Raw genomic sequence first — 115,343 nt, 5'->3', positions numbered from 1 at the left:
ACTGCAGCGCGATGCGCTGTTGCGCGCGGGTGCGATTCCGGTGACCGACCGGGTCGGTGTGGTGCCGGGCGAACCCGCGCGGATATTCGTGGTCGGCCGAGGCCATGACGACCCCGCCCGGGTACTGGACGCAGCGGCGGCCCGGCATCCGCGGTTGGCCGAATTGCGCGCAGCGCCGGGCACTGTCGTGCGCGAACTGCGGATCGGATCCCATGGCGAGACCCGGGTACTGCGCATCGATGGCGAGGCTGCGCACCGCGAATCGACCCAGACAGGTGCGGGACGGTCGCGACCGGGTGCGGAGGTCGCGCATCGGCCCGATGCGGAAGTCGAACATCAACCCGTCGCCGAGGCCGGTGGCGGTGGGAAGAAGCCGCCGTCCGAGCCGCCGGTTCCCAGTGGATCGCCGGAGGATCCGGGTGCGGATCCGGCGCGGAATTCGAACTCCGACAGCGGATCCGTCGATCCGGACGCACCCCGCCGGGTCGTCATCGACGCGAACGGCGACGAGGTACCGCTGCGGCTGGCGCCAGCAGGCGAAAACCACTGGCGCGTCGAAGCTCCCGAGGAAGGCAGCCCACCTGCTCGACCCTCCGATGCTGAAGTGGCGGAACGGAAGTCGCCGTTGCGTCGGGCCTGGGAACGTATTCGGGAGAAGCTGCGCGTGCGCGGCTACGTCGGCGACTACCCCAAATATCCGTCTGGATCGGGCGAGGACCGCAAGGGCCAGACCGCATTGAAAGACGCTGTCGAGCATGCCCCGGAGCTGTTCGAACACCATCCCAACCAGCCGACACCGCACCCGCCGCCTCCATCGGCGCACGAGGTCGTCGCCCGTCCGGCGCCGGAGAGTTCGGACCAGGCCCTCAATATGGCCCGGATCGCGAAGGAGGGCTGGACGGCGTGGCGCAACCGCGAACATCTTCCGATCCTGAACAAGCTCTCCGGGCGAATCCGCGATGTGGCAGGCGATTTCGTGGTGCCGCGCACACCCGATGGCGAGGAATACCGGTTCTGGGTCAGCGACGCCGACCCGGATCTGGTGCGGCAGACCGTCACCGAACTGCTCGAGGTCGAGGCGATTGCACCGCAGGAGGCGAAGGCGGTCCTCGAGGAAGCCCTGGCCGTCGCCGACCCGGAACAGCGCCAACGCATCATCGACGACCTGGAGAACTTCGACCTCATCACCCACGACGAAGCCCGCGCCCTGGAGGCGGAACCGCCACCCGCACAGCCGGATCCGGGTGCCGAACTCGACGGTCCGCCGCCGCAGGACGAATCGCTGACCGATACCGCGCACCGGCTCGGCTTCGATCTGCCCGATGAGAGCCCGGAGACCATCCAGCGGGTGCTCACGGAGCAGGAATTCCGGGCCATGCGCGAGGCGGCCGCGATCGCCGGACTCGCCGAGGCGGCAGATCGCTTCAACGAGGAGGTCAATCGTCCCTACGTCCGGGAAGATCTGGCCGGGGCGGGACCCGAGTTGGCGGGCCGCAGGCCACCGGCGGGCGAGCTCGACGATCCCGACGCCCGCGCTCGGACCGATGAGGACGACGACTACTTCGCCGAGGACGACGAGGCGCCCGAAGAGTCGCCACCGCGCTGGGGTGTCCAAGACGCCGAGGGCCGCCCGGTGCCGCTGGCCGACCGGGTCAGCATCTTCGACGACAACCCGATGGGCCGCTTCCTCAAAGAGTTGATCAGCGCCTTCGACGGACATCCCGGCCTGCAGAACTACACCCCGGTCGGCAACGGCGCCGACCCGCTGCGCGAGTGGGGCGATATCGGGTCCGGCCAGGAGTTGGGCCGTGACCAGGGTCCGCGCGTGTTCTTCGAGCACGCGTTGCGCCGCGACCAACTGCGCGACGAGGTATCGACCTGGGCGCAGATGTTCGGTCTCGACCTGAACGATGTGAATACCAGGAACCTGGACGCCACACTGCGCCGACTCTGGGCCGAGCACGATGCGCGCGTTGCCCGGGTCGCCGAATTCGCCGCGGCCGCCGAACCGCATCTGCGTGCCGAATCGCAGGAGCCCGTCGGCGAGGTCCACGGTGATCAGGTCGCCCGCGTCCCGGTCGGTGACGACGCGCCGGACCGACTGGTGGTCATCGATGGGCCGCTGGACCGGGCGGACGCACTCGCCAGGGCACTCGCCGATGATCCGGCGCTGGCCGACGCGCTGAACCGCGGCGAAGTCGAACTGGACTACCGGGCCGCCCGCGAGGACCGCCTCGGGCAGATCCACCTCGACCCGGTCGAAACGCCCGAGGTGTATCACCATCGGGAGACCATCGACGGCCGGGAACTGGTCGTGACGATGGTGCGCGACAACGACGGTCAGTGGCGTGCGGTCCAGGCGCCGCTCGACGCGCCGACCGTCCACGAACCGGCCGATGCTGCTGCGCCACCGCGCACTCGACTCGAGATCGTCCGCGAACTCGTCAATGTGGCAAGGGAACTCGGCCTCCGACCGGAGCAACTGCATCCGGATCGGGTGGCGCAGACGATCGCGGAGCTGAAGCTGGGCAACGCGCTGCGGGCTGGTCAGATCGAGGCGCTGGCCGACTTCGCGCGCACGATGGATCAGATCTCGAACTTCAACGATATCGGCGATGCGCGCGGCCAGCTCGCGCATCGGCTCGATATTCCCGAAGCGGAGCTGACACCGGAGCGCACGGCCGAAGCACTCGCCGATGAGTCGTGGCGAAGTGCCCGGCGCGAGCAGCAATTCAAGGATCTGGCCGATTACGCCAAGGCGTTGCGCGAGGTCGATCTCGACGCGGTCAATGCGGCCCGCGATCGGTTGGCGAGCCGGCTCGGACTGGCGAACTCCGAGCCGCTGCAGCCGACGAAGGTCAAGGTGGCCGACAACCAGGTCATTCGTTCGTTGGATGCGAACGGTGTGGATCCGGCGAAGTTGCGCAAGGTGATCGCCGGGCTCGAAGGTGACGGTAAGCACGATCAGGTGGTCGATGCGCTCACCGAATACCTGCGGGAACTGATCGATATCGATCCGTACTCCGATGTGCCGCGCGGCGATCTCGGCGCCGATCCGCGCGCCGCCGGCGAACCGCCGATCCATGAGCTGGGCGCCGCCCGGCCGTTGCGCGAAATCGTCGCCGAGGCAATGGAATCTGGGAATGCTCCCCACCTCGGACGGGTACTCGCCGAACATCCGGGCCGCGAAGGTAACTACCCGCCGGGCCAGGAGAGTTCCAACCGCCACGGGCGGCCGGAGCCCAGTCGCGATTGGGCCCGGCTCGTCGGTGTCGATATCGCGGGCGCGGACGATGCGACCTTCCGCAAGGTCTACGAGGCGTACCGCGACGGAAAGATCGAGAAGCACGAGGGTCTGAGCCCCGCCGAGCTGACCGCGGAAATCCGCCGCATCCGTGCCGAGATCCGCGCGCGGGCCGAGCAGATCCGGGCGCTCGCCGCCCTGTACGACGAGTACTCCTCGGCACCTGAGGAGTTGACGTCCGGTGGTTCCGACCCCGGGGCCGGTGGATTGCCGAAGGTGGGTCGATCCGATGATGGTGGGCCTGCTGCTACGCCGCCACCGGATGGTTCCGCGGGATCCGGCGGATTGCCGAGGGCGGGTGGATCCGATGATGGTGGGCCCGCTGCCACGCCCCCGCCGGGGGGTCCCGAGCTCGGATCCGGCCGAACGCCGAAGCTGGGTGGACTCGAAGAGGGTGAGCCCGCCGCACCGCGTACTCCAGGTGACGAAGACCCTGCCTCGCAACCACATTCGGCAGAGCCGCCCGATACTCGGTCCGAGTGGAAGCGGCGCATGGATGCCGAGCAGGCCGAGTGGAACGCGCGGATGCATGCGGAACTCGACGAATGGGTCGCCCGGATGCGTGGCGGCGACGAGGTGCCGCCGAGCAATTCGACCGATCCGCGGTCCAGGATCGACGAGGCGCTGCGGCGCGAATCCGAGGCTGCCGAAGAAGGATTCCGGCGTCGTGATGAGGAGGGTGCGGCCAAGCATCAGGAGTTGATGGATCACCTGGATGAGTTGGGGCGTCGGCTCGAGGAAGGACCAGGCGAACCGGATCCGCGTGCAGCGGAACATGATCCGGCCGATCCGAGAAGGCGGATCGACGCCGCGTTGGAGCGTGAGTCGGCGGCGGCGGAGGAGGGGTTCCGGCGTCGTGATGAGGAGAGTGCGGCCGAGCATCAGGAGTTGATGGATCACCTGGACGAGTTGGCGCGTCGGCTGGAGGAAGGCGCCGGGGAACCAGAGCTGCGCGAAGAGGCTGTGCCGGACCATGATCCGCGCGGGCGGATCGATGCCGCACTGGAGCGTGAGTCGGCGGTGGCGGAGGAAGCGTTCCGGCGTCGTGATGAGGAGGGTGCGGCCAAGCATCAGGAGTTGATGGATCACCTCGACGAGTTGGGGCGTCGGCTCGAGGAACTTCGGTCGGATGATGGGCCGGAAGAGGACGGACCCGAGCCCGCCGCACCGCAATCCGGATCGCCGCACGACCCATCGGACAGTCCGGCATCCGGTGCGAAACCGATCCCGGTCTCCGACGAGGGCGACGGTGCGCGGCCACACGATCCGAATGTGGACGGGGGAGCGGAGAAGTCGGCGCCCGATACGTCGGAACATCCACCGCTGCAGGCGGAGTCGCGCCCGATCGTGGACGAATGGTCCAGGCGCAGCCCACGACAGGTGGCCAAGGTCCTCGCGCGTCGGCATGGGATCGAGGTGGAGGGCTTCCGCCGCAAGGGCATAGATCCGGAGGTCGTTCGCGAAATCGCGCGCGCCGTGGACGAAATGCTGACCAAGCATCCGCAGATGAAGCTCGCGGGTATTCGTATCGAACCCCGGGACCCGAGCCATCCCGAGGGCGGCGTCGCCTATACGAGCACCAGCCCCCGCGTAGGCGCGGATGCGCCACTGGCCGAACGCCTGCGGCAGGTGACCCCGTCGATCATCTTCCTCGAGGAATCCGCGCGTGGGCAGTCGTGGGGCCACGACCCGGATACACTCGAGTCGAAGACCAGCCGCGACGGGACGCGGGTCATCGGCGCGGACCGCCCCGTGTACGGCGTGATGGTGCACGAACTCGGCCACGTACTGGACTACGCCGGGCAGGGCCGCGCACAGCAGCGGGCGTTGGACGCGCTACGTGACCACTACCTCGCCACCAGAGCCAACCCCACCGACGCCGATTTCCGCGCCTGGGTCGATCAACTCACCCGCTACAGCTTCGACGGCGACAACCTGGACCCCGGCGAAGCCCTCTCCGATGCCTTCCGCGAGGTCGAGCGTTACGGCGACAACGCATCCGAACCAGCCCAGGTTCTCTACCGCCTCCTGGTCGAGGAAGCCCGAGCAGGCGCGTCGAGTTCGGTCGAATACGTCAACCGAGCACGCCCCGTCCCCGTCGAATTGTGGCCGGTCGGCTCCGATGTCGAACAGCACCGATACAATTCGCGGCCGTCGCCTTCCGCCGACGCACAGTCTGTCCCGGCCCACCCGGAACAGCTCGGTCCCGGCGGCATGGCGAACGTGCGCACCGACGACGAGCCAGTGGCACAACAGCCGCCTTCCCCTGGCCCGCACGCTGTCTCGGTCCGCCCTGCCGAGCCCACACCCGGCGACGGTCCGGATACGGTGACACCGCACACCGACGACGAGCCGGTGGCCGAAGCCGGTGGCGGATCCAAGAAGCCCCCCGCCGAACCCCCCGCCCCGCCATCATCCGACCCGGACGAAACCCCACCATCCGGCCGAAATGAGCCGGAAGCAGCCGGTCGGAATGAGCGGGACGCGTCCGAGCAGGAATCCGGGCACAACGACGCGGAAGCCGGACAGGGTGACTCGGGTGCGGAGAGCCGGGCGGCGGGTGGCGAGCACGACGAAGCTGTGCGGGCGCATGCTGATGCGGTTGCGCGGCGGGACGCGCTTGCGGCTCAGGTGCGGGAACTGGCGGATCGCCTGCCGCCGCAGGAGGATCCGGATGCGTGGACACCGCGGCGGATTCGGTCGACCATTGCCGAATTCGCTGGTCGGCGTTTGATTTCGGATGCGGATCGAGCCGTCATCAGCGAACTCGAGCGGCTCGCACCGGAGTTCGTGCGGGTCGATGCCGAGGTGGGTGAGCTCGCGGCACGGATCGGGTTGGTCGACGAGTACGACGGGTTGCTGCAGCAGCGTCAGGATCTGGTGCGCGAGCGAGAGTTCGTGCGTGCCAAGGCAAATGAGCGCGCGGCCAATATGGGCCTCGATGATTCGACCGAATGGGTGCGGCGGGATCCGGATTCGCGGGACGAGGCGATCCAGGCATTGCACACCCGCGCGCGCACCGATGTCGTCGAGGTGGAGGGTGGACTCGAGGAGGCCAACCGTCAGGTCCGCAGTCCGGTCGAAGGGGAGGAGCAGGGACGTCGTGAGCAGGCGCTGCGCAAACTGATCGCGGCCACCGAGGATTTCGAATCCCTCGACGATCAGATCCGGCGGATCGACCAGCGACTGTCCGAACTCGAGGATCATGGCGTCGCACGGCACCGGCCACCTTCGGAGGAAGGCGCCGCCGAGATCGACCGGATGGCGCGCGAACGCGCCGAGGAACTGCGCCAGATCAAACCCCGCCGCGGTATGCGCGACGACCTCGCCGTGCGCCTCGGCGTCGTCGACGAATCGGGACGTCCGGATGAGGCCGCGCTGCAATCGGATCGGCTGCCCGACACCATCGCCGAACTCCGCGATCAGGCGGCGGAAACCACACTGTACGAGGACGAATACCGCGCCCGAATGCGCGAGATCGATGCCCTGGCCGATGCCGCCGACGATGTGAACCAGGCGCACAACCGGATCGGCCGTCTGCAGGACGAAATGGCCGGGACCGCAGGCGTATGGCGTCAGCAGGTCGAAGCCGAGGGCGGGCGCATGGTGACCGACCGGGTCGGCATCGTGGAGGGTGAGCGGCCACGCATCATCGTGTTCGGTCCGCGCGCCGACCCCACATCGCCACGCGCGGATCATGATCGGGCGTTGGCCGATGCGCTGCGTCGCGATCCGGCGGTCGCCCAGGCGATGGTGCGCCCCGAGACCCGCGTCGAGTACCGCCAGGTGCTCGCCGATCGTGCGGGCAATACCCGCACGGTGCACTTGGCGCCGCCGGATATCCGTCGCCTGAGCACCGGTTGGCACAACGGCAGACGCATGGATATGACGTCGTGGGTCGACGCCGAAGGTGTTGTGCACCATGTCGATCCGACCCGACCGGACTGGGCGGGCAATCGAGATGGCGGGACGGTACCCAAGAAGTTCACCCCGAAGGATCCGCCGGACGGGGTGAGCGGCTGGGCGATGGAGGATGTCGTCAACGACATCACCCTGCCGAGCGATCACGTGCCACCGGGTGAGATCGCGGAAAGTACGCTGCCCGTGAATATGCCGCAGGCACCGTCGCGCTACGACACCTCCGGTGTGCCGCCGGGGACGGGCATATTCGAACAGCATTGGGGCGGTGACGCTTACAACATCACCCGGTTGATCCTGATGGCCGCACAGACGCCGAAGCATCCCGCGGTGCAGGCGTGGATTCAGCGCCATCCCGAGATCGGCGAATGGGTGCAGGCACGGCCGTGGCTGCAGAAGATTCCGCCGTTCGGCACCGTCTTGCGCAACTACGAATGGTTCGCGGGGCCCGAGCGCAATATTCAGCCGATGCACCGGCCGTGGGATCCGGCCGAGCACGGCAACCCGGCCGATCGGGTGGAGATATCCGAAGGGCTGCAACGCGAATGGGATCGCGATGCCGCCAACTGGCGTCGCGTGCAGGACTGGGCCGATGCCGAGTACGACCGGTTCCGCACCGATGACAGCGATGTCGACCGCATCGTCGACGGACTCGATGCCCATCGGCGGGCCCAGCAGCAGGCCGCGGCGCGCGAGGTGGTCGCAGCCGTGCAGGATCGGCTGGTCACCGCTGACCGGGGCATCGATCCGACGGGGGACGTCGATGCGCAACTGCAGCGGATCGACGACGGAATCGACCGCGTCGCAGCCGATGTCGCCGACCGCTTCCTCGTCGACGACCCGATTGCGGTGCGCGACACCATCAACGACATTCGCGAACTGCTGCGCGCCGGTGCCGACCCGGATGCCATCGCCGCGATCCTGGCCCAGCACATGCGTCACGACGTACCGGATTTCACCCGCGCCGACATCGCGCAGATCAAGGACCATCTGATGGTCGACGAGCATCTGGTGCGCGACCACACCGACCCCAACGGCGCGTATGTCCGTCGTCCGATGGATCGCCTCGCCGATGTCGCCGAGGCATGGAACCGGCTGATGGCGGGCGAGCCGCTGCCCCAGGATCTGGTCCTGCTGCAGGATGCACGCGCCGAATCCGACTTCCTGCGCGCCAATCCCGGTGCGACGTGGCGCGCGGCGAATACCCACGCCATCGGTCTCGGCTTCCACTGGGATGCCAACCGCCCGCCGCTCACCGACTGGCGCGCTGACATCCCCTATGCGGTAGATGCACTGGCCCCGGACCCGGGCTGGTCACGGCCCGCCGAACGCGGCGGGCCGGAACTGCCGCCACCGCCGGATGAGCCGCCGCTGGGCGCTATTGCGCCGAAGCCGGATACCCCGGGCTCCGATGGCGGCGCGCGCCGCCCCGAACCCATCGGCTCGGATAGCGACTCGGGCGCCGAGCGGAATTCGCGCCCGAGCGAGCAGCCGGAATCTTCCCGCAAGGCAGAATCAGGTCCGGAAGGCGATGCGGCGGCGCGTCAGGCCGAGATCGAACGCATCGCTGACGAATGGGCGAAAGCCTTCGTCACGCGCGAAGAGGCACGTGTCGAGCGGGATCAAGCGGATTCGAGTCGGGCCGATGAACAACGCGCGGCGGCACAGCGATTCGACGATGCCGATGTCGAATTGGCTCGCTTGAGCGACGAGCTGAGTCGTGCGGTCGCGCGAGACATCGCGTATGCCGAAGCAGGACAGGATGATTCGGCACCACCCGGCAGCGATCCTGCGCGCCGAGCTGATTCCGCGATCAACCCCGAGGCCAGCGGCGACGGCATGCCGGATCCATCGACCCCGCGACCTGCGGACGAATCCAGTGACCGGCTGCAACGTATCGAGCAGGCTCGACAGCGGGCCGAGGCCGGGTTCGATGAGTTGCAGCGTCGGATCGAGGCTTGGCATGCGGAGGCGTTGCGGGAGAACGGGCGCCGCTATGAGGAAGCCTTGCAGGCGCTACGCGAGCCGGAACCGCCGGTGTGGCAGGTTGCTGAGGATGTAGCGGATGGCGCGCTGGAGCCGCAGCATGCGGGTGAACCCGGTGATTCGCTGGGGCGTATCGAGGACACTTGGCGGCGGGCCGAGGCTGGGTTCGATGAGTTGGAGCGTCGGATCGAGGCTTGGCATGCGGAGGCGTTGCGGGAGAACGAGCGTCGTCATGAGGAGGCGTTACGGGCGCTACGCGAGCCGGAACCGCCGGTGTGGCAGGTTGCTGAGGATGTAGCGGATGGCGCGCTGGAGCCGCAGCATGCGGGTGAACCCGGTGATCCGCTGGGGCGTATCGAGGAGACCTGGCGGCGGGCCGAGGCTGGGTTCGATGAGTTGGAGCATCGGATCGATGCCTGGTATGACGAGGCGTTGCAGGAGAACGAACGCCGCTATGCGGAGGCGCTGCAGGCGCTGCGTGAACAGGAACCGCCGCCCTCGCCGCGTTCGGATGAACCCAGCGATGCGCAGCGTCGGATCGAGGAGGCGCGGCAGCGGGCGGAGGTCGGGTTCGATGAGTTGCAGCGTCGGATCGAGGCTTGGCATGCGGAGGCGTTGCGGGAGAACGAACGGCGCCATCAGGAGGCTCTACAGGCGTTGCTCGAGCCGGAACCGCCAGTGCGGCAGGACGAATCGCGGCAGGCTGCGGAGCCGAGCCTCGACTCCGGTACACCGCAGGATGATCCGGCGCACGTCAGATCCGATGAGCCGAGCTTCGACTCCGGTACACCGCAGGATGATCCGGCGCACGCCAGATCCGACGGGCTGAGCCTGGATTCTGGTGTGGCGCAGGATGATCCGACGAATAACGGCTCCGATCGGCCGTCGGAGCACGGCGCCGAGCCAGGGGACGTGCGAGTGTGGCCGCTCGACGCATCGGCGCAAGAGCACCGGCCGCAGACGGCCGAGGCGGGTGATGATGGTGGAGGACAACATCCGCCGCAGGAACCGCCGAGTCCGGCGCAACCAGAGCCCAATGAGCCGGGCTCACATGGGTGGCCGCCGGACGGGCGGTCATGGACACACGAACCTGTCACGGCGGAATTGCGCGATGCGCTGCCCGGGTTGGTCGCTCGGATCGCGGAGACCACTGCCGCCCGCCAAGCCATGGAACCCGGCATTGCCGAGGGGGCCCGGCGACTCGGACTGAACCCAGATGGTTCGAGCGCGCACGAAATACAGCGTGCCGTCAACGATATGGTCGCTACGGCGGAGGCCCGCGTCGCGGCGCTGCGGGACCGCGAAGGCATCCCGAGCGCCGAAATGGTGCTGCACTTCGCCGATCTCCGTGCCGCCGAACAGGATGCCGCCGCGGTCAGGGATGCCGTCAGCGAGTACCAGGCCGAACTGCGGCGCTACATCGAGGCGGTCACCGACGAGACCGTCGCACGACAGCGCGCGGCCGTACTCGCGGCCCGGGACATCATGACCGGTGCGCGGGTCCACATGGTCGCGGAGGGCGTCGGGATCGCGTCCGACGGCCAGCGGGTGCTGGTCGCGTCGCCATCCTCGGCGCCGGAGCAGGTGATGCCCGCCGAACTGCGCCGTCAGTTGGCCGATCAGGGCGTTCATATCGACTACCGCCACGTCGTGGTGGACGAATCGGGCGTCATCACCGTCACCCCGATCCGCCCGCCGGATGACGGGGCCGCACCGCTGCGCCCGTCCGGTCCACCCGAGACGCCGGGCGCGGGCTCCGCTGCGCCGGAGACCCCGGGCGCGGGCTCGGCTCGGCAGACTCCAGGCTCGGGCTCCGCTGCGGAGACGGCGGGCTCCGGTTCGCGTCTTGCGGAACATCGTGCGGCACAGTCCGATCCGGCCGCCGACACACCGCGCGCCGATGAGGATGCACCGGAACCTGGACCTCACACGGTGCAGGCGGACAGTCGCACCCCCGAGGCGCGCGCCGAACTCGAGCGGCTGCGCGCCGAACGCGCCGTGGCCGTTGCCAACCGGGAGGAATTGCGCGATCTGCGCCGCATCCTGGCCGAGCGGCTGCCGGTCGATATCGAGCAGGGTTTGCGGCCCGGTCTGCCACTGGAGCAGACGCTCGAAGAACTGCGCAACCAGACGATGCCGGTCGAGGCACAGGCGGCTCGGCATGCGCGCATTGATGCCCTCGAGCGCGCGGCCAACGAATTCAACCGTGCCGATGCCGAGGTGACGCGTCTCGACGAGGCGATTGCGTCCGTCGAGCTATCGGGCACCCCGGAAGGTGTACACGCCGAGTTGGTGCGCGAACGCGCCGCACTGGCGGCCGAGCGCGAATTCTGGCGGGCCAAGCGCAATGACCGGGCCGAGCGCTTCGATCTACGCGATCCCGATCGCGCGCTGAACCAGGACAACCTGGAACCGACCATGCGGCGGCTGAGCGGCGATATCGTCGGCACCAGGGACATCGCCGGTACCGGTGATGAAACCAGCAGGTCGGAACCGGAATTGGTGGGCTCGGTCGAACGCACGCAGCGGGAGAACGCCATGTTCAAGCTGCAGGACGCCGCCGAACGCTTCAATGAGGCCGATTCCGCGCTCGCCGATCTGGATCGGCGCATAGCCGCGCTGGAAGGTGCCGATGTCGGTGCGCACCGACTGCTTTCGGCGGAGGTACGCGCCGAACTCGACCGGTTGGGCGCCGAACGCGCCGCCGAGGTGCTCGCATCCAAGCCATGGCGGGGGATGCGCGACGACCTCGCCGACCGACTCGGCGTGAACCGAGATGCGTTGGGCCCCGGCGAGATCGACGCGACCATGCGCGATGCGGCGAACCGGCTCGAGTCGACCGAGGAGAACGCCAGGCAGCTGCGGCTACTGCGTGAGGCCGCCGACCGGGTCAACCAGGCGGACAACAGGATCGGGCGCATCCAGGACCGGATGGCCGAGTTGGTCGGCGCGGGCCGCGACGCACTGGCCGCGGAAGGCGCCAGGCAGATCACCGATCGAGTGGGCCTGGTCGAGGGCGAACAGCCGCGGATCATCGTGGTGGCACCGCGCGGCACGTTGGAACATCCGCGCGCGGGCCATGATGCGGCGCTCGCCGACGCGATTCGACGCAATTCCGCAGTGGCACAGGCGATGACCCGACCCGAGACGACGGTCGAGTATCACCAGATCGTCGCCGAGCGGGAGGAGCCGGTACGGCTGCGGGACCTCGCGCCGCCGCGCCGGGACTACCTCACTGCGGGCTGGCGCGAAGGTATGCCCGGTATGCATCTCACCCGATGGCAGGACGGCGAGGGCACATGGCATCCGGTCAACCCGACGCGTCCGGACTGGACGACGAACCGGCAAGGTCCCCGCGTACCAAAGGCATTCGAGCCGCGGGTGCTGCCCGAGGGCGTGAGCGGTTGGGCCGTCGATCCGTTCCAGTCGTCCATCGTCGACCCCTTCCTGGATCCACCGCCCGGCGCGATCGATGAGGAACTGCTGCCGCGGATACCCGGTATGGACCCGCTCGATCCGGGCGTGCCCACCTTCGAGCCGCCGATGGCTGGCGTGTTCTACAACACCATGCGCATCATCCTCGAATCGGCGAAGCTGAGCGGGTTCACCTGGTTCAGTGATAAGGACCATCCGGGACGGATCAGCCCGGGATTCAAGGGACATCCCTACTTCCGGCCCCGCGCGGCCGATGTGCAGCCGATGGCGCGGGAATGGGATGTGCAGGATCGGGTGCCCGATCAGGGTGAGTTGTCGGAGGAGTTCAAGCAGCGCCAGCGCGATCAGGAAGCGGCGTGGGCGCGGGTGCAGGACTGGGCCGATACGGAGTATCGACGGTTCCGCGCCGACGACAGCGATATCGACCGCATCGTTGATCACCTTGCCACGCATCCGGATGCGGAAGGCGCGGCGCGCACCGTGCGTGCCGCGGAGATCGTCGATCAGATCGCCCGCAGACTCGACAGCTCCGGTGACCTCGACCCGATCGCAGACGCGCTGACCGGCCACCTGCGCGACGAACAGCCCGGTGACGCAACACGATTGGTCGACGACGTCCGCGACCGACTCGGCCGCCTCGACGCCGACCGCGCCGAATTGACCCGTCTGGTGGCCGACCGGCTCGATAACTCGAGCCCAGCCTTCACCCGTGATGAAATCGAGCAGATCAAGAACCACCTCATGCGTGACCCGCATCTGGTGCACGATCCGCAGGACGGCATCCTGCGTCGCCGCCCGCTCGACGCCGTCGCCGATGTCGCCGAGGCATGGAACCGTCTGGTCGCGGGAAACCCGCTCCCGCAAGACGTCCTGCTCCTACAGGACGCCCTCGCCGAATCGGACTACCTGCGCCACAACCCGATCGCCGCCTGGCACGACGCCAACCAGCACGCCATCCGCATCGGCTTCGACTGGAACGCCAACCGCCCACCCCGCACCGATTGGCGCACCAAAATCCCCTACGCCCCACCCCGGGTAGACCGCCGACCCCAGCTCCCCCCACCCGCGCTGTCGCATCCCGACGCCCCCCTCCTCCCCCCGCCCCCGAACGAACCGCCCCACCCAACCAACGGACTTCCACAACCAGCACCCGCGGCCGAATCCCCCGAATCGCCAACGGCCGAACAACATTCGCCCGCCGACGGCGCCATGCCGCCCCCGACAGCGGAAGTGCCCGCAGTTCGAGAAGATTCGGAACCGACACAGCCGCTGACCACAGACGAGCGCTCCGCCACCGATCCGGGCCCGCAGCACGGTCACGATCTGCCGGACACCGCAGGCAGTCGCGATCGCGCCGATGACGCCCAATCGTCCGAAGCTGCGGTACACAGCGATCGTGACGGCGAACCGGCCACGCCCGAGGTGCCGCCGGTTCGCGAAGGTTCGGAATCCGGCGCGCCGCGAGGCGGAGCCGATCGATCTGCCACGGATCCGAGGCCACAGCATGGTCAGGATCTGCCCGAGAGTGGTGGTCGTCGTGATTCTGCGAGTAGTGAGTCCTCCGACAGCGCAGTGCTTCGAGGCGGAGGTGACGACGAATCGGGCGACGGTGTGACGCCCGGTGATCGTTCGGGCAAGGACGAGTTGTCCGCCGGTGGGGCTGGTCGTGGCGCTGTGGATCATGAATCATCCAATGGGGCAACGCATCCCGAGCAGGAAGGTGACGGGGAGTCGTCCGAGAGGAAGTCGCGGCACGGGTCTGCAGGTGACGAGGAATCATCCGGCGGTGCCTCGCGTAGTCGTCCGGGTGGGGAGGAATCGTCCGGTGCTGGACCGCGTGGTCGTGCGGGTGGTGGGGAGTCGGCTAGCGACGGCCGGAGTCGTGGTCGTGACGGGGGTGCGGGCGAGGATGGGGCTCGGCTGAATCAGGGTGGTGGGCAGGAGCCTCCGGAGGGGCGGTCGGATTCGGGTGGTTCGGAGCCACCGCCGTTGCCCGGTTCCGCGCTGCGGTCCCATATTCCGCATCCGCCGAGGCTGAACCACGAGTACGAGATGCCCGATCCGCCGAGTAGGGCTCCGTTCGATCCGACGTGGCCGCTGCCGAAGCACCCACCGGAACCCCCGAAGCCGCCGCACCCACCAACGCCGCCGCACCAGCCAACGCCGCCGCACCCACCGAAGCCTCCGGTGCCTCCGGTGCCGCCGAAGCCCCCGGTTCCCCCGCATCGGCCGGTGCCGCCGGAACCGCCTGTGCCGCCGCGTCACCCGGTGCCGCCCAAACCGCCGGTACTCCCGAAGCCCCCGCTGCCGCCGACACCGCCGCTGCCGCCGACACCGCCGCTGCCGCCGACACCGCCGCTGCCGCCGACACCGCCGCTGCCGCCGACACCGCCGCTGCCGCCGACTCCGCCGACTCCGCCGGTGCCCCCGCTTCCGCCGACTCCGCCGACTCCGCCGACTCCGCCGGTGCCGCCGGTGCCCCCGCTGCCGCCGACTCCGCCGACTCCGCCGGTGCCGCCGACTCCGCCCGAACCCCCGGCGCCTCCGACGACGCCGGCGCCCCCGTTCCCGCCGACTACTCCGGAACCCCCAACCGCACCGCAGCCGCCAACGTCCCCACCCCACGACCCGACGACACCCCCGCACGACCGGGCACACCCACCGTCACCCGGCCACCCGACGGACCCCTCGACTCGCCCGGGCACCCCCTGGCCCCCGTCACCGTCCGACCGGCACCAACCAGGTGCACCACTGTCCGGCTGGCCCGACTCATTGCACCAACGGATCAACTCCGTTGCACCACTACAAGATTCGACCCAACAACCAACGCCACCGCTGATGCCGCCCCCACCCCCCGGTGCGCCACCATCGTCCATCCGAAACCGCCGAGGCTCCAACGGCAACCGCAACCGCCCATCCCAGAACAGCAACAACACAACCCTTTTCGTCCAACCGTTCTCCGGCTTCGGCGTCCCCGCACACTTCGACCCGGAAACCGGCACACTCCAGGCCGTCGGCGGCGGAATCGGCCCGCAACTCGGCGTATACGCAGACCTCGGTGACACTCCTGTGGTCTTCTACCGCGCCCCCTCCGGCCTTGCCCTACGCATCGGTGCCCACACCATCAACCTCGACGACCCACTCGTCGCCACCGAATGGGAGCCCGGCGAGGACCGACAAACCCGCTTCGCCGTCACAACCTCCGGCACCGTGGTCTGCCAACTGCGGTACCGATCGCTCCCACCCGAACTCGACCTCGGCCGTCTGATCCACGACGTCTGCGCCACCCCGACCCGTCGCACCCAGATCTTCACCCGCTGACCCACGTCCACGGGTGCTCACCCGGCTTCGCCACAATTGTCAGCGTGGGCCAAACCCCAGCCAAAACCGCATCTCACTCACCAACTGCACTCGCGTCAGCGGAGCTCATGCACACTTTCGGCACGATCACGCACCGACACCCCGCATAACCCGCCGAGCCGAAAATCAGAAGGTCTGCGCGAGCCCAAATTGGCGCGGCGGAATCAAGGTGGCGTCGACGTCCCGGACAACGAGTCCTCGTAAGCCGTGCCCATACCGAGCATTCTGGCGGAGGAGCATGCTCTGCGCGGCCACGCACCAATGCGCGACCCGAGTCCGAGAAGTCCCACTGGTGCTGGTTGTCACGCCCGGCGAATGGAACGTGTTCGGGGACGGCGGATTCGAGCCCGCCGCATTTGCTTCCAAAGCTCTACCTTCAGGATCGGTTAAGCCCCGGGCTTTCCGGAATCGCGTATCGCGGCGCTGTGCCAGGATAGGAACGGTAATAGCTCGGGCACTGTGCGCGCGGTCCGCGGCGTGCGGTGCGCAGATGAGGGAGATTGCGGCAACGTGACCACACCTGACGGCGAAGCCCCCGGCAACCAGTCGAACGAAGAGCCGACCCCGAATCACGAGCAGCGCGCGGCCGTACCCGGCGGCGACGCGGAGTTCATGGCTGAGTTCATGAAGGCCTTCGAGGCGGCCGACAACAACCCCACCGCCGACAGCTCTACCGAGGAAGAAGACGAGGACGCCCCCGATATCGGCTTCACCCTCGACGAACCTCCGGCCGACGTAGCCGAACAGGCCAAGCAACTCATCCACCGAATCGCCCGCGCGCTCGCATCCGGCGGTCCGCAGGGCTGGCGCCGCCTCGAGGCCGTCTTCGTCATGACCACCACGGCCGAACTCGCGCTGGTGAACTTCTCCGACGACGAGCAGCGCGAGGCCCGGGTCCAGCCAGCCGACGACGTGGTCGCACTGGTTCGGGAACAGCGCCACCTATCGGCCCAACTGAGCGACGGCCCCTGGTGGCGTCTGCTGATCGATTTGGCGAGCACCGGCGAGATCGAGGTCGACTACGACTACGGTGACGAACCCTTCCCGGACGACCACCTGTTCCCTCCCGAGGTCTACGCCACGGATCTGCAGGCGTATCCGCGCGAAACGCTGCCGGTGTGGCTGGCGGCGTATATCGGCCATGGCGACCGGCAATCACGCCCGGCGCTCATCGCGGCCAACCAGGCGCGGGCGGACCGGGAAGCCGGCGTGCGACCGGTGTTGTCGGCGCGGGACTTTCCGGCCTTCCCGGTGATGTCGGCCCGCTGGGCGGTCATCGCGGCCGCGTTCGTGGCCGCCGGATCCCAGTGGGGGCCAAGGGTATTGCCCGCGCTCGGCTGGTTCGAGGGATCGAAACGCAGCGGGTCGACGCTGTATGCGCTGCCGGGCGGTCGCGCCGTACTGTCCGGTGGCGTGTGGAACGCCCCCGAACTCGATGCCGTCTACAACGGCGAGGAGTCGATGCCGCGGCTGTACGCCGGTGCCCCGGAGTGGATCGCCAATCCGGTGCTGAATCCCCGTGCGGCCAGCGGGTTGCTGTCGTTCTGCTATTGGTGGGACGGCGGCCGGTGGTATCGCGGCGACTCGCCGACCGCGGATCGGCTCAGCGAAGCGGTGCCCGGCATCTGGACCTCCGATACCGTGGCCGGTGTCGTCGCCGGATTGGTCGCCGAAGAGCCAACCGATGGGCAGCGCGCCGCGGTGGCCAATCTGGTGTCGGCCGCGGAAATCGGTATCGTTACCCGCGATACGCTCGTCGAGGTCTTCGGTGACGATGGCACCTTCGATATCGACAGCGCCCTCTATCAGCTCACGCTGGCCGGTGCGACGATCACACTGCCGGAGCCGATTTCGCGCGAAGCCGCGATCGCCCAGGTGCGGCGGTACATCCTGGATCAGAATATGGACACCACCGGCTATCCGCTGGAGAATCTGCGCGCGGATCGGATCAGCGTCGGCTGGATGGTGTACGTGCCGACCGAACCCGGTGAGATCTCGATCGGCCGTGCGATCTTCTACGTCGCCGATGACGGTGTGCTGGAACAGTCTTCGTCGTCGGTCGCGCCGTCGGTCTATGCCGCCGAGTTCGAACAGCGCTTCCAGCAGCGGCACGGATCCGTTCAGGCCTGATCGCCGCCATCGGTGCTCCAGCGATAGCCGAAGCCGCGGATGGTGGTGATCAGACCGGGGCGATCGAGTTTCGAGCGCAACCCCGCCATATGGACATCCAGCGCCCGCGACACCGATGCCGACGAGTCGCCCCAGATGCGGTCCATCAGCTCTTGGCGGCTCACGGCGGTGTCCGGTCGCTCCGCCAGGATTCGGACCAGCTGGAACTCCTTGTGAGTGAGCATGATCGGCGCGCCGGCCACCTCGACCTGCCGCGCCATGAGGTCGACTCGCACATCCTGGGATACGACCGCCTCGACCGGTGAGGTGTGGATGACGACGCGGCGGGTGACCGTCTCCAGCCGTGCGACGAGTTCCGCGATGCGCGGCGGTTTCACCAGATAGTCGTCTGCACCGGAGCGCAGCGCGAGCACGATGGTGCGTTCCCCGGCTCGTGCCGTGAGGATCAACACCGGCACCGAGCTGACCTCGCGCAGTCGCCGCAAAACCTCCAGACCATCCATATCGGGCAGCCCGAGATCGAGGATCACCGCGTCGTAGTCGCGGTGCGTGCGTAGTAGGTCCGCGCCGCGCCGCTTGCGATCGACGACGTAGCCGCGGGCAGTGAGCGCGGCTTGTAGCGCGTCACCCACCCCGTCATCGTCTTCCACCAGCACAAGCCGCACGCGCCGATCCTTGCAAAGCGAAGGTTCGACGCGCAGGCGTTTGCGTATTGCCATCCTCAATGGACGGTCACCTCGGCGCCGCTGTCGGCCTCGGCCTCGATTGCGGAGTTCTTCGAGGTCTCGCGCATGAAGTAGTAGATCGTCAGCGAGATCGCGATACAGGCCGCGACGTACCAGAAATACAGCGACTCGTGATCGGCCTTCTTCAATGCCAGTGCGATGGTTTCCGCGGTGCCGCCGAAGATCGCCACGGTCAGCGCATAGGGCAGGCCGACGCCGAGCGCCCGGATCCGGGTCGGGAAGAGTTCGGCCTTCACGATGGCGTTGATCGAGGTGTAGCCGGTGATGACCACCAAGGCCAGCATCATCAGCGCGAATGCGCCGATCGGATTGCGGGTGTGCGCGAGCACGGTCATGATCGGCACGGTCAGCAGAGTGCCCGCGATACCGAAGAAGATCAGCAACTTGCGCCGCCCGATGCGGTCGGAGAGCGCACCGGCCAGCGGCTGCAGCACCACGAACACCAGCAGCGCGATGAAGTTGATCCAGGCCGCGGTCGGCTTGGAGATATGTGCGGTGTTGATCATGAACTTCTGCATGTAGGTCGTGTAGGTGTAGAACGCGACGGTGCCGCCGAGGGTGAGTCCGCAAACGATCAGGCATTCGCGCGGATACTGTGCGAGCACGCGCAGCGAGCCGCGGGCCGGTCCACCGGATTCGGCCCGGAACTGCTCGGATTCGTCCATGCCGCGCCGCAGCCACATGATCAGCAGGGCGCCGCCCGCGCCGATCAGGAACGGAATGCGCCAGCCCCAGTTATTCATCTGGGCGTCGCTGAGAATGTGCTGCAGCACGATCTGCACACCGAGTGCGACCAACTGACCCGCGACGAGCGTGACATACTGGAAGCTCGAATAGAACCCGCGCTTACCCGGCGATGCCACCTCGGACAGATACGTTGCGCTGGTTGCGTATTCGCCGCCGAGGGACAAGCCCTGCAACAGCCGGGCCAGCACCAGCAGCACCGGCGCGGCCAGGCCGATCGTCTGATATCCGGGCGTGCACGCGATCAGCAGCGAACCCGCGGCCATCACCGTCACCGAGAGAGTCAGTGCGGCACGGCGTCCGAAGCGGTCGGCGTAGCGGCCGAGCATCCAGCCGCCGATCGGGCGCATCAGGAAGCCGACCGCGAAGACGGCCGCCGAGTTGAGTAGCTGTGCGGTGGAATCGCCCTTGGGGAAGAAACTGTGCGCGAAGTACACGCTGAACGCGGCGTAGACATACCAGTCGTACCACTCGGCGAGATTGCCGAGTGAGCCACGCAGCACGTTGGCGATGACCCTGCGCTCGCCCGCGAGTTGTGTCGTAGTCATTGTGAATCTCCTTCTGGCGCCGCACGTGCCGGCGTAGTAATGGCGACTGTGAGCGCAGTCACAGCGCATTACCAGAGGTCCGCCGATGTTCTAACGGTCCCTTAGGAAAAAAACTCCGAGCGAATTTCCAGGCTCGATAATTCGACTGCCGAGGCGGCAGATGCCCTGGTCGGAGGCCGGATCGAATTCTTAACAGTCTCTTTAGCTAGTCGTCCTCGGTAACCGGATACGAGTGTCGATCCGCGTGCCACTATCGGAAATGACACCGATGGCGACTACTGCCGGTCACCCGAAACATCAGCGGGCGGTCCTGAATCGGTTGTGGTGTAACAGGAAACGAGAGCAATGACTCGAGCATCGCGTAGCGATCCCGTGCGGGGTGGTGGTCGGTCGACGGGTGGGCGCGACGGACAGATCGGCGGCATGGATACCGTCGTCGCCGACCCGGCGGCCGAGACGTTGATCTCGGGCATCGCGGATGAGTTGGCCGAACTGGGTCCATCCGGCTGGCGGCGGCTGTACGCGGTGTTCGCACTGACCGTGACCGTCGAATCGGCGCGTGTCGAATTCGCCGGTCCGCAGCGCGTGACACGCCTGGAGGTGCCGGAGCCGGTATTGGCACTGGTGCGCCGCTACCGCACGGAGCTTGCCGCGGCAGGTGCCGAGCCGTGGTGGCGACTGCTGTTGTGGGCCAACGCATCCGGTGACATCGAAGTCGACTACGACTACGGCGACGAGCCGTTCCCCGCCGATCAGCTCTTCCGTCCCGAGGCGTATTGCGCCGATGTGGCGGCCTATCCGCGTCCGCGACTGCCGGTGTGGCTCGCGGCCTATATGGGGCACGCCGACCGGCAGTGTCGCCGTCCGCGCCGGGCCGCGGTGGCGGTTATCGCCGACCGCGCGCGTGGGGTGACGGCGCGGCCGGTGGACGAGGAACTTCCGCCGTTCCCGCAGCTGTGGGCCAGATGGGCGACGATTTCGGCTGCGCACGTTGGCGTTTCGTCCGACCGTGGCCCGCGCGTCGTACCGTCGAATGGCTGGTTCGAGAGCGGGGGCACCGGCAGCAGCGGCTCCACGCTGTACGCCGTGCCGGGCGGTCGAGCCGTACTGTCGGGCGGTGTGTGGGACGCACCCGCCTTGAACGCGGCGTACAACGGCGGTCTCGATCTGCCGAATCTCTATGCGGGAGCACCGGATTGGGTGACGAACGCGGTGCTCAGCCCGCGCGCGGCGGTCGGCCTGCTCTCGTTCTGCTTCTGGTGGGACGGCCATCGGTGGTACGGAGGGGAATCACCGTCGGTGCAGCAGTGCGGTGCGGCGATGCCGGAGATCTGGAACGCGCACACCGCCATCGAGGCCGTGGCCCGGTTGCTGTCGGCGGATCCCGGCACCCGACCGCGAACCGCGTTGGCGCGCTTGCTGACTGCCGCCGAACGCGGCGAGATTACCCGGGAGTTGGTGGCGGACACTTTCGGTGGCGATGGCGATATCGATGCCGCCATGCGTCAGTTGACAGCGGCCGGAACGGTGCTGTCGCGGCCGAATCGAGTTTGTGCCGTGAATCATTGGCCGGAGGTCCCCAAGAGTGTACCGGGACTTCATCTTTTGGACGGCCGACGTCCATACGATGATCGAATTGCGTTATAACGCAGGGTCGGAGGAGGTTCGAGATGAGTGAAGGCTTCCGGGCGACCCCGTCCGGGTTGAACAAACCGTCGGCGGACCTGGCCGAGGTCGCCATCAAAATCCAGGCGATCGTATCGCGGCTGGACGCGGTGAATACTCAGAGCTGGGGCAGTTGGGGGACCAACGGTCGCGGGCCGGAATTCGCCGGCGGCGAAAATGGTTACGAGGCGTCCCACGACAATCTTCTCGCCGTATTGAATGCGCAAATCGAGACGCTGCAGAACTATTCACAGGGTGTGACCGATGCCGGTGGCGCCCTCACCGACACCGATGATGCGGGTCGCGACGACTTCGAGAGCATCTGACGCGAATATCACGAGTTCGAGCCGAGTGCCGGATTGTCGGGTACGCGGTCAGCTAGGAGGGGTTCGATGGCGGGCGACATTTCGATCGGGCAATTCACCGATCTCATGGAGTCGATGCGAGCGGGCGTCGAATCGATCGCGCGGGCACAGGAGAAACGTGCCCTGCTGACGGCGACAGGTTACGCGGCAGGCAAACGCGTCGCTGTCGTCGTCAACGCGGACAACGTGGTCATCCAGACCCGATTCACCGATGACATAGGGGATTTGACCTACGCGGAACTGGCCGCCGCCATTACCGCCGCCGGACAGGCCGCCGCGGTCCAGATCCAGCGTCTGACAAATGCGATGGTCGAGGAGATGCGCGCACAGACCGCGCGGCTGCCGAAGCTGTCCGAGTTCGTCCCCGGACTACCCGATCTGCGCGAGATATTGCCCGCCCGGCCCGAGGTGTCGACCGCGCCGCCGTCCGCGCGCACCACGCCGTCCGCCGAGGATGCGGACCCGCCCATGGTGTTCACCGATGTCATGCCGTGGGATCACACCCGTTCCCCCGGGGGACAGTCGGGTGTGTCCGAGTCGGGCTGGTGAATTCGGGGTGGGGTGCGATGACGTACCGCTAGCGACTGCTTGCAGGTCGCTCGAAAGGGTCGGCTAGATGTTCATCGACATCACTCCGCTGTGGAGTTGGATTCCGGGCTGGATTCTCAGTGCCCTCAATTTCGGCATGACGTATCCCAACGGCCAAGTGACCCCTATGCACGATCTCGGCGAGGTCTGGAAATGGGCCGACGGTGAAATGCGAAAGCTCGAGGCGGAGCTGAAGGCCGCCACCGAGGCAGCGCTGAAACATTACGAGGGCGGCGAGGGCTCCGCCGCGATGAAGCAGGAGTTCGACAAGCAGTTCACCGGTGACAATTCGGTGCCGAATGTGGCCTCGGCGCTCGGCAATCTCGGTGACTACACCCACGAGGGGATGAAGGCGCTCTACCAGGACCAGATGTGGTCGGCGCTGTTCGCCGGCATGACGACCTATTCGGTATTCGCGTTGATCGCCGAGTTCTGGCCCTTCGGTATGGGAGCCGCGTCAGTGGAACTGGTGCTGTCGCGGGAGGCTCTCGCCGTGGCCGAGCGGGAAGCCGCCGAACTGGCAGCCGAGGAAGCGGCGAAGGCTGGTCTGCGGAATGGCCTGAAGCCCTACCTGAAGAAAATCGGCCTGCAGATGGACAAGTGGGCCGGGGACTCGCTCGCCCGCAAGGCCGCCGTCGGCGGCGTCCGGCTGGCCGGAGCCGGGGCGAAGGCGGCCACGCACGGCGCTATGGCCGATATCGGAATCCAGTTCATCTCCGATCCCGGCGGCCCCATCGACTGGGGTCATGTCGGAACCAGCGCCCTGACCTGGGGCGCGGGCGGGATGGCCGGTCGCGCCGCCGGACTCGGTGTATCCAAGGGGCTCGGCAACGCCGTGAAATCGGATCTGGGCCAGCGGATGGCAGCGAGCGCCAATCCGGTGGCCAGGGTAGCGGTTTCGCCGAGAACGATGGGTATTGCCAGCGGTTTGGTCAGCGGTGCCGCCGGCGCCGTCGGTATGTACGGCGCGATGACCGCGGTCGACCCCAATGCGAAGTTCAGTGGACAGATGCTTGCGGCCGGGTTCGGCATGGGTGCACTCGGCGGGGCACGGATGGGCAGTGCGGCAGCGGTCGGCGCGACGGGCACGACCGCACATGGTGACGGTCATGTGGCCAAGCCTGCGGTGGTGACCCCGGAGACCAGCGCGGAAGGTAAGAAACTCTTTCGCGATGTGAATCGGGTAACGCATCCCGACAACTACCAGCAGCCGGGCTCACCGCGGGACCTCGCCGAGGACATCACCAAGAGAGCCACACAGATAAAGGCCGAGGCGAATGTCGGTGACCGGGCCGACCAGTACAGCGACAAGCATGTCGCCGAGCTGCGGGACCTGCACCAGCAGGGCGTCCAACTGGCGAGCAGTAACGCGACCACTGGCCACGGTGGCAGTACCAGCGGCACCTCCGCCGAAGGTGCTACCAGGACAGCAGGTTCGGGTACGCCATCGGCCGGCGCCAATGTGCCGGAAAGTGGTGCCCGTACCGCGGATTCGGGTGCCCGAGTGGCCGCGTCCACGGGTGACGGCAGCAGCGCCCGACCGGCTCCGGCGCCGGAAAGGCCTACCGTACAGGGACAATCCGAGCGCGGTGTCGGACAGCGCGGTGCCACCGATTCCGGCGGTGCGGGCAAGTCCCGTGCCGGGATCGCCGGCTCCGATAACAGAGTCGGCGGTGATACGAATCTCGCTGCCGAGCAGCAGGACAAACCCGCACCGACGAGTCGGGCCGAAGGCGAGGCGGAAGCTCGGGTTCCGGAGCAGCGGGCACCCGAAGCATCCGGAGACGATTCGCGTGCTCGTCCGGTAACGGTGGACGAGCAGAGCGAGCCCGAACCGCGCGTACCGGAGCAGCGTCGCCCCGATGTGCCGGTCGACAATTCGCCCGCACGGCCGGTCGACGCCGCAGAGCCGAGCGCTCCCGAGGCCGAGTCCGGTGTTTCGGAGCGCCGCGGTGACGATGCGGCCCTTGCTGATTCGGGGCCGCGTCCACCCGACGATCCGGCGCTGCGCCAGGTCGACCTCGAACCGCGCGAGTCCGGTCACGCCGCTACCGAATCCGCCGTCGTCCCCACCGAATCGACAGATTCCGACGGCTCCCACGCCTACGCCGAAGACCGCCCACCGCAGCCAGCGCAGGCGCATCCCACACCCGAGTCGTTCCGAGTGCCCGAACAGCGCACAGCACCGGAATCACCGGTGAACAACTGTGTGCCAGAGGCCTTCCGCCATCTCGAGCAGGCGCAGGGCCGTCCCGTGGCCGAGGGGCCGGCGCCGCAGCAGCGGAATCTGGCCGGGGTACCGCTACACGAGGTGCAGCGCGCGATTCCGCACGGCAAATTCGAGGGGTTCGCTCCGGACCGCTCCTCGTCGGGTCACGCCCAGATCGTCGATGCGACGATGCGGGCGGGCAAGGGGGCGAGCGCACTGGTCGCGGAGCAGCGCGCCGAGGTCAATGCGGGCGGTGCGCAGGGCCATGTCTACACACTGACCTACAAGGGGGACAACCACTTCGAGGTCAACGGCAAGCATGCGGCCCATGTCGAAACCGATGCGCAGGGGCGGGAGTGGTTCGTCGCGGCGGATGCGAACGGTAAACCATTGCCGGGGCACCAGCCGCAGTCGCTGGCGGAGTTGGCGGGCGGCGCGACGCGCGCGGATGCGGTGATCGCCGAGGCCGTCATCATCCGCGCGGGTGAGGTGGTCAGTGGTCTCGGTAACCCGAATGCGGTGCGCTTGGCGCCGGAACTGATGATGGGCGCCACGACCGAGCCGCGCCCCGAGGTACGTTCGCTGCACGCCGAATATCGCCATGCGTTCACCGAGGAGGCACGCGCACGTGCCGAGTCGACTCGGGTGCGCGCGCAGGCTCAACAGGCGCGCGAGGCCGGTCGGCACGGTCGGGCCATAGAACTCGACGAGCAGGTGCGACGGCTGGATGACCGAGCCGATGCGGCCGGGACGCAGGCAGATCTGTTGCGCGCCAGGGTGGTCGGGTCCGAGCAGGCCAAGCTCGCCGAGCAACAGCAGGCGGTGCAGACACAGATCCGCGAACTGAAAGAGCAGCTGACGGCTGCCATCGGTGACCCGGAACAGGTGCGGCAGTTCAGTACCGATCTCGAGCTGATCGACCGCGTCGACGTCGCCACACAGGAGCGCAACCGGGTGGATGGCGCCCAGCGCGAACTACGCAACCAGATGGAGCCCATCCAGGAGCAGTTGGAGTCCGGCCGGACCGCCGTGCGGGAACTGGAGGCGCAAGTCCGGACCGCAGAAGCACCGGGCACGGCCTTGACCCCAGTGGAACGCGGCGAACTCGCCCGAGCGACCGGCCCCGCACTGGCCCGTGCCCAAGCCACGATCGATTGGCTGCAGGGCATCTACGGCGAACTCGAGCAGCGGCACGGGGAACTTGTCCAGCAGCACGACGCCCTGACCGGCGAGATGGAAGCGGCAACGCAGGCGCGCGATCGGGTGGCCGCCACATTCGACGTACGAGATCCCCGACAGCTGCATCCGTCCTATCGCGGAGTGCCCTCGCCCGGTACGGAATTGGTGCACTCGCTGCGCGATGCGGTGGACCGGTCGGTGCGGGCCCAGGATGCGGCGGCGCGGTTGGCCGACCGTCAGCTGGGGCTGCGGGCACTCGACGAGATGGGGCTGCTCCCGATTTCCGATCGCGTCGGCATCGCGCCCGCGGCCGAGCCGTCCACGGCCTTCCCGGACCAGCGCATCGTGGTGGTCGGAACCGATACCTCGCCCGCTGGCTACCGGCAGGCCCTGCAGGCCACGTTGCGGCCCGGTACGGATCTGGAACTGGTACTGCGCCTTGCCGAGTCGGACAAACTGCCGCTACAGGTGGAGTTCGTGCGCGTCGAGGTGGCGGAGCAGGGCGCGACGGGGCAGGCACTGGCATCGACCGCACCGACGGCGCTGGAGAAGTCGGGTGTGTGGCCGGAGCCGAGGAAGCATGCGCGGCCGTGGGAGAAGACGAAGTGGACCGAGCCGCAACCGCCGTTCCTGTTCAAGGTGTCGATGGTTCCGGTATTCGACAAAATCATGGCGCCCTTCCACCATTTCGAGCCGGGGGAGGTGCCCGCATTCCTCTTCCCGCAGAACCTGCCGTTCTCGAAGACGATCTACGACGTGCCCGAGGGCGTCCATGCCTTCCAGTCCGACGTGGGCATGAACCTGTTCCACCTGCGCATCCTCAGTCTCGGCATCCTCGATCGGATTCCGAACCATCCGTGGGTTCGCCAGTTCGTGCAGAATCGCCCGTGGATCGGCAAGGTGATCTTGGGCGTCACCACATGGCTGCCCGCAAATACCGCGCACGGTCGGTCCGTACACGTGCCGCTATCGGTGGATTTTGTGAACAGGCATCCGCGGATCGCCTTCGCGTTGGGCGGTGTCGAGCAGTGGATCCCCAGTGTCCGCAACGGCCGGTGGATTCATCTGGTGCCGATGATCCGGGGTACCCGTACGCATGCGTGGTTCGATGACGCGCGGCCCGATCCGGCGCCGCTGCACCGCGCCGACCTGGCGCGGCCATCGTTCAGTCCGGAGGCGCAACATCTCGATGGCGGCGTCACACGTCCGTACACCGGCGAGAGTGTGGAGATCCCCGGGTCGCTCGCGCAGCGCTGGCATGCGAATGAACAAGCGCGCGAGCGGATTCAGGAATGGACCGAGGGCGAGTACGACCGATTCGAGCGCAACCGGGTCGAGGCGGACGATAGCCTCGTCCATCGGATCGCGGACCAGGCCGCCGAACACCCCGACCGGTATTCCGGCGGTGATCGGAAACGATGGGTACGCGGAAAGAGCAACGAGTGGGTCCGGGATCCGGATGGTGCACTGTTGCCGAGACATTCCGACGGTTCGACATGGTTGCGTGATGCGCAGGGCAATGTCCGGCCGCACGCGGAGATCGTGACGAACCTGCAGCGCGCCCGGGACCATCTGATGCGCAATTCGGAGCTGAACCGGATTCCCGACGTCGCCGAATTGTGGAACCGATTGATCGACGGAAACCCGCTGCGGGAGGATGTGATCGGCCTCGAGGCCGCAGTGGTCGAGGCAGACCATCTGGCAACCCGTCCCGAAGCGACCGGGCAGCAGGCACATCAGGCGGCGAAGCGGGCCGGATACGACTGGGACAGCAACCGTCCACACCTGACCGGCGATCGGGCCGAGCGCACCCTCCCTGCGAAACTGACCGGTCGCCGCCCCCTCAGCGTCGGAGCCACCACCGAGCTCGACCCGTACGCTCCGGATCCGATGCGTACCCGCAGGTTCGGCACGACCCTGTACTACGGTCGGCATTTCGGCGACTTCGGACAGGTGCGCGGGCAGCTCGGCGACATCATGCACGGCTGGCCCGCGGCCAAGATCGCCCGGGCGCAGGCCGAGGTGGTCGAGCTCACCTACGAGGCGACCAGGTCGCATCGTGGTGACCACGGGTTGGCGCGCGGCGGCGTGCATGTTTCGGGGCAGGTGACCGGTGCGCCCGGTCGGCAGCGGCTGGTGGTCGAGGTCGAATCCGACGGTGACGGACGACAAGTCGGCGTCCGGCGCTACACCCTCGAGGAGTCCGACGGCAGCACGCAGCGGGCCCTGCCAGCGGTGCCGACCGGTGCGATCGCCGCGGGTTCGGCGGCGGCGCTCGCGGGTTCGGCGGTGAACAATTGTGTGCCGATGTCCCTGGGGCAGGTCAATGCGGATCAGCACCGCGATGACGGTGGGGATGTCGTGGATGTGCCCGACCATCCGGCAGACGATCCGGCGGGTATGCCGGTGCAGGAGGTCCAGCCGTATTTGCGTGGGGCCGAACTGGAAGGCTTTGCCGCCGACGCGAATTCGACCGGGCACGGGCGGCTGGCCGAGGGGTTGATCCACACCGAAGGTGCTGGCGAGGGAGCGACGGCCTGGGTGCTCGACCAGCGCACGACGGTGGACGAGCACGGTGTCGGCGCGCATTCGTACGCGGTGACCTATGTCCGCGATAACGGCGATGGCACACACCTTTTCCAGGTCGATGGCGTCGAGGTCACCTATACCGGGCTCGATGCCGATGGCCGGGAATGGTTCGTTACGGCCGATGGCGATCGGGTGTCGCTGGCCGAGTTGACCAATGGCTCGCGTGCGGAAACCGCGGCCACCTGGGCCGCGGTGTGGCACGACGGACATGTCGTGGAGAACGTCGGCGACCGTGGCGCGCCAGCGCCGCAGGGGAGCCTGCGCGTCGGCTCGTCGGATGAGCACGGCGCCGGGCGCGGGCCCGAGGAGCCGACCGCGCACAGTCCACCCACGGCATCGCGCGAGGGCGCCTCGACCGGAGAATCGGAGTCGTCAACGCGACGCGCCGAAATCCAGCAGTCGCGGGACGACTTCCGTGATGCGTTCGCCGCCGAGTCGCGCGCGCGCAACGAGGCGACGCGGTTGCAGGCGGCGGCCGACTCGGCACGCACCGCCGGTGACCCGCAACGGGCACAAGAATTGCAGGACCGGGCCGGCGGGCTGCAAGATCGGGCGGATCAACTGCACAGCCGGGCAAACGGCTTGCGGGTCAAGGGTATTCGGCTCGAGCTCACTGAACTCGCCGATGCGCGCGAGGCCGTGCAGGAGCAGATTCGGCAACTGGAGAACCAACTGACCGACGCGCTCGGTAGTTCGGACGAGGTGCGCGAGTTCCAACGCGATGTCGAACGACTCGACTTGCTCGACGGTGCGATACAGGATCGGGACCGTTCGGTCGCGGCCGCACAACAGGTGCGGGATTTCCTTCAAGTTGCCGAGGAGCAGCGCGATAAGGGCCGCGATGCCGTGCGAGAACTGTCGGCGGCCCTGCGCGAGCTCGAATCCGGGCAGCCGGGGACCGAAGTCGTTCCCGCGGACCAGAAGCATGTGCAGAGTGCCGAAAAGGCGCTCGTGCGTGCACAATTCGAACTCGATCGGCTCGATGACGCACACGCCGAACTGACCCGCCGCCACCAGGAGTTGCTCGATCGCCATCCGGCGCTGGTCGAGGCCGTCGACAACGCGACGAACGCACGCCAGCGGCTCGCCGACCGATTCGGGGTGGCTGATCCGGCGCAGTTGAGCCCCAGCTATCGCGAGCCGTCATCGAGTAGTGCGCCGGCATTCCTCGCCCTGCGCGACACACTCGGCGAGGTGAACCGGGCCGGTACCGAACTGGCTCGGCTCGCCGAACAGCGTGCGCACCTGCTCGCTCTCAATTCCCTCGAGCTGCTCCCGATTTCGGATCGCGTCGGCGTGGTGCCCGCGACGCGGCCGTCCGCCCTGTTCCCGTACGAACGCATTGTCGTGCTCGGAACGGGTACCGCACCCGCCGAGTACCGGCAGGCGCTGCAGCGGGCCCTGCCGCCCGGTACGGACTCGAATCTGGTTCTCGGGCTGGCGAAGTCGGAGAAACTGCCGCTGGAGGTGCGGTTCGTCCGGCTCGTGGTCGACGAGCACGGACGATTCCAGGAGGTCCAGCAGCTGCCTTCGACGGATGCGGGCGCGGTCGAGAAGTCCGGTGGTAAGGCCAGGTATCCGGGGAAGTGGACCGATCCGCAGCCGCCGTTCCTGTTCAAGGTGTCGATGGTTCCGGTATTCGACGAACTCATGGCGCCCTTCCACGATTTCGCGCCGGGGGAATATCCGGAGTTCATATTCCCGCAGAACCTGCCGTTCTCGAAGACCGTCTTCTTCGTACCGGAAGGTGTGGATGCGTGGCAGTCGCCAGTGGGCATGGACCTGTTCCACGCGCGGATTCTGAGCCTCGGCATTCTCGACCGGATTCCGAACCATCCGTGGGTCCAGAACCTTATCCAGAATCGCCCCTGGATCGGCCGCGCGATATTGAGCGCCACCAAATGGTTGCCCGCCGATACCGCGCACGGCAAGTCGGTCCAGGTGCCGTTGTCGGCCGATTTCGTGCGGCGGCATCCGCGCATCGCGTTCGCGTTGGATGGTGTCACGAAGTGGATTCCGGCGGTGCGTGGCGGGCGGTGGATCCATCTCGTTCCGATGATCAGGGGCACCCGCACCCACGCATGGTTCGACGATGCGCAACCTGATCCGCAGCGCTTGCATCGCGCCGAGATCGCGACCCCGCCGCGTGGCACGGCCTCCGGACATCTCGACGGCAGCGTGCAGCGCCCCTACACCGGCGAAAGTGTGGAGATCGCCGACTCGCTCAGGGCGCGCTGGCAGTCGAATGAGCAAGCACGCGAACGGATTCAGGAATGGACCCAGGGCGAATACGACCGGTTCGAGCGCAATCGTGTCGATGAGGGCGACAGCTTTGTCCATCGGATCGCCGAGCAGGCCGCCCGACATCCCGATCGCTATTCCGGCGGTGATCCGAAGCGGTGGGTGCGTGGCACGAGTAAGGAATGGGTGCGGGATCCGAATGGCTCGCTGCTACCGCGTCATTCCGACGGTTCGACCTGGTTGCGTGATGCCGGGGGCAATGTGCGGCCGGAACCGGAGATCATCGCGAATCTGAGATCGGTCCGCGACCATTTGATGCGGAATTCGGAGTTGAACCGGATCGGCGACGTCGCCGAAATGTGGAACCGGCTGATCGACGGGAAACCGTCGCGGGAGGACATAGTCGGGTTCGAGGCGGCACTGACCGAAGCCCAGCACCTGGCCAGCCATCCCGAGGCCACCTCGGAGCAGGCCCATCAGGTGGCGAAGAAGGCCGGATACGACTGGGATGCGAACCGTCCACAGCTGACCGGAGATCGAGCCGGACGCAGCCTGTGGGGCAAGCTGACCGGCCGCCGCCCGCTCACCGTCGGTTTCACGCCCGAACTGAATCCGCACACACCCGACGCCGCGCTGACCCGTCGCTTCGGGACAACCCTGTACTACGGCCGCCAAGGCCACTCCCACGTCACCGGTCAACTCGGCGAGATCATGCACGGCTGGCCGGAAGGCAAGATCGCCGAGGCGCAAACCGAAGTCCGGCGACTGACCAAGCAGGCGACACAATCCCACACCGGCGACCACGGTCTGGCCCGCGGCGGCGTCCACGTCTCGGCGAAGGTCACCGGCGGTCCGGGCCACCAGACCCTCGATGTCACCATCGAAAGCGATGGCGACGGCCTGCTACCAACCGTCCGCTACCGCCTCGACCAGGGCGACACTGCTATCGAGCCCGGGCCCGGCGGCGGACGTTCCGTCCTGCCGGAACCGCCGAAGGGGCCGCTACCCGAACCGCCCGCCCCGCCCGCGCAATTGCCGGAGTCGTTCTCGGCTCCGGAGTTGCCCGAGCCCCCCGCAGCCTCCCAGCTGCCTGACCTACCCCTGGCTGAAGAGGTCCCCGAACCGCCCAGCGCGGCGACCGGGGAACCCCCGGCCGCGGGTGCATCCGTATCCGAGCGGGCTGCCGAACAACCCGAACCGACGGTCGCCCCCGATGAGTCCAGTTCCGTAGGTGCACAGGCGCATTCGGCGGTAGCGCCACATCCGAATTCGGCCGGGACCGGACATCCGGCGCAGCCCGCGGTGAACAACTGCGTCCCGGAGTCGCTGGGGCAGGTCAATGCGGATCAGCGGGGCAGCGTGGTGAGCGTGCCCGATCCGCAGCCGGGCAATCCGAGCGGACGGTCCATAGACGAGATCCGCCCCCATCTGAACGGGGCGGAGCTCGAAGGATTCCGCACCGACGCCGCGGCCACCGGACATGGGCGCATCGCCGAAGGTCTGATCCACGCCGAGGGCGCCGGTCCGGGCTCGACGGCGTGGGTGCTGGAACAACGTGCCACCGTCGACGAACACGGCGTCGGCGCGCATGCCTACACCCTGACCTACGTGGGCGACAATGGTGACGGCACTTGGGCTTTCACCCTCGACGGCGTCGAAGTCACCTACCACGGCCTGGACGCACATGGCCGGGAATCGTTCTCCGATCCGGATGGCCGCCGAGTGTCGCTGCCGGAGCTGGCCGGTGGTTCCCGAGCCGAGGCCGTCGACACCTGGGCCGCGGTATGGCATGACCGACAGGTCGTCGAAAATGTCGGTGACCGCACCGCGACGCCACCAGCAGGCCGCCTGCGGGTCGGCCAGACCACGCCCGGCGAGGAATCCGGTCACAACCCCGACCGACCCGCGGCGCACGATCCCCCCGAGGTACGCGATACCGAATCGGGACACCGCTCGGAGTTGGTCGCGCACGCCGCGGGCGAGACCGCACCCGATGCGGCCGCGCGGGTGGAAGCCGCGGCCGGATCATGGGATTGGCTCGGTGACCAGTTGCCCGACTGGCCCGCCGATAAGATCGACGACGCCGGGCTCGAGCTTGCCGACCTCGTCGAGCGGGAATTGGAAAATCCGGACGGCGAAGTCCGTATCGTGCTGGCGGAGACCGGCGTCCCCGGTGATCGAGAGCTGCACGCGACGGTCGGCGATTCGAGCTTCACATTGACCGAATCGAACCGCATGCCGCCCTGGCTCGCCGATGGGATCGAGCCGATACGCCATGTCCGCGTGCATGTTCCGGGCGAGATCGCGATCGCTGTGGACTCGCGCAAGATCCCGCAGCTCGCCAAGGCCCTCGCCGCTTTCCACCACCTCGGTTCGCCGCCGGAGGTGGCGCAGGACAATATCGATCACGGCCTGCGCCATCGTGCCCGGATCAATCGCGGGCGGCTGCACGGCTTCCAAACCAATATCGAGGGCGAGTTCATCGAGTGCCGATTCGGCGACGAAACGGTCGAACTCACCGTCTATCCGCTGTGGGATCAGGATTTCCGAACCGGCTGGCGCGAGCTCGAACGGGCCGGACAGCATGGCCGGACGGTGCCGATCGAGCGATTCGCCGACGTAATCGTCGCCGACCTGCGCGAACGTCACGCCAATTGGTCTGAGACGCCACCGGATACGGCGGTCGCCGAAGAAGCGCCGACGACCTCGCAGTGGCCGGATGCCGCGCACGCCGAGTCGAGCACCGAGCTGACCGACGCCCTGACCCGAACCGCGACGGACAGCCCGACGGTGGAACGTACGGTGCTCGGTGAGCCCGGCAGCCGACGCGAGCTGGTCGAGGTGACCGATCAGAGTCGGGATCTGCCGGTGCGAGACGAGTCGGATGCGCGGACCGAATCGGGCCGGGTCACTGAATTGCTCGACGAGAAGTCCGGAAGCTGGGGCTTCCGATTGCACACCGATGGGACGAGAACGAGGTGGTTCGAACTCTTCGAGTCGGCCGGATCGCATGATGCGCAGCCAACTCCCGAGCCGACGGTGGACCTGACCTTCCCGCGAGGTGCCGTCGAAGAGCGGGTGGGCGACGCGCGTCGTGCCGTGGTCGACGTGCTCACCGATTGGCCTGAAGAAAAACGCGAGGGCGTGCGACTGCTGGTGTCGGAGTTGGTGACCAACGTGGCCAGGTACGCGCCGGAAGGCCGTGCGCGCATGCGGATCTGGCTGGACGATACGCACCTGCGGGTGGCCGTCGACGATGCCAGCCGAGAGCTGCCGAAGCGGCAGGAGGAGAGCGACTTCGGGACCTTCGATGTCGACGCATCGGAGATCGATCTGGATGCGTGGGAATCGGGTGCGCTGGAGGTCGGCACGCACGGACGCGGCCTCGGGCTGCTGGACGAAACGGCCTCCATATGGGGCGTCGACGTGCGGCGAGACGGGAAGACCGTGTGGTTCGAAGTCGACAGTCCGCTGTCCGACGTTGCGGCAACCGATGCCACCGTGGTCGCCGCTGCAGGCTCCGACGAGCCGGGAACCGCAACGGAAACCGCGGATCTCGAGGACGGCGAGTCGACCCGGTTCACAGTCGACGCCTCCGCAGGCGAGGAGCCCGGGCTGCTCGCGAACTTCCTTTCCGAACCCGAATTGCACACCGCCGAGATCATCGGTCACGACCCGACCGCTTCGCTGCTGCTCGAAGAGCGCGCGGCGCTGCTGACCGATAAAACCGCTGACGTGCGGATACGCGAGGCCACCAACGGCAGGACGGCGGCACGCCGCGCCCTGCGGAGTCTCGGTATCCCGGAGACGCCGATCCTGCGCGGCCCCAAGGGGGAACCGCTGTGGCCCGCGGGTGTCGTCGGCGCCATCACGCACAAGGAGGGCTACTACGCCGCGGTGGTTGCGGATGCGGCGCACGTCCGGTCGATCGGCATCGATGCCGAGGACAACGGCCCGATGTTCGAAGGGGCGATGCGCATCGCGGCCCGACCGGAGGAGCAGGCGTGGCTGGCCGAGATCGGCCAGCGCGACGGTGTGCACTGGGATCGAGTGTTGTTCTCCGCCAAGGAGAGTGTCTACAAGGCGTGGTACCAGCTGACCGGCCGCTCGAAGATCGGCTTCCGCGACGCACTGCTCACCTTCGACGTCGCCGCGGGCACATTCCACGCCCAGCTCCTCGTCGACGGCACGACCCTGTCCGGTCCGCCGGTGACCGAGATGTCGGGCCGTTTCATCGTGCGCGGCGACCGAATCCTCACCGCTGCAACGGTTCCGCACGAAGACGGACATCGCCCCGAACCCCGGCAGCGCCAACTTCCCGCACAGCGCAGACCGGCACGGGAGACAGCAACCGCGGCGGATCCGACCAGACACGAGGCGCGACCCGATCGGTCGGGCGACGGAGTTCCGGAGCGGAGCGGCTGGGTTCCGGAGCAGGGCGGCGGGGCATCGGCGCGGGGCGGCGGAGTTCCGGAGCGAGCGGGCGGGGTTCCGGAGCAAGACAGCAGGGTGCCGGGGCAATATCCCCGAAGCAGCGCGGAACCCGAGATCGGCCGCACCGATGCCGAACTCATCGCCGCCGTCCGCACCGGTGAAACCGCCGCCTACGGAGACCTTTTCGAACGCCACGCAGCTGCGGCGCGCGCCCAGGCCCGCCGTCTGGTCCGCTCCCCGGCCGACGTCGACGACGTGGTGTCCGAATCGTTCACCAAGGTATTGGACGTAATACGCAAGGGCGGCGGCCCCGACAAGTCGTTCCGCGCCTACCTGCTGACCACGATGCGCAACACCGTGCACCGCGGTCCGGCCCACTCCGACAACCGGTTGGTCTTCACCGACGATATGACCCAGGTCGACCCGGGTGTGCCCTTCGTCGACACCGCGGTGAGGCAGTTGGAGCAGTCGATGGTGGCCAAGGCATTCGACACATTGCAAGAGCGCTGGCGAACCGCGCTGTGGCAGACCGAGGTCGAGGGCATCCAGGCGGGCGAGGCGGCGCCGGCGTTCGGTCTCACACCGAATGCCTTCAGCCAGTTGTCCTCTCGGGCTCGCGAGGCACTACGGCAGGCATACCTGCAGATGCACATCAGCGAGGCACCCAGCGAATCCTGCCGACCGACGGTCGAACGACTCGGCACCTGGGCTCGCAACGGGTTGGCCAAACGAGCCGACGCCCAAGTCCGAGCCCATCTCGAAGACTGCGCGCACTGCCGCGATATCGCCGTCCAGATCATCGAGGTGAACAGCATGCTCGGCGGCCGAAGCCGAACTCTGCCCACCGGCCCGACCGGTGACGGCTCAACCGATCACCGCCTCCCGGACCAATCGGAGGGCACATGACCCCAATTCTTTACCGCCCCTTAGGGCGATCGACTTCCGATCGGTCACCGCCGCCGAGCGCGCGAGTTACGCTGCGCCACAGTGGGCATAGACGTCGAGATTTCGTCAAGGACCGGCCTGCGAATCGGTGGGTCGAGATAGCCTGCGGCGTTGATGTCGATGCCGAAGAGCACAAGGACGTTTCACGATGAGGACACCGGCTGTTCACGCACGTCATGGGATGATCGGAGTCGTGTGTGCGTGGATGAGGGGCGACGCGAATCGGGCGAGGGGCCGCGCGTCGAGGCAGCACCGAGCGGGACAGGAGTTGACCGATGGCACCCACTGATGACAAGCCCAATGCGTGGCAGCTCTCCGGAGACGACATCGGCAAGGATTCCCAGCACCTGACGGTGAAGCAGAAGAGTCTGCAGACACTGGCGGAGTACGCCATCGATCTGTACGACGTGTTCAACACCATCGAGGCTTGGACACACTTCGTGGAGAATGTCGACGGATTCGGAAATCTGCCCTCCGGCATCGCATTACAGGGCAAGTTCCAACGTGCGGGTCGCGATCTGAAGGATCGCGCCAAGAGCCACCAGACCATGCTGAAGGATTTGGCGCAGCAGTTCATCACCGCGGGCAAGCTGTACACGACGGCCGAAGAGGCGAACACCTCCGGATTCGATCGGCTCCGGAATGCTCGCTCCGCCCAGCGGCATGGCACTTGGAGCCTGCCCGCCACCGGAGCGACGAAGATCCCGGAATGGGGCGGCAAGACCGGACGGACCGATAAGTACGGTGGGCCGCCCGCCGACCTGAAGGCGTATGCCAGCGAAAAGGACGGCCGCGATACGACACCGGTCCGCGCGGAGCCGTCCAGCATCCTGGACTATCCGACCGCTTACAGCTGGCATCAATCCTTGATCGACGGCATGGGGCGCACCGCGGATGCGTCCGGCTACTGGAAGTCGATGGCGGACCGACTGGTGGCGCCGGCCACGAATCTGGGCAACCAGATGACCACGATGCAGACTTCGGGAAGCTGGAACAGCGACGCCGCGGTCAAGGCTGCCGGGGCGGTTCAGGCCTATGCGTCCGGTGTTCAGAACATGATCGCCGGCATGCAGAAGATCTCGGGCAACCTGTTGGACACTTCGGGTTGGCTGTGGGCAGCACAGGCGAATACGCCCAATATTCCGCCGGATCAGGTCGGGACCCAGTACGGGCGTGAGGAAGTCGAGCAGGCCAAGCGGATCTTCCGGGACTGGTACGTACCCGGGCTCGAAGCATCCAGCGATGCGATTCCGCTGATGGTGCAGCCGGTGAGCCCGGTGGTGCAGCCGACAGCGCCGCCACCGCCGGAAAAGAAGCAGAATACCGGGCCGGGCGGGGGTGGCGGTGGCACTGGCGGTGGCACTGGCGGCGGATCCTCGGCTGCCCAGTCGAGGGCGGCGCAGCAGGCGCTCGCCGCGCAGCGTCGGGCAAGCGAACAGGCTCAGAAGACGGCTGCAGACCAGCAACGACAGCTCGAGCAACAGCGGCAGCAGGCGCAGCACGAGGCCGCGCAACGCGAAGCCGCACAGCAACGCACCGCCGCGCAGCAGGCTGCACAGCAAGCCGCCCAACAAGCCGCACAGCAAGCCGCCCAACAAGCCGGTCAGTCCGCACAGCAGGGCATGGATGGTGTCAAGCAGGCACTCGACCAGGCCTCACAGGCGGCGGCCCAGCAAGCGCAGGCCGCGGCGGCAAAGGATATGCAGTCGGCCGGGCTCGCCGGGCTGCCTTCGGCACTGTCGGCGTTGAACAAGGACGCACTCAAGGCGGGCGGCGGCAGTGGCGGCGGCAAGGGCGGCGGCGGCGTCGGTGGCGGTGCGGGCAGCGGTGCTGGAGCGAGTCTTTCGCCCAACAGCCTGCAGAATTCGAAGTTGTTCCCGCGTGCGGCGGCTGCCGAGGCGGCAGGGCTAGCGGCGGCGAGCCGTGCGGGTATCGCGACCGCAGGTCAGGCGGGTTCGCCCGGCGGTATGGGGCCCGCGGGCCATGGTGCCGGCCAGGGGCAGAACAAGGAGCACAAGCGCGCCGCGTATCTCGATTCGGTCGAACACATCGAAGAGGCGCTGGGCGACGCGCCCGTCGTCGTCAAACCCGTTGTCGAGCAATGAATCGCACCTGGAAGTACACCGACCTGGAGTTCATCGTCCAGTGGGAGGCGCTGGAGCAGGACTACCTCCCGGAACCGTTCGTATACACCTGCCGCACCTGGGTGAACGAAGATTACGTAGCCGAGCGGAACGAGGCGATGGATCGTCTCCGGCGAACCGGAGACCGATCATTCGACAGTGTCCTGGAGGTGTTGGCCTTCCCGGACCTGCGCATCGTCGCGGAGGGCTACGATCCGGCGGACCCGTGGAACGCGCAGGCACCGGTTCGGCTGCACGGTGTCCGACGCGGTGACCGCGGCTATGTCTTCTCCGAGTTGTGCGGCGAAACATATTGGCATTCAGGTGGTTTCACAGCGAACGCATGTGATGCCGTTGATCTGGCCGGTGCGATCGTGCGGGCGCTGCCGCAGGTCGAGCCGGGCCGTCGTGCCGACGTGGTGCTGTCCACCCAGGACGAGGGTGACGGCCTGGATTATTCGCACGGCCGGTCCGCGGTGCACGACACTTTCGACGACACGGTCGCCGATCGCTCCACGGAATTCCTGGCGTTGCCGTCCTCGTGCACCGGGACGATCGATGTGATCCAGGGCAGATCTCGTTTCGGGCCGCGGGGGATCACCCGGCATCGGCTGGAGTGGCGTGACGTCCGAGACGACGGACGCTATGCGATCGATGACCAGAATCCGCCGGTGGCGCGGTCGGTCGATGCGAACAAGCTTGTGTCGATGATCAATACGCGGGTCGCCGAGGTGGTCCGCGCGATCAAGGACGAACGGGTCTGATTCGAACTGGATTCGGCGATTAGGAGGCGACTGGTGAACGACGAGCAACAGGCATCGGTCGAATGGACCGCGACCTCGCGTAACGGCGCGATTTCGGTGCGCACCACAGAACAGGGTCTACCACTTGGTATTTCGATCGAACCCGCCGAATTGAAGCGGGATCCACAGGGTTTGGCGGCGGAGGTGTTGCGGCTGTGCAAGCAGGCGGCCAACCGGGCCGGGATGGCGCGCAGGGCGGAGCTGGCTGCGGCCGGGGTGCCCGCCGACATGCTGGCGCTGACCGGTCTGCCGACCGCGCAAGAGGTGGCGCACCAAGAGTTCGCCGAGGAGCAGGAGTACGAGACGGAGCCGGACAGTTGGCTACGCCAAGTCTAGTCCCATTGCGCGAGAGGAGCTTTCATCATGTACGAGACCATGGACGAACTGATGGCCAGCGTGCAGCGGCGGCTGTACCGGATTCGGGATCTGACCGACGATATGGCCGGGGTGCGCGGCCGGGAGACCGCGCAGGACGGCTCCATCACCGTGGAGGTCGACGGCAGTGGTGCGCTGGTGGATCTGCAGTTCTCCCAAGCTGTTTCGACGATGACGCCAGCCGAGTTCGAGTCGACGTTGGTGGCGACCGCGGCGGCTGCGGTGCGGCGCGCCTTCGATCGGCGTAGCGAACTGGTCACCGCGTTCAACGAGGAAGTTGCCGAGTAGACACCCGACGTTCATTCCGCCCCCGTAGAACTTTTGTCAAGAACCTTAAGTTTGTGCAAATTTGCTTTCGGGCCTTGCAGTCCGATTGGTAGGTTCTCAGTGTTGGTCAATTGCATTACTGGATCGGGGAATACGATGAGCGATGTCGTAGCAACACCAGATGCGATTCGTGCCTACGGGGACGCGGCGGTAGCGATGGCGACCGGGGTGGCGACCGCGGGAGCGTTCGATCAGGTGGCCACTGTCGCGGCGGCCGCGCCGGTCTTCGGCCTGATCGGCCAGGACTTGCTGATGGCTTACGGGTACGCGCAGTTCAATCACGTGAGCTCGGTGTTCGAATTGGCCGGTGTGCACGCGGGTACCGCGCTGACGGCGCACCAGGGCGCCGCCGCCTACGAAGCGGCCGAGGCGGCATCCGGCGCCGAATTCGGCGCTGCTGGCGTCTGACAATGAACGCGCCGCTAGACCCGTCGATCGTTGATCTACTGCGTGGCAGTGCCCTTGCGCCGCTGATCGATCGCCCGGTCGACGACATTCTGCGGGATATGGGTCTCGGGCCCCTCCCTAGTATCAACGGGCTGCCACCGTTGCCCGAACTGCCGCCCCTGCCGGTGATCGATCTGGCTGCACTGGCCCGGCCGCTCACCGATATGGCGAGCGGTTTCGGCACCGGAACGCTCGGCGCGAGCGCGGGCGGTGGACCCGATCCGACCAAGGTGCTCTCCGATACCGCTCAGGCCGCGCAGACCGCGATCCAACTCGGCACCCAGGCGCTGCAGACGGTGATGTCGCTCTGGCAGGGATTGGCCGCGATGCAGGCGGCGAACAAGGCCGGGCAGGCCGCGGAGAACGGCGCGGAACTCGCGACCCAGAGTGCACACGAAAAGGCGACGCTGGTCGGCGGCGCGACGTCGGTGGCGACCGGTGGCGCGCTGCTCGCGGCCGTCATCGCCAAGTACATGGCCACGGTGACGGCGGCCTCGCCGTGGCTGGCTACCGGTGGCGGACAAGCGTTTATCGCGGCCGCGACGGTGGAGGCGATCACCGAGGGCGTCGCGGTGGTGACCAAGACGCGGATCGAAATGACCGCGCATTCGGCGAATATGACCGCGGCGGGCAAGAAGGTCAAGGTCACCAACGCCCCCAAGGGCGTCGACTCGATGCAGCAGGTGATGCAGATGCTCACCCCGCTGATGACCATGGCGCAGACCGGCGCGCAGACGCTCACCCAGGTGGCGACGCAGAGCGCCACGCAGGCCCAGAAATTGCAGGCCGACACCATCGCGAAGGAACAGCAGGAACGCGAGGCCAAGGAGCGGGAAGAGGCCGAGCACACCGGCGCGGGTGGTGATGGTGCGGGCGGCGGTGGTGGTGGCGGTATCGGCGGTATCGGCGCGGCACCCATTGCGACGCCACTGAGTCCGTGGACCGGTCCGCGCGCCGCCGGACTCAGCGGCGTCGCCGGTTTCGGCGCATCCGGAAGTGCTTCCGCCGCAGTCGAATCCGCCGGCGCGGTGCGCAGTGCCACGGGCGCTCCCGGCAGTCCGGGCATGATGCCCTACGGCGCCGGGGCGGCCGGTGCGCGCGGGGCCGGGGATGCGGGCGGCGATATGCCGACCTTCCTGGTCAACGCCGAACACGGCGAAGAGGTCGTCGGTCCGATCGAAGGGGTCTCGCTGCCGGTGGTCGGCGCGGCCGAACAAATTTCGGAGCCACCACCCGATAAGGAACTCACCCTCTAACGGTTGATCCGCGGTGCGAATTCAGGAGGTTGCGATGGCAAGCGGCGGTGGGGATTTCGATGGTGTGCTGTTCGATCCGGCGGCGGCCCGCGACGCGGCGGCCCGGCTGGACGGGCTGGCGGCCCGGTTGGAGGCGGAGTTCGCAGAGGGCTCGCCCGCGTTGACGGTGCCGCCCGCAGGTGTCGACGAAGTGTCGATGCGGGCCGCACAAACAATGAACGATGTCGCGGGCTCCTACGGCCAGAGTGCGGCCGCCGGAATCGTGGAGCTGCGCAAGCTGGCGGCGACGCTGCGCTCGCAGGCCACGCAATTCGGTCGCGCCGAGAACGACAGCGTCGCCGACTTCGCCATCCCCGGCGCGGCCTGAACATCAGCGAAAACGACACGGAGCAACAATGATCGAACCACCGCAGCCCGGTTTCACCGGTGTGGTCTGGGGCGCGCGCGAGCCGGATCGGCTGGCGTGTGAACTGTCCACCGGTCCCGGTGCGGTACCGATGGCCCAGGCCGGTGCCGCGTGGGCCCGCTTGGCCACCGGTTTCGGTACGGCGGTTGCCGAATACGAACTGATCGTCGCGTCGATGCGCGGCGCGTGGCAGTCCACCACGAGCGGGCCGGTGCTGGATCGGATCTCGATGCTGCGCGACTGGCTCGCCGATGCCGCGACCGCCGCTGGCAATAACGCGGTGCGCGCCGAAACCCAGGCCGCCGCCTATGAATTGGCCCGGTTGACCATGCCGCACACCGCCGAGATCGCCGCGATCCAGGCCGTGCAGCGGATGCTGGAATCGATCGGCGGCGCGCTCGGCGCACCGATCAAGGCAGTGGCGGCCGATGCCGATGCCGACGCCGATATGGCGAAGGCGGCCGCCTCGCGGGTGATGCAGACCTATGAGGCCGCGACCGAACCGCTTGCGGCCCCGTGGATTCAGCAGGAACCGCCGGTGATCGCGACCCCTGAGGCGCTGGCGGCCGAGGAGGCGAGCGCGACGGTATCCGCAGGGTCGGCCATGCCCGCGCTACCCGGGGTCACGCCCGGAATGTTCATGCCGGGCGGGATCGGCGCCATCGTGACGGCGGCGAAACTACAGCCTTATCGCGCGCCGGTCTTCACCGAAGCTCCCGAACCGGTGCAAATGACGACACCGCAACCGGTTTCGACGACCGCGAATGCGAGTTCCAATGCGCTGCCGATGGTTCCGGGCGCGATGGGGGCGGCCGGGGCAGGCGAGGACGAGGAATACGCGCCCCGCGCGGGTGCGGTGACCGGCGACGTCATCGGCGCCGACCTCGGTATCGTCTCCGCCCCGGCCGTGCTCGGCGCGCCGCAAGCGCCTGCCGCAACGGCCACCGGCCAGACGGCCTCGGGAGGCGCCGGATGACCACCATGACCAACGACGGCCTGCTCGTGATCGCCGAACGGCTCGGCGTCCAAACCTTGCCGCTGGTGCTATCGGTTGGGCCGCAACAGGATTCGTTCGATGCATGGGTTGCGGCCCAGCAGCGCGCGACGACCGAACTCCTCGGCGCCGGCGTGCTCGATGCCGAAGGCGATGTCGAACCCGAACTGGCCGATGCCATGTTCACGCTGGCCCAGCCCGATCGCGAACTGGTGGCCCGGATCTACCGCACCGAACCCGATGCGACGTCCGCCGTGACCCGAATCTGCTTGGCCCGCCGCGGCGAACATCATGCGGTTGCGGTGCGCACCGGCGATATCTTCGACGTGCGCACCGTGTGGGCGGACGGATCGGGCGAGGCGCTGGTGCGGCCGCTACTCGACGCACTCGGCCCCGCGACGCCCGCGGACGTCGTCAATTTCAGTGCGTTGTCCAGCGAACTGAGCGAGCGGCTCGCCGCGGCGCAGACCTCCGCGGATTACGCGGACGCGGTCTACGCCCTCGGCGTCACCGATCGCGACGCCACCGCCTATGGGCTGGCGTTGGCCACCTGCCATACCTTCGCCGAGATCGTGGCCTACGCCCATCTCGACGGCACGACCACCCGGCCGCCCGGCGCGGTCGCGGTCTATGACACCGGACGCGGTCGCATTGTGGCCGCGCCCGGTATTGCTGCGGATCAGCAGGTCTGGTCCACGGTGACACCGGGTACCGATCACCGTATCGCGCAAGCGACTTCGGCCTTGATCGAATCTCTGCCCGGGGGAAGGTGGCTTCCGCAGTAGACCCTGAGGGCGTGCTGACCTTTTCGAGCGACCCGCAATCGATCGCTACGGCAAAGCTCGCCAACCTTCCGGCGATGTCATCCGACATCGTTGCCGGGCATTGGAATCACTACACGAGAGGGTGTCCACGATGAGTGGTGAAGGTGTACACGTAGACGAGCCGACCGCGAAGAAGGCCGAGGAGTTCATGGCCGCGGCGGTCGACAACATGCAGCGCACGCTGAAGAAGATCGACGACGAGGTCGCCGCGGCGACCCACTGGGAAGGCGATGCGAAGGCGGCGTTCGTCGCGGCCTCCACCAACTGGGCCCAGCACTCCCAGGAGCTGCACAAGAAGCTCAACGCCATTACCGAGCAGGTCGGTCACGGTACCCAGCAGTACATCCAGATGGAGCAGCAGAACCAAGAGGGGTTCCAGCACATCAGCCTGTAGTCGACTGGGCCAGAACATCATTCAGTCTTCGATTCGGAGGAACTCATCATGACGATGGCATACGCCAAGGGCCCGATGACAGCCCTGTTCAACGACCTGGTCACGCTGCACGGCGACCTGGTCAAGTACGGCAGCGATATGGAGGATGCGGGCGGCGTGCTCAAGGTGGCGTGGGAGGGCAACGTGGCCCACGCCAGCTTCAAGTCGGTCTACGACGCCTGGCACAACGAGTACGGCGACACGCTCACCTCGCTCAACAATGTCGCGGCGGCCGTGGAGAATTCGCTGCACCGCGCGCTCGGCACGGACGGCAAGATCGGTGACGGCTTCGGGGCCTGAGCCCGCCAGGTCGACCATCCGGCCGGTCCATCAGCGCTGCGCTTGCGGGCCGGCCGGATTCAGTTCGGACTACCGTGCGTCGGACTACCGTGCTGCGGTGAGAGATTCGCCGATGTAGCGCATTTCGTCGGGTGTGGTCACCATATTGACTGTCGCACTCGCCGTCGAGGTCCGCACGGTGATCAGGTTGGGAGCCGAAATATCTTGCACCAGAACGATATCGGCATCGAACTGTCCGTCCGGCTGCTCGGGCGCACGGACGTGCACAATGGTCGCGCCACCGGTCAATGCGGTGGGTGCGATGCCATCGAACACCACGACGGTCGCGGTGGGCATGGGCCCGCCCGGCTGTGGCGGCGTGACGTGCTGACCCGAACCGGCGAACCGTGGCGCGAGCGAAAGCGAATGCGGTGCATCGACATTGACGACCATGGACTGCCAGGCCTCGGGTCGGTCGGTGTGCACAACGGTGTGCGCCCCGAGGGCGATCGCGCGCAGGATCACCTGCTGGGCCAGATCCAGCCGTCCGATGACCTCGAGATGTCGGGTGCCGTCGCCGATCAGTGGCACCGCGATGCCCTGACCGGCATTGTCGGCGCCGATCAGCTGACCGCACCCGGCGGTGGGTACGGCGATACCGTCGAGCGCGGTGAGTGGGCCGCGGTAGTCGCCCGCGCTGTCGCCGTCGCGGCGAGCGGTGCGCGCGGGCAGGCAGTCCAGCAGGGCGCGGAACTGTTCGCCGGGCAGGGTGCGCAGTCCGGGTACGGGCGGCTCGACCGGTTCGGCCACGGTATCGAAGCGGACCAGCGCACCGAGCGTGATCGGCGGGGAGTCGGGCTGGCGCCCATCGCCGGGGCGTCGCGCACCGGGCCGCAAGCGCACGGTGACCGTGGTGGCCAGGCTCGGGGTGGCCCAGATATCGGCGAAACCGCGCGATCCGATCAGCTCCGGGCCGATCTCGTAACTGGTGAGGTGTATGCCCTGGTGCACCAGCGATTTCGGGGTTTCGGCGAATCCGTCCAATGCGATGCCGCGGGTGAGTTGGCGCACCGCACTGTTCATTTCGGTGGCGGTCAGCACCGATACCGAGATCTCGCGGGCGGCCAGTCGATTGGCCACCCGTCGGGTCGCGATGATCGCGGTGCGCAGCGCGCCAGCGCCTCCGCCGCCGCGATTACCGACGGCCTCGGCATTGGCGAGCGGATCCAGCCGCAGCACCAGCCAGACCGTGCGATGCGCGATGGCGGGCAGCGGGCCGATGATGCGGTCGTAGAGCTGGGCCACCGGGCCGCCGCCCGCGGTCCGCGCGCCGGTGCTGATCACATCGATGGAGGCCAGGTTGATATCGAATTGACTGAGGCAGCGAGCGATTTCGGTGAGCGGAAGCACCTGATCGGTGGACAGCGAACCGCGCCGCAACAGGGTCAGCGCATCCGGCGGCGGGTCGATGCGCAGCATGGTGAGCAGCAGGTTGCCGTCCCAGCGCACGCCGTAACTGCCGCCCTCGGGCAGCGGTACGTCGAAGGCGGCCTGGCCGGTATCGGCGGGGCCGGGCCGGGTGCGCCGCCACCGGAACGCGATCGCGCGCGCCAGCATTCCAGCGATATTGCGTGGTTCGCGCCGCCGCACCGGTGCGGCGCCGACGATGAGGACAACCGCGCCGACGGCAATGACGGCTGCGGTCGGCGCATGGCAGGCGGTGGCGATCCAGGCCGCGGTCGCGGCGAACAACGCCAGCGGAATCATGAGTCGCAAAGGGATTTGGCGCAGCAGCCAGAATTCCGGATCGCGCAGTGTTGTGTGCGTTGTGTTCACGGAGTTTTCGTTTCCGGTTTCTTTACGCGTGTTCGCTCCGGAGTCGGTATCGCGTTTGTTCACAGCCCCGTCCACGATAATCAGACCAGTATTGCGATAACACTACCGCGCCGCACCTTTGTTCGTGGGGACAGCAGTTGTTTGCTGAATTGTCGCTGAATTGACAGGGTGTGCCGAACGATACTGTAATTATCCTGTTCCTTCCGTAGTCCGATGGAGACCATGTGCCTGCTCAGCTGACCACCAAGGCCCAGGTCAATGGCTACCGTTTTCTGCTGCGACGGCTCGATCACGCGCTGGTCCGGCGTGATGTCCGAATGCTGCACGATCCCATGCGATCTCAGGTGCGTTCGATGCTCGTCGGCGCGGTGCTCGGCCTGCTCGTGGTCGCCGGATCGGCCATCTTGGCCTTCCTGCGCCCGCAGGGCTCGATCGGCGACGCGAATATCGTGATCGGCAAGGACAGCGGTGCCCTGTACGTGGTCGTGGCCGAATCCGAGGACAAGAAGGACGATAAGCGCCTGCATCCGGTGCTCAACCTCGCCTCGGCCCGGCTGATCAGCGGCAGCAACGAATCACCCAAATCGGTGAAGGATGCGAAGCTCTCCTCGATGCCGCGCGGCCCGCTGCTCGGCATTCCCGGTGCGCCCGCGGCACTGCCGGGTTCGATGCAGGGCGGTCGTTCGGACTGGTCGTTGTGCGAGACGGTGCAGCTCTCGGTTACCGGCAGTGCGGCTGCGGCGAGCGGCGTCGAAACCGCGATCTTCGCGGGTAAACCCCAACTGGACGAACGTGTTCGGGCGTTGGGCCCGTCGGATGCGCTGTTAGTGCGTCGCAACGATAAGACCTATCTGATCTACGACGGCAAACGAGCGGAGCTCGACCCGGGCAACTCGGTGCTGGCCCGTTCGTTGAATCTGGCCGGGCTCAAGCCGCGGCCGGTCGGCACCGGCCTGCTTGATGCCGCGATCGCGGTTGCGCCGCTGGCCGTGCCGGATATCCCGCAGGCCGGACAGCCCGGTCCGGCAAAGCTTTCCGATGTGCCGGTCGGCGGTGTCATCGCGGTCGGCGGCATGGGCCGCAACGATCAATCCCAGCTGTACCTGGTGCTCGCCGACGGCGTGCAGCCGATCACCGATTTCGCCGCGCAGGTCGTTCGCACCGCGAATTCCCAGGGCATGCGCGAGATCAAGGCCGAGCCGCCGGACGTGCTGACGAATATGCCGGTGCTGCACCGACTCTCCCTCGACCACTTTCCCGCGACCACCCCGAAGATCCTGTCCGCTGAAGATGCCCCGGTCACCTGTCTGAGCTGGGCGAAGGGACGCGAGCCCGAGAACGACGCGACCGAAAGTCCCACCGACCGCGCGACGATCAGCATGCTCGCGGGCAACCGCCTGCCGCTGCCGGGTTCGGCCGAGCCGGTGAGCCTGGCGACCTCCGATGGCACCGGCGATCGGATCGATTCCGCCTACATCCCACCGGCATCGGGTGAGTTCGTGCAGGTAACCGGTACGGAGCCGGGCAGTTTGCGGCGCGGCGGCCTGTTCTACGTGGCGGACAACGGAATCCGCTACGGCATCCCGGACGTCGCGACCGCCCAGGTGCTCGGCTTGAGCGAGCCGCGGCTGGCCCCCTGGTCGATCATCGGCCAACTGGTGCCGGGACCGACACTGTCCAAGAACGACGCGCTGGTCAAGCACGATATCCTGCCGGTCGGAAACTGATCGCGGCCTGGACGTTTCCGGCGTTCAGGCCATAAGCCCGGCGCTAAACGCCGAGCGAGGCGAGCACACCGCTGAGGGCCGCCTGCATATCCGGCGCCTCGATCCGCATCAGCACCGACTCGTCCACCGCGCTCAGATCCAGCGAATCGTCATTGGCCAGCCGGAATTCGCGTTCCTCCTCCGCGGATTCGATGATGTTGCGCACGAATCGGCCGTTGCCAGCGAGATCGATGCCACGACGCGGCTGTCCGCTCTGATCGACGCGTTCGGCTTCATAGAGCCGTCCGCACGCCTCGATCAGCAATTCCATTGCTCCGTCCGACAGCTCGGAATCGCGCGAACTGGCGATGAGGCTGCCGATCTGGCCGAGTTCGGTCGGGGTGTAGGACGGGAACTGCAGGCGTTTGGCGAAACGGGAAGCCAGACCGTCGTTCGCGGCGAGCAGTCGGTCGATCTCGCCGTCGTAGCCCGCAATGATCACGACCAGTCGGTCGCGGTCGTTTTCCATTCTGGCCAGCAGCGTATCGACTGCCTCGCGACCGAAGGCGTCGCCGCCTTGCAGGCCGGTCTGGATCAGCGTGTACGCCTCGTCGATGAACAGCACGCCGTCCATCGCGGTATCGATCAGCTTGTCGGTCTTGATCGCGGTGCCGCCGAGATTCTGGCTGACGAAGTCGACGCGCTTGGCCTCGACGACCTTATCGGTCTTGAGAAGTCCGACACCGCAATAGATTTTGGCCACCACCCGGGCGATGGTCGTCTTACCGGTGCCCGGCGGACCGGTGAACGCCAGGTGGTTGCCGCGGGCCATACTCGCCATGCCCTTCTCGGCCCGGATCTTGGCCAGTTGCGCGGTCGCCTGCAACTTCGCCACCTGCGTTTTCACCGATTCGAGGCCGATCTGGGAATCCAGTTCGGCGCGCGCCTCGGTCAGGATCTTCTTGGCGCGGTCCTCGGCATCGGCGGTCTGCATCGCCTCGACCGAGGGCGCCGACGCCGGATCCCAGCGGTTGGTGCGCGCATCGATCGACTCCTTGGTGGTCACCGTGAGCCGATAGGTGCGATCACGCATGGCGGCGGTATTCGCGGCGAAATCCGGTGCCTGCGAGTACACCTTCTCGAACAGGGCCTGCGCCTCGGCCTCCTTACCGGTCTCGCGCAGGCACAGGCCGCGGCAGAACATGGCCGTCGTCCTGGCCGCCGGGATCGGACCCGCCTCGGCCTGCTCCATCCGCCGGATGGCCTCGCCGAACAGTCCGAGCTGGGCGCAGGCCGAACCGACCATCACATGGGCGCCCGCCGCCAGGTACGGATCGTCCCATTCGGCGGATCCGGCGAGTACCGCCATCACATCGGGCCAGCGCTGAGTGTTGAAATGCAGTACGCCACGGATATAGGCGCAGATCCGATCGTCGATCTCGCGATCGGTATCGGAGAGCATCGAGGCGCGGTGGGTGGCGAGTTCGTCGAGTACCCGTTCGGCCTCGTCGTACTCCTTCTCCGAGATCAGCTGCGCCGCTTGGGCCAGCCAGATCTCGGTGTAGCTGGCCAGGGGGTAGTCGATGTACAACCCGGCCAGGAAGCGTCCGGCCAGTGCGCGTTGCGGCAGCCCGATCCGCCGCTGCTCGCGGAAAAGTGTTGTCCCACTGTTCTTGTGCAGGTTGTAGAGCACTTCGGTGGTGGCCTCACCCGCCGCGGCCCGGCCCAGCCAGGCATCGCACATGGTCGGATCCCACTCGGTGGCGCGCTGGAACGCCAGCTTCGCGTACTCGAGATCGCGAGCCGATTCCTGTCCGTCGATGGTCAGGCCCAGCGACAGGATTCCGGCGTCGAAGGCCCGTTGTGCTTGGCGGTTGCCGGTCATTGCTGTCGAACCCCGAAGTCTTGGTTGGAGCTATCTATTTTTGTTGCGCGATTGTCCGCGTACATCTTCCGACCAGCTTAGCGATCGCGTCGGCTCGGCTCGTCCGATACATTAGGTTTTGGTACCTGCAGGTTGCAATGTGTGCGACATCTACATGTCACACGGGGAGCGTTCGTGCGAGAGTGGAGCCGAGCCGTAGTGTTGGTTCGACAGGTAGGAAACTGGGCGCAAATGTTTGGATCGTTCCGTAAAGAGCTGGGGTCGTCGCGCAATTGACCGAGCCGATGAGTGGCGGCACGCGCGCCGCTGAACCCGAACTGTGCCGAGTCTCCGTCATCGGTGGAAATACCCAGCTCGATGTCGGGCTCCCGGCGACGGTGCCGATCGCCACATTCATCGGTGATCTGGTCACTCTGATCCAATCTCGCAATCCCGATGTGGTGGAGAGCGACGACGGCGGCACACCACTGCATACCGAACACTGGACGCTGGCCCGGTTGGGCCGCGACGCCATCGCGCCGAGCCGCAGCCTCACCGAGGCCGAGGTGTACGACGGTGAGCTGCTGGTGCTGCGCTCGGTCACCGCGAAGGAATCACCCGCGCTCTTCGACGATGTCATCGATGCCGTATCCCGGCTCACCGCAGCCGATTTCCGCGGCTGGTCACCGCGTTCGGCGCGCTGGAGCGGTCTGGTCGCCGCGGTGTCGGCGGTGCTGCTCGCGCTGCTGCTGCTCGGCGCCGGGCGTGCACACGGCGGCGGTCTTGCCGCGCCGTTCCTCGCGACCGGTATCGCCATCGTCGCCGCGGTCGCCGCCGCCATCGCGGCGCGCAAGTACGCGGACCAATTGACGGCCATCTGGTTGTCGCTGTGCGCGTTGCTGTTGTTCTTCGGTGGCGCAGCACTATTCGTGCCCGGCGACCTCGGCAGTCCACATCTGCTGCTCGGCTGCTCGGTGACGCTGGTGGCCGCCGCGGTGATCTATCGCGCCACCGCGACGGGTGCCGCGTTGGCTGCGGCCGCCGTGACCGTCGCGCTCTTCGGTGGTTTCGCCGCACTGGTCCGGATGGTCTGGGACTTCGAATTGCCGAAGATCTCCGCCGCGATCCTGGTCGTGGCGATCACCTTGATCTCCGCGGTGCCGCGGCTGGCGGCGGTGCTGGCCCGGCTGCCGATCCCACCGGTGCCGACCGCGGGCGGCGCGATCGATCCGGCCGATCACGAGCCGCGCCCCACCATCGAGGGCATCGGCGCGATCGGCGCCACCGCGCTGCCTTCGGCCGCCGGACTCGGGGAGCGGGCCAGGGCCGCCAATCAATACCAGACCGGCATGCTCATCGCCTGCGCGATCGCGGCGGCGGTCGGTGCGCTCGGCGCCGCCGATCCGCTGGGATCCGCACGCTGGCAGGGGATTACGCTCGCCGTGATCGCCGCTGTGATCGTGAGTCTGCGCGGCCGTTCCTTCGCCGACCTGGTGCAGGCCGGTGCGCTGATCGCGGGCGGCAGCGTCATCGTCATCGGCCTGATCACCGGTGTCGCCCTCGGCGATTCGGATCTGCTGTTGCTCGCGGGTGTCCTGCTGCTCGCCTTCGCCGCCGGGGTGGTGGTGTTCGGTGTAATCGGTCCGCACCTCGAGGTGACGCCGGTGACGCGTCGGGCCATGGAGATCATCGAATATCTGCTGATCGTCGCGGTGATCCCGCTTGTGTTGTGGATCATGGGCGTCTATTCGATGGCCAGAAACCTATGACTGCTCGGGCGAGCAAGCCCGGCTGGCGGCGCAGGACCGGAATCACCTGCGCCGCCGCAGTTCTCGGCGCAGCGGTCCTCGGCTGGTCCGCGCCCGCTGGCGCGATCCCGCCGCCCACGATCGACTCGGGTGCGCTCGGCCCCACCCAGGCACTCAGCGGGCGGCCCGCCCCCTTGGAGCCGACCGAACAGAAGGTCGTCTGCGCCGAACTGTCGCTCATCGGTGGCGCCCCCGCAGAGCCGCCGCTGCCGCAACGCGTGCTCGATCTGCCAGCGGCCTGGCAGTTCAGTCGCGGTGCCGGACAAAAGGTCGCGGTCATCGATACCGGGGTGAATCGGCATCCGCGACTGCCCGCGCTCCAAGCCGGTGGCGACTACGTCTCGGACTCCGACGGCACCGCCGACTGCGACGGCCACGGCACCCTGGTCGCGGGCATCATCGCCGCACGGCCGAGCCCCGACGACGCTTTCGTCGGTGTCGCACCCGACGCCGAGATCCTCACCATCCGCCAGCTGAGCACGCACTATGAGCGCAAGGATCGTGCGGGCGGCGATCAGCCGCCGGATGCCATGGTGCGCTCCGGCTACGGCAGTGTGCTCGCCCTGGCCGCCTCGGTGGTCCGTGCCGTCGATATGGGCGCGACCGTCATCAATATCTCCGAAGTCTCCTGCAGCGCAGTGGGAACCGATACCGCCGACGTCCCGCTCGGTGCCGCGGTGAAGTACGCCTACGACCGCAATGTGGTGGTGGTCGCTGCGGCGGGCAATGTGGAAAACGGCGGCGCGTGCGAGAAGCAGAACGACGGTTCGGGCTGGGACGATGTGCAGACCATCGCGAGTCCGGCCTGGTTCCAGCCCTACGTCCTGACGGTCGCCTCCATCGATCCGAACGGTTCGCCCTCGGCACTGTCATTGCACGGTCCGTGGGTCGGCGCCGCCGCCATCGGGCGCAATATCGTCTCGCTCGATAACAAGCCGGGCGGCACCGGACTGGTCAACGGCGCGATCACCCAGGAGGGCAGCGGATCCATCCAGGGCACCAGCTTCGCCGCACCCTATGTCGCCGGACTGGCCGCGCTGGTTCGGTCCCGGTTCCCGGAACTCACCGCCGGACAGGTGATCGAGCGGATCACCCGCACCGCACACGCGCCGGGCCCTGGTCACGACGATCGGGTCGGACACGGTCTGATCGATCCACTGGCCGCGCTCACCGCGCAGCTGCCGGATAAGCCGATCGGCACCGGCGCCGACACCCCACGCGTCATGGCGGCCCCCGTGCATCCGGCCGGACCGGATCCACTGCCGCGCCGCGTCGCGGTCATCGGCTCGGTCACCTGCGTAATCGTGCTGGGATTCGGTGCGGCCCTGTCGATTCCGTTCCGGCGGTCCCGTGGCTCCGCCGACCTCGACTCCGACGTAACAGAGCTGTAGAGGACCCATGGTTACCGAAGGTTTCGTGCGCCGCCCCCGCATCGCGCCGCCGCGCGCGCCGGGCGGTGAGGTGGCGTTGAATTCGCCGCCGGAGATCCAGCGGGCCATGCCGGGGCCGCTGATCATGAAGTTGATGCCGGTGATCATGGTGGTCGCCGTTGTCGGCATGATCGCGATGATGGTGATGATGGGTCGCAACCTGCTCGCCAACCCGTTCATGATGATGTTCCCGATGATGATGCTCATGTCGATGGGCGGCATGATGCTCGGCATGCGGGGCAACGGCCCCAAGGGCGCGGGCGAGCTCAACGAGGAACGCAAGGACTACTTCCGGTATCTGGACCAGATGCGCAAGGATGTCCGTCGCACCGGCACCAAGCAGTTGGAGTCGCTGGCCTGGAGTCATCCGGAACCGATCGATCTGCCATCGGTGGTCGGCACCCGCCGGATGTGGGAACGTCGCCCGAACGATCCGGACTTCGGACATGTGCGGGTCGGGGTGGGCAGCCACCGATTGGCGACGAAGTTGGCGCGCCCGGAAACCGGCCCGCTCGAGGATCTCGAGCCGGTCTCCACCGTGGCATTGCGCCGTTTCGTGCGTACCCATTCGGTAGTGCACCAACTGCCCACCGCGGTGTCGTTGCGGGCCTTTCCCGCCATCAATCTCGGTGGCGACAGCGAGGCAGCCCGGATGCTTGCGCGTTCGATGCTGATGGAGCTCACCGCATTTCACGGACCCGACCACGTCGCGGTCGCCATCGTCTGCGCCGATCCCGACGGTCCGGCCTGGGAATGGGCGAAATGGCTTCCGCACCTGCAACATCCGATCGTTCGCGACGGTATCGGCTCGGCCCGGATGATGTACGGCTCGCTGGCCGAACTCGAGACCGCCCTCGCCTCGGAACTGCTCGAGCGCGGACGCTTCATGCGCAATCCGCAACCGACACAGGGCCGGTTGCATCTGGTGGTCGTCATCGATGACGGCTATGTCAACGGCACCGAGCGGCTGATCAGCGAATCGGGCCTGGACTCGGTCACCGTGCTCGACCTGACCGCACCCGAGAACGGCCTCGCCGCCCGGCGCGGTCTACAGCTGGTGGTCGGTGACGGTGAGGTGAGCGCGAAAAGTGCCGCGGGCGTCGAGAAATTCGCCACCGCCGATGTGGTGAGTCCGGCCGAATCCGAGACCTTCGCCCGCAGCCTCGCCCGGTTCCGCATCGCGACGGCCGCGCAGATCGTCAGCCTCGGTGACGACACCAGGACCGATCCGGGTTTGATGGCGCTGCTGAAGATTCCGGACGCCGCGCAGATAGAACCGTCGAAGGTGTGGCGTCCGCGCACCGCGCGCGAGCGGCTGCGGGTGCCGATCGGCGTCACCCCGGATGGCACCCCGGTCGAAATCGATATCAAAGAATCCGCCGAGAGCGGTATGGGTCCGCACGGATTATGTATCGGCGCAACGGGTTCGGGTAAATCCGAATTCCTGCGCACGTTGGTGCTCTCGATGGTGACCACGCACTCGCCGGACGCACTGAATCTCGTGCTCGTCGACTTCAAGGGTGGCGCTACCTTCCTCGGCCTCGACTCGCTGCCGCACGTCGCCGCGGTCATCACCAACCTCGAGGAAGAACTCTCGATGGTCGACCGTATGAAGGACGCGCTGGCCGGTGAGATGAACCGCCGCCAGGAATTGCTGCGCGCCGCGGGAAATTTTGCCAATGTCACCGATTACGAGAAGGCGCGCGCGGCCGGTGTCGCGCTGGACCCGCTGCCCGCACTGTTCGTGATCGTCGACGAGTTCTCCGAACTGCTGTCGCAGAAGCCGGATTTCGCGGACCTGTTCGTAATGATCGGGCGCCTCGGCCGCTCGCTGCACGTGCACCTGCTGCTGGCCTCGCAGCGCCTGGAGGAGAACAAGCTGCGCGGCCTCGACTCGCACCTGTCCTACCGGATCGGCTTGCGCACCTTCTCGGCCAACGAATCCCGCGCCGTGCTCGGCATCACCGATGCCTACCACCTGCCCGGTATCCCCGGCTCCGGCTATCTCAAGAGCGATGCCGATGATCCGTTGCGGTTCAACGCCACCTATGTGTCCGGGCCCTATGTCTCGCCGAGCGGCAGCAGGCAGGTGGACGGCCGGGTGGTCGGCGGTCAGTCGCCGACGGTGTTCACGGCCAAGTCGGTCGAGATCCAGGAGCGGCCGCAGCCGGTGCGGATGGAACTGCCCGATCTGCCACCGCCGCCAGGGGCCGAGCCGGAGGAGGAACCGCAGAGCGGTGGCGTCCCCGAGACGCTGCTCGAGGTCGTCGTGAAACGCCTGACCGGACACGGCCGTCCCGCGCACGAGGTGTGGCTGCCGCCGCTGGACGAATCGCCGACAGTGGATATGCTGCTGCCCGATCCGGATTGGCGTTCCCCGGTCAACCGGCACGGCCAGCTGTGGATGCCGATCGGCATCATCGATAAGCCCTACGAACAGCGCCGCGACGTGCTGACCATCCAATTGGCCGGTGCGCAAGGCAATGTCGCGGTCGTCGGCGGTCCGCAGTCGGGTAAGTCGACCGCCATTCGCACCATCGTCATGGCCGCGGCGGCGACCCACAGTCCCGAGCAGGTCCAGTTCTACTGCCTCGATTTCGGTGGCGGCAGTCTCGCGGGCCTGTCCGGTCTGCCGCATGTCGGTTCGGTCGCGGGCCGTCTCGACGGCGATCGGGTGCGCCGTACCGTCGCCGAGCTGACCACGCTGATGCGCCAGCGCGAGGAGCGCTTCGCCGCGCTCGGTATCGAATCCATGGTGGAGTTCCGGCGCCGCAAGTACTCGCAGATGGAGGCCAGGCTCATCAACGGGACCGCGGCCGACCCGAACGATCCGCTGGCCGCGGACCAGTTCGGCGACGTGTTCCTGGTCATCGACGGTTGGCAGGCCATGCGTGAGGAGTTCGACGCCGTCGAACCGCAGATCACCGCCATTGCGGCACAGGGTCTTTCCTACGGCATCCACTTGATCATCGGCGCCGCCCGCTGGGGCGAGATCCGGCCCAATGTGAAGGACCAGATCGGCACCAGGGTGGAGCTGCGTCTCGGTGATCCGACGGACTCCGAAATGGGTAGGCGTACCGCGGCTCTGGTCCCGGTCGGCCGCCCCGGCCGCGGCCTCACACCCGATGAACTGCATATGCTCATCGCGCTGCCCCGGCTGGATTCCGATTCCGATCCACAGACCCTGGCCGAGGGCGCGGCCCAGGCCAGAGACCAGATGCAGCAGCTCTACCCCGGCCGTCGCGCCCCCGAGGTGCGCATGCTGCCGCCGCAGGTCAGCCGCGAGGAGGTCGTGGCCATCGCGCGCAAACACCAGGTCGAACTCGGGCCGACGAAGGTCCTCGTCGGACTCGGCGAGAACGAATTGGACCCGTTCGTCCTGGATTTCGGCCAGGAGCCGCATTTCATGGCCTTCGCCGATGTGGAATGCGGCAAGACCACGCTGCTGCGCAATATCGCCATGGGCATTACCGAGAACGCGACCCCGGAGCAGGCGAAGATCATCCTCATCGACTACCGCCGCAGCCTGCTCGGCGTGGTCGACGAGGCTCATCTCGGCGGCTACTCCACCTCATCGCAGACCTGCGGCCCGATGGTCAACGAGCTCGCCAGGTACATGTCCAAGCGCATCCCCGGTTCCGATATCACCCCGCAGCAGCTGCGTGAGCGCAGCTGGTGGACCGGACCGGAGATCTACCTGCTCGTCGACGATTACGACATGATCACCGCGGGCATCAATCCGCTGCTCCCGCTGCTGGAATACCTGCCGCAGGCCCGCGATATCGGTTTGCACGTGGTCGTCACCCGGCGCACCGGCGGCGTCTCGCGCGCGCTCTACGACAATGTGCTCGGTGGCATGAAGAACCTCTCCGTCGACGCGCTGATCATGAGCGGTCCCAAGGACGAGGGCAAGCTGATCGGCGATGTCCGCCCGATGAAGCTGCCGCCCGGTCGCGGCATTCTGGTGTCGCGCAACCGAGGTCAGGAGATGGTGCAGATCGCCTATCTGCCGCCGCTGTGAGCCTCATACCCTGGGCAGCGGCTCCGGCACGCGCGTCAGCACGGATGTTATCGGCTCGAATGTCCAGCTGTCGGAGCGGCGTTGGAACAGTGCGCGGGACGGGCCGGATGCGATCGGTCCCGCGATCCTGACAAGGTGGAAGCCTTCTCCGCGGTAGTAGTCGTGCAGATCGGTGTTGGTGGTCCAGGCATCGAGCCGGACCCAATGGCGCTGTCGCTGGCGCGCAAGCGATGCGGCGTGGGCCAGCATTCGGTGGCCGATGCGCTGACCGGAGAAGCGGAGGTCGACGATCATGTAATGCACGACCACCGCGTCGGCTAGTTCCCATGGTGACCAGAGCCCCGGGTCGGCGTCATCGTTGACGGTGATCGTCCCGACCGGTTCGCCGGCCACCTCCGCGATCCAGGTTTCCCCCGCGTCCAGGGATCGGCCGACCGCCCCGGCGAAGATCTCGATCGGCAGGCCGCGACCGGCCACCGTCCACTGATCGGAGCCGCGCGCGGTGAGCCAGGCGGTGCGCTGGATCCGCAGTCGGCAGATCATACCGAGATCACTGAGGGATGCGCGGCGGATCACGGTAGTCATGGCAATACCGTATTCATGGCGAAACAGTTTTCATGGCAACGAGATACCCGGCCGGTCAGACATGCCGAGCGTGTGTCGGATGACGCCGGTGCCCTCATCGTCGCCCAGTTCGTAGGCGAGCCGGTTGCGGGTGGCGATCGAGCGGTGTCGGGTGGCCCGGGTGATGCGGGCATGGTTGGCGCCGATACGCAGGTGGTCCAGCAGGATGGTGCCGGTCGCGACGCCGAGCACGATCGCCTCCTCCGCGCTGGCCGGGCGCGCGACCAGCGTGTCGCGGTGTGCGGTTTCGCAGTGCCCACGGTCCGCGAGTCGGCGCGTCGTCCCCTCGGGAATATCGTGCGGCGAGTCGATGCCGGTCGCCTCCGCCAAATCCCGTGGGTAGAAGCTGACCTCCCACGACCACGGCTCGTTATCGAGATACTGGACAACCGTCCTGGCCAATACCCAGGAGTCCTCCGGCACACCTAGCCAGCGCGCCACCTCCGCACTGGCCGGTTCCATCTTCGCGCTGAATTCCTTGGTCGGCTCGCGACGTGCCGCACGCGCGGTCTCTTCGAAGATATCGTGGGCCGACTGTGGTCTATCAGGGCGAATATGGTCGGTGACAACCGATTCCAGCACCTCCTGGTTTCGGACGATGGTGCCGCGGGAAGTAGCCGTGTAGACCAGGTTTTCGGTGACGAGCACCTGAATAGCGTTGCGCGCGGTAGTGATCGAAACCTGCATTTGATCGGCCAGTTCGGTATGACTGGGCAACCGATCACCCGGATTCCACTTGCCTGCGCGGATCTCCTCGCGGAGGAGGTCTGCGATCCGGTGATACGTCGGACCGTCCGCCATCTTGCTCCTCGGTCAGTCGTGCAGGTAACGAAGTGTACTCTTCGTGACTCCCTACAGCCCGGTAACGCTTGACAGGTGCCTTCAGAGGTTTATTGTAATGAACGTCCTGATCCAGGTGTTGTGCGGCGATGACGGCGAGGCAACGTGGCAGGTTCGGATTCATCAACGGTTGTGATGGCTCTTCCAGGCACACCACGGTGTGTCGATTCGACGGTGCAGTCCCTGACTCATGGACTGCTTCCCACCTCGGATCTACTTGTTCGTGCGTGTCGCGGGCACCGAGTTGTCGGTGGCCCGCTCCTCTGGTTCGCCCGTGACCTCGCGGTCCTGCACGAGAGACGACTCGTCGGCCGCGGCGGTTCGGTACCGACGGACCATGCGACGATCCTCGAAATCGAGCGTCGCAGAATCGAATTGGTCATGGCCATCGACGATTGGGTGGCGCGCAGTGTGCCGCAGCATCGGCTCGGCGCGACCCTGCACACCGAAACCGTCGGCTCGGTCATCGACCGAATCGCGGAATCGTCCGTGCGCGCCCACCATGCGTTGATGACCCTGGACGCGCACAACGAACAGTTGCACGGCGCGTGGCATCATCTCGCCGAATTGGCCGACGCCTACGACGATTTGGTGCGCGACATACTCGCGGGACGGCGGCGACTCCCGGAGTGGTGACGACCCGGCTCGGCGCGGGGCTGTGGCCGTTCCCTACGGATCAGCCACGGCCTCTTGCCGATTCGACGTCACGGGTGTCGACAGTTCAGCGACGTCTGGTGTCGGGGGACAGGCACCATCGCCCATCCTCGGCCTGACGAACCAAGTCGCCGTAGGCGATTGCCAGTTCGGCCAATCTCCGCCATGCCACCTGCATATGTTCACCGGACAGGTCGTCGGTCATCAGCAGGTGGAAGGCGTGGTCGGCGGTGGCCGCTATGCGATCGATGGTGTCGCCGAGTCGGGTGTCGAGGCGGTCGGCGGATCGCACCGGCAGGTGCTCGGTCGCCCATGCGTTGATATTGGCGACCAATTCAGTGCGGAGACAGTCGATTACGGCAATGGACTGTGGCCGCTCGCGCCGGATGCGGTGTAACCGGACCAGGTCGCGCGACCACCCGCACACATGCCCGCGGACCTGCTGACCGCTCATCGCACACAGTAATTCGCTGGTGCTCGGCAGTGCCGAGCCCGCGGTCGCGCGGACCAGCGTCGGACGGCTGCGGAACATCGGGTGACTACAGTGCGCGGGCGCGTTCACAGCGGCGCGGTGAGTTCGAGGTGAATACCGTCGGGATCGCTGAACGATAGGATCGCGATCCCGAATGCCTCCAGTCGGATGATCTCCCCGTGCTCGATTCCGGCCTCGGACAGCCGGGTTTCGGTGCGAGTCAGATCGTCCACCGATGACACGCTGAAGCTGAGATGGTCCAACCCGACGCGCTCGGAGTCGAAGCGGTCGGTCGGTGCGGCCACCGGGCGTAGCCCGAACAGCATCCCGTTCGTCTGGAATACGACGCCGCCGTAGAGCTGGGTGGGATCGGTGCGCACCTGCTGATCATCGGGGCTGCCCGGCGATTCCGCGACGATAGGGAAGCCGAGCACATCGCGGTAGAACGCCTTGGAACGGTCGATGTCGGTCACGGTCAGGCGGATGTGGTGGATACCGAAGGTTTCGACGAGCGTCATGGGGAACTCCGCGGGGCAGGACGGATAAGTAGTACGAAGACTAGGGCGCTTATTCCGCAGATCCGAGTGTCGGATACGACATATTCAGTACTGTTTCCGACATGGATGTTGCGGTCTTCGTGCAGGACGGCGTTGCCGACCTCGGACTCACCGCCGTGCTGGAGACCTTCGCCACCGCCAACGACCTACGCGGTGAACTGGAAACCGCGCCCGAACCGTGGCGGGTGCATATCGTGGCCGACAGCGGGCAAGTGCGCACAGCACACGGTTTCCTCGCACAGACGACACCGATGACCGAGTTGCCCGATGACGTCGGTCTGATAGTCGTCCCCGCCTCGCGCGTCCTGGATGCCGACGGTTTGATCGGATTGGTGTCCGATCCCGCGAATCGTCCGGTGCTGCAACTCATGACCCGCGCCCACGAATCCGGTGCACACCTCGCGGCGGCGTGCACCGGCACCTTCTACCTGGCCGAGGCGGGAGTGCTCGACGGTGCGGTGGCGACGACGAGCTGGTGGCTCGGCCCGGCCTTCCGGCGCAGATATCCGCGTATCGACCTGGACGAAAGCCGAATCCTGTGCCGCGCGGATCGGCTCACGACCGCGGCGGCATCACTGTCGCACATCGACCTCGCCCTGTCGTTGATCGCCGCGCAAAGTCCGACACTGGCCGAATTGACCGCCAAATACCTGGTGGTCGGTGATCGGCGATCGCAGCTCGACAGCGCGATTCCCGAGGTGATCGCCCGCAACGACTCCCTGGTCGCCGCATTCGAGCGCTGGGTTCGTGACCATATCGCCGACCAGTTCCTCATCGCCGATGCGGCCCATCGGCTCGGCGTCACCGAACGCACCCTGCAACGCACCACGCAAGCCGAAATCGGCATGTCACCACGAGATTTCGTGCACGAGGTGCGGCTGGAACGAGCCACCCAGCTACTACGCACCACAACACTGACCATCGACGCCGTAGCGGTCAAAGTCGGCTATCTGAACGCGGGCACACTACGTGGCCTGTTCCGCCGCCGCCGCAGCCGCACCATCGCGGAGGTGCGAGCGTCCCGCCTGTCGTGGTGAGGCAGATGATCACGGCCTCGGTGACCACGTCGGAGCAGGTATTGCGGGCGACCGTGGCCGGTCTCGCGTCGGAGTCGTCGTAGCGCATGCGGCGCAATCGCGGGTCTCGACGGTCGGCTGGGCGGGGTGTACATCCAGCACTGTGAACTGTCCACCGTCAGGGCGAGGACGGCGCGAGTGTTATGGGTGACCGGTTCCCAGCCCTTCTCACGCCGGAGTCGTCGAAGTGCATTTGCGGAGGTCTCGAGTCTCGACAGCTGGGCCGCTGTACACCGGGTCCCGACGATCCGCACCTCGGCAACCACCACGGAGCGAGTCTTACGAGCGACCGTTCGCGGCCCTTCTCACGCCGGAGTCGTCGAAGTGCATGCGCCGCAGGCGCGAGTCTCGACGGCTCGGACGCGAGACCAAGGGGGCCGCGAACACGCCGCGCCGAAGGCGCGGCAAATCAGATAGAGCTATAGCGGCGGTGATCGATGCCGAATTCGTCGGCGACCGTTGCGGCGAGTTCGACGTAGGCGCGCTTGGTGGTCTTGTGCAGGCGGTGCAGATCGATCTCCGCGCCCTCGGACAGATGCGAGTCGTACGGGATGATGTGAACCGCGCGGCAACGCGATAGGAAGTATTCGCGCAGCTGCTGGATGCCCACATTCGGTGAACCCTCACGCGGCAGGTTGATCACCACGACCGCATTGCGGACCAAGTGGTCATGGCCGTGCAGGGACAACCAGTCGAGCGTCGCGGCGGCACTACGCGCGCCGTCGATCGCGGCCGAGGAGATCAGCACCAGCGAATGCGCCAGATCGAGCACACCGCCCATCGCCGAATGCATCAGTCCGGTACCGCAGTCGGTCAGGATGATGTTGTAGAACCGCTGCAGGATGCGGGCGACCGCGCGGTACTCCTCATCGCTGAACGCCTCCGACGCCGCCGGATCCCGTTCGCTGGCAAGCACTTCCAATCGGCTGGTGCCTTGCGAGGTATGCCTGCGCACATCCGAGTAGCGTTGGATCGCTGGATCGAGCAAGAGATCACGTACGGTCGAGCGGGTCTGCAGTGGCACCCGCTGCGACAGCGTGCCGAAGTCCGGATTGGCGTCGACCGCGATTACCCGGTCACCCCGGATGGAGGCGAAGATCGACCCGAGACCCATTGTCGTCGTGGTCTTTCCGACACCACCCTTGAGTGAGAGCACCGCGATCCGATAGTCACCCCGCACCGGCTGCCTGATCCGCGCGACCAGTTCCTGCAACCGCAGTTCCTCCGCGGACAACCCGGGATTGATCGCACCGCCCGACACGTGATGCACGGCCTTGCGCCACCCACTATTCGGCGACTTCTTGGCCCGCCGCAACGGCACATCATCGAGCGAGGGCTGCGGTCCATGCGGATGCTGCGGCTGATACTGCGCACCCTGCTGATAACCCTGCGGCATCCCGCCCGGCTGCCCGTACCCCGGCACAGCGGGTGGCTGCCCGTATCCAGCCTGTGGATCTCCGGTGGGTGGTTGGCCGTATCCGGTTTGTGGGTCTCCGGTGGGTGGTTGGCCGTATCCGGTTTGTGGGTCTCCGGTGGGTGGTTGGCCGTATCCGGTTTGTGGGTCTCCGGTGGGTGGTTGGCCGTATCCGGTTTGTGGGTCTCCGGCGGGCGGCTGCCCGTACCCCGGATGCGGATCCCCAACGGGCGCTTGCTGTCCCATCGGCGACGGCGCATAACCCCGCCACTGGTCGGCGGCCGGCTCACCGGTCGGCGATTGCTGCCCCAACGCACCACGCGCCGCCGGATTCTGCCACTGCTCACCCTCGGGTGCCCGCCCGACCGGCGGCTGCGCATACCCGGGCCCACTCTGCCACGGGGCGCCGCCCGGCGCCTGCTGTGCCATGGGCGGCTGCTGGTACCCAGTTCCATTACGCCACTGATCATTCGGCTGCCCGCCGACCGGTGCTTGCTGACCCGCCGCTGGCTGGACATATCCGGCCGGGTCGGCATCCTGCGTATCCGCGCCTACGGCGGATTGCCTCGCATCGACAGCATTACGACCTTGTTCGCCCGACCCATACGGTGCCGACGGCTGGCCGGTCGGCTGTTCGCCCGGCCCATCGGTCGGACGCCCGGCATCATCGGCCTCGGCTCCCGCGCCGACCTCGGACGGCAACCGATGACGCCCACCGGCGGCCACCGATCCCCCGGCAGTCCGAGGCCCGGGGTGCGCGGCCCAACCAGGCGCCGCCGCCCCGCGATTCCGTTGCGCCTGCCCGGATTCCGGCTGTGCGGCAGCGCCATCGGGCCCGATCGGCCCGGCAGAGTCGGTCCCAGATCCTTGCGCTGTCGACCCCGTCCGGGCGAACTCGTCAGCCGGTGCCTGCGGTCCCGATCGGAACTCCGAGCCCGGCCCCATCGCCCCGCCCGCTGATCCAGAGCCGGGACGCGTGGCCCAATCCGGCTCCGCCGCTCCGCGATCCGGTCGCCCCGATTCCTGCTGCGCCGGTCCACCACCAGCGCCGGGCGCCCCGTGAAAATCGGTCGCCTGCGGTCCGACAGGCGGCCGCGTGAAGTCGCCGCCGGGTGCCTGTGGTGCGGAGGCGGGACGGTGGAAGTCGCCGCCGGGTGCCTGTGGTGCAGATGCGGGTGTGCGGAAGTCGCCACCCGGTGCCTGTGGTGCGAATCCTGGCCGGTATACGTCGCCGCCGGGTGCTTGTGGTGCGGAGGCGGGACGATGGAGATCGCCGCCAGGTGCTTGCGGTGCCGATCCGGGTGTGTGGAGGTCGTCGCTGGGAGCCGGCGGCGCGGCGGCCGGGCCGCGGACGTCTGCACCGGATGTCGATGTCCGGCCGGTGATCGGAGCCGAATCGCGGGCGCGGTCGCCCGGTACCGGTCCGTACTCCGATGAGGCGGATGCGGCGGGCACTGGCGTTGCGGATCCACCCGCGCGCCTGTTCGGGTCGACGGTCGCAGGATCGAATATCGGTGTCGCACCAGTCGATTCCGAGCGATCGCCGATCGCGCCCGACGTCTTCCCCGCAGCAGCCGCGGTGCCGTTCGCGGCGTGCTCGATATCGGGGACCTGCGGCAGGTCCGGACGACCTACTCGCTCAGGCTCGTTCGCGGTCGCCTCGGAGGCCGAGTCGCTTCGTCCCATCGCAGAGCCGGTCGACGCCGAATGCGCGTCCGCCCCCGGATGTGCATCGAATTCCTCTGGCGAAGGCGGCAGTTCGGGCCGCCCAACCTGCCCAGCCGCCTGTTCGGGAGCAGGCTGGTCCTCGGTCGGCTGCTGCGGCGCAAGCCACGGCGGCGGCTCATCGACACCACGCGAGACCGGCGCATGAGATTCGTCGTGTCGCGACGGCGGGCCATCCGATGGGTGCGAGCCCGAAGGGTGCGCCTCGTCATGACGCGACGGCGGACCGTCTGTGCGACGGACAGCCGATGGGCGTGGGTCGTCGAGTCGCGGTGGCGGGCCGTCGGTTCCGCGCGAGGCGGTCGAATGCGGCTCTTCGAGCCGTGGCGTCGGAGCGATATCGCGACTGCCCGAATGTTGGTCGGCACCAGGCATTGGTTCCGGCCCTGGGGGAGTCGCAGGAGTATGCGGTCCCGTGCCGGCGCCTTCGCCCCCCGGCCGCACCTGTTCGGTGCGCGGAGTGTCGAGCGACGGCGGTGGCCCGTCGACATCTTCTGTCGTCGGCATCGCCGGCCGTTCGCCGGTTGTTGGTGTGCTGGGGCGTTCACCAGTCGGCGGCTGCGTCGGCGTGGCAGGCGAATGCGGTTGTGCGGCGGCCTGGTTCGGTGGTGGCGGCAGGTCGGGGCGCGGGGACTGGTAGCGCACCGTCGCCTCGACGGACACGGGCGGTTCCGGGGCAGTAGTCGGTTGGATAGTGCCCGGGTGTTGGAGAGCCGCAGGTTGTTGTGCGCCGGGCTGTTGGGTGGCGCCCGACTGCTGAGCAGCGCCCGATTGTTGGGTAGCGCCGGGCTGTTGGGTGGCGCCCGATTGTTGGGTGGCGCCCGATTGTTGGGTGGCGCCCGATTGTTGGGTGGGGCCCGATTGTTGGGTGGGGCCCGATTGTTGGGTGGGGCCCGATTGTTGGGTGGGGCCCGATTGTTGGGTGGGGCCCGATTGTTGGGTGGGGCCCGATTGTTGGGTGGGGCCCGATTGTTGGGTGGCGCCCGATTGTTGGGTAGCGCCCGATTGTTGGGTAGCGCCCGACTGTTGAGTGGCGCCTGTGTGTTGCGCAGCCTCTGGGTGCTGGGGAGTGCCTGGATGTTGGGTGGCGCCTGGGTGTTGGGTGGCGCCTGGGTGTTGGGTGGCACTTGGGTGTTGGGTGGCACTTGGATGTTGGGTGGCACTTGGGTGTTGGGTAGCGCCCGGTTGTTGGGTAGTACCCGGATAGTCGGTGATGCCCGGCTGTTGAGTGGCGTCGTGGTACTCGGTGGCGCCCCCTGGGTGCTGGGTCGCCGCGGGATGCTGCGGGGATACCAGTGGTTGGGAGGTGGGCGTCGGGGGCCTGCGGCCGAGGGGGTCGAAGGCGGCGGAGGGTTGGCGCGGGTTGCGGGTCGGCAATGGGGTGCCGCCTTGCCACGGCGCGTCCGGGCGCGGCGAACCCTGCGCGGCGGCGTCCGGATGTGTGTGTGGGCCGGAGTCATGGCGGACATCGGGCTGCGGTGGCCCCTGTCTGCGCGGGTCACCGAGTTCGGGGCCGTGCTGTGATGTGGGGCCACCATGTGGCTCGGCCCCGCGATACCCGCTCGGTCCGCGCTGTTGCTCGGTTCCGTCGGGCCCGTGGTGAATGTCCGGTCCACGATGGGCATCTGGCCCGCGCTGCTGATCGGGTCCGCGATAACCCTCGGGGCCACGGAAGCCATCCGGTCCGCTCTGCTGGTCCGGTCCGCGGAAGCCCTCGGGTCCGTTCTGCTGCTCTGGTCCGCGGTAGGCGTCTGGTCCGGCGTGTTGCTCTGGTCCGCGGTAGGCGTCTGGTCCGGCGTGTTGCTCTGGTCCGCGGTAGGTGTCCGGTCTGGGGTGTTGTTCTGGTCCGCGGTAGGTGTGTTGTTCTGGTCCGCGGTAGGCGTCCGGTCCGGCCTGTTGCCCTGGTCCGCGGAAGCCATCGGGCTCGCGGGGCGCAGTTGGGCCGGAGTGCAGTTCGAAACCCGGCCCGGACAATTCACGTGCCGACGGACTGCGGCCCTGCGGATCGGACTGCTCCTCGGACTGTTCGTCCTTACCCTTGCGTCGACCGAAGCGGCGCTTGTCACGGCGCCCGGCTTCGGGCCGCTCGGTTTCGGGAGCGCGCTTGGAACGTCCACGCCGAGAGGGCGCTTCATCGATGGTGTCGTCGTGTGGCAAGTTCTGAACGGGCGCCTCGTAGCCGCCGGTGACGTCACTCTCCGAGAGCCACGGAGGCAGCATGGGGAGGCCGTCATTATTACGGCTCACACGTCCCCCTTTGGATCTGCTCGACCTATACCTGGGCTGTGGTCAGTTTACGCGACGACTCTCGCCCATCATGGGTGGGGAGTGGGCCGAATGGCCGGTTTCCTAACGCCCCCTCGGCGGGTTCCGTTGGCCCCCTGCGCACCTCGTCGGCAACGCTTCGGGAAGTTAACGGGGATATGCGGCATCCCGGCCGTCCTGGTCTTGCCGCACAAGGGTTTCGCGGTGTCGCCATCACCCCATCACGGCTGTCCACTCGGTTCGCCATCTCGCCATCTCGCCATCCCGCCGATGGACGCGTCGAACACTGGTGAGTACGGGCCCGATGACTGCCTTCGGCTCGACCTTCGCAGCGTCCGCTGATCCTGATCTCCGGCGGCCGCGATGCCCTCGCGAGAAAGTCTTCTCCGACGCACTGTGCACCCAACTGCCGGAGTCCGTCCGAACCAACGTGCGCGAGGCAACCTATTCCGTATCGAAGGTGAGCGCCGCCGAACTCCCGTTCGTGCCGCCGCTCGACGGACCATGGCGCTTGCGCCTCCGGCGCGGTCTTCACCGCGGTCGCCGCGGTACCGGTCACCATGATCACGCTGGCGGACCTGCGGACGCCCCGCCCCGGCCGACGCGCGCTGGATGCGGAACAATAGGTGGTTGCGGCCGTTGTGACCAGGGCGAATTGGTCTGCTCGCGAATAAACCGGTAAGCTTGGTCGGCGGTGCACCTACGCGCCGACTGTCTGCATGCCGCCGGTCCGGTCAACTGACCGGTTACATGCAATCAGATACAAGGCAATCAAACCAGGTTTGAGCGTAAACCGGGATCGCGGAGGACATGGCGAAGAAAGACGGGGCCATCGAGGTCGAGGGTCGAGTTGTCGAGCCGCTGCCCAATGCGATGTTCCGGATCGAGCTCGAGAACGGACATAAGGTTCTCGCGCACATCAGCGGGAAGATGCGGCAGCACTACATTCGTATCCTCCCCGAGGACCGTGTGGTCGTCGAGCTTTCGCCCTACGACCTGTCGCGCGGCCGCATCGTTTACCGCTACAAGTGATCGCGTGCGGTCCTCGGTATCGAGGACGGCGTGACCAGCGAGCCGCAAGGCTCACCACAGAGACTTCCCCAGTCGTCGGCTGGGGAAAAACTGTGTTCACACCCGTGTGAACCGAACAAGATTGGACGGACGTGAAGGTTCAGCCGAGCGTCAAGAAGATCTGCGAGAAGTGCAAGGTGATCCGCCGTCACGGTCGGGTCATGGTGATCTGCGAGAACCTGCGCCACAAGCAGCGCCAGGGCTGATTTTCGCCGCACCAGCCGGGCACCGATCACTGATCGGCTTGGCCAACTAAAAGAAGAACTCCCAGCTCCAGCCGCACACTGCGGAATTCGGGCCGCGCGGTTCCTCGGAATCGCAAAGTCCGAGGTGTGCGAGCCAACCACCGGTACGGAGGCCGGTGCCCCACCAGACGAGGGGACGGACAGGGAGCAGACCTCCGCAACGATTAAGGAACCTGCCACATGGCACGTCTCATGGGCGTTGATCTTCCGCGCGAAAAGCGCATGGAGATCGCGCTGACCTACATCTACGGCATCGGCCGTACCCGCTCCAAGGAGATCCTCGCGGCCACCGGCGTCAGCCCGGACCTGCGCAGCAAGGATCTCAGCGACGATCAGGTGACGCAGCTGCGTGACTACATCGAGAGCTCGCCCGAGCTCAAGGTCGAAGGTGACCTGCGCCGCGAGGTGCAGGCCGACATTCGTCGCAAGATCGAGATCGGCTGCTACCAGGGTCTGCGCCACCGTCGTGGCCTGCCCGTGCGTGGCCAGCGCACCAAGACCAACGCGCGCACCCGCAAGGGCCCGAAGCGCACCGTCGCCGGCAAGAAGAAGTAGGGGATAAAGGATGCCTCCGAAGAGTCGGGCCTCCGGCCCCAAGAAGACCCAGAAGTCGCGTCGCCGGGAAAAGAAGAACGTCCCGCACGGCCACGCGCACATCAAGAGCACGTTCAACAACACCATCGTGTCGATCACCGACCCGTCCGGCAACGTCATCTCGTGGGCGTCCTCGGGCCATGTCGGCTTCAAGGGTTCGCGCAAGTCGACCCCGTTCGCCGCGCAGCTCGCCGCCGAGAACGCTGCCCGCAAGGCGCAGGAGAACGGCGTCAAGAAGGTCGACGTGTTCGTCAAGGGCCCGGGTTCGGGCCGCGAGACCGCGATCCGTTCGCTGCAGGCCGCTGGCCTGGAAGTGGGCACGATCTCCGATGTCACCCCGCAGCCGCACAACGGCTGCCGTCCGCCCAAGCGGCGTCGCGTCTAGCGGGAAAGGAATAACGAAAAATGGCTCGTTACACAGGCCCCATCACCCGCAAGTCGCGTCGTCTGCGTGTCGACCTCGTCGGAGGCGACCAGGCGTTCGAGCGTCGTCCGTACCCGCCCGGCCAGCACGGCCGCGCGCGGATCAAGGAGTCGGAGTACCTGCTCCAGCTGCAGGAGAAGCAGAAGGCGCGCTTCTCCTACGGTGTCATGGAGAAGCAGTTCCGCCGGTACTACGAAGAGGCCAACCGCCTCAAGGGCAAGACCGGTGACAACCTGCTGCGTCTGCTCGAGTGCCGTCTGGACAACGTCGTGTACCGCGCCGGTCTGGCGCGCACCCGTCGTCAGGCTCGCCAGCTGGTTTCGCACGGTCACTTCCTGGTGAACAACCGGGCCGTGAACGTCCCCAGCTTCCAGGTGACCCAGTACGACATCATCGATGTCAAGGAGAAGTCGCTCGGTTCGCTGCCGTTCCAGGTGGCGCGTGAGACCGTCGGCGACCGTCCGGTTCCCGGCTGGCTGCAGGTCATCCCGGGCCGTCTGCGGATCCTGGTCCACCAGGTTCCCGAGCGCGCTCAGATCGATGTGCCGCTGTCGGAACAGCTGATCGTCGAGTACTACTCGAAGTAACAGCTGTACCGCTTTGCTGGTGCGTGATCGTCCGGGCCGTAGCGCCTGCTCGCAGGTCGCTCGAAAGGGTCAGGGCGATCACGCACAACCCCCAAAACGTGGGCATCAAATAGTGGGTGCCCGTACAGGAGGATGATCCACATGCTGATTTCACAGCGTCCGACGCTGACCGAAGAGGTCGTCGCGGAGAACCGCTCGAAGTTCACCATCGAACCGCTCGAGCCGGGCTTCGGTTACACCCTCGGCAACTCGCTGCGGCGTACCCTGCTGTCCTCGATCCCGGGGGCCGCGGTCACGAGCATCCGTATCGACGGTGTCCTGCACGAGTTCACCACCGTTCCCGGTGTGAAGGAGGATGTCACCGACATCATCCTGAACCTCAAGGGTCTGGTCGTGTCCTCGGAAGAGGACGAGCCGGTCACGATGTACGTGCGCAAGCAGGGTCCGGGCACCGTCACCGCCGGTGATATCGTGCCGCCTGCCGGAGTCGTCGTGCACAACCCGGATATGCACATCGCCACCCTGAACGACAAGGGCAAGCTGGAGATCGAGCTCGTCGTCGAGCGCGGTCGCGGTTACGTCCCGGCGGTGCAGAACAAGGCGTCCGGCGCGGAAATCGGCCGGATCCCGGTGGATTCGATCTACTCGCCGGTGCTCAAGGTGACCTACAAGGTCGAGGCCACCCGTGTCGAGCAGCGCACCGACTTCGACCGTCTGATCCTGGACGTGGAGACCAAGAACTCCATCAGCGCCAGGGACGCGCTCGCCTCGGCGGGTAAGACCCTGGTCGAGCTCTTCGGCCTGGCCCGTGAGCTCAACGTCGAAGCCGAAGGCATCGAGATCGGCCCGTCCCCGGCCGAGGCGGATCACATCGCCTCGTTCGGTCTGCCGATCGAGGACCTGGACCTCACCGTCCGGTCCTACAACTGCCTCAAGCGCGAGGGTGTGCACACGGTCGGCGAGCTGGTCGCCCGCACCGAGTCGGACCTGCTGGACATTCGCAACTTCGGCCAGAAGTCCATCGACGAGGTCAAGGTCAAGCTGCACGCGCTCGGCCTCTCGCTCAAGGACAGCCCGGCGTCGTTCGATCCTTCGTCCGTGGTGGGTTACGACGCGAGCACCGGAACGTGGAGCGACAGCGGCACGTTCAGTGACACCGATGGCGGCGAGCAGGACTACGCCGAGACCGAACAGCTCTAGGCCGCTGGGGTAGGCACCCCGGCTCGGCCTCACACAAGGAGAACAAACAATGCCCAAGCCCAAGAAGGGTGCCCGTTTCGGCGGGTCGGCGTCGCACCAGAAGGCGATCTTCGCCAATCTGGCCACGGCGCTCTTCGAGCACGGTCGTATCACGACCACCGAGGCCAAGGCCAAGGCGCTGCGCCCCTACGCCGAGAAGCTGGTCACCAAGGCGAAGGGCGGCACCCTCGCCGACCGTCGCGAGGTGCTCAAGGTGATCCGGAACAAGGACGTCGTCCACGAACTCTTCGCCCAGATCGGGCCGTCGTTCGAGGGCCGCGAGGGTGGCTACACCCGCATCACCAAGACGCTGCCCCGCAAGGGTGACAACGCGCCGATGGCGGTCATCGAGCTGGTCCGGGAGAAGACCGTGACCAACGAGGCCGACCGCGCCCGCCGCGTTGCCGCGTCCAAGAAGGCCGAGGCGCCCGTCGCCGAAGCTGTCGTCGAGGAGAAGGCCGAAGAGGCCGTCGCCGAGACCGCCGAGGCCGTCGAGGCCGAGGCCCCGGCTGCCGACGAGGCCGCTGAGGACAAGAAGGACGCCTGACGTTCGCGTCGTCCTGAATGAGCCCGCCGCCCCGTATGGGTCGGCGGGCTCATTCATGTCCAACCGAGATCGCCTCCGAGGCACCGAGTTTCGCGTACGCGACGTGGATCTCGATGAGCGGAGCGCCGACTCGTGCGTATCGAGCAGGAGATGACTGTGACCGTGCAGGATTCGACGGGTTCGTCCGCGACCCGTAACGCCGCGTCCGCATCCCATCGCCCCGGCGCAGGCCGGGGGTCAGCGGCGGATCCCGGCCTTCGCCGCGATGACGAGGTTCGCCCCGATAGCGGGGTCGGGCTGGACGGCGGGGCGAACGCGGTGCGCATTCGGCTCGATATCTCCTACGACGGAACCGATTTCTCCGGCTGGGCCCGGCAGCCTGGCCTTCGTACCGTGCAGGGGGTACTCGAGGAGTCGCTGAGCAAGGTGTTCCGCGAGGCGATCGAATTGACCGTAGCGGGCCGCACCGATGCGGGCGTGCACGCCGAAGGGCAAGTGGCGCATTTCGACACGGCGGCGGAGTTCGACGCGGGACGGCTGATCCACCGGATGGCGCGCTTCCTGCCCAAGGACGTGCGCATCAAGGACGCGCGCATCGCCCCGCCCGAATTCGACGCACGCTTCTCGGCGATCCGCCGCCACTATGTCTACCGGCTGACCACGGCGCCCTATGGCGCCGAGCCACTGCAAGCCCGCAGTGTCGTCGGCTGTCGCCACGACGTCGATATCGAAGCCATGCGCGCGGCCTCGCGAAAGTTATTGGGCCTGCACAACTTCGCGGCCTTCTGCCGCCGCCGCGATGGCGCGACGACCGTCCGCGAACTCCAGCGCTTCGATTGGCACCGCGACGGCGACCTGCTGACCGCCTATGTCAGCGCGGATGCCTTCTGCTGGTCCATGGTTCGCAGTCTCGTCGGCGCGGTACTCGCGGTAGGGGAGGGCCGCCGAACCCCCGAGTGGGTCGCCGCCCTACTGAACGAAACCGAGCGCTCCAGCTCGGTCACGGTGGCCCCCGCGCACGGCCTGAGCCTCATCGCCGTCGACTACCCCGATGACGCCGACCTCGCCACCCGCAACGCCCAAACCCGCGAAATGCGTACCGTCCCCACCCAAGGCTGCTGCGGCGACTAACCGGCTGATCCCCCAGAGCTGACGCATAGTGACACGCCGTCTCGCATGGGTCAGGGCCTATGCGAGACGGGGCAATTCCCTTGCGGCAGTAGGCATTCGGCTTGATCACCCGTCGGTCATCGCGGTGTTGTGTGCGGCGGCGGGTGGACGGGGCGCTCCCGCACCGCCGATCCGGCGGGCGCAGTGCGGTGCGGAAGCATGGGACCGATCAGCTCGACGATCCCGCCTCGATCGTCCGCGGCTGGCTGGAACCGGAAATTTCGATACGGCGCGGCTTGGCCTTCTCGGCGATCGGAATCGTCACCGAGAGCACGCCGTTGTTGTAGGTCGCGCTGATCTTGTCGGCTTGGACACTGTCGCCGAGGCTGAGTTGACGCATGTACGTACCGGCGAAGCGCTCGGACGCAATCCATTGGACGCCTTCGTCACTCGGCAGGCTGCGCTGCGCGCGCAGGGTGAGCGTGCCGTTGTCGACGCTCACGTCCACCGAGCCGGGGTCGACGCCGGGCAGGTCGGCATTGAGTACGTAATGGTCGCCTGCCTTGAACAGATCCATCGGCATGAATCGCGGCGCACGAGACGTCCCGACGGATTCGCCGAGCAGTTGGCGGGCGACGGTGTCGATGTCATGGAATGGATCGAACCGAAGCACAGCAATCACCTCCATATCGCTAGTGGTGACGCCTGCCGCGGCGACAGGCGCCGGAAGCTGTGCACTATCCAAGCTAGCACTCTCGACTGGGGAGTGCTAATAGGGTCGGGGGACTACTTCGCCCGATCTCGCGGTCGGAATAGGAACGGCGGCAAGTTGGTTGGCTCGAGGCATGACGATCGAAGGTCTCGGACGGTTCGGTGTATGGCGCGGGCACGTGGGGTTCACCCCGGCGGACGCGGCAGAGTTGGAGGGGCTCGGCTACGGCACCCTGTGGCTCGGCTCGTCCCCACCCGCCGATCTGCTCGTGATCGATCCACTGCTCGACGCGACCGAGTCGATCACCGTCGCGACCAGCATCGTGAATATCTGGTCCGCGCCCGCGCAGCAGGTCGCGGAGTCGTTCCATCGCATCGATGCCCGCTTCCCCGGGCGGTTCCTGCTCGGCTTGGGCGCGGGCCATCCCGAACACACCGGCGAGTATCGCAAGCCCTATGACGCACTGGTCGAATACTTCGACGAGCTGGATGCCGCAGGGGTGCCGAAGCAGCGCCGCGCACTCGCGGCGCTGGGCCCTCGGGTGCTGAAGTTGGCGGCGGAGCGGTCCGCGGGCGCGCTGCCCTATCTCGTCACCACCGAACACACCGCGCGCGCTCGCGCGGTAATGGGCGACGATGCGCTGCTGGCGACCGAACACAAGGTGGTCCTGGACGAGGATCCGGTTCGCGCCCGTGCCACCGCGCGCCCGCGCGTCGAGTTCTACCTCGACCTGCAGAACTATGTCGCTAACCTGCGCAGGCTCGGCTTCACCGACGACGATGTGACCAAGCCCGGCAGCGATCGGCTCTATGACGCCCTCGTGGCGCACGGCAGCCCCGAGTCGGTCGTCGACCAACTCGCCGCCCATCTGTCCGCGGGTGCCGATCACGTCGTGCTCCAGGTCCTCGATGACGAGCCCGCCGCACTGCGCACCCTGGCTCCATTGCTGGCGAAACAGTCCTGAGAGCGCGGGGCGATCGGGCTGAGCTATCGCCCGGTCGCCCCAAGAGACTGTTGAAGCACACCGGACAACTCTGCTCGCGGAGATGATGCCGGGCTTCTCGGGCGTCATGAGACGAATCGTCCTAAGGAAGCGTTAGAAAGGGCGGTGTCCGCTTCCATCGACGATGTGACTGCCAACACACTGGTCTCCGACCGACGCAAGGCCGCGTCGAAGAAGGAGATCTGGTGACTACGACACAGGGCGGCGGAACGAGCCACAATCGCCAAGCGATCGGGACGCCGACGGGGCGCGGGAACTCCCGCATGACACAGCCCGTGGGCGAGCGCCGGGTGGTCGCCAACGTATTGCGCGGTTCCATCGGCAATCTCGTCGAGTGGTACGACTGGTATGTCTACGCCGCGTTCAGCGTGTACTTCGCGAAATCGTTCTTCCCGAAGGGTGATTCCACCGCGCAATTGCTGTCCACCGCAGCGGTTTTCGCGGTCGGCTTCCTGATGCGGCCGCTCGGCGGTTGGGCGCTGGGGCGCTATGCCGATAAGTTCGGACGCCGCTCGGCGCTCACCCTCTCGGTGACCGTGATGGCCGCAGGTTCGTTGCTGATCGCGGTGACGCCCGGATACCAGACGATCGGGATCGCCGCACCGCTGTTGCTGTTGCTGGCCCGCCTGTTGCAGGGACTTTCGGTGGGCGGCGAATACGCAACCAGCGCAACATATCTGTCCGAGGTGGCCTCGACAGGTAAGCGCGGGTTCTACTCGAGCTTCCAGTACGTCACGCTGGTCGCGGGACAGTTGGTCGCGCTCGGTGTCCAGATCATCCTGCAGCAGTTCCTGGACAACGCCCAGATGAACAACTGGGGCTGGCGCATTCCGTTCGTCATCGGTGCGGCGGCCGCGCTCATCGTGATGTGGCTGCGGCGCAGTATGGACGAATCCGAACACTTCCAGGCCGCGGTCGAGGCCGAGCGGGACAGCACCTCGGGCGCGGTCTCCGCGGTCGGTGCCCAACAGCCCGCACGCGGTTCGCTGCGGATGCTGCTGCAGTACCCGCGGGAATGCCTGCTGGTGATCGGGTTGACGCTCGGCGGCACGGTCGCGTTCTACACCTACACGACCTACATGCAGAAGTTCATGATCAATACTTCCGGCATCTCCAAGTCGACCGTCTCGTGGATCAATTTCATCGCGCTGCTGGTGTTCGTGGTGCTGCAGCCGCTGGCCGGTGCGCTCTCCGACCGCATCGGGCGGCGCAAGTTGCTGATCTTCTTCGGTGTCGCGGGCACTCTGCTGACCGTGCCGATCATGACCGTGCTCGCGCACACCAAGAACCCGATCGCGGCGTGGGCGCTGATGATGGGCGCGCTGGTCATCATCACCGGCTACACCTCGATCAACGCCATCGTGAAGGCCGAGCTGTTCCCGACCAAGATCCGCGCACTAGGCGTCGGCCTGCCGTACGCACTGACCGTCGCGATCTTCGGCGGCACCGCGGAGACGATCGCGCTGTCGTTGAAGCAGGCGCATCACGAATCGCTGTACTTCTGGTACGTCGCCGGGTGTATCGGAATCTCGCTGCTCACCTACTGGTTCATGCGGGAGACCTCGAGCGGGTCCACCATCGATGCCGATGCCGCCGCCGATATCTCGCTTACCAAGGCGGATGCGCCAGCCGCCGAGCCGGACCGTGATCTCGCAACGGTCCGACCCTGATCGCCCAGCCGCACCCGCCGATCCTGCGCTGTGGGAGGATCGGCGGGTGCGGCTGGCGGTGGTCGAAGATGATGACGGCGTAGGTGACGCGCTGGTCGAAGCGCTCAATGCTCGCGGCTATCAGGCCGAACGCAAGCGCCGCGGTGCCGATCTGCTCACCGCCCACCGCGGATACGACGCGGTCATCCTCGACCTCGGACTGCCCGACGGCGATGGTTTGCAGGTGCTGCGCCAGTTGCGCGAAGTGAGTTCGGTGCCGGTGCTGATCCTGACCGCGCGCAGCGACGAACGATCGATTGTGCGCGGGTTGCGCGGCGGCGCCGACGACTACCTGGTGAAGCCGCCGCGGATCGCGGAATTGATGGCCCGGCTGGAGAATGTCGTGCGCCGCGCCGCCGCCGGATCGCAACCGGAGCGGGCCGAAGTGGTCACCGGAGATGTGCGGGTCGATCTCGCGGCTCGGGTGGTCGAGGTCGCCGGGCGGCCGATCGCGTTGACCCAGAAGGAATTCGAATTGGTCGAGGCATTGGTGGAGCGGCCAGGTGCCGCGGTCAGCCGCCAGCAGCTGATGGATCGGATCTGGGGCGATGCGTTCGTCGCGGTATCGCGCTCGCTGGATGTCCATATGACCGGACTGCGGGCGAAATTGGACCGGCCTGGGCTGATCACCACGATTCGCGGCTACGGTTACCGCTGGGGTCAATGATCACAGTGACCCGGAAGCCCTGGTAAGAGAAGCGGAGCCAGTATGCGCAGACGGCTACTCGTCGCGCTGACGGTATTCGCGGCGATCGCGGTATTCGCCTTCGCGGTACCGCTGTCGCTGACCTTCGCGACCAGTCGGACCCAGGAATTCGTGGCCGACCGCTCCGGCGATGCCGATCGGTTCGCCGCACTCGCCGATGCCGCGGTGGCCGAGGGGGACAGCCGGTCGCTGGCCGATGAGGTCGGCCGCTATCACGATCTGTACGCGGAGAATGTGCTGGTCGTCGATGCCCGAGGCGCCAGGACGGTGAATGCGGGGGTGGATGTGTCCTCGGCTCCGGTCGAGGCCGCGGTCGCCGCCGCCCGCCGCAACCAGCGGCCGCAGCCGGTGTATCGGCTGACCCCGTGGAGTGGGCCGACGGTGCTGATCGCCCGGCCCGTCGGCACCGGGGTGCAGGTCAACGGTGCGGTGGTGATCGAGGCCTCCACCACGCGCGCCCGCCGCGATATCGCCCGCGCGTGGGCGGTGGTCGCGGTCGGGGCGGTGCTGGCGATGATGGTGTTCACGATGCTGGCGCTGAGCCTGAGCCGCTGGGTGCTGCGCCCGCTGGCGGCGCTGTCACAGGCGGTGGCCGAACTGACCGCGACTCTGCCCAAGCCGCGTGCCCAGGCCGCTGCGCATGTATCGATCGCCCGGCACCACGGCGGGCCGCCGGAGATGCGTGCGGTCGCGGAATCCTTCGACGCCATGGCGCTTGCCGTCGCCGATTCGGCGGACGCGCAACGTCAGTTGGTCGCGGATACCGCGCATGCCATGCGAAATCCGCTCGCCGCCTTGACGATTCGTCTCGACTCACTGGAGCACGCGATCCCGGACAGCGCGGCGGCCACCTTCGGCAGTGCGGGCGCCGAGGTCGACCGCCTGACCGCACTGCTCGACGGCCTGCTGAGTTTGGCGGTCGCCGAGACGCCCGCCGCCTTCGAGGCCGCGCGCACCCCCACCGACGCCGAAAACCATTGTGATGCAGTACAAGTCGTCGCGGACCGGGTCGACGCCTGGTACTCCGCCTATGAGAACGCCGGACAGGAATTGCGCGCGGCCCCCATGGTGCCGGAGGCCGACGTCGCGGTCTCCGCCGATGTGCTCGCTCAGATTCTCGATGTGCCGCTGAGCAATTCGTGCAACTACGCCGGATCCGGCACGCAGACCGTCATGGTGGTCGATATCGAGCCGGGTTGGGTGACGGTGACCGTGCGGGACAATGGCGTCGGTGTCGAACCTGCGGAGATCGATAAATTGACCACCCGCTTCTTCCGTGGCTCCGGTGCCTGCGCCGGCGGTTCCGGTCTCGGTCTCCCGATTGCCGCCGCGCTGGCCCAAGCGCGCGGCGGCACGCTCACCGTGCGGTCCGTCGAACCGCGCGGACTCGCGATCCAGATCCGCCTACCGCAGCTGGTGCGAACATGATCACTCGGCGGAAGTTCTTGGCGCTCAGCGCCGTTGGTATCGCGGCCGGTGCCGTCGGATGTGGTGGGGCCGTGGACACCGTGCGGCTGGCCTCCGGTGAAGTCGGCGGGTTCTACCACGCGTTCGCGCGGCTGCTCGCGACCGTCGCCGCCGAGGCGGGGACGGTGCGGATCGAGCCGGTGACGACAACAGGGTCGCAGGAAAATCTGGCAATGCTGACCAGCGGACGGGTGGATGCCGCACTGGCACTCGCGGATTCGGTGCAGGGCGAGCGAGAGCCGGTCTCGGCGCTCGGCCGGGTGTACGAGAACTATCTGCAACTGGCCGTGCGGACGGACGGCCCGATCCAGCGGGTCACCGATCTGCGGGGCGCCCGGGTCAATCTCGGCGCCGCGGGATCGGGCGCAGCGGTGACCGGGGAGCGGCTGCTATGGGCCGCGGGTGTGAATCCGGATGTGGATGTGGACACCTCGCATCGTCCGTTGCGCGATGCGGTGGCTGGTGTGGAATCCGGTGAGCTGGATGCGTTGCTGTGGGCCGGTGGCGTACCCACCGACGTGCTCGACGTACCGGAACGTCTGCGACTCATCGAACTCGGTGAACTGGCGGCGCCGATGCGGGAACGGTTCGGGCATCTATACGACCTGGTCGAAATTCCCGCCGACGCCTATGACGGCGGCGCGGCGATCCGCACGATCGGCGTCGCGAATCTGCTGCTCGCCGCACCGGCCATGTCGGATGCGGCGGCCGGGGCCATTGTCGAGCTGCTGGTTTCCCGGGCGGATGCGCTGGTACCGGCCGAGGCAGCGGGCACCCAGTTCCTGGATACCCGCTCACTCATCGGGACCGATTCCGTGCCGCTGCATCCGGGCGCGGCGGCGGTCTACCGCCGACGGCACGGCTGAGCGCCGGTCAGGAACGGACCAGGCGCGCGATGGCGTCGGTGGCCTCTTTGATCTTGGCGTCGGCCTCCGGGCCACCGGTGACCGCCGCGTCCACCACGCAGTGGCTGATGTGGTCCTCCAGCAGACCCATCGCCACGGCTTGCAGTGCCTTTGTCATCGCGGAGACCTGGGTGAGGATGTCGATGCAGTACTTCTCCTCCTCGACCATGCGCTGCAGACCGCGGGCCTGGCCCTCGATCCGGCGCAGGCGCTTGAGGTAGTCGTCCTTGGCGGTGATGTAGCCGTGCGAGGAATGGTCGTGCGCGGCGTGGTCGTGGATGGTCGCGCTCTCGGCCGCGGTGTCCCTGCCCGGCACGGGCGTGCTGTCATTGTGCGACGGGGTGGGTGTCACCGACTGTCTCCTCGCTGCTCGCCGGATCTCCGGCCGGACCTGGATTCAATACCCCCCTAGGGTACAGTGCTGTGGGGGAATTGTCAGGTCGGCGTAGGTTCGGCCGCGTTTGCGGCCGGCGTTCGGGTCCGATGTTCGGCGCCGCTGCGTGCCAGCGCGATGCCGCCGACCACCAGCACCCCGCCGATCATCTGCACCGGCGCGACCGATTCGTCCAGCAGCAGCCACGACAACACCACCGCGAACAGCACCTCGCTCAGCAGTATCAGCGACATCAGCGTGGCACCGATGCGCGCCGCGCCCGCCACTCCACACACATACGCAACCACCGTGCTGATGGTGACCAGCAGCGTCAGCGACAGCCAGACCGGAATGTGATGTTCGGCGAGTGCGGTGTCGGCGCCCCCGAACAGCACCGGCAGCAGCCCGGTCGAGCCGAGTGTCCACGCGGTCGCGGCCGCGACGGTCAGGCCGGAGCCCAGCAATACGACCGGACTCAGCGAATCCGAGGTGCGGGCCGAGAGCAGGAAGAACACCGCGTTGCACAGCATCGATACCGCGGCCCAGCCCAGTCCGATCAGGCTGATTCCGCCCGCACCGAAGATATTGATGACCAGCGCGGCGCCGCCGAGTGCAACCGCCGCGCCGAGGACCGTCGCGCCCGATGGTCGTCGCCCGTGCACCGCCCAGTTCCAGGCGATTACGGCGACCGGCGCCAGGAATTGGATCATCAACGTCACGCCGACCTGGAGATAGGGCAGCGACAGGAAGAAGCTGGCCTGCACCCCGGCCACCGCGATCACGCCGAACGCGCCGACGGTGCGCAGGTGGCGCAGGCTGCCGCGCAGTCCACCCGGATCGCTGAGCGCCGCGACCGTGAGCATGACCGCGGCCGCGCCGCTCAGCCGAATCGCCAAAACGGCGCCCGGGGACCAGCCCACCGCGAGTACCGATTTCGCCAACGGGCCGGAACTGGCGAAGGCCAGCCCGCTGCCGACCGTCAGCCACACCCCGGCGCGCGCACGCGACGAACTCACCGCACCTCCAGCACCCAACCGACTCAGCCCATCATGAACGAAGGTCCAGTTGGCCGGATGTGGACCCGTCTGGTCGGGGCATGGGGGCTGGCGAGAGAATCGGTGCATGAGTTTGGATGTTCGGCCCGCGCTCGCCGTGATCGGCGGTAGTGGCTTCTACGATTTCTTCGATAACGAGGCGACCACCGTCGAGGTCGATACGCCCTACGGCAAGCCGAGCGCGCCGATCGCGGTCGGTGAGGTGGAGGGTCGCCCGGTGGCGTTCCTGCCCCGGCACGGCAAGCAGCACGAATTCGCGCCGCATACGCTGCCGTACCAGGCCAACATGTGGGCGCTGCGCTCGATCGGGGTGCGCCGGATCTTCGCGCCGTGCGCGGTCGGCAGCCTGCGCGCGGATTGGGGGCCGGGCACCGTCGCGGTGCCGGACCAACTGGTCGACCGGACCTCCGGCCGTCCACAGACCTACTTCGACGGCGGCGGCGTGCACGTCTCCTTCGCCGACCCGTACTGCGACGAACTGCGTTCCGCGGCAACGAAATCCGCGACCGACGCACTGCCGATGAAGTCCTCCGGCACCATGGTCGTGGTGCAGGGCCCGCGCTTTTCCACTCGAGCCGAGAGCCGCTGGTTCGCCGCACAGGGCTGGGAACTGGTCAATATGACCGGGCATCCGGAGGCGGTTCTCGCTCGTGAACTCGAAATGTGCTATGCCGCAGTCGCTTTGGTGACAGATCTGGATGCGGGCATGGAAGAGGGCGGCGGTGTGCACGCGGTCGACGTCTTCGCCGAGTTCAAGAAGAACCTCGGCCCGTTCAAGGAGCTGATCCGGCGTTCGGTCTCGGCGGTCACCGGAACCGACACCTGCGACCGCTGCCGTGTGCACGCGGGAGTGTCGCTGCCGTTCGAATTACCGTGAGAGTTGGTGCTGCTGGTTGCACCGAGTGACCGATATATGCGAGTCAGATTGGGTTATCAGCCGAACGCGGGGTGCGGATGCGATGAGAGTGCTGGTCACCGGGGCAGCCGGGTTCATCGGGGCGCGGTTGCGGCGGGCGTTGGCCGCCGCCGGACACGAGGTGGTCGGGGTCGATGTGCTGTTCGAAGCGGCGCACGGGCCGAATGCGGAAGCGCCGGAAGGGGTTTCGCGGGTAGACGTGCGCGATGCCGATGCGCTCGAGCCATTGCTGCACGGTATCGACACCGTATGCCATCTCGCGGCCGTCGAGTCCGCTCCGGAATCTTCGATATTCGCCGCGCACAACGATCTGGCTACCGCGGTACTGCTCGATGTGATGGGACGGGCGAAGGTTGGTCATCTGGTGCTGGCCTCGTCCATCGTGGTGTACGGCGAGGGTCGCTATCGCGGGATGAACAGTGGGCCGTTCTTTCCGGGGCTGCGGCGGCGGGCCGATCTGGATCGGGGCATGTTCGACCACCTGGCCCCGCGCACCGGCGAACTGCTCACCTGGGAACCGGTCACCGAGGACGCGCCGCTGCGCCCACGCGGCTTCTACGCGGCCAGCAAGATGGCCCAGGAAAACTATGCCCTCGCTTGGGGTTTGGCCACCGGCGCGGCCGTCACGGCCCTGCGCTACCACAACGGCTACGGCGCGGGCGCACGCTCCGGATTCATCGGAAAGTTCCTCGACGCACTGGATCTCGGACAGCCGCCACTGGTAGACGAGGACGGCGGCCAGATCAGGGACTTCGTCCACGTGGACGATATGGTGGCCGCCACCGTCGCCGCGGTCGACCGCCGCCTACCCGGCTTCGTGCCCCTGAATATTGCCTCCGGCCACCCGATCACGATATGGGAGGTCGCCTCGATCATGGCCCGGGCCCGCGGCGGCCCTGGCCCCACGGTGACCGGCCGCTACCGTCTCGGCGATGTCCGCCACATCGTCGCCGATCCGGAACGAGCCAGGCGCGCACTGGGTTTCACCGCTCAGATCCCACCCGCCCAAGGCCTGGCCGAACTCGCCGCACCCGCGGTGGAAACCACCACACCCCGCCAGGAATCCGCACCGCTACATGTGCGGGTTGCCCCGCCCGCCTCCGGGCCGCAACGCCGCGACCCGCATACCGCCACGCCGATCGCGAAGACTCCGGACCCGCGCCCGAATCCTCCCGCACCGAGCGCGAAAGACGATGCGCCCGATCCGGAGTCGGTGACATCGCTCGCGGCCGCCGCTGCATCGAACGCGAATGCTGTTGCCCCAATTCCCGAATCCGCTGCCCCGAGAGCGGAGAACGCCATGCCGCGGGCGTCGACGCCGCCGTCGAGTGAGTCGGTGCTCCCGAGTGGAACGCCCGCATCGAAGCCGGAAGCTGCTGCGCCCTAGGTTCCTGGCTTTGATGCCGTGGTCGGCGGACTCGTGCCGCGGTGCCGCGGCACGGGTTCGGCGTCGCTCGGACTATTGGGCCGGGGCTGTGAAGGCGTCGGCGTGTGTGCGGGCCCATTGTTCGAAGGTGCGCGGTACGCGGCCGGTTACCTCTTGGACGGTGGGGTACACCTGGGATTCGTCCAGCGTGCCGTCGGCGAAGAAGCTCCAGAATGCGTCGACGTACTTTTGTGGCATCGTCGCCTCGAGTTCCGCCCGCGTCTGCGCGTTCGTCAAACCCTGACACACCAGCGGTCGGTCGAGCACCTCGGCGAGGACCGCGACCTGGTCGGCGGGCACCAGGGCTCGGGCACCGGTCAGGTCGAGGATCCGGCCCGCGAGTTCGCCGCCGGTCAGGGCGACCGCCGCGACGGCCGCGATATCGGCGGGATCGATGGCGGCGACGGGCACATCGGGGAACTGGGCCCGGATCACATCACCCTGCGCAAGTTGCGGCAACCAACGCAGCGCATTCGACATGAACGAGCGTGGGCGCAGGAAGGTCCAGGCCAGGCCGGATTCGCGTACGTCCCGCTCGGCTCGGGTCATATACGCGGAGACCGCGTTGTCCATATCCTCCAGCGCCGCCGAACCGCCCGAGAGCAGGACAATGTGCTGTACGCCTGCTTTTTTCGCGCGGGCGAGCAGGTCGGGGGTGTCCGCGTAGCCCGGCAGCAGGAACATTCCGGTGACTCCGTCGAATGCCTCGGTCAGGCTCTCGGGCCGATTCAGATCGCCCGGCACCGCCTCGACGCCGGCAGGTAGCTGCGCACGAGCGGGATCGCGGACCAGCGCGCGCACAGCTGCACCGGAGTTGTTCAGTGCCGCAACCAGTTCCGTGCCGATATTGCCCGTCGCACCGGTCACCAGGATCATGCCGTCTCCTCTAGGGTAGCCGGGGGTTCGCTTGCCGAAGCCCCGTCCATCATGCGAAATCGCCGAGTCGGGTAGCGGCCGATCTCATGACTCAATCGAGATCTCCGCGCCCGCTTCGACCGTACCGGCGGTGCGCGGCGTTAGGCTCGCGCAGTGGAAACTCCGTTACGACTAGAGGTCATCGTGGCGAGCACGCGCCCGGAGCGATTCGCTCCAGTGGTCGCCGACTGGTTCCTGCGCACGGTGCGGGCGAGAACCGAATTCGATACCGGCGTCATCGATCTCATCACCACCCCGCTGCCGACGGATCTGGCTTTCACCGCCGAGGTGGCGGCCTATCGCGAGCGCTTGGCCGCCGCCGACGCCTTCGTCGCGATCACCTCCGAGTACAACCACGGCTACCCGGCCTCACTGAAAACCGCCTTCGACAACGCGAAGCACGAATGGCGCGCCAAACCCATCGGATTCGTCTCCTACGGCGGCCTCTCCGGCGGCCTGCGCGCCGTCGAACAACTGCGCCAGGTGGTCGCCGAAATCCACATGGTCTCCATCCGCGAGACCGTCAGCTTCCACCAAGCCAAAAAGCGATTCGACGACGCGGGGAACACGGCGGACGGCGCCGCCATCGATGCCGCCGAACGGCTCATCCGTCAGCTCGCCTGGTGGGCAAGAACTCTGCGCACTGCTCGCACCACCGACCCTTACCCGGGCTGAACCGCGAGGAAGCCGGGTTCGGGAAGTTCCTCGAGGCCACCAGCCCGAGCTAGCTCAACCGGGAAGTCTGTGCGACACAGCAGGACCTACCACAGCCCAACCCAACCCACCGTGATCGGGGCAGGCCGCCCCCGAATCGCCTACCCACCCGGAATCGGAACCGGCGCTACTGCGGACTATCCGCCATCGCCCGTCGCCCGCGCGGATGGCCGATATATGTCGCTTCGCGCGGAATGGAAACCAGCGTCAGGTCGACCTGGGCTGTCCCGGTCCGCAACACCACGTGGTTGCCGATGGCACCGGGCTGGTGGATCGACAGGTCCGGACGGGTGGCGGGCCAACCCATCGGGTCGCCGGTCACGTAGATCGTGGTGACACCGGCGTGCGGTGCGGGGGCCAGCACACCATCGACCACGGTCGCGGTGAATCCGGCATCGGATTGGTGTGTTTCGACCGCGATCTGCAGCCGCTCGGGATTCCCGATGGTGGTCACCAGGTTCTCCCAGGCGTGCGCCCGATCGGTGCGGATCAGGATGCGCTCGCCGACCGCCAACGCGCGGAACACCAACTGCTGGGCCAGATACAGCTCACCGGCCACATAGACCGTCGAGATGCCGGTGCCGACGATGCGGACCGCAACACCCTGCCCCTCATCGTCGGAACCGATGAGCTGACCGCAACCCGAGGACGGCAGGTGCAGCGCGCTGATCACATCGATCGGGTACTCGGTCACCGGGACGGCGTCGTCGAGATCCGGAATGGCCAACGGCAGGTGCGCGAGCAGCCCGTCGCGGTGCCGCCCGTTCATCGAGATCAGACCCTTGAGTTTGGTGCGCTCCGGCAGTTCCCGTGCGGTCAGTCGCCAGGCCGCGCCGATGGTCACCGATTCGGCCGAACTGCCCGGACGCAGCCGCACCGCGACCGTGGTGCCGCGCGATGGCGCAACCCACAACTGCGAGAGCAGATCCGAGCCGAGCCGCTTCGGGTCGACGGCGCTGCCGATATTCACGCTGTTGCCGATCTCGGCGTAGCGCCAGCGGTGGGTCAGCGTGCGCGGGTCGAAGCCCTGCGTGACCTGCAGGACCGCCTTGCGGATCTCCGGTGCGGTGAGGATGCGGGCGCTGCAGTCGGCGTCTTCGAGAGTGCGCATAATGCGTTGCGTCGCAATGGTTACCGCGCGCGAGGCGCCCTCGCTGCCGCCGCCGCGCCGAGCCGCGGCCTCCGGGCAGGCGATCGCGTCGAAACTGATGGCGAGCCAGACATTGCGATGCGCGGTGGCCGGTAGCGGGCCGAGCAGCGATTCGTAGATCTTGCCCGCGGGCGTGCCGGAGCGGCTGCGGTGGCCGTGGCTGATGATATCGATGCCGCTGAGCAGAATATCGTGCTGGTTCAGGCATTTGGCCAGTTCCGGCAGCGGCAGCAGATGTGAGGCGTGCACGGTGGTGCGGGCGATCCGGGTCAGTCCGCCCTTGGGGGCCAGCACCTCGACGACCGTGACGACCCGGGTGCCGTCCCAGTACAGCCCGAGCGAGCGCCCGTCGGAGCCGCGGAAGTCAACGGTGTCGCCGATCTGGTAGTCGCTGTGGGTCAGATAGCGCCACCAGGTGGCGATCCAGTCCAGGACAGTGCGTTTCGCGATCGGGATCAGCGGCAGCAGTCCGGCGACCACCGCGACACCCAATGCGGGCCAACCGCCCAGTCCGGCGAACAAGGCGAGCAATCCGGCCGCGAGTCCGATCACCTGCGCGATCAGCAGGTTCCGCAGCGAGATGCGCCCGAGCAGCGGGCGTGGTCCCGCCCCGGCTTGTTCGGCCATCGTCATCCCCCAAGTACCCGGTATCGGCCTTTTCGCATCGGCCGAGCTGAACAATAGTCCTCGGGAACTGTACTGTGTTCCGCGAACGCGAGCATTGTTCGGGGAGGGAAACATGCCTTCAAAACCCACTACACGCTGGCAGGTGAGCGGCTACCGCTTCCTGGTCCGCCGGATGGAACACGCCCTGGTCCGTCGGGATGTGCGAATGTTGCACGATCCGATGCGCTCCCAGTCCCGTGCCTACGCGGCCGGACTGATCATGGCCATCGTGGTGCTGGCCGGTTGCGGCGTGCTTGCACTGTTGCGCCCGCAAGACAAGATCGGCAGCAGCAAGATCCTGATCGGCAAGGAATCCGGCGCTGTCTACGTGGTGATCAATGATGTGGTGCATCCGACGCTGAACCTGGCATCGGCCCGGCTGGCCGCCGGTTCACCGGAAAAGGCCGTCATTGTCAAGGAATCCGAGATCGGCAAGAAGGCGCGCGGACAGCTGATCGGCATCCCGGGCGCGCCCTCCGCACTGCGCTTCGACAAGGACGGCAAGGGGCGGATCTGGACCGTCTGCGACCAGCTGAAGGTCGACGGCAGTAAGGATTTCACCACTTCGGTACTGGCCGGTGAGCTCTCGCTCGGCGAGAAGGCCTCGGTCATGGGCAAGGACCGGGCGCTGCTGGTGCAGGGCAAGGACGCGACGTACCTGGTGTACGACAATAAGCGCGCCCGCGTCGACCTCAAGGACCGCGCCGTCACCGACGCGCTGAAGATCACCGGCGCGACTGCCCGGCCGATCGGTGCGGGCCTGCTCAATACGATTCCCGAAGTGCTGCAGATCATTCCGCCCAAGATCGACAACCCGGGCGGTGCGGTCAGCTACTCGGTCGGCAACCACCGGATCGGCGACGTGGTGCATGTGCCAGCACAGCCCAATACGGAATACGTTGTACTGCAGGACGGTCTGCAGCAGATCTCGCCGGTGACCGCCGAGATCATCCGCAACCGGTATCGCTCGATGTCGAGCAACGACGTCGTCGACCAGACCGACAAGACCTATGCGCCGGTCGCGAACGTACTGCAGGTCGGCATGTATCCGCAGACCGTGCCGTCCATCGTCGACTACAAAGACCAGCCGATCAGCTGCCTGTCCTGGAAGCCACTGGCCGCCGCCGCCGACAATAAGGACGGTGGCAATCGCGCCGAGCTGTCGGTGGTGACCGGTGTGGCACTGCCGATTCCGGATAAGGCCAAACTGGTGCCGCTGGCCCAGGCGGACGGTTCCGGTGCCAATGCCGACTCGGTCTACATTCCGCCGGGTACGGGTGCGTTCGTCCAGACCACCGGCATCGAACTCGACAGCCGCCGCAAGGACAGCAAGTTCTACATCGCCGACACCGGTGTCCGGTACGGCGTCAAGGATGCCGATGCGGAGAAGGCGCTCGGCATGGATACGGATTCGGGCACCAAAGCCGAACCCGCACCATGGCCGATCGTCGGCCTGCTCGCGGCCGGTCCGAGCCTGGCCCGCGCAGATGCCATGGTTGCCCACGATGGCGTCGCCGCGGACCCGTCGCCGTCGAAATCGCCTGTCGCCTCGGCGAATTGAGCGACTATTCGTTATCGACCGGCATCGAGGCCGCCCGCAATGCGGCGACCTCGGTTCGTAGCGCGCGGATTTCGTCGACCAGCACCGTAATCTCCCGATCGGTGCGGTCGGCGCTCACCTCGACGGCCTTCAGTTGCTCCATGACCCAACTGGTCGTGGTGCCGATGGCGAAACTGATCAGGCCGATGCCCAGCGTCATCAATATCAGCGCGATCAGGCGGCCGTGCACGGTTACCGGATACACATCGCCGTAGCCGACCGTGGTCACCGACACCATCGACCACCACAGCGCGTCACCGAAGTTGTGAATCTTGCTGTCGGGCGCACCGTATTCGGCATCGAAGAACGCCAGGCTGCACAGCACCAGCGTCAGTGCCGAACTGGTGCCGACGAATATCGCCAGCCGCGCCCGGGTCACCCGATTGCGGTTGAGCGTATCGAGCACCAACAGCGCGGCTCGCAGCAGCCGCACCGGCCGGAACGGCGGCAATAAAACGATCAGCAATTCCAGCGGGTGGGTCCGTACGAATCGCCAGCGATCGGTCGACAGCCATGTCCGGACGCCGAAGTCCGCGACGAATACCGCCCAGATGATGATGTCGACCCGTTCGAGCCAGGTATCCAGTCGCGGTGACGCACCGGTGTCCAGCACATGCCAGGCGTAGACGCAGATGAACAGCACGGCCAGCACCAGCATCGGGATACCGGTGGCGTGTTCCCAGGCTTGTCTACGGTTCGGTTGTCCGCCGTCGTGTTCGGCTGCGCGCGTCAGGATCATGGGAACTACCTGTATCGATGGGGTGCGACATCCTATGTACCGCCGTTTGCCAGCACGACGCTACATATCGTCGGATTTGATGCCGAAGCGGCGTCGGATCGGGAACGAGGCCAGGTAGCCGAGAACCAAGGCGGCGCCGATGATCCCGGTACCGATCAGCGCGACATTGCGGGCCCGGTTGTCCGCTGGCGGCGTCGGTGCGGGCACCGGGAGCTGGGCGCTTCTGGCCGGGCTCGGCCGTTTGGGCGGCAGCGGCGCGCTGCTCACCTCATCGGTCAGCGCCGCAACCGGATCGACCGCGCCGTAGCCGATGTACGGACTCCATCCCTCGGCGGGCGCATGTGCGGTGGCCTGCAACCGCTTGACCACATCCAGCGCGCTCATCTCCGGAAAGCGGGCACGCACGAGCGCGACGACACCGGATACCAATGGCGTCGCGAAGCTGGTCCCGCTCATCGCCTGTTGCTGCCCTTGCTGACTCACGGTGCCGGTGGCGGTGCCGGTCCCGCGTGGATCGAGCGAGACCATATTCTCGCCCGGCGCGGCCACACTCACCCACGGGCCCGGCACGGTGAACTTCGACGGTGCGCCGTTGGCATCGATCGAGCCGACCGAGAGCACGTAATCGTCCCAGCGGGCCGGGCTCACATTGACCTTGACATTGCTCCACGGATCGGCGGACGGGTTGAGCGGATCGATGATCTGCTGCTCGGTCTTACAGGAGCCGTCCTGGTTTCCGGCGGCGACGACCACGACCACGTTCTTCTCCAGCGTCGCGTATCGCACTGCCGCACCGATGGATCCGTCGACGTCATTGGACGAGCCGCACCACACCTCGGAGATATTGATGACGCTGACGTTCGCATCGGCCGCGCGCCGGATCGCCGAGGCCATGGTGGCCAGATTGCCGTAGCCCTCGGGCAGATCGTCGGGATTGCGCTCCCTGGACCTGCCCTCTTTCTGGTACATCCTGCTGGTCTGGCGGATCGTCATGATGCGCGCTTCCGGCGCGACACCCGAAAACCCCTGCCCGTCAACCTTCGACGCGGCGATCAGGCCAGCGACGAAAGTGCCGTGCCCATCGCAGTCCTCGGTGCCGTCCCCCGAGTTGGCCACGAAGTCGCCACCGGCGATCAGTCCGGGCAAGCGAGGATGCCGTGCGACGCCGGTGTCGATGACCGCGATCGTTTGGCCCTCGCCCTTGGAGAACCGCCACGCGCTGTCCAGATCGAGTGAGCGCTGGGCGGTGGGGGTCGTCGCGCCCTCACCACCGGATACGGTGTTGGAACAATCGGAATTCGCTGGCCGCTCGGTCTTTTCGGGCGGCGCCGCCGGATCACCGGCAGGAAGTAGACCCGGGTTCACGGTGGGCGGGTGATCCGCGGACGCGGCGCCGGCGCCGAGCCCCAACGACGCGCTCATGCCCAACGCCGCGACCGCAGCCGCGACGCGCATATGCCTGCTCATGCCTGCGCCTCGCTGGCGCTCGGCTCCGGCATGACCAGGCTGCCGGCTGTGTTTATTGTTCACTCGCTGCGCTCGCTCAGAGTCCGCGAACGAGCGAGTAGAGCGACGCCACCCAGAACACCAGCGGCAGTACGGCGCCCACGAACGCGTACTCCAGCAGTTCCACGCCACGGCGCATCGGCGGTGTCGCGGACTGATTCGGAATGATGATGCCGAGAATCAGCGCGGCGATCAGCACGACCATCGCCGCCCCGAAGACGGCCAGCGGCTGCTCCATGCCGATGGCCACGCCGACCATCATGATCAGCACGATCGATGCGCCGCCCGAGATCAGCACCACAGCCTGCTCCGCGCCCGCGTAGGTGCGACTGCGGAACATCAACACCACCGCGGTCACCAGCGCCAGAGCGATGCCGGGCCAGTACGGATCTTCCGCACCGGGATCGGTGCCCGCCAGTGCACCGGCCACCGAGACCAGTGTGGTCGCCGAGACCAGTCCGGCCAGGTACATCCGGGCCCGCTCCGACTTCACCCGCAGCGCATCCATGGTCGGCAGCGCGCGGTGATCGTCCGGATCGTCCTCGGTCGGGTCGATCGGGGTGCCGGGGGAGGGCACCGGCGGCAACGGCAGGCTCGCCAGCAGCATCGAAACCCGCGGTGCGAGTGAGAGACCCGCGAGGCCGAGCGCGGCGACGACCGCGCCGATGGCTTTCTCCGGCTGATCGGTGAGCACGCCGACCAAACCGGCCGGGACGAGGTACACCGCGAGCGTGGCAGCGCCGATGAACAGCGCAAGCCCGACACCGGTGACGCGCCACGCGAGAATCGCTGTCGCACCGACCAATACGGAACCGAGCAGCAGATGTGCCCAGCCGTAGTCGTCGGGCACGAAGAGCATTCCGGCGGTGAACGCGGCGGGCAGCGCGCAGCCGCCGAGCACCAGCGCGGTCGAGGTATCGCCGTACATCCTGCTGAGCACCATGCCCGCGACCACGAGCAGAATCGCCACGGTCAGCGCGAGCGAACCGCTAACCCAGCCCGGCAGAGCATCTTTGGACAGCAGCAGGCCGAGGCAGCCGACGATCATGGTGAGTGCGGCGAGTACCGAACCGGTTATCCGCGCCAGCTTCGGCGTCCAGCTGCGGTAGTGATCGGCGTCGGCGATCGCGACGTTGTACATGATGTCGTCGAACAGTGGCGTCGGCGCGGTGTGCGAGGCGCTCTCCAGCATCAACAGTTCGCCGTCGCGCACGCCGTGCTCGCCGAGGCTCAGTGAATTGGAGAACGGGGGATGGCCGATGCGCGCCAGCACCCATTCCGCGGGCTCGAAACGCTCGCCCTCATTGTCGAAATCATTGGTGCGGCTGTGTTGAGCGACCATATCGACGACACTCGGGATCACCAGTGCGACCGGCACATCGACCGGAATCGCCATATCAACCTGAGTGTGCTTCGCAAGAATCGTGACCCTGGCAAGGTCGGGCGCACGGACGATGCCGCGCGAGGATTCTTCGTCGATGTGGTCAAGTCGCGCGTGCGTCAAGCTTCCCCCAACTCGGTCTCTACCTCGTATTTCCGCGTCCCGTAGGCGAGGGGGCCGAGCTTGCGAACCCACCGTTCGGGCAGCAGAATGCTGGTCGAACTGTACGACATGTCAGCTGTGCCCTCTACACTGAGGCCGAAAAAGTGCAGCTTGCGAAGAGGGGGATCTCGTCCGATGAGTACTGTCCGGTTCCAGCGGCGTGCGCGTCGTGAGATGCCGCGCTCGCCCGGTGGCGAGGTCACGCTGCAGCCGCCGCCCGAAATCCCAAGGGTGACACCGGGCAGCCTGGTATCGAAGCTGATGCCGGTCGTGATGGTCGTCGGCATGGTCGGCATGATGGCGCTGCTGTTCACCCAGGGCGGCAGCATCGCATCGAATCCGATGAGCATGATGTTCCCGATGATGATGGTCGTCTCCATGGTCGGCATGTTCGCCGGTCAGGGTGGCGGCAAGGGACAGAAGGCGGCCGAGGCGAACGAGGACCGCAAGGACTACCTGCGCTACCTCGACCAGGTCCGCAAGGACGTCGACCAGACCGCCGCCCAGCAGCGCGCTTCGGTCGAGTGGAGCCACCCGGAACCGGCCCTGATCTGGATGCTGGCCGGGACTTCCCGCATGTGGGAACGGCGCGCCGGGGACAAGGACTTCTGCCACGCCCGCATCGGCATCGGCGGGCAGCGACTCGCCACCCGTCTGGTCGCGCCGGAGACCGGCCCGGTCGAGGAATTGGAGCCGATCGCCGCGGTCTCGCTGCGCCGTTTCGTGCGCGCGCACTCGACGGTTCCCGACCTGCCGACCGCGATCGCGGTCAAGGGCTTCGCGACCATCGCCTTGGACGGCGACCGCGCCGAGGCCCGCGATATGACCCGCGCAATGCTGTTGCAGCTGTGCATGTTCCAGGCGCCGGACCAGGTCTTGATCGCCGTCGTCTGCGGTCCGGACACCGCCCGCGAATGGGAGTGGACCAAGTGGCTGCCGCACACCCAGCATCCGGATGCGCAGGACGGCATCGGCACCCAACGCATGTTCTACGGCTCGATCCGGGAGGCCACCGCCGGCTTGCATCCGTTGCTGGCCAACCGCGTTCGCTACTCCCGCAACCAGCCCGCCAACGCGAATCTGGTGCATATCGTCATCGTCGTCGACGGCGGCCTGCTGGAGGCCGAAGAAGACCAACTTCGGGAATCCGGCTACGAGGGCGTCACCATCATCGACTTATGCGGTTACGCACCGCGTTTGGCCGTCTCGCGCGGTATCAAGATGGTCGTCGAGAACGGTGAATGCGTCGGTCGCGGCGCCACCGGCAACCAGGAGCGTTTCGCGCTCATCGACCGGATCAGCCCGCAGCAGGCCCAGCAGGTCGCGCGCCGCCTCGCCCCGTATCGCGCCGCGACCCAGCGCAGCAGCGACGCCGAACACGATGACGCCGAGGTGATCTCGACCTGGACCCAGCTGATGAAGCTCGGCGATATCGGCACATTCAATCCCGAACACGCCTGGCGTCCGCGTTACGGCCGCGAGCGGCTGCGCGTGCCCTTCGGCGTCGGCGCAGATGGTGCGCCCATCGAACTCGATATCAAGGAAGCCGCCGAGAGCGGTATGGGCCCGCACGGATTGTGCATCGGCGCAACGGGTTCCGGTAAGTCGGAGTTCCTCCGCACGCTTGTGCTCAGCCTCTTGGCCACGCATTCACCGGACCAGTTGAACCTCGTGCTCGTCGACTTCAAGGGTGGTGCGACCTTCCTCGGTCTGGACGGTGTGCCGCACGTCGCGGCCGTCATCACCAACCTCGAAGAGGAAGCCGACCTCGTCGACCGTATGCGCGACGCGCTGGCCGGTGAAATGAACCGCCGCCAGGAGGTACTGCGCCAAGCCGGCAACTTCGCCAATGTCTCCGAGTACGAGAAGGCCCGCGCCGCTGGTGCCGACCTCGACCCGCTGCCCGCGCTGTTCGTCGTGCTCGACGAGTTCTCCGAATTGCTCACCCAGCACCCGGATTTCGCCGAACTGTTCGTGATGATCGGCCGCCTCGGCCGCTCACTGCACGTGCACCTGCTGCTGGCCTCACAGCGCCTCGAAGAAGGCAAGCTGAAGGGTCTGGAGAGCCACCTCTCCTACCGCATCGGTCTGAAGACCTTCTCCGCCAACGAATCCCGCCAGGTCCTCGGCGTCCCCGACGCCTACAACCTGCCCGGCATTCCCGGCGGCGGCTACCTCAAGTCCGACTCCGGCGAGATCCAGCGCTTCCAGGCCGCCTATGTGTCCGGCCCCTACGTCGGTGGCGGCTCGCAGCGCGAGGTCACCCAGGCCGGTGTCGCTGGCGGCGAAATCGACATCAAGGCACGCCCTTTCACCGCAACCCACGTCGACTTCCGCGCCATCGACCGCGTCCCGCTGCCGTCGGAGCCGACGCACGATCCGGAACCGCAGTCCGAAGACGGCGAACAGGTCTCCAACCTCAACATGCTGGCCTCCCGCATCCGCAGCCACGGCCGCCCGGCCCACGAGATCTGGCTCCCGCCCTTGGACGAGCCCCCCACTCTGGACCAGCTCATTCCGCGCAGCGTCCTCACCGGCGAATACTCCGCCATCGCCACCCTGCGCGCCCCCATGGGCATCGTCGACCGCCCCTACGACCAGCGCCGCGACCCCTTCGTCGTCGACCTGTCGGGCTCGCGCGGCAACGTCGCCGTCGTCGGCGGTCCGCAGTCGGGTAAATCGACCGCCCTGCGGACCATGATCATGGCCCTCTCCCTCACCCACACCGCCGAACAGGTGCAGTTCTACTGCCTCGATTTCGGTGGTGGCACCCTGGCCAGCCTGGAAGGTTTGCCGCATGTGGGTTCGGTGGCCAGCCGCCTGGACGAGGACAAGGTCCGCCGCACCATCGCGGAAATGACCACCATCGTCCGCCAGCGCGAGGCCCGCTTCCGCCAACTCGGCATCGAATCGATGACCGAATTCCGCCGCCTACGCGCCATGGATCCGGCCAGCAGCCCCGGTGCCACTGGGGCGCACGAGGATCCGTTCGGCGACGTCTTCCTGGTGATCGACGGCTTCGGCTCGATCCGACAGGACTTCGATGCACTCGAGCAGCCCATCATGAACCTTGCCGTACAAGGCCTTTCGTACGGCGTGCACGTTGTCATCGCCCTCGCCCGCTGGGCCGAGGCCCGCCCGGCTCTGAAGGATCAGATCGGCACCCGCATCGAACTGCGCCTCGGTGACCCGATGGACTCCGATCTGGGGCGCAAGTTCGCCGCCTTGGTACCCCAGGGCCGCCCCGGTCGCGGTATGACGCCGGAGTGCTTGCATATGCTCACCGGTCTGCCGCGCATCGACGGCAGCGCCGCCCAGGAGAACCTCGGCCAAGCCGTCGCAGACGCGGTGGCGGCCATCGCCCGGCTCACCCCGGGACGCCCCGCTCCGGCGGCCAGGATGCTGCCGGAGATGTTGCCGCGCGAGCAATTGCTGCAGCTGGCGGGCAACTGGCCTTCGCAGGTCCATTCGGAAGCCAAGTGCATGCGAATTCCGCTCGGCATCAACGAAGCCGAGCTTGCGCCGGTCTACCTCGACTTCAACGAGAGCCCGCACTTCATCGTCATCGGCGATACCGAAAGCGGTAAGACGACCCTGCTGCGCTCGATCGTCGAGGGCATCGCCGCCTCGAACACACCCGACCAAGCGCGCTTCATCCTGGGCGACTACCGGCGCACCATGCTGGGACTGGTACCGGATGGTTATCTCGCCGGATACGGTTCCACCGCACCGCAATTCACCCAGAACATGGCCGATCTCGCCGGCTACGTCGCCCAGCGGACGCCGGGCTCCGACGTGACACCGCAGCAGCTGCGCGATCGCTCGTGGTGGCGCGGTCCGGAGTTGTTCGTCATCGTCGACGACTACGACCTGGTTGCCTCCTCGAGCGGCAACCCGGTGGCGGCGCTGTTGGAGCATCTGCCGCATGCTCGAGATCTCGGTTTCCACGTGATCATCGCGCGACGCTCCGGTGGCGCGAGCCGTGCGCTGTACGAGGCAACGGTCGCGCGGATGAAGGACCTCGGATCAGCGGCGCTGGTCATGAGCTGCAATAAGGATGAGGGTGTGCTGTTCGGTGCCACGCGGCCGGGCATCAAACCGCCCGGCCGCGGTACCTACGTCACGCGTAACAGCGAGGGTCTGATCCAGCTGGCATGGATGCCTCCGGCGGAGTGATGCCAAGCGTCGATCTGGTAGTGACCGATACCCGCGTCTGGGCGTGCGGCCCGGCCACCCATTGGGACGCGCCGCCCTCGGTGGTGCTCGGCAGCAACGGGGATCTCGTTGTCGGCGAATCGCTTACGCCGCCGACGCAGGTGAGCTCCGCACTCCAGTTCGTGGCGGCGGACCGGATAGCCCTGCTTCCGCGCGTTCCTGCGATCGCCGAGGCAATGGCCGCGGTGATCGGCACGGTGATGCAGAACTTGGGCGTTCCGATTCCGTGCGAGCGCGTGACGGTCGTATGCCCCACCGAATGGGGTAGTCGCCGACGGGCGGTGATCGACAATGCCGTTCGTCGCTTCACCACCGATGTGGTGTTCGAGGATATGGCCGTTCGCGCCGTTGCCGCCGACGCGGGCGCCGCGCGCAGCAGGCGCACGGTCGTGTTGGAGTTCGGTCCGCTGTCGACCACCGCGACCGCTGTCGTGCGCAGCCATGAGGGCATTCACATCGAATCGTGCGAGCACGAACCGAATCTCGCGATATCCGACGTCGCACCGGATGCGGGTGCGTTCGACGAGCTGGCCGCACTCCTCGATCGTCTGCTCGCCGGTCAGCCCGCCGATGCCCTTCAGGCGGTGGGTGTTTCGGATCCGGCAAAGCTGGATCTGATCAGATCGACGGCGCAGCAGTTCTGCGGACCTGCGGTCGAAGTCCGTCCGATCGCGGGCGCGGACCTGGTGCGTGGACCACGACCGGAATCGGAGTACCAGCCCGGGATCACGCCACTGCCGACCACGGAATGGATGCAGCCGCTGCGCCAGCGGGCCGCGGCCATGCAGCCGCCGGGCCGCAATACCAAGGTGTACGTTCTGGGGGCCGTTGCCGCGGTCGCGGTGGTGGCCGCTGCCGCCGTCGGTGCGGTGTTCGCGTTCGGTGGCTCGGATGACAAACCTACCGCCTCACCCACGAGCACATCCGTATCCGTACGTACCACTTCGCCATCGACCAGCGTGCACCCATCGACCTCGACCAAATCATCGGAAACTGTTGGGCGCGTGCGCTTCCAGATGCCCACAGGTTGGCGCTTCGCGCAGACGCCGGACCCGGGCAAGCAGCGGGTCGATCTCGTCCCATCGGACGGAACTCGGATGCGCATCACCGTGATCCAGACTCCGGTCGCCGCCGGCACCGGATATGAGCAGGTCGCGGCGAACCGCGAGGCCCAGATGAAGCAGCGGCCGAGCGGCTCGGTCAGCGAACTGAAGCGTGACGTCGTATTCGGCGGTAAATCGGGCCTGGCCTACACCGAACAGCCCGGTGATGGCTCAACCGTGAACTGGCATGTGTTGGTGGAGCACGGACTTCAGGTCAGCGCCGGATGCCAATACTTCGGCGGCTGGGAGTCGATCGCGCAGACCTGCGAGCAGTTCGCGGCGTCCATGCAGACCAGTCCCTAAATCGCAGTTCCCACAGATAATTCGTGCCCCCGGCAACTGCCGGGGGCACGAATGGTTCCGAGTCGAATCTCAGAAGAGGCCAGCCAGGGCGGTGTCCGTGCCCTGAAGCTCGGAGTTGCCCTTGTCGACGAGCTGCGCGGCGCCGTGCAGGGTCGTGTTCAGCTGTACGACGTGCTGGTTCCAGGTCGTCTGGTACTGGTCGAAGGCATCCTTCGCCTGACCACCCTGAGTGTCGAAGAACGCCTTGACCTTCTTTTCGAACGCCTCGAGCTCGTTCCGGATGGTCTCGGCACGGTTGATGATCTGACGCGCGCCGTCGGCAACACCATCGAAATTAGCGGAGATCGGCTTGCTGCTGCTCATTGTTCAGACTCCTATGCTGCGTGGTTCTGGGAATTTAGACCGCAGGCAGGTCGAGGCTGGAAACCTGGGCCTGCACCTTGGAGGCGAAGTCGTTGGTCTGATCGGAGAACGAGTTGCTCATCTTGAGCAGCTTCTCAGAGGTCTCCATCAGCTGGTCGTTCATCTTGTCGGCCTGGAAGTAGTAGCGCTCCATGAAGGCGTTGAACGCGTCGCGGGCCGCACCCTGCCAGTTGGCGCCGTTCGTCACGTTGTCTTCGTCGGTCTTCAACTGCCGGATGGCCATCATCAGGCTGTTGTGCTGCTCCTGGAATTCCTTCGCCTTCGCATTGATACCCTCGGTATCCGCAGCGAAATTCCCTGGTGAAGTCATCGCTTCTGCTCCTGGTTCTGGTTGTGGTCAATCCCAAGTGCGAGTTGACCTCGTTCATATGGTTTGACGCGTCCTCGGCCCGTTCGGTTCCATCCAGTTCGAAAGAATCTGACGGATCCACGCGTCACACGGGCGCTGTAGCGTTGTCGACCGGCTACATCACGGTCGGAGGGCCTCAGAGATCCCCCCGGATGTCTCGGACCGCAATGTCGTCGTCTCGGTCGCCACCAGCACACCGATCCCCTCCTTCCCCCTGTTCGCGGCCACCTGAACTGGCGAGTGGGCTGGCTGCGAATACCCTACCGAACAGCGCTGTGTCGCGTCTACAAGACTGATCCCAGTTCGATAGGCGCCGTGGGTCACCGCTGACGTGCTACTTGACGACCTTTGCGATCGTCGGAACCATCTTGTCGGCCAACGTATCCTGGGATTGCCCGGTCCACACCTGGAACGCCTGCACGGTCGATGGGTCGTCGACCACAACAACTTTCGCGTTGCTGGACAGGATTCCGCCCGGCAATCCGCGCAGCCCTCCGTTACCGGCTTGGCTGTCGGTCCGCAACACGATCACGACCTCGGAATCGACGTCCGTCGTATAGCCCGCGGCCGACAGTGCACGCGGTGACTTCTCGTCGCCGACGGCTTTGTATTTGGGGCTGTAGACAAACCCGAGATTCTGCAGGAACTTGGATTGCTCGCTGGGGTTGAGTACCGCCGAGAGGGTGGAGTTCCCGAAATTGAAGGCGGTGATCGTCTTCCCCGCGAATTGCGGATTGGCATTGCGGGCTTCGGCCACTTTGTCGCCACTACCGCCGGTATCCGATCCGCCGTTGGTCAAGAAGAAGGTTCCGGCCGCGATGGCCGCGACCACCACCACGACAAGTGCGCCGGGTACCAGGAAGCGGCGGACGCGCGATCGGTCCGTGTGGTTCCGCTTGGTCGCGATCAGACTCTGGTCCGTATTCTCCCGCAGCGTGAATCCGGCAGTGGGAGTGTGGGTTTGGGGGCTGGAGTGGTACGGATTCCCGACGACCGGCATGGACGGGTTCGAGTAGCCAGCGACAGGTACTCGGGCATCGGTCGCGTACCCGGCTTCTGGAGCGCGGAATTGGGTGCCGTAGAGGGCCGCTTCAGCCGCCTGGGTGAACTCGCGGCAGGTTGCGTAGCGTTGCTCCGGGTCCTTGGCCATAACCTTCTCGATTACGGCGTCCAGTGCGGGGGGCAGTCCCGGCCGGACCGCGCTCAACTTCGGCGGCGGCTCATGCAGATGCCCCATCATGACCACGGCGGGCATGGTCGACGGATACGGATTCTGACCGGTCAGCAGCTTGAAGAACGAGCAGCCGAGGCTGTAGATGTCGGCGCGGTGATCAAGGCTGGTTCCGACCAACTGCTCGGGCGGGGCATAGGCGACGGTAGCCATGAAATTGCCTGTCGCCGTGAGATCCTGGCCGTCCTCCGCTGACTTCGCGACACCGAAGTCAGTGAGCAGTACCCGCTCCTCGTCGCCTTCTTCGGCAGCGGAAAGCAAGAAGTTGGCTGGTTTCACGTCACGGTGCAGCAGCCCGCGTCGGTGCGCATAGTCGAGTCCCTTGCCGACCTCGGACACGATGCGCAGTGCGCGCTGCGGGGTCATTGCCGACGGGCCCTTCTTGGCCTCGTCCGCGGCATCGACTCCGTCGATGTACTGCATGGCGATCCAGAGCTGGCCGCTCTCCTCGCCGCGGTTGTAGACGGCGACGATATTCGGATGGTCGAGTCCGGCAGCCAGATTCGCTTCGCGCTCGAACCTTGCGCGGAACTCGTCATCGGTGGACAGATCGGCGCTGAGAACCTTCAATGCGTCGCGGCGGGGCAAGATCGGGTTCTGGGCCAGATACACCGTGCCCATGCCGCCGCTGCCGAGGACTTGAAGTACCCGGTAGCCGCCTACAATTGCGCCGGGCCGCAACGCCATTCGGTCCTCCTCGATGATGTCGAATGCCCGGATACGCGAGCCTCCGTCAGAAATCTAGCAAGTCGTGGGCGGGTATTCGAGTCGCATCCGCACTGTCCTCAGCTGCTCTGCAGTAGGGCATACTGCGCGGAGACCTTCTGGTGGAGATCCTGCAGCTGCTTTCCGAACGACTGCACAACGTACCGATCGACCTGGAACATACACAGATTCATCGAGCCGGTCGGATTCTTCTCGGTTACTCCGTCCGCGAAGCATTCGACATGGTCTCCGAGTCCGGCCGGAGCATCGACCAGCTTCTGGTCGGACTTCAGTGGCTGCCACTTCGTCCAGAGACCTTCGGCCTCCTTCAGCGATTTGGTTCGGAAGACGACGGCATCACCGAACGACACCAGATCTACGCCGTGCTCATCCAACTCCGGCAGTGTTTCCGGGCCGGCATTCATCAACGACGCCGTCCCGCGGCCGCTGAAAATGCCATCGGGTTCCGCGCGGATGGGTCGTTCCGGATTGCTGGGTATGGTGCGGCCGAGCAAACCTTGTGGGTCGAGCGGGATATGCGAGAGTTCACCCGCCGGAGTCGGCTGGAACTTGTCGAGCAGCGGAAGCTGCACATCGAGCATCTTCTCGACCTGCGAGGTCAATGCGGGCAGGTTGGGTGCCGAGGTATCGTCCACCACTTTGATGTAGACGATGTACCGATCGTGCACCGTCCATGAGCCAATGGAGGAGATATCCGGCCGCCAGTGCGCATACGTATTCGGCTTCGCGATCGGAACCGGTTGGTTGTCAACGTTATAGGTGAAGTCGTCGTGTTCGAGGGTTTGTCCGACTGCGGACGCCGTTTGCGCATCGGGGAACATCAGCACCGCGATGTTCAGCGTGCGTCGCTTGTCTTCTTGCGCGCCACCGGTTTGCCACGCGTTGACCCAGCCCGCCACGAGGTCCTTCGCGACGTCATCGAAGGTGTCGTTGATGACGAGGCTGCCGAGAGTCTTTCGGTTGAGGACGATATGCGTCGCAATGCCCCAAGCGTCCTCGACGTAGGAAGGATCGGCTTCGTACGGCAGCGCCACGTAGTCGGCAAGTCGTTGTGCCTCGCGCGCTCGAGCCTGTTTGTCGCTCTTGGCATTACCGATCTGACGCGGTTTGGTCTGATAGTTGCCGACGTCGAGCTTCGACACGTCGGGTTCGACTCGGACCGGCTGACCGGTCACCTGCGAGCCGCACCCTGCGGATGCAGTGGCGAGTGCGGCGGCTGTCAGCAGCACCGCCGCCGTTCGAATGCACGTCCGCCTGGTAGCGAGCTTCATGCCTCCCCCTAACGCCCGTAAGCAAGTAACTTATATTGCGCGGCGGCCTTCTGGTATGCCTCCTGCACATTGGTTCCCTGAACCTGCGCGACGTATCTGTCGTATGCGAGATAACACACCGGTGGGGCGGAAGTCGAATAGGTCCCTTTATCTTTGGTGTCGAAACACTTCACGTCCGGCATATTGGGCGGTGCGTCGATCGGGCGGTATCTATCGGCCTTCTGGTCGATCAGTGCGGCGATCAGGCGGACGGTGCTGCTCGCATCTCGGGTGCGATATATCTTCTCGCTGGAGTATGCGACGAGATCAACGCCCGCGTCATCGAAGGCGGCCTTGGCGAGTGCGGGGAGGTTCTCGGAATGCAGGTCGCCATGTCCGGTCATCAACCTCGTTCGATCGATTCCGGATACGGTCTTCTGCCGGTCTTCGAGCGGCAGCGTCCGGCCGAGTAAACCGTCCACATCCATCGGGAGGGATGCGAGCTGATCGATTGCCGTGGGCGAGTAGGCCTTCAGCGCCTCGATCTGCTTGGTGAACGCCGCCTGGGTGAATGCGATCAGCGGCGCGGTGTCGACAGGCTCGCTGACCGGGTCATCGATGAACACATAGAGCAGCATGGTGTCGTGTACGAGGAATGAGTCGAGGGTCCGTTTTCTGGGAGACCATTTCGCACGGGCAGTGGGGTGCCCCGGGATCGCCATGGCCTCGCCGGGGAGAATCTCGGCCTGACGATCCGCCAGGCGACGGGCCGCGGTCTCGGCCTTGGCCGCATCGGAGAACCGGAGGGTATCCATGATTACCGAACTGCCGAGCCCGAGCACCTTGCGGCGCTCGCCGGTCGATTCCCACCCGGCGACAAGTCCTTGCGCGAGGTCGGGGAATTCTTTGCTATCGATAGAGGAGATGGTCGCCGGGGATTTCAGGGTGGTCCGACCATCCATCAATGCCAGACGCTGGAAAGCGAATCTTCCGTCCACATCGAGCGGTAGCGGCATCGAGTTTCCGATTCGGACCGACTCCAGATCGGCCCCCGAGTCTGGGGTACGCGTTGATTCCACATCGCGTGGCGCTGTCGGATAGTTTCCGGAGTCCAGTTTGGATACGTCGATTGCGGCTGTGGTCGTACCCTGGCTGTCACCGCAGGCAGTAGTTGCCGCGATGATCACGACGATGATGGCGTACAGGCTGTGTCGGAATCGCATGGTCGGACTCACTCACTCTTGGCCAGGACTGCGTACTGCGCGGCGGCACGCTGGTACAGCACCGGGTCCACCGCCCCCGCAAATCCTCTTGCGACGACGACGGCGACGTATCGCCCGTGGACCACAACACAGAACTGGTCGAAACTCCTGTTATCAGTCGCCTTATCGAGCTTGACGCATCGGACGTCGGGAAGACCCGGTGGCGGTGCAAGTACTTCGTCATTCTTACCGGTCTCGGCCAGCGCGGACTGCAGGTGGAAGGCGCCGGGTAGGTCACGCGCACGGTAGATGATCGCCCCGCGGCGGCCGACCAGATCGACCCCGCTCTCCTCGAACGCCTTTTGAATATCGATCGGGTTGCGCTCGAAGTGCAGTTCGCCCGAGGGTTCGAAGTAGCCGAAGTCCGCCTTGCCGATGAACGGGTCGCTGTAGTCCGGGGCCTCTGGCAGAGCTCGACGCATGATGCTGTCCGGATCAGTGGGCAGGTCGAGGAGATCGTCCAGCGGTATGGGCTTCTGCTGGTCCAATCGGGTGATCTGGAGGTCGATGACCTTTCCGATATTGCCCGCGATCACGGCCTGGTCAGGTTGGGGCAGTGCGGTATTCACCACGATCACATAGGGGCCGTGTGCAGTGAACGACATGACCGTTCGGTCGTCCACGGACGATGCTCGGGCGTCGGCATGCCCCGGGATGGGCACCGGATGTCGGCCCGGATCACTGTTCGCGAGCTGATCGAACTGGTCGGCGGCGGCACGACCTGCCGCGTCGGTCGGAAAGCGCAGTACCGAGATGATCAACTTCTTATGGCTGCGGAGACTGTCGTTGCTGCCCACGACATACACACCGGCAAGGAGGTTGTTGTCCGTTGCGGCGGGCCGGTACTTCTCTGGAAAGTACTTCTCGCCGATCATCGACTCCGCTTCGGACATGAATTTCTGATTCGACGTATCGCTGATTTCGCTGTCGATCTCATAGGGATGCACCAGATAGTTGAGCATCCGGCGCGCTTCGATCAGCCGCATGTCGGGAATGCTGCTGATGTGGGGGTCGTAGGCAGTCGGCTCCGGGGCGTACGCCCCCGTCTTCAACGTCGCCACGTCCACCGGCGTCAACCCCGGCCCCGGATGCCCCGTCACGCTCGTCGCGCAACCCGCGCTCACCACAGCGAGCAACGCGACGAACCCGCCTCTGAACCTCATACTTCCCCCGTTCCCTCCCCGTTCGCATACTCCCGCGGGATCCTACTCGACGCAAGCCACCAGCACCCGGGGCCAGTTTGCCGCTGTCGACCTGTCCGATCGGCGCACTACTTGTCGAAGGCCAGCAGTTTGTACTGCGCCGCGAGCTTCTGGTCGAGGTCTTGGCGCTGGTTGGCGGTGATCGCGGCGACGTAGCGGTCATACGGTAGGTAGCAGATGAATTCGACGAGGCTGCGGGACTTGGTGGCGTCGTTGTCGAGCTTCTTCGAACATTTCGCCGTCGGGAGACCTGGTGGGCTGTCGGTGGTTTGGAAGAGCCCGGCGAGTTGGTCGAGCAGGCTCGCGGTGAGTCGGGCGGCAGCGGCCGAGTCCGCGGTGCGGTAGATCGAGGAGTCGCTGTGCGCGATCAGGTCGACCTCGGCGTCGTCGAATGCGCGCTCGGTGATGTCGGGGCGTTCCTCCAGGTGCAGGGCGGCGTGTGGGGTGTAGGCGCCGGTGATGTCGGCATATCCCTCAGAAGGCTGGTTCGGCAACGTTCGGGCGACCAGGCCGTCGATATCGGCGGGTTCCTGTGCGACCTTGTCCGATGGCGTCGGGGTGTAGCCCTTCAGCAGTTCGAATTGTTTGTCGAACAGCTTCTTGGTGAAGTCGATCAGCGGGGCCGGATCCGGTGGGGTCGCGAGGTTGTTGCCGACGTAGGTGTAGAGCAGGTAGTCGTCCCGCGCGATCCAGGTTTCGACGGCATCGTATTGGCTCAGTACGGATTTGGCATTCGGATAGCCGGGGATCGCCAACGGCCCTTTGCGGGGATATTTGTCGTTCTTCTCGTCGGAGAACACGTCCATGGCGTTCTTCGCCTGCGCGTTGTTCGAGAACCGCAGGAGGGTGAGGTCGATGTTGAGCCCGAGCGAGTTGTCCTTTCTGCGGTGCCCAGCGGTGGTCCAGCCCACGACGAGGCCGGGGGCGGCTGCGGAGAAGTTCTCGACGGATCCGCCGAGCCAGCCATTTCGCGGCGGATTCTGTGGAGTGAACGGATGTAAGTAGAAGGGGCGGTGGTTGTAGATCAGGCGACTGTCGAGATCCATCATCAGCGGCACGAATTCGGCCAGCCGGATGGACTCTTGCACCGCACCGGTTTCGGCGGTGCGCTGCTTGTCGATATCGCGCGGCGTCGTCGGATAGTTTCCGGCGTCCAGCTTCGACACATCCACCGCGGGGGCGGGGTCGTCGGATTCGCCACAGGCGGCGCTCGTCGCGAGTGTGGCCGCTATTACGAGGCAGAGCAGGCCATTTCGGTATCGAAGGTTCATGGTGCGCTCACTGGGTCTTGGCCAGGATCGAATATTGTGCGGCGGTCGCCTGGTACAGCGCAGTGTCGAATTTCCCGGGACCTTGTCCCTGGGAACCGAGCACCGCGACGTAGCGGTCGTGCACGAGAATGCACAGATATTTGCTGTTGAAGATCGGTTCCGATTCGTCCAGCTTCAGGCAGCGCGCGTCGGCGAGACCCGGTGGGCTGCTGATCTCTTCGTCATCGGTGCCCAACTTCGCCAACGCGTTCTGGAGCCGGAACGATGCCGCGAGGTCACGAGTGCGATAGAGGGTCGACTGGTTCTGCGCGACGAGATCGGTACCGGCTTCCTGCAGCGTCCGCTTCAGATCGGGGCCGTTGCGCTCGAAGTGCAACTGACCGATGCCGTCATAGACGCCGACGTATTTGTCCCGCGAGTAGTCCCGCGTCTCCTTGCTCGGCGGCAGCGTCCGTCGCATGATCCCGTCGGGGTTCAGCGGCAGGTCGAGGATATCGTCCACTGGTGTCGGGACCAGGCCGTCCAGCTCGGGGAGCTGCAGGTCCAGCATCTTCTTGAATTGCGCCCCAAGGGCTTTCGGGTCCGATTCCGGCACAGTGACCATGCTCAGCAGAACGAACGGACCACGCGCGAGGAAGACGTAGCCCTTCTTGTCGTTGTCGGATGAGGCCTGGATATTCGGATAGCCGTCGATCGATACCGGATGCCGCCCCGGCTTGAACTCATCGGTTGCCCGGTCGAGTTCCGCCGCCGCGGTGCGTGCCGCGGCGTCCGACGGGAAGCGGAGCAAAGCGATGGCCAGGTTCTTGATGCTGCGCAGACTGTCGTTGGAGCGCTGGGTGTACACCCCGGCGATGAAATTGTTGCGCTCGACGACCGGTAGATACTGCCCGGGCAGCACACCGATCAAACCGTCGTCGAAGATCGAGCTGGTCGCCTCCACCAGACGGGTATCGATGAGATGGCTGACCTCGCTGTCGACGTCGTAGGGCAGCACCAAATAGCCCAGCATGCGCCGGGATTCGATACGGAAGACATCGTCCTTGTCGAAGCCGTCGAGTGTGTAGTCCTGCGGTGCGGGCGGATAGGGCCCGATGTTCAGGCTCTTCAAATCCGCCGCGGTCATGCCCGGCCCGGCGTGACCGGGAACCTCGGTGGCGCAGCCCGCGACAACGCCGATGACGAGCATCGCCACCGTCGTGGTGGACGCTGCTGTCCGAAGTGTCGACCTCGCGGCGAATCTCACGTCCCACCCCGTCCGTTCGCGTTCCTCCGGGCGGATCCTACTTCACCTGGGCCGCGAGCACCGGGATCCCTATCCGGCCAACGCCGGGGCAGCGCTTGGCTCGGGCCGCCCCGGTTCCGGGATGCGAATGCGGCCAACAACATTCTCGCCGCCGGGCAGGTGCAGAGGTGAAACGCCGGTGGAGCGCGGGGTGAGACCGGGACCTGTTCCGGCGCGGCGCGACGAAGCAGGACCCCAGCGAGAGCGCCCCACGGCGCTGGTCGGGCTCTTCGGCCTGCAGGCCGAAGCGGGTGTCCCGCCGATGCGTACCGCTGCGTCCGACGACTAGAGGCTGTTGGCGAACAGCGCGAACTGCGCGGTCACCTTCTGCCGCACATCCGGCTCCTTATCGCTGGTGACCACACCGACATACTGCTTGTACGGGACGTAGCAGCGGTACTTGTACTGCCGCTCCGGATCGCCTTTGCTATTGAGCTGCAAGCACTTTGCGCCCGGCACATCCTTGGGTGCATCGATGGAATCGAAGGTGTCGTGCACCTCGGCCATCAGGCCATCGATGAACTTCTGCGCGGCTGGATAGTCGCGGACGCGGGTGACCGAGCCACTGTCGACAATGCCGAATCGCTCGACCCCGACCTCATCCACTAGCTGCTGGGTCTTGGCCTGGTCCTCGGCGGATTGGACGAAGTAGCCGGGTCCGTAGACCGCGAAGTTATCGGCATTCGGGCTGTGACCGCGACGGTCGGCCACCACGACGCGTGCGAGCATGCCCTCCGGGTCGACCTTCAGGTTGTTGAACTGGTCCTTCGGAGTGGCCTGGAATTTGTCCAGCGCGCGAACTTGCGTATCGAGCGTCTTCTCGACCCAGCTCAGCAGGTCAGGACCATCCGCGTGCGGCCGCCCGACGAACAGCGAGATCACGAACTCCTTGTGCGCCATAAAGGTTCCGATATTGGGAACGCCTGGGCGCCAATGAATATAGGCATCCGGATACTTGCTCGACGGCAGTTTGCGGTTGTCGGGGGAGATGTTGATATCGGCGTCTTCGAGTTCGCGGGCGGCGATTTTCGCGGTGGTCTCGTCCGGAAATCGGAAGATGACATCGGTGATCGCGGTGGTGTCGGCCGACGGCCGGGTTTGACCGGGGGGATCGGGCTTATCCGATCCGCTGCTGGCATATCCGGTGAGGTAGTTGCGGTTCACCAGTACCGGCTTGGATGCGGAGGCGACGTGCTCGACGGCATCGTCGATGCTGCTCAGCACCTTGCCTTCACGTCCATAGGTGAGCGACGGGTCGATCTTCGAAGTCGGGACAACGGCTTCCGACATCCGCATACCCTCGAGCAGCGCCCCGTTCGAGCCCGCGTCCTGGTGGTATTGGTGCCGATCGACCGGATACGTGCCGACCTCCAGTTTGCGTACGTCGGGTTCCGCCGCCAGCGGCGTGCCCTGGACAGCGCTGCATCCGGACAGCACCGCTGCCAGCGCGATACCCGCAACAGCAAACGCGATTCGCGAAGTCCTAACCATGGCAGCCCCCTTGTTCCTCCCGTTGTGTATCTGAAGTTACCGGACGGACGCCGGGCAGGGGGGGGACCTACGAGAGGTGGATTGCAATACCCTTGGGTGTGTGGTGACAACCCTGCGATGCCTAGCCATAGGAGGCCGATACCGTTGAAGGATCGGCAGGTTGAGGTTGTCGCCGGAAATCACGCCGTCGCCCGGGTCGAGGGCGCGGTGGTGCTCGTCGCACATCGTGGACATGCGCGACCGACACCGGACGCACCCGCCGTCGTCGCACTGGAATCACTGGCCGAACTCGTCCGCGAGGCCGCCGAACAGCATCCCGACGGCCCTGGCGCGCTGGTCGCGCGGGAAGCGACCCGCTGGCTTATGAAATATGCCGAGCAGATCAGTCCCGGCGAGCCGATCGATTTCGGCATCCTGTCGGCGGCCGAGACCGGCGGGGTGGCCATCTTCCTGCACGGCGCGGTCACCGCGGTGCTGGCCGGCGACGGGACGTTCGAGCGCTACCGGGGCAGTGATGCGGCGTTCACGGTGGATCGGGTCGCGACCGTGCCCGCTCGGGCGGTCGCGTTATTCGTCGACGACCCCAAGGGCCGCATTCCCGACCTGCCCGCCGAGCGGGGGATCGGCTGGTTGGTGGAGGGGATCGCGCAGGCGGGCGGTGCGATCATCTGGTCCGACGCGGCGCGCGGCAGGTCGGCATCGGTGCCGTCCGAGGCCACCTATCGACCACCGCCGCCACCGACCGCGCGCATCGATTCCGGGCCGACCCAACGGCCGGAACCCGAACCGCAGCTGACCGAGACCAGGGCCTCGACCGCGATGCTCGATTCGGCCCAGAACCAGGAACCGCTCGACCCGCATCAGGCGCCGACCCAAATGGGCGGCACCAACCCGGCGCCGCGCCCGGACCCTGATCTGCAGCGTCGGCTGGAGGCCACCGCCAAGGCCACCGCGCTCACGGTCAAGGTGATGGGATTCAAGTGTGCGCGAGCCCATCCCAGCGATCCGCGTTCGGCCTTCTGCACGGTCTGCGGGATGCCGGTGGATCAGACGCAGCAACTGATCGAGGTGGTGCGCCCGCCGCTCGGCATGCTGGTCCTCGACGACGGCACGACCTACATGCTGGCCGCGAACGCGGTCCTCGGTCGTGATCCGGAGCATTCCGAACAGGCGCGTCGCGGCATGGTGCCGTTGAAGGTCGAGGACTCATCGGGCGGCATGTCCCGTGCGCACGCCGAGGTGCTGCTGGTGAATTGGGATGTGTCCCTGGTGGATCGGGGTTCCACCAACGGCACCCGCACCCGGCTGCCCGGCTACCGCGACTGGATCCGCCTACCACCGCATCAGCCGATGGTGCTGGTGCCCGGCACCGAGGTCATGATCGGCAACCGGGTGCTGCGATACGAACCCGCCGCCCCACCGCCGTTCGGCTAGGAATATCGCGACGTGCAGGTGTGCTCGCCATTGAGCACACCGGCGCGGAACGCGTCGACTCGGGAGAAGCCACTCGGTACGGTCTTGCCCTCGACGTCGCTTGCCGCGAGCCCGTCGGCCAGCAGTCCGGAGACCGCTTCGTCGAGATCACCTGTGGCCAAGACGATATCGCCCTGCGCCTGGGTCCGCCCCGGTTGCGCGAGCTTGCCGGTGACCACGCCGGACAGGCAGGCGGCCCGCAGTCCGGTCTTGGCGCCGACGAGTTTCTGTCCGTTGCTCTGCTGTACCGCGAGGGTGTAGCGCGAGATGAAGACGATATAGCCGTTGTAGTCACCGGTTACCTTGAGCGGCAACGGATCTTTGTCGTCGGCATTGGAGGCGCCGCGCTGGGCGAGCGCGGGGACATCGGTCGCGATGGTGTTCTTGGCGGGACAGTACGAAACCGGCGGTGTCGCGACGCCGTTCTTGCAGTTGATCTTCGCGCCGGAGTAGTCGTAGGTCGGCTCTGACTTCAACGGCAGGATCGCGGCGAGGGCCTTGCTCAGTTCGATCAGACTGTCCTTGTCGATCGGATTCTCACCGTGGCCCGGATCGTCCTTGAAGCTCTGCGGCAGATTGCCGCGGCGGCGCTCGATCTCGTGCATATCAATGGCTTTGCAGGCCTTCGGACCGTCGGTGAAGCCGATCTGCACGGCCGTGACCCGCTCGAACGCCGAACCGTGCACGCTCTCGGGATCATCGGGATTGGAATCCCGAATCGCGACCGTCGCGGCGAGTACGGAGTTCAGGCCGTCGGAGGTGTTGATGGTGAAATGCTTCGACTTACCTTCGGCCACATGGCGAATGAACGCACCCGAGAAACAGTCCGCCTGCTGTTCCTTGACGATCACCGGATCCTTCGTCTGCACGATTTTGGCCAGCGTCTGGATGGCGTGCCCGTATTCATGGGCGAGCACCATGATCACCGCCATCTTGCCGAAGGTGTCCTCGATCGTCGGCAACAGCACCGAACGGTCCCAGCCGATGGAGTTGTCCAGTCGGCAGTAGGCGGCGTTCACCAGGTGATAGGTGGATTCCTTACAGAACTCGAGCGACTGACTGCGCGGCGCCTTCGCACTCCAGGAGATCAGCTTGTCGACCGGCTTGAACTCGCCATCGAAGTCCTTGCTGAATTCGGCGCTCCAATAGGTCTGAATATCCTCGATCGCGTTGAGCGCCAAGGCGTCCACTTCACCGCTGTCGCCGTTGATCGCGGTGAGCGAGGTGTCGGGGACGCCGGGGCGCGGTCCGCTCGGACCGCTCGTAGTGGGCAGTCCGGCGACTTTGAACGGATCGTCGTATACCGAAACCGCTCGACCGCTCACCGCGCGAGTGCAGCCCGTCAACATTGCGATTACGCACAGTGCTGCAGTAATGACGGCGGTCGTTCGGAGTTTCGGCAAGGCTCCCCCTAGTCGGCCGGTAGTGCGTTCAGAACGGTCTCCGGATCGGGGCAAGAGGCGCATCGGGGGCACCGCCGAAGTCCGGGTGATGGAATAGTATCCGCTGCATGTCTTCACCGGGGGCGCAGACCATCACCGTGCGCCATGATGGAACCGAACGGGTCTTCGATTCGAATCAACAGGTCACGATGGGCCGCGCACCGGAAGTGACGCTGTTCGTGGACAGTCCGCTGGTCTCGCGAGTGCATGCGACGCTCGCCTGGCAGGGCAACAGCTGGGTACTCACCGACAATGGCAGCACCAATGGCGTTTTCGTGGATGCGCGTCGGTTGAGTCAGCCGGTTCCGATCACCCGTCCGACGCAGGTTCGTCTCGGTGATGCGATCAGTGGTCCGCTGCTGCATCTGCTGCCCACGGCGGCGTCGTCGCGGCCGCGGGCTCCGATGGCGCAGCCGCCAGCGCAGCCGCCCGCGTCGCAGCAGCAGTCGTCGGTGCCGCCGGGTTATCAGCATCCGCGACGGACACCGCAGGCACCACCACCATCCCAGCAGCGCCCGGAACAGCAACCCCCGCAACAGCAACCCCGCCAGCAGCAGCACCCGCAGCAACCTTCGCAGCCGCAACCCCAGCAGGCACCGCCCGCCCAGCCGCAGCAGCCGAACGTCAATATGACCTTCAAGGCGGATTCCTCGATGCTGCCGCCGGTCCGATCACGTCCGTCGACGGCGTCGATCGCCAGGGCCGACCGGGTGCCGCCCGGCGGGCTCAATATCGGTCGTACCTCCGACAACCAGATCGTCGTCAACGATCCGCTGGCATCGCGCAAGCACGCCCGACTGGTCGCGGCCTCCGAAGGTCTGACCATCGAGGACCTCGGTTCGGCCAACGGCACCTTCGTCAACGGCCGTCGCGAACAGCGCACGGTGCTGCGCGAGCGCGACATCATCACCATCGGCAATATCGACTTCGTCGTCCAGCAGGGCACTTTGGTGCATCGGCAGAAGCCGGTCGCCGAGCAGGGTCTGCACGTGCACGGCGTCGGGTTCACCGTCGAGGGCAATAAGCAGCTGCTCATCGATGTCAACATGCAGGCGGGGCGCGGCACGCTCACCGCGCTCATCGGTCCGTCGGGCGCGGGCAAGTCGACGCTGTCGAAATTGATCGCGGGCAGTACGCAGCCCTCCGGCGGTGTGGTCACCTTCGAGGGCCGCAACCTGCATGCCGAATACGAGGCGCTGCGCTCCCGCATCGGCATGGTGCCGCAGGACGATGTGCTGCACCGTCAACTGACCGTGCGCCAAGCCCTCGGCTACGCCGCCGAACTGCGGCTGCCGCCGGATAACTCGAAGGCCGACCGCCAGCAGGTGATCGACGGTGTGCTGAAAGAACTTTCGCTCACCGAACATGCCGACACCAGGGTCGACCGGCTCTCCGGCGGTCAGCGCAAGCGCGCGTCGGTGGCGCTGGAACTGCTCACCGGTCCGTCGCTGCTGATCCTGGACGAACCGACCTCGGGCCTCGACCCGGCGCTGGATCGCCAGGTGATGGTGATGTTGCGCGAACTCGCCGATGCCGGGCGCACGGTCATCGTCGTCACCCATTCGGTGGCCTGCCTCGATATGTGCGATCAGGTCTTGCTGCTCGCACCCGGCGGCAAGACGGCCTTCTGTGGACATCCGGCCAGCGTCGGCGCGGCCATGGGCACCAGCGACTGGGCCGAGATCTTCGGGCGGGTGGCCGCGAACCCGGATCAGGCGTTCGCCGCGTATCGGTCCAGGCAGGCGTTCGCGCCACCACCGCCACCGCCCGCGCCGCCGCGGCAGGGATCGGCGGGCAGTCCACCGCAATCCGGGCGCGCCAAGCAGTTCTCCACCTTGGCGCGGCGGCAGCTGCGGTTGATCTTGGCGGATCGCGGTTACCTCGCGTTCCTGGTTATTCTGCCGTTCATTCTCGGTGCGCTGTCACTGGTGGTGCCGGGCAGTAACGGTTTCCAATCGGGTCCGCTGGAGCAGGTGCAGAGCGGTAACGAGACGCTCTTCGTGCCCTCCGGCGGCAGCGAGACCCAGCAGTTGCTGGTGGTGTTGATTCTGGGCGCCTGCTTCATGGGGTCCACGTTGACCGTGCGCGATCTGGTCGGCGAACGCACCATCTTCCATCGCGAGCGCGCGGTCGGACTGCTGCCATCGGCCTATCTGCTCGCCAAGATCGCCGTATTCAGCGTTACCGCATTCCTGCAGGCCGCGGTGCTGGTGGGAATCACGCTGGTCGGTAAGAAGCCGCCGCTGGAGGGTTCGGTGATCCCGAACGGACCGGCCGAACTGTATCTCGATATCGCCTTGACCGCGGTCTGCTGTGTGGTCTTCGGTCTGCTGCTGTCCAGTCTGGCGAAGTCGAACGAGCAGGTGATGCCGATGCTCGTGGTGATGATCATGGTCCAGCTGGTGATGGCGGGCGGCCTGATCCCGGTGACCAACCGGGTCGTGCTCGAGCAGATCTCCTGGCTGTTCCCGTCGCGCTGGGGCTATGCGGCCGGGGCGTCGACGGTGGATATTCGGACACTGTTCGCCAACGCGCAATCCGACGCGTTGTGGAAGCACGAGGCGAATATCTGGTACCTCGATATCGGCCTGCTCATCGCGATCACCACGGTGCTCGCGATCATTACCTGGCGTCGCTTGCGGCTGCGAAAGTCCACCGCGTGAGCGAGCGCAGCGAGCGAACCATGCCACAGCGCGCTCGGCGCACGACGGAAGCGAGCGCCGGCGAGGTGGAGCCGTGAGCGGCGGCTCATACGGGTTCTATCCAGATGCGGTGAGCACGCCGCTCGCACAGCAGGCACACTTATGCCTGTGACGGTGCGAGTTGGGGCAGTACATCTCGGGTGGGATGTGGTGTCCGTCGCCGCAGGCGGCGGTGGGACACCGATCCGCCCGGTGCAGGTAGAAGGAACGTATACGCCGCCGGCATATCTGCTGGCGGATTCGTCGGGTCGACTGCACACCGCCGGTGTGGAGCGGCAGCGGCCGGATCTGGGGATGGCGATCGCCGACGTGCGCGACATCCTCGGACATCCGCAGATCGTGGTGGCCGGTGCGACATGGCCTGCCGAACTGGTGTTCCGGGCCCGCATGTACAACCCGCTCGCGGCCATCGGCAAATATCTGCGCGGTAAACCGGATCTGGTTGCCCTGCCCTTCCCGGACGGCTGGCCCGACGCGAAGGTCGATGTGTACGTCGAGCTGGTCGAACGGCTGGACGTCACGGTGGAGCCGCTGCCGGAGAGTGTCGCGCTGTCCGGATATGTGCGTGCGCTGGGTCTGGTGCGTTCGCCGGATGAGCGCAATCCGCGCGGCATCGGCGCGACCGGGGTGTACTCCGACGGGCGGACCATGCTGGTCGTCGCGGTGCACGGGGACGATGAGCAGCCGACCGAATCGGTCGATGTGCCGGTGACCGCCGAGGCCATGCGCGATGCGCGTTCGGCCGACAATGTGGTGATCGAGGTGATGGCCGCAGCTCGCTCGATCGGCGCGGATACCTCGACGGTGCTCCTGTCGGGCAATGTCTGCTTCAACGACGCGCTGCGGCTGGCCTTCCAGAACCATCTCGGACACCGGTTGCACGTGGCCGATCACCCGATGCACGCGCTGGTGCTCGGTGCCTCACATCTGCTGGTGACGGATAACGAGAACGGGGAACCCGAGTCGGCGGGTCGGCATGCCGAGCCGACGCCGCCGCCGGTGTCGCGGGAGCGGCAGGTGGAGTCGCAGCATCAGGCCGAATCGGCGCAGCGGCAGGCGGAGGTTTTGCAGGGGCGGCCAGATGTGCCGTCGCGGCCGGAGCAGACGCCGTCGCGTTCGGAACAGACGCCGGGGCGACCGGAGCAGATGAGCGTGCGTCCGGAACAAGGGCCGGGCCGTCCGGAGGCCGCGCAACCGCATCCGCCGGTGGTTCAGTACGGGCCCGGGTATCCCACTGTGCAGCCCTCCGAGCCCACCGGTGAGGAGCCGACCACTCGGGTCGGCCGCGAAGCTCTGCCACCGAATCTCGCCGAATTGGGCAGTCGATTCACCCGGCCGCCCGGGCAGTATCCCGACGAGCAACCGAACCCCGGGATGGGGCGTCCGCAGGGGCCCGGCCCCCAGGGGCCCCCGCCCCAAGGGCAGGTACCTCCGCTCGGACCGCGTAGTCCCTACCAGCCTCCGCGCGACCAGCACTCTGGTTCCGAGGGCCAGTGGCACGAGCGGCCGCCCGAATCGGACGACGACGAGGACAAGCCGCGCAAGGGCAAGCGGTGGGGCAAGCTGTTCGGCGCCCAAGCGGTGGCCGGTGCCGCCGCATTGGCCGCGATGGCCATGCCGTCCGGCGGCGACCGGGTCGAACTGGCTGCTTCGATCGCGGGCGCGACGCCGGTCTCCTGTCCGTTGACCCCGTATGTCACCAATGAGCAGCGCGAGGGCATCGCCGCGGCGCGCGGATACGACCCCGG

Annotated in this window: 73 protein-coding genes and 1 pseudogene (2 of these 74 only partly in view); 46 read left to right on the top strand and 28 right to left on the bottom strand. The window is 66.7% G+C overall.

The window, feature by feature from the left end; translation table 11 throughout:
• Together ACQP1G_RS41675 and ACQP1G_RS41670 are read left to right on the top strand one after the other, a co-directional pair.
• A protein-coding gene (locus ACQP1G_RS41675; RefSeq protein WP_433195540.1) for a hypothetical protein crosses the window boundary here: on the top strand, positions 1-15,964 show its 3' portion. It extends 10,811 nt beyond the left edge of the window; 15,964 of the gene's 26,775 nt are visible here — the last part of the coding sequence; its start codon lies beyond the left edge, outside the window; it ends in the stop codon at positions 15,962-15,964.
• Positions 15,965-16,513: 549 nt separating this feature from the next.
• Positions 16,514-18,133: a hypothetical protein gene (locus ACQP1G_RS41670; protein WP_433195538.1), complete on the top strand. Its 1,620-nt coding sequence runs from the start codon at positions 16,514-16,516 to the stop codon at positions 18,131-18,133.
• On the opposite strand, the gene ACQP1G_RS41665 is transcribed toward ACQP1G_RS41670, so the two are convergent.
• Complete coding sequence (locus ACQP1G_RS41665; protein ID WP_433195536.1) at positions 18,124-18,798, bottom strand: response regulator transcription factor; 675 nt, start codon at positions 18,796-18,798, stop codon at positions 18,124-18,126. The two genes, ACQP1G_RS41670 and ACQP1G_RS41665, sit on opposite strands and share 10 nt — an antisense overlap.
• 56 nt (positions 18,799-18,854) lie before the next feature.
• Positions 18,855-20,171, bottom strand: a complete 1,317-nt coding sequence (locus ACQP1G_RS41660) for an MFS transporter (RefSeq protein WP_433195534.1) — start codon at positions 20,169-20,171, stop codon at positions 18,855-18,857.
• A gap of 345 nt (positions 20,172-20,516) precedes the next feature.
• Here ACQP1G_RS41660 and ACQP1G_RS41655 point away from each other — a divergent pair, with 345 nt between their 5' ends.
• The 15 genes from ACQP1G_RS41655 to ACQP1G_RS41585 all read left to right on the top strand — a co-directional run bounded on the left by ACQP1G_RS41655 (position 20,517) and on the right by ACQP1G_RS41585 (position 44,674).
• Complete coding sequence (locus ACQP1G_RS41655; RefSeq protein WP_433195532.1) at positions 20,517-21,818, top strand: hypothetical protein; 1,302 nt, start codon at positions 20,517-20,519, stop codon at positions 21,816-21,818.
• A gap of 23 nt (positions 21,819-21,841) precedes the next feature.
• Positions 21,842-22,162, top strand: coding sequence for a hypothetical protein (locus ACQP1G_RS41650; protein WP_433195530.1), 321 nt, complete (start codon positions 21,842-21,844; stop codon positions 22,160-22,162).
• A 105-nt stretch (positions 22,163-22,267) separates the two neighbouring features.
• Entirely contained in the window at positions 22,268-22,750 is a 483-nt protein-coding gene (locus tag ACQP1G_RS41645) for a YbaB/EbfC family nucleoid-associated protein (protein ID WP_433209286.1), read from the top strand.
• Between the two features lie 67 nt (positions 22,751-22,817).
• Positions 22,818-36,347: a sigma-70 family RNA polymerase sigma factor gene (locus ACQP1G_RS41640; protein WP_433195528.1), complete on the top strand. Its 13,530-nt coding sequence runs from the start codon at positions 22,818-22,820 to the stop codon at positions 36,345-36,347.
• 314 nt (positions 36,348-36,661) lie between these two features.
• Positions 36,662-38,491, top strand: coding sequence for a hypothetical protein (locus ACQP1G_RS41635; protein ID WP_433195526.1), 1,830 nt, complete (start codon positions 36,662-36,664; stop codon positions 38,489-38,491).
• A complete protein-coding gene (locus ACQP1G_RS41630; RefSeq protein WP_433195524.1) occupies positions 38,488-39,273 on the top strand; it encodes an ESX secretion-associated protein EspG in 786 nt (261 codons plus the stop codon). The genes ACQP1G_RS41635 and ACQP1G_RS41630 overlap by 4 nt, the downstream gene beginning before the upstream one ends.
• A 33-nt stretch (positions 39,274-39,306) precedes the next feature.
• Positions 39,307-39,648: a hypothetical protein gene (locus tag ACQP1G_RS41625; protein WP_433195522.1), complete on the top strand. Its 342-nt coding sequence runs from the start codon at positions 39,307-39,309 to the stop codon at positions 39,646-39,648.
• Positions 39,649-39,675: 27 nt separating this feature from the next.
• Positions 39,676-39,975 carry a YbaB/EbfC family nucleoid-associated protein gene (locus ACQP1G_RS41620; protein WP_433195520.1) on the top strand — a complete coding sequence of 100 codons (300 nt, stop codon included), beginning with the start codon at positions 39,676-39,678 and terminating at the stop codon, positions 39,973-39,975.
• 135 nt (positions 39,976-40,110) lie between these two features.
• Complete coding sequence (locus ACQP1G_RS41615; RefSeq protein WP_433195518.1) at positions 40,111-40,422, top strand: hypothetical protein; 312 nt, start codon at positions 40,111-40,113, stop codon at positions 40,420-40,422.
• Positions 40,423-40,424: 2 nt separating this feature from the next.
• On the top strand, positions 40,425-41,717 hold the full coding sequence (locus ACQP1G_RS41610) for a hypothetical protein (RefSeq protein ID WP_433195516.1): 1,293 nt from the start codon (positions 40,425-40,427) through the stop codon (positions 41,715-41,717).
• A 34-nt stretch (positions 41,718-41,751) separates the two neighbouring features.
• Positions 41,752-42,084 (top strand): PE family protein, encoded by a 333-nt coding sequence (locus ACQP1G_RS41605; protein ID WP_433195514.1) that lies wholly within the window; start codon positions 41,752-41,754, stop codon positions 42,082-42,084.
• A gap of 28 nt (positions 42,085-42,112) precedes the next feature.
• Positions 42,113-43,099: a PPE domain-containing protein gene (locus ACQP1G_RS41600; RefSeq protein WP_433195512.1), complete on the top strand. Its 987-nt coding sequence runs from the start codon at positions 42,113-42,115 to the stop codon at positions 43,097-43,099.
• Positions 43,096-43,902, top strand: coding sequence for an ESX secretion-associated protein EspG (locus tag ACQP1G_RS41595; protein WP_433195510.1), 807 nt, complete (start codon positions 43,096-43,098; stop codon positions 43,900-43,902). The genes ACQP1G_RS41600 and ACQP1G_RS41595 overlap by 4 nt, the downstream gene beginning before the upstream one ends.
• A gap of 130 nt (positions 43,903-44,032) precedes the next feature.
• Positions 44,033-44,335, top strand: a complete 303-nt coding sequence (locus ACQP1G_RS41590; protein WP_433195508.1) for a WXG100 family type VII secretion target — start codon at positions 44,033-44,035, stop codon at positions 44,333-44,335.
• A gap of 48 nt (positions 44,336-44,383) precedes the next feature.
• Positions 44,384-44,674, top strand: a complete 291-nt coding sequence (locus ACQP1G_RS41585; RefSeq protein ID WP_433195506.1) for a hypothetical protein — start codon at positions 44,384-44,386, stop codon at positions 44,672-44,674.
• 84 nt (positions 44,675-44,758) lie between these two features.
• On the opposite strand, the gene eccE (ACQP1G_RS41580) is transcribed toward ACQP1G_RS41585, so the two are convergent.
• Positions 44,759-46,489 (bottom strand): type VII secretion protein EccE, encoded by a 1,731-nt coding sequence (eccE, locus tag ACQP1G_RS41580; RefSeq protein ID WP_433195504.1) that lies wholly within the window; start codon positions 46,487-46,489, stop codon positions 44,759-44,761.
• A gap of 224 nt (positions 46,490-46,713) precedes the next feature.
• Here eccE (ACQP1G_RS41580) and eccB (ACQP1G_RS41575) point away from each other — a divergent pair, with 224 nt between their 5' ends.
• Positions 46,714-48,216 (top strand): type VII secretion protein EccB, encoded by a 1,503-nt coding sequence (gene eccB, locus ACQP1G_RS41575; protein ID WP_433195502.1) that lies wholly within the window; start codon positions 46,714-46,716, stop codon positions 48,214-48,216.
• Between the two features lie 43 nt (positions 48,217-48,259).
• On the opposite strand, the gene eccA is transcribed toward eccB (ACQP1G_RS41575), so the two are convergent.
• Positions 48,260-50,080: a type VII secretion AAA-ATPase EccA gene (gene eccA / locus ACQP1G_RS41570; protein WP_433195500.1), complete on the bottom strand. Its 1,821-nt coding sequence runs from the start codon at positions 50,078-50,080 to the stop codon at positions 48,260-48,262.
• Positions 50,081-50,364: 284 nt separating this feature from the next.
• Here eccA and eccD (ACQP1G_RS41565) point away from each other — a divergent pair, with 284 nt between their 5' ends.
• The 3 genes from eccD (ACQP1G_RS41565) to eccCa (ACQP1G_RS41555) are packed head-to-tail and all read left to right on the top strand — an operon-like array spanning position 50,365 to position 57,318.
• Positions 50,365-51,828, top strand: coding sequence for a type VII secretion integral membrane protein EccD (gene eccD / locus ACQP1G_RS41565; RefSeq protein WP_433195498.1), 1,464 nt, complete (start codon positions 50,365-50,367; stop codon positions 51,826-51,828).
• Positions 51,825-53,258, top strand: coding sequence for a type VII secretion-associated serine protease mycosin (gene mycP / locus ACQP1G_RS41560; protein ID WP_433195496.1), 1,434 nt, complete (start codon positions 51,825-51,827; stop codon positions 53,256-53,258). Before eccD (ACQP1G_RS41565) ends, mycP (ACQP1G_RS41560) begins: the two co-directional genes overlap by 4 nt.
• Positions 53,259-53,265: 7 nt before the next feature.
• Positions 53,266-57,318, top strand: a complete 4,053-nt coding sequence (eccCa, locus tag ACQP1G_RS41555) for a type VII secretion protein EccCa (protein WP_433195494.1) — start codon at positions 53,266-53,268, stop codon at positions 57,316-57,318.
• A 3-nt stretch (positions 57,319-57,321) separates the two neighbouring features.
• On the opposite strand, the gene ACQP1G_RS41550 is transcribed toward eccCa (ACQP1G_RS41555), so the two are convergent.
• The 3 genes from ACQP1G_RS41550 to ACQP1G_RS41540 all read right to left on the bottom strand — a co-directional run bounded on the left by ACQP1G_RS41550 (position 57,322) and on the right by ACQP1G_RS41540 (position 59,121).
• A complete protein-coding gene (locus ACQP1G_RS41550) occupies positions 57,322-57,903 on the bottom strand; it encodes a GNAT family N-acetyltransferase (RefSeq protein ID WP_433195492.1) in 582 nt (193 codons plus the stop codon).
• A 30-nt stretch (positions 57,904-57,933) separates the two neighbouring features.
• Entirely contained in the window at positions 57,934-58,743 is an 810-nt protein-coding gene (locus ACQP1G_RS41545; protein WP_433195490.1) for a GntR family transcriptional regulator, read from the bottom strand.
• A 252-nt stretch (positions 58,744-58,995) separates the two neighbouring features.
• Entirely contained in the window at positions 58,996-59,121 is a 126-nt protein-coding gene (locus tag ACQP1G_RS41540; RefSeq protein ID WP_433209557.1) for a hypothetical protein, read from the bottom strand.
• On the opposite strand from ACQP1G_RS41540, the gene ACQP1G_RS41535 reads away from it, so the two are divergent.
• Positions 59,071-59,418: a DUF4254 domain-containing protein gene (locus tag ACQP1G_RS41535; RefSeq protein ID WP_433209283.1), complete on the top strand. Its 348-nt coding sequence runs from the start codon at positions 59,071-59,073 to the stop codon at positions 59,416-59,418. The genes ACQP1G_RS41540 and ACQP1G_RS41535 overlap by 51 nt on opposite strands.
• 85 nt (positions 59,419-59,503) lie before the next feature.
• Here the strand turns inward: ACQP1G_RS41535 and ACQP1G_RS41530 are convergent, their stop codons facing one another.
• Both ACQP1G_RS41530 and ACQP1G_RS41525 read right to left on the bottom strand, forming a co-directional pair.
• On the bottom strand, positions 59,504-59,968 hold the full coding sequence (locus ACQP1G_RS41530; protein WP_433195488.1) for a hypothetical protein: 465 nt from the start codon (positions 59,966-59,968) through the stop codon (positions 59,504-59,506).
• Positions 59,969-59,994: 26 nt separating this feature from the next.
• Positions 59,995-60,426: a VOC family protein gene (locus ACQP1G_RS41525; RefSeq protein ID WP_433195486.1), complete on the bottom strand. Its 432-nt coding sequence runs from the start codon at positions 60,424-60,426 to the stop codon at positions 59,995-59,997.
• Between the two features lie 101 nt (positions 60,427-60,527).
• Between ACQP1G_RS41525 and ACQP1G_RS41520 the strand changes: the two genes are divergently transcribed.
• A complete protein-coding gene (locus ACQP1G_RS41520) occupies positions 60,528-61,502 on the top strand; it encodes a GlxA family transcriptional regulator (protein ID WP_433195484.1) in 975 nt (324 codons plus the stop codon).
• 448 nt (positions 61,503-61,950) lie between these two features.
• Here the strand turns inward: ACQP1G_RS41520 and ACQP1G_RS41515 are convergent, their stop codons facing one another.
• Positions 61,951-63,384, bottom strand: a complete 1,434-nt coding sequence (locus ACQP1G_RS41515; RefSeq protein ID WP_433209280.1) for an AAA family ATPase — start codon at positions 63,382-63,384, stop codon at positions 61,951-61,953.
• A gap of 2,373 nt (positions 63,385-65,757) precedes the next feature.
• Between ACQP1G_RS41515 and ACQP1G_RS41510 the strand changes: the two genes are divergently transcribed.
• The 9 genes from ACQP1G_RS41510 (at position 65,758) to truA (ending at position 72,783) form a co-directional block, all read left to right on the top strand.
• On the top strand, positions 65,758-66,204 hold the full coding sequence (locus ACQP1G_RS41510) for a hypothetical protein (RefSeq protein ID WP_433195482.1): 447 nt from the start codon (positions 65,758-65,760) through the stop codon (positions 66,202-66,204).
• 1,551 nt (positions 66,205-67,755) lie between these two features.
• The gene (gene infA, locus ACQP1G_RS41505; protein WP_003418601.1) at positions 67,756-67,977 is read left to right on the top strand and encodes a translation initiation factor IF-1; all 222 of its coding nucleotides are present in this window, start codon (positions 67,756-67,758) and stop codon (positions 67,975-67,977) included.
• Between the two features lie 131 nt (positions 67,978-68,108).
• Positions 68,109-68,222, top strand: coding sequence for a 50S ribosomal protein L36 (gene rpmJ / locus ACQP1G_RS41500; protein WP_040686659.1), 114 nt, complete (start codon positions 68,109-68,111; stop codon positions 68,220-68,222).
• Positions 68,223-68,441: 219 nt separating this feature from the next.
• Positions 68,442-68,816, top strand: coding sequence for a 30S ribosomal protein S13 (gene rpsM / locus ACQP1G_RS41495; RefSeq protein WP_014981767.1), 375 nt, complete (start codon positions 68,442-68,444; stop codon positions 68,814-68,816).
• A gap of 10 nt (positions 68,817-68,826) precedes the next feature.
• A complete protein-coding gene (gene rpsK, locus ACQP1G_RS41490) occupies positions 68,827-69,240 on the top strand; it encodes a 30S ribosomal protein S11 (protein WP_014349147.1) in 414 nt (137 codons plus the stop codon).
• Between the two features lie 20 nt (positions 69,241-69,260).
• On the top strand, positions 69,261-69,866 hold the full coding sequence (gene rpsD, locus ACQP1G_RS41485) for a 30S ribosomal protein S4 (protein WP_433195480.1): 606 nt from the start codon (positions 69,261-69,263) through the stop codon (positions 69,864-69,866).
• A gap of 141 nt (positions 69,867-70,007) precedes the next feature.
• Complete coding sequence (locus tag ACQP1G_RS41480; RefSeq protein WP_067785162.1) at positions 70,008-71,066, top strand: DNA-directed RNA polymerase subunit alpha; 1,059 nt, start codon at positions 70,008-70,010, stop codon at positions 71,064-71,066.
• A gap of 49 nt (positions 71,067-71,115) precedes the next feature.
• Positions 71,116-71,652 (top strand): 50S ribosomal protein L17, encoded by a 537-nt coding sequence (rplQ, locus tag ACQP1G_RS41475; RefSeq protein WP_433195478.1) that lies wholly within the window; start codon positions 71,116-71,118, stop codon positions 71,650-71,652.
• A gap of 324 nt (positions 71,653-71,976) precedes the next feature.
• Positions 71,977-72,783: a tRNA pseudouridine(38-40) synthase TruA gene (gene truA, locus ACQP1G_RS41470; protein WP_433209278.1), complete on the top strand. Its 807-nt coding sequence runs from the start codon at positions 71,977-71,979 to the stop codon at positions 72,781-72,783.
• Between the two features lie 208 nt (positions 72,784-72,991).
• Here truA and ACQP1G_RS41465 read toward each other — a convergent pair whose 3' ends face one another.
• Entirely contained in the window at positions 72,992-73,435 is a 444-nt protein-coding gene (locus ACQP1G_RS41465; protein WP_433195476.1) for an Hsp20/alpha crystallin family protein, read from the bottom strand.
• Positions 73,436-73,607: 172 nt separating this feature from the next.
• Here ACQP1G_RS41465 and ACQP1G_RS41460 point away from each other — a divergent pair, with 172 nt between their 5' ends.
• The 5 genes from ACQP1G_RS41460 (at position 73,608) to ACQP1G_RS41440 (ending at position 79,225) form a co-directional block, all read left to right on the top strand.
• Positions 73,608-74,438 (top strand): LLM class F420-dependent oxidoreductase, encoded by an 831-nt coding sequence (locus tag ACQP1G_RS41460; RefSeq protein WP_433195474.1) that lies wholly within the window; start codon positions 73,608-73,610, stop codon positions 74,436-74,438.
• Between the two features lie 302 nt (positions 74,439-74,740).
• On the top strand, positions 74,741-76,147 hold the full coding sequence (locus ACQP1G_RS41455) for an MFS transporter (protein ID WP_433195472.1): 1,407 nt from the start codon (positions 74,741-74,743) through the stop codon (positions 76,145-76,147).
• 46 nt (positions 76,148-76,193) lie between these two features.
• On the top strand, positions 76,194-76,853 hold the full coding sequence (locus ACQP1G_RS41450) for a response regulator transcription factor (RefSeq protein ID WP_433195470.1): 660 nt from the start codon (positions 76,194-76,196) through the stop codon (positions 76,851-76,853).
• Positions 76,854-76,895: 42 nt separating this feature from the next.
• A complete protein-coding gene (locus ACQP1G_RS41445; RefSeq protein WP_433195468.1) occupies positions 76,896-78,320 on the top strand; it encodes a sensor histidine kinase in 1,425 nt (474 codons plus the stop codon).
• Entirely contained in the window at positions 78,317-79,225 is a 909-nt protein-coding gene (locus tag ACQP1G_RS41440) for a TAXI family TRAP transporter solute-binding subunit (RefSeq protein ID WP_433195466.1), read from the top strand. Before ACQP1G_RS41445 ends, ACQP1G_RS41440 begins: the two co-directional genes overlap by 4 nt.
• 7 nt (positions 79,226-79,232) lie before the next feature.
• On the opposite strand, the gene ACQP1G_RS41435 is transcribed toward ACQP1G_RS41440, so the two are convergent.
• On the bottom strand, positions 79,233-79,580 hold the full coding sequence (locus ACQP1G_RS41435; RefSeq protein ID WP_433209275.1) for a metal-sensitive transcriptional regulator: 348 nt from the start codon (positions 79,578-79,580) through the stop codon (positions 79,233-79,235).
• Positions 79,581-79,699: 119 nt separating this feature from the next.
• The gene (locus tag ACQP1G_RS41430; RefSeq protein WP_433195464.1) at positions 79,700-80,653 is read right to left on the bottom strand and encodes an EamA family transporter; all 954 of its coding nucleotides are present in this window, start codon (positions 80,651-80,653) and stop codon (positions 79,700-79,702) included.
• Between the two features lie 106 nt (positions 80,654-80,759).
• Between ACQP1G_RS41430 and ACQP1G_RS41425 the strand changes: the two genes are divergently transcribed.
• Both ACQP1G_RS41425 and ACQP1G_RS41420 read left to right on the top strand, forming a co-directional pair.
• On the top strand, positions 80,760-81,569 hold the full coding sequence (locus ACQP1G_RS41425; RefSeq protein ID WP_433195462.1) for an S-methyl-5'-thioadenosine phosphorylase: 810 nt from the start codon (positions 80,760-80,762) through the stop codon (positions 81,567-81,569).
• A gap of 82 nt (positions 81,570-81,651) precedes the next feature.
• Positions 81,652-82,635, top strand: a pseudogene (locus tag ACQP1G_RS41420) (NAD-dependent epimerase/dehydratase family protein); the annotation flags it as partial.
• Between the two features lie 432 nt (positions 82,636-83,067).
• On the opposite strand, the gene ACQP1G_RS41415 reads toward ACQP1G_RS41420, so the two are convergent.
• Positions 83,068-83,910, bottom strand: coding sequence for an NAD(P)H-binding protein (locus ACQP1G_RS41415; protein ID WP_433195460.1), 843 nt, complete (start codon positions 83,908-83,910; stop codon positions 83,068-83,070).
• Between the two features lie 153 nt (positions 83,911-84,063).
• Here ACQP1G_RS41415 and ACQP1G_RS41410 point away from each other — a divergent pair, with 153 nt between their 5' ends.
• A complete protein-coding gene (locus ACQP1G_RS41410) occupies positions 84,064-84,624 on the top strand; it encodes an NADPH-dependent FMN reductase (protein ID WP_433195458.1) in 561 nt (186 codons plus the stop codon).
• 166 nt (positions 84,625-84,790) lie between these two features.
• Here ACQP1G_RS41410 and eccE (ACQP1G_RS41405) read toward each other — a convergent pair whose 3' ends face one another.
• Positions 84,791-86,440 carry a type VII secretion protein EccE gene (gene eccE / locus ACQP1G_RS41405; RefSeq protein WP_433195456.1) on the bottom strand — a complete coding sequence of 550 codons (1,650 nt, stop codon included), beginning with the start codon at positions 86,438-86,440 and terminating at the stop codon, positions 84,791-84,793.
• Positions 86,441-86,552: 112 nt separating this feature from the next.
• Between eccE (ACQP1G_RS41405) and eccB (ACQP1G_RS41400) the strand changes: the two genes are divergently transcribed.
• Positions 86,553-88,040, top strand: coding sequence for a type VII secretion protein EccB (eccB, locus tag ACQP1G_RS41400; protein ID WP_433195454.1), 1,488 nt, complete (start codon positions 86,553-86,555; stop codon positions 88,038-88,040).
• A gap of 4 nt (positions 88,041-88,044) precedes the next feature.
• On the opposite strand, the gene ACQP1G_RS41395 is transcribed toward eccB (ACQP1G_RS41400), so the two are convergent.
• The 3 genes from ACQP1G_RS41395 to eccD (ACQP1G_RS41385) form a co-directional block, all read right to left on the bottom strand.
• On the bottom strand, positions 88,045-88,818 hold the full coding sequence (locus tag ACQP1G_RS41395) for a potassium channel family protein (RefSeq protein WP_433195452.1): 774 nt from the start codon (positions 88,816-88,818) through the stop codon (positions 88,045-88,047).
• Positions 88,819-88,878: 60 nt separating this feature from the next.
• On the bottom strand, positions 88,879-90,285 hold the full coding sequence (gene mycP, locus ACQP1G_RS41390; RefSeq protein ID WP_433195450.1) for a type VII secretion-associated serine protease mycosin: 1,407 nt from the start codon (positions 90,283-90,285) through the stop codon (positions 88,879-88,881).
• Between the two features lie 76 nt (positions 90,286-90,361).
• Complete coding sequence (gene eccD / locus ACQP1G_RS41385; protein WP_433195448.1) at positions 90,362-91,828, bottom strand: type VII secretion integral membrane protein EccD; 1,467 nt, start codon at positions 91,826-91,828, stop codon at positions 90,362-90,364.
• 174 nt (positions 91,829-92,002) lie between these two features.
• Here eccD (ACQP1G_RS41385) and eccCa (ACQP1G_RS41380) point away from each other — a divergent pair, with 174 nt between their 5' ends.
• Complete coding sequence (gene eccCa, locus ACQP1G_RS41380; protein ID WP_433195446.1) at positions 92,003-96,043, top strand: type VII secretion protein EccCa; 4,041 nt, start codon at positions 92,003-92,005, stop codon at positions 96,041-96,043.
• Positions 96,043-97,488, top strand: coding sequence for a type VII secretion-associated protein (locus tag ACQP1G_RS41375; RefSeq protein WP_433195444.1), 1,446 nt, complete (start codon positions 96,043-96,045; stop codon positions 97,486-97,488). The genes eccCa (ACQP1G_RS41380) and ACQP1G_RS41375 overlap by 1 nt, the downstream gene beginning before the upstream one ends.
• Before the next feature lie 69 nt (positions 97,489-97,557).
• Here ACQP1G_RS41375 and ACQP1G_RS41370 read toward each other — a convergent pair whose 3' ends face one another.
• From ACQP1G_RS41370 to ACQP1G_RS41330, 9 genes are all read right to left on the bottom strand, one after another.
• On the bottom strand, positions 97,558-97,851 hold the full coding sequence (locus ACQP1G_RS41370) for a WXG100 family type VII secretion target (RefSeq protein ID WP_433195442.1): 294 nt from the start codon (positions 97,849-97,851) through the stop codon (positions 97,558-97,560).
• A gap of 34 nt (positions 97,852-97,885) precedes the next feature.
• Positions 97,886-98,221 carry a WXG100 family type VII secretion target gene (locus tag ACQP1G_RS41365; protein ID WP_433195440.1) on the bottom strand — a complete coding sequence of 112 codons (336 nt, stop codon included), beginning with the start codon at positions 98,219-98,221 and terminating at the stop codon, positions 97,886-97,888.
• Between the two features lie 373 nt (positions 98,222-98,594).
• A complete protein-coding gene (locus ACQP1G_RS41360; RefSeq protein ID WP_433195438.1) occupies positions 98,595-100,178 on the bottom strand; it encodes a serine/threonine-protein kinase in 1,584 nt (527 codons plus the stop codon).
• Between the two features lie 98 nt (positions 100,179-100,276).
• Complete coding sequence (locus tag ACQP1G_RS41355) at positions 100,277-101,392, bottom strand: DUF7373 family lipoprotein (protein ID WP_433195436.1); 1,116 nt, start codon at positions 101,390-101,392, stop codon at positions 100,277-100,279.
• A gap of 104 nt (positions 101,393-101,496) precedes the next feature.
• Entirely contained in the window at positions 101,497-102,690 is a 1,194-nt protein-coding gene (locus ACQP1G_RS41350) for a DUF7373 family lipoprotein (RefSeq protein WP_433195434.1), read from the bottom strand.
• A gap of 8 nt (positions 102,691-102,698) precedes the next feature.
• Positions 102,699-103,892, bottom strand: coding sequence for a DUF7373 family lipoprotein (locus ACQP1G_RS41345; protein WP_433195432.1), 1,194 nt, complete (start codon positions 103,890-103,892; stop codon positions 102,699-102,701).
• 107 nt (positions 103,893-103,999) lie between these two features.
• Positions 104,000-105,202 (bottom strand): DUF7373 family lipoprotein, encoded by a 1,203-nt coding sequence (locus ACQP1G_RS41340; protein ID WP_433195430.1) that lies wholly within the window; start codon positions 105,200-105,202, stop codon positions 104,000-104,002.
• Between the two features lie 7 nt (positions 105,203-105,209).
• The gene (locus ACQP1G_RS41335; RefSeq protein WP_433209272.1) at positions 105,210-106,391 is read right to left on the bottom strand and encodes a DUF7373 family lipoprotein; all 1,182 of its coding nucleotides are present in this window, start codon (positions 106,389-106,391) and stop codon (positions 105,210-105,212) included.
• 381 nt (positions 106,392-106,772) lie between these two features.
• The gene (locus ACQP1G_RS41330) at positions 106,773-107,978 is read right to left on the bottom strand and encodes a DUF7373 family lipoprotein (protein ID WP_433195428.1); all 1,206 of its coding nucleotides are present in this window, start codon (positions 107,976-107,978) and stop codon (positions 106,773-106,775) included.
• 144 nt (positions 107,979-108,122) lie between these two features.
• On the opposite strand from ACQP1G_RS41330, the gene ACQP1G_RS41325 reads away from it, so the two are divergent.
• Positions 108,123-109,412, top strand: coding sequence for an FHA domain-containing protein (locus ACQP1G_RS41325; protein ID WP_433195426.1), 1,290 nt, complete (start codon positions 108,123-108,125; stop codon positions 109,410-109,412).
• Here ACQP1G_RS41325 and ACQP1G_RS41320 read toward each other — a convergent pair.
• Positions 109,409-110,800: a metallopeptidase gene (locus tag ACQP1G_RS41320; RefSeq protein WP_433195424.1), complete on the bottom strand. Its 1,392-nt coding sequence runs from the start codon at positions 110,798-110,800 to the stop codon at positions 109,409-109,411. The two genes, ACQP1G_RS41325 and ACQP1G_RS41320, sit on opposite strands and share 4 nt — an antisense overlap.
• A gap of 161 nt (positions 110,801-110,961) precedes the next feature.
• On the opposite strand from ACQP1G_RS41320, the gene ACQP1G_RS41315 reads away from it, so the two are divergent.
• Entirely contained in the window at positions 110,962-113,556 is a 2,595-nt protein-coding gene (locus ACQP1G_RS41315) for an FHA domain-containing protein (RefSeq protein ID WP_433195422.1), read from the top strand.
• A 141-nt stretch (positions 113,557-113,697) separates the two neighbouring features.
• Positions 113,698-115,343, top strand: partial view of a hypothetical protein gene (locus ACQP1G_RS41310; RefSeq protein ID WP_433195420.1) — the 5' portion only. 136 nt of this gene lie beyond the right edge of the window; the window shows 1,646 of its 1,782 coding nt (coding positions 1-1,646); it begins with the start codon at positions 113,698-113,700; its stop codon lies beyond the right edge, outside the window.

The sequence above is a fragment of the Nocardia sp. CA-107356 genome (assembly GCF_050946365.1).
Taxonomy (GTDB): domain Bacteria; phylum Actinomycetota; class Actinomycetes; order Mycobacteriales; family Mycobacteriaceae; genus Nocardia.
Note: the sequence above shows the minus strand (reverse complement) of the source record. Positions and strands in the feature narration are given on the sequence as shown.

Bases quoted from the DNA above. Each gene is read 5' to 3' on its own strand.
- ACQP1G_RS41595 (WP_433195510.1), top strand. From the start codon at position 43,096: ATGACCACCATGACCAACGACGGCCTGCTCGTGATCGCCGAACGGCTC.
- ACQP1G_RS41340 (WP_433195430.1), bottom strand. From the start codon at position 105,202: ATGAACCTTCGATACCGAAATGGCCTGCTCTGCCTCGTAATAGCGGCC.
- ACQP1G_RS41315 (WP_433195422.1), top strand. From the start codon at position 110,962: ATGTCTTCACCGGGGGCGCAGACCATCACCGTGCGCCATGATGGAACC.
- ACQP1G_RS41640 (WP_433195528.1), top strand. From the start codon at position 22,818: ATGTTCATCGACATCACTCCGCTGTGGAGTTGGATTCCGGGCTGGATT.
- ACQP1G_RS41460 (WP_433195474.1), top strand. From the start codon at position 73,608: ATGACGATCGAAGGTCTCGGACGGTTCGGTGTATGGCGCGGGCACGTG.
- rplQ (WP_433195478.1), top strand. From the start codon at position 71,116: ATGCCCAAGCCCAAGAAGGGTGCCCGTTTCGGCGGGTCGGCGTCGCAC.
- ACQP1G_RS41600 (WP_433195512.1), top strand. From the start codon at position 42,113: ATGATCGAACCACCGCAGCCCGGTTTCACCGGTGTGGTCTGGGGCGCG.
- eccB (WP_433195454.1), top strand. From the start codon at position 86,553: ATGCCTTCAAAACCCACTACACGCTGGCAGGTGAGCGGCTACCGCTTC.
- ACQP1G_RS41415 (WP_433195460.1), bottom strand. From the start codon at position 83,910: ATGATCCTGGTGACCGGTGCGACGGGCAATATCGGCACGGAACTGGTT.
- ACQP1G_RS41345 (WP_433195432.1), bottom strand. From the start codon at position 103,892: ATGAGGTTCAGAGGCGGGTTCGTCGCGTTGCTCGCTGTGGTGAGCGCG.
- ACQP1G_RS41440 (WP_433195466.1), top strand. From the start codon at position 78,317: ATGATCACTCGGCGGAAGTTCTTGGCGCTCAGCGCCGTTGGTATCGCG.
- eccA (WP_433195500.1), bottom strand. From the start codon at position 50,080: ATGACCGGCAACCGCCAAGCACAACGGGCCTTCGACGCCGGAATCCTG.
- ACQP1G_RS41520 (WP_433195484.1), top strand. From the start codon at position 60,528: ATGGATGTTGCGGTCTTCGTGCAGGACGGCGTTGCCGACCTCGGACTC.
- ACQP1G_RS41425 (WP_433195462.1), top strand. From the start codon at position 80,760: ATGAGTTTGGATGTTCGGCCCGCGCTCGCCGTGATCGGCGGTAGTGGC.
- rpsK (WP_014349147.1), top strand. From the start codon at position 68,827: ATGCCTCCGAAGAGTCGGGCCTCCGGCCCCAAGAAGACCCAGAAGTCG.
- ACQP1G_RS41660 (WP_433195534.1), bottom strand. From the start codon at position 20,171: ATGACTACGACACAACTCGCGGGCGAGCGCAGGGTCATCGCCAACGTG.
- ACQP1G_RS41645 (WP_433209286.1), top strand. From the start codon at position 22,268: ATGGAGTCGATGCGAGCGGGCGTCGAATCGATCGCGCGGGCACAGGAG.
- infA (WP_003418601.1), top strand. From the start codon at position 67,756: ATGGCGAAGAAAGACGGGGCCATCGAGGTCGAGGGTCGAGTTGTCGAG.
- ACQP1G_RS41550 (WP_433195492.1), bottom strand. From the start codon at position 57,903: ATGACTACCGTGATCCGCCGCGCATCCCTCAGTGATCTCGGTATGATC.
- ACQP1G_RS41360 (WP_433195438.1), bottom strand. From the start codon at position 100,178: ATGGCGTTGCGGCCCGGCGCAATTGTAGGCGGCTACCGGGTACTTCAA.
- eccD (WP_433195498.1), top strand. From the start codon at position 50,365: ATGAGTGGCGGCACGCGCGCCGCTGAACCCGAACTGTGCCGAGTCTCC.
- ACQP1G_RS41365 (WP_433195440.1), bottom strand. From the start codon at position 98,221: ATGACTTCACCAGGGAATTTCGCTGCGGATACCGAGGGTATCAATGCG.
- mycP (WP_433195496.1), top strand. From the start codon at position 51,825: ATGACTGCTCGGGCGAGCAAGCCCGGCTGGCGGCGCAGGACCGGAATC.
- ACQP1G_RS41615 (WP_433195518.1), top strand. From the start codon at position 40,111: ATGAGCGATGTCGTAGCAACACCAGATGCGATTCGTGCCTACGGGGAC.
- ACQP1G_RS41610 (WP_433195516.1), top strand. From the start codon at position 40,425: ATGAACGCGCCGCTAGACCCGTCGATCGTTGATCTACTGCGTGGCAGT.
- ACQP1G_RS41650 (WP_433195530.1), top strand. From the start codon at position 21,842: ATGAGTGAAGGCTTCCGGGCGACCCCGTCCGGGTTGAACAAACCGTCG.
- ACQP1G_RS41590 (WP_433195508.1), top strand. From the start codon at position 44,033: ATGAGTGGTGAAGGTGTACACGTAGACGAGCCGACCGCGAAGAAGGCC.
- ACQP1G_RS41455 (WP_433195472.1), top strand. From the start codon at position 74,741: ATGACACAGCCCGTGGGCGAGCGCCGGGTGGTCGCCAACGTATTGCGC.
- ACQP1G_RS41655 (WP_433195532.1), top strand. From the start codon at position 20,517: ATGACTCGAGCATCGCGTAGCGATCCCGTGCGGGGTGGTGGTCGGTCG.
- ACQP1G_RS41375 (WP_433195444.1), top strand. From the start codon at position 96,043: ATGCCAAGCGTCGATCTGGTAGTGACCGATACCCGCGTCTGGGCGTGC.
- ACQP1G_RS41395 (WP_433195452.1), bottom strand. From the start codon at position 88,818: ATGATCCTGACGCGCGCAGCCGAACACGACGGCGGACAACCGAACCGT.
- eccCa (WP_433195446.1), top strand. From the start codon at position 92,003: ATGAGTACTGTCCGGTTCCAGCGGCGTGCGCGTCGTGAGATGCCGCGC.
- ACQP1G_RS41585 (WP_433195506.1), top strand. From the start codon at position 44,384: ATGACGATGGCATACGCCAAGGGCCCGATGACAGCCCTGTTCAACGAC.
- eccE (WP_433195456.1), bottom strand. From the start codon at position 86,440: ATGGCCGAACAAGCCGGGGCGGGACCACGCCCGCTGCTCGGGCGCATC.
- ACQP1G_RS41530 (WP_433195488.1), bottom strand. From the start codon at position 59,968: ATGTTCCGCAGCCGTCCGACGCTGGTCCGCGCGACCGCGGGCTCGGCA.
- ACQP1G_RS41545 (WP_433195490.1), bottom strand. From the start codon at position 58,743: ATGGCGGACGGTCCGACGTATCACCGGATCGCAGACCTCCTCCGCGAG.
- ACQP1G_RS41335 (WP_433209272.1), bottom strand. From the start codon at position 106,391: ATGCTCGTCATCGGCGTTGTCGCGGGCTGCGCCACCGAGGTTCCCGGT.
- rpsM (WP_014981767.1), top strand. From the start codon at position 68,442: ATGGCACGTCTCATGGGCGTTGATCTTCCGCGCGAAAAGCGCATGGAG.
- ACQP1G_RS41525 (WP_433195486.1), bottom strand. From the start codon at position 60,426: ATGACGCTCGTCGAAACCTTCGGTATCCACCACATCCGCCTGACCGTG.
- ACQP1G_RS41635 (WP_433195526.1), top strand. From the start codon at position 36,662: ATGGCACCCACTGATGACAAGCCCAATGCGTGGCAGCTCTCCGGAGAC.
- ACQP1G_RS41540 (WP_433209557.1), bottom strand. From the start codon at position 59,121: ATGGTCCGTCGGTACCGAACCGCCGCGGCCGACGAGTCGTCTCTCGTG.
- ACQP1G_RS41370 (WP_433195442.1), bottom strand. From the start codon at position 97,851: ATGAGCAGCAGCAAGCCGATCTCCGCTAATTTCGATGGTGTTGCCGAC.
- ACQP1G_RS41630 (WP_433195524.1), top strand. From the start codon at position 38,488: ATGAATCGCACCTGGAAGTACACCGACCTGGAGTTCATCGTCCAGTGG.
- ACQP1G_RS41350 (WP_433195434.1), bottom strand. From the start codon at position 102,690: ATGCGATTCCGACACAGCCTGTACGCCATCATCGTCGTGATCATCGCG.
- ACQP1G_RS41515 (WP_433209280.1), bottom strand. From the start codon at position 63,384: ATGGCACAGCAGGCGCCGGGCGGCGCCCCGTGGCAGAGTGGGCCCGGG.
- ACQP1G_RS41510 (WP_433195482.1), top strand. From the start codon at position 65,758: ATGTTGGGTGGCGCCTGGGTGTTGGGTGGCGCCTGGGTGTTGGGTGGC.
- ACQP1G_RS41605 (WP_433195514.1), top strand. From the start codon at position 41,752: ATGGCAAGCGGCGGTGGGGATTTCGATGGTGTGCTGTTCGATCCGGCG.
- ACQP1G_RS41445 (WP_433195468.1), top strand. From the start codon at position 76,896: ATGCGCAGACGGCTACTCGTCGCGCTGACGGTATTCGCGGCGATCGCG.
- rpsD (WP_433195480.1), top strand. From the start codon at position 69,261: ATGGCTCGTTACACAGGCCCCATCACCCGCAAGTCGCGTCGTCTGCGT.
- eccCa (WP_433195494.1), top strand. From the start codon at position 53,266: ATGGTTACCGAAGGTTTCGTGCGCCGCCCCCGCATCGCGCCGCCGCGC.
- ACQP1G_RS41620 (WP_433195520.1), top strand. From the start codon at position 39,676: ATGTACGAGACCATGGACGAACTGATGGCCAGCGTGCAGCGGCGGCTG.
- ACQP1G_RS41320 (WP_433195424.1), bottom strand. From the start codon at position 110,800: ATGTTGACGGGCTGCACTCGCGCGGTGAGCGGTCGAGCGGTTTCGGTA.
- mycP (WP_433195450.1), bottom strand. From the start codon at position 90,285: ATGAGCAGGCATATGCGCGTCGCGGCTGCGGTCGCGGCGTTGGGCATG.
- ACQP1G_RS41480 (WP_067785162.1), top strand. From the start codon at position 70,008: ATGCTGATTTCACAGCGTCCGACGCTGACCGAAGAGGTCGTCGCGGAG.
- ACQP1G_RS41330 (WP_433195428.1), bottom strand. From the start codon at position 107,978: ATGGTTAGGACTTCGCGAATCGCGTTTGCTGTTGCGGGTATCGCGCTG.